Here is a 115,343-nt window from a genome sequence, read left to right on the forward strand (position 1 = left end):
CGCGGTCGCAATGCAGGGTCTGCAGGAAATCGGCCAGATAGGGGTTGATATGGCGGCGGAAACGCTGCGCGGTATCATAATGGGTCTGGCTGTGGCGTTCGGGGAGGATCGGTTGCGCGGTCAGCCCGCTTTCCTTTGGGCGGTCGGTGCAGTGATAGCGGCGGAAGCTGGCAACGAAAGAGGGCTCGACGCGCTGGCCATAGGAGGCCAGCGGATCGGGGGCAAAGCCATGCCGCTGGGCGATCTCGCCAATCGCCAGCACCTTCTCGCTGTCCAGACTGCGCCCGATGGAATAGATCTCGGCGCGGCCTTCCAGAGCCAGCACCAGCGTTTCGGCCAGACAGGCATTGAGTTGCTGCTTGATGGTCAGGTTCAGGCTTTCGCCGCCGATCCGCACCTGATCGGAAGCGGTCACACAGCCGCCATCAATGATCAGGATATCCTCGCGCTGGGTGGCCACGCTTTCCTCGACATCGCGCGGCAGCGCCACATCGATCACGATCGAACCGGCGGCAAGGCGATGTGCGTCGATCACCCCGCCCGCCGATGTGGCGGCCACGAAAAAGCGGGTCTCTCCATAGAAGGCCGAGATATCGCCGCTCAGGCGCAGCTTGTGGTGCCAGCGTTCGGGCAGATGTGCGAGCAGATCCTCGGGTTTGGCCCCTTGGCGGTGGACCAGATCCAGTTCGACGCCTTCCTCCAGCAGCAACCGCGCAATCACCAGTGCGATAGAGCCGGGATAGCCCACGATGCAGACACGGTGATCGCTGGGGCGTAGCTGCATCCAGCGCATGACCTGTTGCAGCGCCCGATAGGCGGCATAAGCGGTCAGGGAATTGCCGCTGGTGACAGGAACGGGGCTGGCATTGGCGACCTCGATCCCGCGACGCCCGACGATAGAGGTGAACCCGCCCAGCCCGACCAGATCGGCCCCGTCAGCGGCCAGCGATTTTGTGCCTTGGATGACGCGGCGCAGGCTGCCTTGAGCGTCATGGATCATTTCCTGTGCGGTCAGCGGCAGATAGCGCACCTGACCCGAGGTCTCGGCCCCTGTCGCGCTGACGATGCGGTCGAAATTCATGAAGGGCACAAGGTTGTTATGCGACCAGAGATCGCGCGAATAGCCGCTGTGGAAATCCTGGCTGCTGCGCTGCACCAGATCGAGCATTTTCACATAGCGTTTCAAAGGGACAGAGGTCGGATGGGCGATGAAACCGAAGCGCATGGCTAGATCCTTTCTTCGGTATGGGCGCGGAGCGGGCGGTTGCGCCGTCCCGCCAGTTGGTCTTGCTGCCAGCCCGAAACATGGGCCAGAGACATGCCGTCGCCCTCGTTGTTATGGGCCAGATTGACGGTAAAGAGATTGATACGCCCGCGTTTGCGCAGATCATGGCGCAGGGCGTCGGGGTCGAATGTGTTGATGGCGCGGGTCACGACCTGATAGCCGCACATATCCTGCTGGCTGTCCTGCGTGCCCAGATTGAGCACCCGCATCTGCCGGGACGTGCGGTTGAACAGGATCCGCTCCTGATACGAATTGATGGCCGAGAGGCCGCTATTGGCCAGCACGAAAATGGTCACGCTCAGGTCGCGGCGCGCCCCGTTGGCAAGGGCGTTTTCCAGCAGGCTGGGCAGGATGTCGGGCACCAGAGCGCGTGCCCCATCCCCGACAAAGACCAGCAGATCGGTGGCGGCGGTCTGTGCCAATGCGACCGTTGCGGTATAGGCATCGCCCATCAGCGCCCGCCCGTACCAGCCCGAAAAGCCCGCGCGGGTTCTGGGCAGGTTGCGGATGGCCGAGATGCCGCAGCGCCCCACATCGTAAAGCCCCGTGAAATCATAGCCCTCGGCCTCGATCATATGGCGCAGGAGCGCGCCCAGCTGACCGAAGAAATAATTGGGTGTCATCGGCAGGACGGGCAGGCTGCTGGACAGGTCCTTCTCGCCCTCGCGGGCCAATGCGATCGCCGCACGACGGCGGGCCAGCAGGGCGTCGGAGATATCCAGCCGCGCCAGAAGATAGGCAAGGGCGGCTTCGGGGTCGTGGCGGATCGCCAGATCGGCAAAGGGGGCGAGGTGGTCGCTGCGGTGGACGATCTGCGCGATCTGGAACTGCTGGCGCAGCTTGCTTTCACCGAAAGGCGTGGCCGCCTGCGAGATCTTGTCCTCCATGAAAATCAGCGCCTGCGTCTCGCGCGGGGCAATCCGGCCGCCGCGATACAGATAGCGGTAGACCGGATCGGAAAAGCCATAAACACCAAGCGTGCCGAGATAATTGGGGTTGGGACGCCCGTTGTGATGGCTGGCCACCATGCCCGGATGCAGGATGCTGTCGACCAGCGCGATGCCGCTTGCCTCGGCCAGCTCGGTCACAAGCTGGCGGCAGCGGGGCGGCAATGCGCCGGGCTGTAAAAGCAGGCGTTCGGCATCGCCATTGACCAGATCGACCAGATCATCCAGCGCGGCGGGCGGCGCGTGGCTTTGCGTCTGGTCCTGTGCGGGGACGGGAACGCAGGGGGTGGGGACGCAGGGGGAGGGAACGCGGGGGGTGGGCGGCGCGGCCATATTCATGACGGCCTGCGTGGCCAGAATGACCACCGGTCCGCGATCTGCGGCATAAAGCGCCATCGCCTGTTCCAGCCCCCGCGCCAGATCCTGCGGCTCGCTGATATAGACAAAGGGCACACCGCGCGCATGCAGCACGTCGCGACTGTCGAATTCGGGGTTGATGGTGGATTGGAACGCATACCACAGCGCCGGTTTCTGTTCGGCGCAGATCAGGAAACCGCGCGCGCGGGTCTCGTAGAGATTGGCAAAAGTGCCGCGGAATTCATCGATCATTCCCGAGGTGACGATGGTGATCGAGGGCTTTTCGTAAAGCTGCCAGTTGGCCATCGCCCCGCAGGCCAGAGAATGCTCGTTCGGGCCGCGCAGGACAGGCACGTTCTGCGCGGCGGCCTGATCCTCGAACGCTGTGATCAGGCTGGAGACCACAGAGCCGGTATAATATTGCAAGACCCAGTTCGACCCCGCCTGCTGCGCCAGAAACGCCGCAAGCGTCGAGGCCATAAGGCTGGTGGGGCGTTTCTGGCTACCGGGACGGATCTTGCGATTGGCAAGGCTCAGTTCGTAGAAATCCATCCATAGCGACAGCAGATGGGCGCGCAGCACATCCATATCACCGGGCAGCAGGCAGCGGATGAAATTCATCGGGTGGATATGGTAATGCGGCATCTCCGCCGACTGGAACACGGCGGTCGAGGTCGGCGTCTGGAACGCCTGCAGGTTGCGCGCGCGCAGCCGGTCATAGAACCAGTTCAGATCATTCTCTATCTCGGCGGTCGAACGCCCTGCGTGATAGGGGTCGGAATAATCGATATAGGCCATGCCGATGTGATGCACGTTATCGCGCCGGTCACAGGCCTGAAGCCTGTCAAGCGCGCCCGACAGGCTCTGGGCATGCACGACATTCAGCGAAAGCCGGTTCTGATGCCCCGCAAGGGCGCGGATCGCGCGGGTCCGCGCCGTCTGGTAATGCGGTCCGGCCTCGGGCATGGCGTGGTCCAGCACGCTCCAGTCACTGTCCAGCGTGACCTCGTCGAACAATGTGTCGCGCAGGTCGGAAATCACCGAGGCACCGGCGTGGAACAGGTCTGCATTGCGCGTGACAACTATGACGCTGACGCAAATATCCATAATATCTTCCTTAGGGTCGAAGGGATGTCTGCTGGACCTGTCAGGCCGGAACGGTCAGGGGGAGATCGACGGGGGGCTGGAGGGGGCTGGCGGCGCTCTGGCGTTCGACCGAGATGATGCCACGGTCGCCATCGATCTCGACGATATCGCCGGTGCGGATCTGGGCTGTGGCCGTGCGGGTATTGACCACGGCCGGAATGCCGAATTCGCGCGCCACGATCGAGCTATGCGACAGCGCCGAACCGATATCGGTGATCACGCCGCTGGCCAGCGTGAACAGCGGCGTCCATGAGGCATCGGTAAAGCGGGCCACCAGAATCTCGCCCTTCTTGAAGCTTTGCGCCTGATGCGGCAGATCGGTGATCACGCGGGCGGTGCCCACGGTGATGCCGGGGCTTGCGCCCATGCCGTTCAGCTGCCCATCTTCCGCGATTTTCACGCTTTCGGCAGGTTGCGGGACATAGCCGCCCAGCAGGGCCATCGGCGGCTCTTCCGAGCGCAGGTTGATCAGGTTCTCGCGGCGGTTGGCCATGATCAGCGCCGGAGGGAAGGCCTCCTGCGCGGTTTTGCGGCCTGCCACGTAATCGCGGAACAGGGCAAAGTCGATATAGGGGAAATCGGACTGTTTGAGGATATTCTGCCGTTCCAGCCGACCCAGAACCTCGACGATGATCCGGCGATAGAACCATGTCTCGCAAATGAAGGCAGGGCGCACCGTCTCGCGCAGATCGGCCATTTTCGCATAGGTCTTGATGATGAAGCGCAGCTTCATCCGGTCCTTGCGCGACAGGCTGGCCATCAGCGCCTCGGTATCGGCCCCGCGCAGGGTCTCGCTCTGGGCCATGATGGCATCGACATCCACGGGGTTTTCCAGATAGAGCCGGATCACATCGAAGATATAACAGGGATCATCGGCCCAGCGGGGCAGGGTCAGCTCGAATTCCTGCCGCCCGCGCGAGCCGAATTCCTCCATGAACGCCTTGAACGCGCCGGTCAGAAAGGCGCGCCCCTCGGCGGTGCTGTCCAGCGCCCTGCCCAGATCGGCGCTGGGGGTGCGGCGGATCAGGTCGGCAAGGGCGGGCTGAGCGCGCACGGTTTCCGTAAGGGCCGCGATGCCGCGTGTGACCTCGATGGTGCGCAGATTGTTGAGCGAGGCCTTGATCCGGTTTTCCAGCCCCTTGCCCTGCGTTTTGAACAGTTTCTGGCAGGTCTCGGCCAGCGCATCATAAAGCGCGAAGCTCTGCAGGAAAAAGGGCATATAGGCCGCGCAGGCCGCGCGGAAGGCGATATCGATACACTCCAGCTCGGCATTCAGTTCGGGCAGGCTCATCTGTGGCAGGTCCAGCGCCAGAGAGGCGGCGGTGCGGGCCTTGCGCTGTTGGACCATCGCCTGGGCGGTTTTGTCGGCCGTGCGCAGGTTATGCACCTGCTGGCGGGCCCAATGCCCGACCGCCCGCAGATATTCCAGCCCCTTGGGCGGCACGCCATAGGGGTTGGTATGGGCGCGCAGATCCACATCGTCGGTGGCGTAACGCTGGGTGAATTTACGCATGTCGCGGGTCGGCGGGCATTGCGTGAGCATGAAGGCCGAGGCGGAGATGTTCAGATAGACATGGCCGCGCACATACCCCATGAAGGTATGCGGTTCGAGAAGCTTGCGCAGGCCCATCGTTTTGACCGCCGGCCCGTGGATATGGTTCTGGTAGAAGCGGCAGAAGGACAGGCCCAGCGGCGACATCAGGCCGGTCACGATCTCGCCGGTATCCATCCGCGAGAACAGCGCGTTTTCACGGCGCTCGGGGTCGGTCTCGTCGCTATCGGCATAGACCTTCGTGTTCTGGTCCTGTGCCAGTGTGGTGATCGGGCGGGCCTGCAGGATCCAGAGCGTGTCCCCCTGTATGGCCCATTCGATATCGAGATCCAGCCCCGCATAGGCGGCAGAGCGCATAAGCCGGTCGGCCAACCCCGCCAGTCTGCAGGCAGTGTCTTCCGACAGGGTCGGGCTGTCAATCTTGCGGGCGGGCGTCTCGACAAGGGCGATGCCGCCACTGCGCTGGGGCAGGGTGCTCATGGTCTTGGCGCGGATGGTATGCGAGAGCAGTGTCAGGCTGTCGCGGGCCACGATATAGCTGTCGGTGCTGACCTGATTGGAGACCAGCCCCTCGCCCACGCCCCACGCGGCTTCGATCCGCATGGTCTGGGCGTTATTGGCCATCGGGTCCTGCGTGAACAGCACACCCGCAATATCGGCATCCACCATATGCTGCACGACAACCGCAATCAGCGGCGCGCTGCTGTCTTCGGCGCGCTGTTTGGCATAGCTTTGTGCCGCGCCGTTGAAATAGGACGCCCAGCAGGCGCGCATGGCGGCGATGACCGCGTCGGCGCCGCGCAGGTTCAGGCAGGTCAGAAACTGCCCCGCATAGGAGCTTTGCGCGGAATCCTCGGCGGCGGCAGACGAGCGGACCGCCACCGGCCGGTCGCCCCAACGCGCATAGGCCGCGCGGAGATCGGCTTCCAGATCGGCAGGAAGGGCCGCGGATGTGACCTTGCCCGCAATCTCGGGATCTTGCGGATCAAGCCGGTTGGCTTGCAGAAAATGCGTGAAGGCCTCGGTCGTGATACAGAAGGCCTCTGGCACCGGCAGACCCTCGGCCACCATCTTGTTCAGTGACAGGGCTTTGCCGCCAAGCAGGCTGCGCTGATCGGGGGCCCGTCCGTCAAGCTGGTGTATAAACATCTTGCGGTGTCTCCTTGTATACGCGGGTAGAGCCAGCGCGCTCGGCGCGTTGGGGGGGGATGGCAAGATGGGTGATCAGATACTGGGCGGCCTGACGTCCGGCCTCCATCGCGGATTCCAATGCGCCGACCCCGACGCTGTCCTGATTGGCGAATGTGATCGCGCCCAGAGGCTGGCTGGCCTGTTTGAACAGATCGCGTGCCACCTGACCGGGGCGGGGGGACACAAGCCCGCGTGGCCAGCGATGCAGCCAGACCATCTCCAGCAGGGTCTCCTCAACGCCGATGGCCCGCAGCGCCCGCCGGACCTCGGCCTCGGCGGCCTGCCGTAGCTGTGCGGGTGGGTCATTGGCCAGCCGTCCCTGATCGGCGCGCTGCGGCACGGGTTTCAGGAAGGTCAGGCCGCCGCGCTCGGTCTGCGCCCCGAAGGCCGACCAGCTGGCATTCACGATGCCCCCCGCCTGACAATAGCTGCCCGCTTGGGCGCGCGGGGCCGTGTCGCCAATGAAATAACCGCCGAAGGTCTCGGTCCAGATCGGCTGGGACAGCTCGGCATTGACGATAGCGTAATCCGAATATTCGATCTCGCGCATGGCCGAAAGCTGGCCGACCGGCAACCCCTGCACGATCTGCATCGCGACATCCTTGGGCGTGGCCACCACGACGCCGTCGAAGGCGAAGATGCGGTCCTGACCGCCTTCGTTGACGCAGAGGCTATAGCGGCGCTCGTTCTGCGAGACCTCCGACACGGCGGCCTCCAGATGCAGGGTGAAGCGTGGGGTCTGCGACAGATGCTCCAGCAGACGGCGGGCCACGGCGCCGTTTCCGCCACGACAGCTGAACAGGTCGCCGCGCAGATAGCCCACAAGGAAATGCAGGCCGACATAGGCCGAACAGTTGCTCAGCAACAGCCCCTCGACCGCCAGTGTCGTGGTGATGACCGTGCGGGCAAGCGCACCGATCTTTGCGGGCGGTTGCAGATGTCGGGGCAGCGCCTGCCGCGCGGCGGGATCGAACAGGAACTGCTCTATGCTCAGACGGTCGAGCCGTTCCATATCCTCGCGCGAGATACCGCAGCTTTCCGTCCAGGGCAGGGCAGGGTAGCTGCCCCCGTCCGGCGCGAGGCGGTCCAGAAAAGTATAGAGATCATGAAAGATCGGATCCCCGAGCGACTTTTCCGCCTTGACCAGCGGCTGGTTCGTCAGGCTGGCAAGGCAGAGCTTGGCGGTCAGCCCCCAGAGCTTCGGGTCCAGAAGCGATCTGGGATGCTTGAGGCAGGCCAGAGTGATTGTCGGCAGGCTGCGGACCAAAGCCGAGGTGCGGAACAGCACCTGCATGGAGCGCGTCGTCGAGTGACAGCTGTCGCGCAGCCCGATCTCCCGCAGCAGGGTGTCCGTATCCGAACCCGGTGCCGGAAAGCGAAAGCACGAGCCCGCCGTCGGGAATTCCAGATGGCCATGCGTTTCCAGCCAGGCATTGCCGCCGGGGTTCGAGGCGGCCTCGTAAAGGGTCACCCGCGCGCCCGCCTTGATCAGCTCGTAGGCGGCCCGCAGCCCCGAAAGGCCTGCGCCGACCACGGCAATATGGGGGAGCCCCGGATCGACAAGGGGCAGGACCCGCGGGGCTGTGTCTGGAAATATGCGCCGGTCCACGATCTATTCCTTGATAAGCGAGGGGTGGGAGTGGGCACGGGGGGGCGCAAGCGCCCGCCACAGCACCAAGAGCGTGACCGCAAAGAAGGGCGCATCAACCAGTAGGATGGCGGGAATGGCACTAAAAAGAAATGTCACGAAACAGCTGAACAGGACGAGCTGGATCAGGCAGGCCACGACCAGATAGCGGTTGGTCAGGAAAGCCAGCCCCGTCAACCCGAGGGCCAGCCCCACAAGGGTTGTCACCAGCGCGACATGTGCGACGAGAAAGGCGCTGAGCGGCCCGAGCAGGTTGGCGGCATTGGCGGCGGCCATCAGTTCGAGCGTGGCGGCAACATCCTCGACCTGCGGAAAGGCTTTGGCGATGCCAGCGGCCAGGCATAATCCGCCAGAGATCCAGCGGGCATAATCGACAAGATCACGCGGTTTTTTCTGCCCCATAACGTCCTCAACCGTTACCACTACGTCGCCAAAGATCAACCTTAAGCTGAGTCGACCGGTGGCGATTTCTGCGCCATGAAGGCGTAAAGTTTTGGTTAACAAAACCACCAAAATTGGTTATTTATCATTAAATAACGGATAACTAATAAAAATTATGGATGAGATATTTCGATATCGACTTCCGGTGGCGCAAGCTCTGCGAAGTGACGTAGTGACCTAAAGTTGTATCATGTCAGGTTATAAGCACTTTTCGGCTTTTGCGGCGCGACGACCTCGGACTGAACCCTCGTGTCAAACTGGAGCCGACCGAATGCGTACCGTTGTGATCAATGCTTTGAATTTGGGGAAATTCCACCGCTATTGGCTGGAGCATTTCCAGCTCCGCCGTCGCATTTTCGTGGAACGTCTCGAATGGGATCTGCCGGAGGACGGGGATCTGGAATTTGACAGCTTCGACACACCTGCCGCCCATTATGTGGTGGCGCTGGACGAGGATGACCATGTTTGCGCCCTGTCGCGTCTGGTGCCGACAACCTCGCCCTATATGATCGAGACGCTCTGGCCGGAATGGCCCGGACCGGCCTGTCCGAAATCCCCGAAGATCTGGGAAGCGACAAGGTTTGGCTGTTCTGCCGAGTTGAATGCCGCACAGCGCAAGGATGCGATCAGCTCGCTTTTCCGGACAATCTATGAATTCGGCCAGAACCGCGATCTGGACCATTTCCTGATGGTCATGCCGCAATTCATTTTCGAAAGGCTGATCCGTCGCGCCGGATATGACGTGGATTATATCGGTGATGCGCGGAAATTCGACGGGGTGCCGACCCGATTGGGGCGCGTGAATATTGCGCAAGCGCAGATGCCGCACATGCCGGTCCTGCGCCCGGATTATCCGGCAACGCTGCTGCACCACAACGCCTGACAGGCATCGCGAAGTGCCATAATGCGAATTATGTAAACAAATTCACCTCAACCGTGAGTGGGCGCACGAACTTCAGCCTAGAGACCTTCTGTCAGGAAGATCTCGGCATGGCAGGCACCTGCACGCGCGGCGCGGGCCGCGCGGTATTCGGGCGAGTCATAACAGGCGCGCGCCGTGGCCATATCCGCGAATTCGATCACCACATGGCGCTCCCATTCGGGGCCTTCCACGCTGTGGGTGTGGCCACCCCGTGCCAGAAACACTGCGCCATATTTCCGGAACGCCGCCGGTGCCAGATCCTGATAGCCGGTATAGGCTTCGGGGTCTGTGACGGTGACGCGGGCGATCCAATAGGCTTTGGCCATGCGGTTTCTCCTCAAGTGCCGGATGTTTGGGCTAGCAGTTTCTGGGCGATGGCCGATGCATCGGTGACATGCTCCTCTACGGCGCGTCGCGCGGCCTGTGGATCATGGGCGGCGATGGCCTCGCAGATTTTGCGCATATGGCTTGGACCGGATGTCGCGCGGTCGTCGCTGGTGAGCGTCATGATCCGCAGTCGCGAGATACGGCTGTTGAGGCGGCTGACCACTTCCCATGCAATCGTGTGCCCCGCGCCTTCAAAGATCACCTCGTAAAATCGTGTGGTGGCTTTGAACAGGGCCGAGCTTTCCTTCTGGAGCGCGGCAGATTCCAGCTCCGCCAGTGCCTGCCGCAGGCGGCGTTCCTGCGCCGGTGTCATATTGCGCGCGCAGGCCTCGGCGGCGTCGGTTTCCAGCTTGCGACGGATGTCATAGATCTGGCGGGCATCATCCCATGTCATCCGCGCGACGATCGGGCCACGATTGGGCACATGCTCGACCAGTCCTTCCGCATCGAGATAGCGCAGGCTCTCGCGCACCACCGTCCGGCTGACGCCAAGCTGTTCGCACAGCACGCGCTCTATCAGCCGGTCTCCCGGTTTGAACACGTCGTTGATGATCGCGTCACGCAGCCGGTCCAGCACCACTTCGCGCAGGGTGACAGGCTGTTGGTCGATCTTATTCAGGCCAAGATTTGTCATGCCCCTTCGTAACAGAGCCACGGCGCAACGACAAGCTTGATTGTAAGATTGTATTACGGTATCCCATGAGTCCATAATACTAAAAAATATCCAACTGGGAGCGTTCAATGCCTGCTGAGATTCGCAAGACATTGCTGCATATCGAAGACACGCTGATCGAGGGCGGAAAGGTGGCCGAGACCCCCTTGCGCATGATCGCGGCTATTGCGGTTATCCGTAACCCTTGGGCAGAAAAGGGTTTTGTTGAAGACCTCCGCCCTGAAATCCTTGATTGCGCACCGGGTCTCGGGGCCCTGCTGACCAAGATGATCCTTGAGGCCGCAGGTGGCGGCGACAGGGTTGAGGGCTATGGCAAATCGGCCATCGTCGGCCTGAATGGCGAGGTCGAACATGCCTCGGCGCTGATCCATACGCTGCGCTTTGGCAACCACTACCGCGAAGCGGTCGGTGCGAAATCCTATCTGGCCTTCTGCAATACGCGCGGTCCGGCCAATGCCCCCCTTTATATCCCGCTGATGGACAAGAATGATGGCGGCCGTCGCAGCCATTATCTGACCATGCAGCTGTCGGTGGCCGATGCCCCCGCCGCAGACGAGATCGTCATCGCGCTGGGGGCCTCGATCGGTGGCCGTCCGCATCACCGCATCGGTGACCGCTATCAGGATCTGAAGGAGATGGGTGGCGATGTCGACAACCCTGCATCTGTCTGAGCGTCTGGGGACGCTCGGGGTTACAGAGGCAGGGACAGGCGCGCCATTGGTGCTGATCCACGGCGTCGGGATGAACTCCGCCGCTTGGGGTCCGCAGGTTGACGCCCTGGCGGGGCGCTATCGGGTGATTGCGCTTGATATGCCCGGTCATGGGCGGTCTTCCCCCCTGCCCGACGCCGCCCGCCTGCCTGATTTTGTGGACTGGCTGCATCAGGTGCTCAAGGCGCTGGATCTGGGGCCGGTCAATCTGGCGGGCCATTCGATGGGGGCGCTGGTCTGTGGTGGCATGGCGGTCGAGCATCCCGATCAGGTGGCGCGGGTCGCGCTTCTGAACGGGGTCTTCCGCCGTGACGTGGCGGCCCGCGAGGCGGTGATTGCCCGTGCCGCCCTCATTGCCAAGGGTGTCTTCGATCTGACCACACCGCTTGCGCGCTGGTTTTCGGATGCTCCGGAAGAACAGGCGGTGCGGGCGCAGGTGGCGGATTGGCTGCGTGCGGTTGATCCCAAAGGCTATGCCACCGCCTATCGGGCCTTTGCCGAAGGCGACAGTCTCTATGCCGACAGGTTCGGCCAGATCCGCTGCCCGCTGCTGGCCCTGACCGGATCGGGCGACCCCAATTCGACCCCTGCAATGGCCGAAGCCATGGCCAAGGCCGCACCCTATGGGCACGCGCTGACCATCGAGGGCCAGCGCCATATGGTCAATCTGACGGACCCTGCGCGGGTGAATGTCGCGCTGGAGGAATGGCTTGCAACACCGGTTCTCGGGGAGGTCGTACCATGACCGCAATCGATCCACGCGCCCTACGCGACGCATTTGGCGCCTTCATGACCGGTGTGACCGTGGTCACGACCCATGACGGCACCGGCAATCCTTTGGGGTTTACGGCAAATTCTTTTACCTCGGTGTCGCTGGACCCGCCGCTTCTGCTGGTCTGTCTGGCCAATAGCTCGCGCAATTATCAGGCCTTTACCCAAGGGCGGGGTTTTGCGGTGAATATCCTTGCCGAAGACCAGAAGGATATTTCCAACACCTTTGCCAGACCCTCCGAGGACCGCTTCCGCGATCTGCATTGGTGGCCCGGGCCGCATGGAGCGCCCGTGATCGGTGATGTCTCTGCATGGTTTGATTGCGCGCTGCACCAGATCATCGAGGCGGGCGACCATGTGATCTTGCTTGGCCGTGTCGAGGCGTTTGACACAAGCCCCGCCTCCGGACTGGGCTATGCCCGTGGGGCCTATGTGCGCCCGCAGGTGGAGACCAAGGCGCTCGACAGGATCGAGGCTGGGGTCGAGGTCAGGGTCTCGGCGCTGATCCGGCAGGGCGAGCGTGTTCTGCTGGTCAATGACCGGGAGGGCGGTCTGACCCTGCCGGAAATCAAGGTCGGGGCGGAAGGGGTCTCGGCGGCGCTGGCGCGACTGCTTGCTGCCACGGGGCTCAACGCCCAGCCGGGATTTCTCTATGCGGTCTATGAAGATACCGCCAGATCGTGCCAGCATATTACCTTTCACTGTGATGCCGAAGGAGAGGCGCCCGCGCTTGGCGCCTTTACCGAACTCGTCCCGTCGACATTGATGGATCTTGCCGATCCAGCCACCTGCCAGATGCTCAAGCGCTTCGTCGAGGAAGCCCGCATCGGCAGCTTCGGGGTCTATTACGGAAATCAGACCAGCGGCGAGGTCCGCGGGGTCTTTGCCGGGAGCTAACGGTATGAAATTCTCGCTTTTCGCGCATATGGAGCGCATCTCTTCCGAAGATAACCAGAAACAGCTTTACGACGAATTCATCGAACTGTGTAAGATTGCCGATGAGGGCGGCATGCATGCCATCTGGACGGGCGAACATCACGGGATGAATTTCACCATCGCGCCCAACCCGCTGCTCAGCCTTGTGGATGTGGCGCGCCATACCAAGACCGTGCGCCTTGGCACCGGCACGGTGATCGCGCCCTTCTGGCATCCGATCCGGCTGGCAGGCGAGGCGGCGATGGCCGATATCATCACCGAGGGCCGGCTGGATCTGGGCATTGCCCGCGGCGCCTATCAGTTTGAATATGACCGGATGATGCCGGGTTTGGATGCTTGGGGCGCGGGCCAGCGCTTGCGCGAGCTGATCCCTGCGGTCAAGGCGCTGTGGAAAGGCGATTACGCGCATGAGGGCGAATTCTTCCAATTCCCCAAAACCACCTCGGCACCGCTGCCTTTGCAGGAAAACGGCCCGCCGATCTGGGTGGCCGCCCGCGACCCCAACAGCCATGAATTCGCCGTGGCCAATGGGTGCAACGTGCAGGTCGCGCCTTTGTGGAAGGGCGAGGAAGAGGTCCAGCATCTCATCGACACGTTCAACGATGCCTGCGCCAAAAATCCGCAGGTGCCGCGCCCCAAGATCATGCTGTTGATGCATAGCTATGTCGCCGAGGATGCGGCAGATGCGAAACAGGCGGCGCAGGAATTCAACCGCTTCTACAACTACTTCGGCGCATGGTTCATGAACAAGCGCGAGATCACCCAAGGGCTGATCAAACCGCTGAGTGAGGAAGAAATCGCCGCCCATCCCTTCTATACCCCCGAGGCGATGGAGCGCGATCTGGTCATCGGCACCCCCGATCAGGTCATCCAGCGCCTCCGCCATTACGAGGCGCAGGGCTATGACGAATATTCCTTCTGGATCGATTCCAGTCAGAGCTTCGAGCGGAAAAAGGCCTCGCTGTTGCGGTTTATCAACGAGGTGATGCCCGCCTTCCAGAAGGAGGGGGCCGATGCGGAGCTTTCAGCAATACATTAACGGCCAGTTCGAAGACGCCAGCGCGCAATTCGAAAGCCTCGACCCGTCTACGGGCCAGCCTTGGGCATTGATGCCCGAGGCCAGGGCCTGTGATGTCAACCGCGCGGTCGAAGCCGCCCATCGCGCCTTTCTGGCGCCCGAATGGGCGGGCATGACCGCAAGTGCACGCGGCAAGCTGCTGCTGCGGCTGGCCGATCTGATCGCGGGAAACGCGCAGGTGCTGGCCGAGCTTGAAACCCGCGACACCGGCAAGATCCTCCGCGAGACCCGCGCCCAGATCGCCTATGTCGCTGAATATTACCGCTATTATGCCGGTCTGGCCGATAAGATCGAGGGCGCGCATCTGCCCATCGACAAGCCCGATATGGAGGTCTGGCTGCGCCGCGAGCCCATCGGCGTGGTCGCGGCTGTGGTGCCTTGGAACTCGCAGCTGTTCCTGTCGGCGGTGAAGATCGGCCCTGCTTTGGCGGCGGGTTGTACGATGGTGCTGAAAGCCTCGGAAGAGGGCCCCGCGCCGATGCTGGAATTCGCGCGGATCTTCGATCAGGCGGGCTTCCCCAAGGGTGTTCTGAACATCGTGACGGGCTTTGGCGCAGACTGCGGTTCGGTGCTGACCAGCCATCCTAAGGTCGCCCATGTGGCCTTTACCGGCGGGCCGGAAACCGCGCGGCATATCGTGCGCAACTCGGCGGAAAACCTCGCCTCGACCTCGCTGGAACTGGGCGGGAAATCGCCCTTTATCGTCTTTGACGACGCCGATCTGGACAGCGCCGCCAATGCGCAGGTCTCGGGGATTTTCGCGGCCACGGGGCAAAGCTGTGTCGCGGGCTCGCGGCTTTTGGTGCAGAATTCGGTCAAAGAGGCGTTTCTGGAAAGGCTCAAGGCCAAGGCCGAAGCCTGCGTGATCGGTAGGCCCGATGATATGGCCACCGAGATCGGCCCGCTCTGCACCAAACGCCAGCGCGACATGGCCCAAGCGCTGATCGCCCGTTCGCTGGAACAGGGGGCCAAGCTGGTGACAGGTGGTAAGGCCCCCGAGGGCGCGGGCTATTATTTCCCGCCCACCATATTGGATTGCTCGGCGGCGCGCGACGCCGAGTGTGTGACCCGCGAATTCTTCGGCCCCGTGCTGTCGGTCGTGGGCTTTGACACCGAGGAAGAGGCCATCGCGCTGGCCAATGACACGGCCTTCGGGCTGGCCTCGGGGGTATTTACCCGGAATCTGACACGGGCACACCGGATGATCCGGCAGATCCGTGCGGGGATCGTCTGGGTCAATACCTATCGCGCGGTCTCGCCTATGGCACCTTTCGGCGGGCACGGGCTTTCGGGCCACGGGCGCGAGGGTGGTCTGGCGGCGGCGCTGGATTACACCACCGTCAAGACTGTGTGGCTTCGGACCAGCGATGATCCGATCCCCGATCCTTTCATCATGCGCTGAGGCATTGAAAGGCTGGGCGTGGCGCAGACCAGTGCCGCGCCTGTTGCAACAGGGAGAATGACAATGGCGCAACAGCCAGACAAGATCCCCGCGCCGCCTCGCGTCGCGGAACGCGGTCCCATGCGCGGATTGCATAATGGAATGAGTATCGCGGCCAAGGTTATGGTGGCCGTCTTCGTGCTGTTCACGATCCTCAATCTGAATATGGCGACGGATGTGTTCGGAGCGATCCGTGCATGGGTCGAAAGCGTGCTGCGGTGGTATTATATCGCCACGATCCTCGTGATTCTGGCCGTTGCCCTGTATATCATGTGTTCGCGCTTCGGCGCGATCCGGCTGGGCGATGATGACAGCCGCCCCGAATTCGGCAATTTCTCGTGGTTCGCGATGCTGTTCTCGGCCTCCGTCTCGATCGGGATCATGTTCTTCGGTGTGGCCGAGCCGTTGTTCTATTTCGACAATACGGCCGCTTGGGGCTATCCCAACAATCCCTTTGCCGAGGCCGAGGGCCATCACGCCATGACGCTGGAGCGTGCGCTTGATGCCGTCCGCGTGACCAATTTCCATTGGGGGCTGCATGGCTGGGCGATCTACACGCTGACCGGTCTGGCGCTTGGCTATTTTGCCTATCGCAAGAAGCTGCCGCTGACCTTCCGCTCGGCGCTCTATCCGTTGCTGGGCCAGCGGATCTACGGGCCTTTGGGCCATGCGGTGGACCTGCTGGCGGTGTTTGGCACCGTCTTCGGCATCGCCACCTCGCTGGGGCTGGGGGCCACCCAGATGGTGCAGGGGCTGAATGTGCTGTTTGGCACCTCGACCGGAACCGGCATGCAGATCACGCTGGTGCTGCTGATCTCGGCGGTGGCCACGCTGAGCGCGGTGTCCGGCCTTGGTCGCGGCGTGCGGATCCTGTCGGAGTGGAATATCCTGCTTACTCTGCTGCTGGTGGCGTTTTTCTTCCTTGTCGGCCCCTCGGGCTGGCTGACGGATTTCCTGCTGAATTCGGTCGGGCAATATGTCACCCATTTCATTCCGATGGGATTCTGGACCGCCTCCGAGCCGGGCAATGTCAAATGGCAGGGCGGCTGGACGATCTTCTACTGGGGATGGTGGCTGAGCTGGGCGCCCTTCGTTGGCATGTTCATCGCGCGGATCTCCTATGGCCGCACGATCCGTCAGTTCATGTGTGGCGCGATGCTGGTGCCGACCTTTATCGCGTTTCTCTGGATCGTGATCTTCGGGGGCAACGCGCTCTATCAAGAGCTGACCGCACCGAACGGGGTGGGAACGGCGGGCCTTCTGGATATGGTCAATAGCTGGAATCTCGGCGGCACGCTTTACGCCACGATTGACGGTCTTGCGGGCAATGGCCCCTTGGCATGGGGCGTTTCGGCGCTGGCGACCTTCCTGCTGGCGACATGGTTCATTACCAGCGCCGATAGCGGCACGCTTGTGGTGACCACAATCCTGTCGATGGGCAATCCACATCCGCCGACCCGCCACCGGATCATCTGGGGCGCGGCGCAGGGCGTGGTTGCGGCGGCCCTTCTGGCGGCAGGCGGCCTTTCGGCGTTGCAGACAGCCGCGATTGCTGCAGCCCTGCCGATCTCGGTGCTGGTGCTGTTGATGGCATTCGGGTTGCTGCGTTCGTTGCATCAGGACCCGAGCGCCCTGCCCGCGCCGCAGGGGGAGGCACCGGATGGGACGGTCTATAATGCCGACCTGAAGGCCTGACCGGAGATCGGCCGGAAACAGACCGGCAGCGCGGACCCTCCCGCGCTGCCGGTGACCTTATTTCGGGCTGGGGAGACGCAGGGTTCCGGCCAGCGCCTCGACCACCTCCGGCCCGATCATATCGGGATGGTGACAGTCGAATTCCATCCGCTCCAGCGTCTGGCAATAGCTGTCCCACAATCCGGCATGATGGCCTTGCGGATCGCCCCCCTGCCCCTGCGCGCCCCCCTGCCCGATCTGGTCCCGTAGCGCCGCCAGATGCAGCGTCGGGCAATGGACCTGCGGTTCGTGATGGTCGCGCACCAAGCGGTTGGTCGCCCGCACCGAGCGCATCACCCCCGCCAGAATGGCGGCGGGAAGTTGGGCCAGCGGGTGCTGACGGGCGGCAAGGAAGCCGGTGACCTCGGCGACCGTTTCCAGATGCCGGTGCGCTTCGGGGTCGAAGCCCGCAATGGCCAGAATGGCCCGCAGGGCGGTGCCGTCATCGGGTTCGGGCTGATCGCGCCAGCAGGCCGAGGGATAGGCATCCATCAGCACCAGCCGTGCCAGCGGCCACCCTCGTCTCTCGGCTTCGGCGGCCATCGCATGGGCAATGATGCCGCCCAAAGACCAGCCCAGCAGATAGACCTTGCCCTCGCGCGGCCACAAAGCGGCGATTTCGTCAAGATAGCTGCGGGCCAGCGCGTTCAGATCGCCTTGCAGCGGGCCGCCGTGTTCCAATAGCGGCGATTGCAGCCCGTAGACCGTGGCTTCGGGCAGGCTTTGCGCCAGCCTGCGATAGCACCATGCCAGACCGCCCGCAGGGTGGATGGCAAAAATGACAGGCCCCGTTGGCGCGCCCTTTTGCAAGCGCAAGACAGGTTTCGTGCCGTGATCTTGCGGCGCGGCACTCCGGTTTGCGCCCTGATCCAGCACCTCTGCCAGATCGGCCAGAACCGGATGCTCGAGCAACACCCCCAGCCCAGGATCGCGACCGGTTTCCTCTTCGATGCGCAAAGACAGCCGGACCGCCCTGAGCGACTCCCCGCCCGCAAGGAAGAAATCCGTTTTGCGGTCGACCGGCTCGGGCAGCCCCAGAATTTCCGCATACAGCCGCGAGAGCAGGGTTTCGGTGCCTGCGCGGGGCGGTGCCTTGGTCTCGCCTGCCGTCGTCTGCGGTGCGGGAAGGGCCTTGCGGTCCAGCTTGCCACTGCTGTTCAGCGGCAGCGCGGGCAAGGTCAGGATATGGGCCGGTTGCATCATGGCAGGCAGCGCCGTCTCGAAGGCCTTGCGGATATCGGCCGCCGAGGCATCCTCGCGCGGGACCACATAGGCCAGCAGGCGCGCCTGCCCCGTTGCATCCTGATCGACGATCATCGCCACCTGTTTCAGACAGGGCTCCTGCGCCATGCGGGCCTCGATTTCGGCGGGTTCGATGCGCACCCCACGGATCTTGATCTGATGGTCGACCCGACCGGCAAAGGTCAGGCTGCCCTGCGCATCGGCGGTGACCAGATCGCCGGTATCATACATGATCGCCGTTCCGGTCGCGGTTTTCGGTGAAAACGGTGCGGCGGGGAACGGGTTGGGCACGAAACGCTCTTTGGTCAGATCGGGGCGGCCCAGATAGCCACGGGCAAGCTGCCCCCCCGCCAGATAGAGCCGCCCTGCCAGCCCGTCGGGCACGGGGCGCTGACAATGGTCAAGCACATAGCAGCCGGTGTTCCAGACCGGATGACCGATCGGGATCTGCGGGCCGTTTTGTGCCGGATCTGCCGGTGCATAGGTGACATCCACAGCCGCTTCTGTCGGGCCATACAGATTGTGCAGCGCCCCCGAGATACGCTGTGCGAACAGGCGGGCCAGACGTGTGGGCAGCGCCTCGCCGCTGGCAAAGACCCGCGCGATTGTCAGCCCCTCAGAGGCAGGGGCCGCCAGAAACAGCTCCAGCATGGAGGGTACGAAATGCAGGGTGGTGATCTTTTCGCGGCGGATGATCCCCGCCAGCGCCACAGGATCGCGATGCGCGCCGGGCGGGGCGACCACAAGGCTGGCCCCGCAGAGGAAGGGCAGGAAAAACTCCCAGACCGAGACATCGAAGGTTGCGGGAGTTTTCTGCAGGATCCGGTCTGCGGGTCCGAAACCATAGGTCTCGCGCATCCATAGCAGGCGGTTCACGATGGCACGGTGCTCGATCATCACACCTTTCGGTGCGCCGGTCGAGCCAGATGTGAACAGCACATAGGCCAGATCGTCTGGGCCGGCAGGGCGCGGTGCGGTTCCTTTGCCGGGGCCGCCTGTCGTGGTCGGAGAGACGTGCGGCCAATCGACTTGTAGCAAGTCGATCTGTGGCCAGTCGATCTGTGGACAGTCGCCGCAGGGGTAGCCGTCCTGCGCGATCACCGCCAGAGGCGCGACCTGTGCCAGAATACCGGCGCTGCGCGCGCTTTGGTCCTCGGGGTCGAGCGGCACATAGGCCGCCCCCGCGCGGATCACCGCCAGCAATGCCACGACCAGTTCGACCGAGCGCGGCAGGGCCACGGCGATGATCTGGCCCGGTCCGGCCCCGAGAGCGGCCAGATGCTGCGCCAGAGCCTCGGTGCGGGCATCAAGCTGGCGATAGCTCACCGCCTGATCGCCGAAACGCAGCGCGCAGGCGTCGGGGCTTCGCGCGATCTGCGTGGCGATCAGGTTCCAAAGCGTGGTCTCGGGCAAGGGATGGGCGGTTTGGTTGCGCGCGACCAGATGGGCCTGCGTTTCCTCTGCAGTCAGGGTCGGGACAAGGCGCAACTGCGGCGCAAGGGCGGCACGGGCCAGAAAACAGCCCAGACGCCGTGTCATCGTTTCGGTCTCTTCGGCGCTGTAGCGGGCATCATTGGCATCGATCTGCAGCAAAAGCCCTGTTTCGGGCGTGCCACGATAGCAGATGGTCAGGTCCTCGACCGAGCCCGCCGACAGGATCTGTAGCTGGCTTGTGCAACCGGAGAATGTCGGGCAGGCCTCGAAGGGCAGGATATTGATCAGCGGCCCCCAGAGCCTGCGCCCTGCCCCGATGCGCCCTGCCTCGCGGGCCAGCAATTCGCCGCGATAACGGGGGTTGCGGCGCATCTCCGCCAGAGACCGGCCCACCTCCTGCAGCCAGTCCCCCAGCGGTGCGTCTTCCTGCACGCGCAGGGCAAGCGGCAGGACATTGACCTGTGTCGAGGGCACGCGGGCCAGCTTGCCCATACGGTTCTGCAATGGCAGACCGATCACCACCTCGTCGCTTTCCCCGCGTGAGACCAAGGGCAGATGGCGCCCCAGCCATGCGCCGGCCAGCCCGACCAGAACATCGGTCCAATGCACCCCCGCAATATGCGCGAGCTGCGCCAGATCGGCACAAAGCTCGGCGGAAAGCGGCAGTTCGTGGCGGTGGAACCATGTGCCGTCGCCCTGCCCGCCACGGGCGGTGATGTCTTCGACCTCGGGCAGAAGGCGGATTTTCTCCTGCCAGAACCGGTGCTGGCTCGCGCGGGCGGGGGAGGCGCGGAAGCGCGCATCTTCCTCGAAGGCGCGTGCAAGTGGCGGCAGTGGCGTGCCTGCGGGCTGCCCTGTGATACGGGCGTTGTAAAGCTGCGCCAGACGCTGGGTGATCTCCACCATCGCGCGGCCATCGGCGGCCAGATGGTGGATGCGCTCGGTCAGGATGTGGTGCTGGGGGGCGATCTGCCACAGGGTGAAACTTGCCAGCGGATCGCGTGCCAGATCCAACGGGCGGCGGGCCTCGGCCAGAAGGCGCGTCCGGAGGTCCGCTTCGGAGGGGGGCGTGTCGAAGGTGATGTGCTGCAGGCGTGGCGCAAAGGCCGGATCCAGCGATTGCTCGGGTTGTCCCGCGACCTGCCGGAACCGCAGCGACAGGCAGTGCGCCTCCTGCCCCAGTTCGGCCAGTGCCGCCTCAAGCTGGGCGCGATCCAGCGACCCGTGCAGATGCAGCGCCTGCCCTGTCATGAAGGCGGGGTTCTGCGGCATACGCGCTTGCGCATACCAGATCCCCTCCTGCGCCTCGGTCAGCGGCGACCAGAGCTGGACACCGCTATCCTGCGACAGATGGTCTTTCATGGCGCCGCCTCGACGATGGCCCAGAACTCGTTCAGGGTCTCGCATTCATACAGCCGCTCGACGGGCAGATCGGGCTGGGTTTCCTGCCAGAGCAGAAGCAGCCGCATCAGGGCGATGGAATCAAGCCCGAGATCGCCCAGATGGCCCTCGGGGTCGATCTCGTTGGCCGGCAGATCCAGAACACCGGCCAGATCATCCAGCATTTGGGCAAAGGTCAGGGTGTCGCGCATGATCAGGCCTCCTGTGCCGCAGCTTCTTCGGCCAGAACACTGGCGCGCAGGCTCTCGCGCAGCTGGCGGCGGCTGATCTTGCCGACGGCGGTGGTGGCAAACCCTGTCACCATGCGGATTTCGTCGGGGATCTTGAAGGCCGCCACATCGCGCGCGCGCAGATGGGCGCGCAGCGCGCTGGCATCGGTGCTCTGACCCTCTTTCGGCTGGATGAAGGCGCAGGCCCGTTCGCCCAGACGCGCATCGGGGATCGATACCACCACCGCGTCGAAGACCGCAGGATGGCTGAGCAGCAGATCCTCGACCTCTTCCGCCGAGATCTTCTCGCCATTGCGGTTGATCTGGTCATTGCTGCGGCCCTGCACCACCAGATGCCCCGACGGTAGACGGATCACCATATCGCCGGTGCGGTAGAACCCGTCTTCGGTGAAGCTGCGCGCATTGGCGGACGGGTCGTCGTGATAGGCGCTGATCGTATAGGGGCCGCGGGTCAGCAGGTTGCCCGGCTGGCCGTCGGGAACCGGATGACCGGCATCGTCCAGCACCAGAACCTCGTCATCGGGGCAGATCGGGCGGCCCTGAGTGCCGATGACCAGCGCGTCACTGTCTTCGGCGCGGGTATAGCAGACCAGACCCTCGGCCATGCCGAAAACCTGTTGCAGGCGACAGCCCAGAACGGGGGTCACGCGGCGCGCGGCCTCGGGCAGGAATTTCGCCCCGCCCACCTGCAGGATTTGCAGGCTGGAGAGATCGGGCTGCAATTTTTCCGCAGCGTCCAGCCACAGCAGGGCCAGCGGCGGCACGAGGCCGGTGATGGTGACGTTTTCCCGCGCGATCAGCCCGAAGGCGATCTGTGGCAGCGGTGTCGGGCAAAGCACCACCCGACCGCCGGCATAGAAGGTCCCGAAGGTGCCCGGCGAGGACATGGTGAAGTTATGCGCATTGGGCAGCACGGCCAGATAGACGCTGTTCCCGTCCATCCCGCAAAGCGCGTTACTGCCGCGCAGGGAATAGATGTAATCGTCATGGGTGCGGGGAATGAGCTTGGGCAGGCCCGTCGAGCCGCCCGAGATCTGCAGGAAGGCCACCGATTGCGGATCGGGGTCGGCGGGAAGGCAGGCGGGATTGCCCTGAATATCCTCAAGCGCCAGTGTGCCCTCGGAGGCGGTGCCGGAAATGATGACATGGTCCAGCCCGTCAAGCTCGGCCTGCACCTCAAGCGCCAGCTGGGCATGGTCGAAACGGTCGATCTTGTCCTGAACCACGATCGCGCGGGCCTGTGATTTTCCGGCCAGATGCTGCACTTCCGCGCGACGATGCGCGGGCAGCGCGTAAACCGGCACCAGCCCTGCGGCAAAGGCACCGAACACGGCTTGGAAAAATTCGGGCACATTCCCCATCTGGATCAGGATACGCTCGCCCGGTTGCAACCCCAGTGCCACAAGCCCCGCCCCGAAGCGCAGCGCGCGCGTGTGCAGTTCGGCATAGCTCCAGTTTTGGGTGCCGGAGGTCAGGCAGATGCGGTCGGGATGGGCCGCGGCGCGCTGGCGCAGCAAGGCCGGGAAGGTTTCTCCGCGCCAATAGCCCTTTTCGCGATAGCTGCGGGCACGGCCGGCGGGCCAGATCTGGGTCGGGTTGGACATGTCACTCTCCGATAAACAGAGGGGCCGCGCAATCCGCAGAGGGCTGCGCGGCACAATGTTTTGCTTTGGGGGTTATTTTGCGCTGATGCGGGTCAGACGGTTCGCGGTGGGATCATCCTCGCCACCCGATTTGTTGACGACATAGACATTGCCCGCGCCGTCCTGCGTCAGATGGTTCGGCGTCGATCCGACATCCAGATTGGCCAGCAGCTCGCCCTCGGGAGAGATCACCGCCACCGCATGCGCGCCGCGCAGGGCCACGAAGATATTGCCGCTTTTCGGCTCGACCACGGTATTCAGCGGGTTCGCGCCAATATTGACCTGTTTGATCAGCGCGCCGGTTTTGCCGTCAAGGATGGAGACCGCATCATTGCCCTGCGCAACGGTATAGACCCTGCTGCCATCGGCGCTGGCGGCCACACCGATCGTGCTGACCGAATGGGGCACTTTCCACGTGGCTTTGACGCTGTCATCTTTCAGGTCGATCACCGCAACCTCATTGCTGCCCAGCGACGAGACGAACAGCTCGTTCGCCTCGGGGGCAAGCGAGAGGCTGGCGGCTGCAAAACGCTGGCCGCGCTGCGAGGACGGGATTTCGATCACCGCCGGTTCCGCATCCAGATGCTTGGCATCGAAGACATAGATCTCGGGGGTGAAGGTCGCGCTGACATAGGCTTTGCCATTGGCCAGCAGAACATCCCGCGGGTGGTCGACGCTGTCTTCGGGGAACTGTTTGATCAGCGACAGGTCCTTGCTGTCATAGACGGCCACGGTGTTCTGGCGGCTGTTGGTCACCCAGACCTGATGGTCCTGCTCGTCCAGACCGATACCGTAAACCGCAAAGACACCGCCTTCACGATCCCCTTTCGAGGGGGCGGCCTGCGGCGTCACGCGGGCGGTGATTTCCATCGATTGCGGGTCGATCTTTGCCAGCTCGCTTTCCTTGACGGGCGGACGGCCCACGGCGCCGGTCACATAGATCGCGTCCTTGCCAACCGCTATCTGATAGGGGTTGCGCACGATTTCAACGGATTTGAGCGCGTAATTCTCGCTGCCGCTGAAGGGAAGCTGTTTCGAGACTTTCAGATCGAAGACGGTGGCCGAAGGGGTGTCGCCGCCCAGTTCTGCCACCACAGGATAAAGCCCGGCCTTGGCGGTTGCGGGGATTTCGAGCTCGGCCTTCAGATTGCCTTTGTCATCGGCCGCAAAGCTGGCACCATTGCCCAGCACTTCACCTGCCTGACGCAGCGAGACCGGCTGATTGGGGGCAAGGCCCTGTGCCTCGATCTCGGCTTTGCTTCCGGCAAAGATCGGCGAACGGTTCGCGCCCTGCGCCGAGATGCGGCCCTCATACCCGCCGGGGGTCGTGAAGGGGTCGGCCAGTGCGATGCTGCTCCACACAAGAAGCAATGCCGTTGCGGCAGCCCCGACAGCCTGACCTTTGGCCGAGACCGGAGACCGGAGAAGAGAGTGTGTCATGTTGCGCCCTTTCAGGTGTGCAAGTTCTGATGGATGACCCTCTGGCTTCGGACTTCTCCGTGGCGTTTGTCGTCCCCGATGTCGGGGCGAACCGGGCCAGGGCGGCCCGTTTACGTCTCTGCTCCGGCATTTACCGGAGAAGAAACCTATTCTGCAACCCCCACTGTCTTATAGAGGGAGGCGACGAAGCTCTGGCCGTGGCTGAGGCCCGGAAACTGGGTGAATTGGCCGGGGATACCGGCGGCGCGTGCGGTGCTCACAAGATCTTCCAGCGCATGTTCGGGCAAGGCCCCGCGCATTTTCACGAAAGCTTCCGTCTGTTTCGTGCCCGGATCGGTGGCTTTGGCGCGTTCGGCGCTGCCGATATGGATGTCGAGCGGGCGGCGCGACCAGCGGCCCGCGCGCATCTGTGCCTCGAAGGCGGGGCCGATGCGCGCCTCGTCCCACCACAGGGCGGGGCTGGCCGAGGTGAAGGCCACGAAGGGGCTGTCGGGCTGGCTTGCGGCGTAAAGGACGAAGAGCCCGCCATAGCTATGGCCCCATAATGTGCGCTCCTGCGGGTCGACAGGCGCGAAGCTTTCGGCGCGCGGGATGATCTGTGTGCCCAGCAAATGCAGGAAACTGTCGGCATGCCCCGCCGAGGTGCCGGTGCGCGGGTCCTTGATGGCAAGGCCTTTCGGGTCCGGCGGCGTGTAGTCGCGGGCGCGGGCCGCCGTCGCGAAACGCTGCGGGGTCTGATAGCCCACCGTGACGATGATCCGCTGTGCGGCCTGCGGGATTTTGGCCAGAATCTCGTCGGTCAGCCGTTCCATCACGGCCTGCCCATCCAGCATGTAAAGGATCGGCCAGCCCTTGGCCGGTGCCGGCCCTTTCGGCACCAGCACGCCGATTCGGTAATCCGGATTGGCCGCCCCTTCCTCGGGGGCGGGTGCGGCGGGCGCTGGCAAGGTGAAGCTGTAGACATCGCGGACTGCCGATCCGGTATCCAGTTGCGACGGGGGCAGCGGCTTGGTCGAGGGCTGCGCGCGTAGCGGAACGGCAAGGGCCAGAGTGAGAATGCTGCCCATGACCATCTCCCGACGATACATCATTCGTTGATCTCCTGTTCCAGCACCGTCAGAAGCGGCGCTTTCTGTCGCCATGCGGCATACCAGCGATCGACCGCCGCGCCAAACCAGTCGCGATCAACATTTCGAACATCCACCCCTGCCTGCCGGAGTTCGGCCAGATTGTCGGCATCGATCCGGGCATAGGCGGTATTCATCTGGGCCAGTTCGCGTTCCATGATTGCGGTGATACGGGTCTGGTCTTCGGGCGAGATCTTGGCCCAGCTGCGCTGCGAGGCGACGGCAAGCATCGGGAAGATCATATGGTTGGAATTCAGCACAACCTTGGCATTACGCCAGTATCCGGCGGTCCATGTGCTTTCATGGTCGATCTGCATGCCATCGATCTGGCCATTGGCGAAAGCGTCATAAAGCGCGGGCAGCGGCATCGGTGTCGGGGCGGCACCGAGTTCTGACCAGAACGCCATCTCGGGGGCCAGTGGCACGGTACGGATGCGTTTGCCCCGCAGATCGTCACGGGTCTCGATAGGGCCGGACATCACGATCTGGCGCATTCCCGCCATGCCCCAGCCCAAGCCCTTCAGGCCGAAGCCATCCAGCCGGTCCAGAAGCGTATGCGCCACACCGCCTTGCAGGATCTGGGCGGCCTCCTGCGTGTTGCTGACCAGATATGGGGCGTAGAACACGCCATAATCGGGATCGCGATTGGCGAATTCGCCACCGGTAAGAAAGGCGAAATCCACCGCTCCGGTCTGCACCTGCTGCAAGATCCGCGCCTCGTTGCCCAGCTGGCCCGAGGGCATGACCATGATCTGCAAGCGCCCTTCGGTGCCTTGCGCGATCTCTTGGCTGATCTCTTGCGCGGTTTTGGTCCATTGATGGGTGGGCGGGGTGATCAGCCCCAGACGGAAAGGCTGGGCGCAAACGGCCAGCGGGATTGAAAGGGCAATGGCGGCCAGAGCGAGACTGCGGAACATGAAAAGGGGTCTCCGTGGTGGGTCACTGGAAAAACGAGGGAATGGCCAGCGCGAAGCGCGGCCAGAGGGTCAGCAGCGCCAGCACCGCCAGCGCGGCGGCCAGAAACGGGCGTAGCACGCGGATCAGCGCGGCGGTGGGCAGGTTGTTTTGCAACGCGGCCGTATACAGCCCGACCCCGACCGGCGGCGTCATCAGGCCGATGGTCAGGTTGAAACAGGCCACCAGACCGAAATGTATGGCGTCGATATGGTAATGGTCCACCGCGACAGGCAGCAGCACCGGCACTGTCAGGATCAATGCGGGAAGCGGATCGCAGATCATTCCCAACCCCAGCAGCAGCAGGTTGACCAGCAGCAGGAAGACCAGTGGATTGTCGGACAGGGTCCACAGGAAGTGTGCCACCAGCGCGGGCAGGTTCTCGAAGGCGATGATCCATGCATAAAGGCTGGCCGCCGCGATCAGAAACAGGATCGCGCCGCTCATTTTGGCGCTGACCAGAAGCGCCTGCCAGATCCGCCCGAATGTAAGCGTGCGGTACAGCGCGGCCCCGACCATAAGGGTCAGCGCGATGGCGGCGACGCCGGCCTCGACCGGTGTGGCAAAGCCCAGCATGATCGCCGCGATCATCCCCGCCGGAATCACGATGGCGGGTAAGGCCTCCAGCAGGGCCTCGCGAAACCCCGCCCGAGCCGCCGAGGGCGCGGGGGCTGCGGCAACCTGAGGCGTCGGAAACGCGCCGCGCCGCGCCATGCGGTCGATCACAAGCGCAAAGACCGCCGCCAGCAGAACTCCGGGCGCGATCCCTGCCAGAAACAGGTCGCCCACGGGGACCTGCGCGATCACGCCGTAGACGATCAGCAGCATGGAGGGCGGGATGATCGGGGCCAGCAGCGCCCCTGCTGCCGTCAGGCCCGTGGCCACATCGCGGGGATAGCCTGCCCGTTCCATTTGCGGGACCGCAAGGCGCGACATTAGCGTGATCTGCGCCGCCGTAGAGCCCAACACCGCCGCCAGAAGCGCATTGGCAATCAGGCTGGCCTGTGCCAACCCGCCACGCAGTCCGCGTGTCAATAGCGAGGCCAGCGCATAAAGGCGCGCTGCCGCTCCGCTGGCATTCAGCAACTCCCCCAGAAAGATGAAGACCGGCAGGGCCAGCAGGCCATAGTTTTCCATGCCCTGAAAGAATTGCTGCGGCAGGCTGAGCAGCAACACCCCATTGCCCGCCAGCAGGATTTGCGCCACGGCCCCCGCAATCATGGCAAAAGCCACCGGAAGCCCCAGCAGCAACAGAACGATGAAAATGGCAAGGCTCAGCATGGGGCCGCTCTTTGTACGGGGGCCACCAGACGGATCAGCGCATGGTAAAGCGCGCCCAGACTGGCCGGAACCAGCGGCAGCCAGATCCAGATTTTCAGGATGCCCAGTGTCATCACCGGTTCGGTATAGGTGTAATTTCCGGTCGTCATGGCCAGTTGCATGGCCCCGCCTGCCCCGATCAGGCCCAGCGGATCAAGCCAGAGCCACAGCGTCAGCACGAAACCCGCCAGCATCACCGCGCAGACCGCATCGATCAGGCGTATCAGGAAATGCGGCAGATGCGGCAGTAGAAGGTCGACCCGCATATGCCCGCCCTGCGCCAGATTGGCCGAGATCGAGAAAAGCGCCCCCCAGACCATCAGGCTGATGGCCAGATCATCGCTGAAAACGAAGGGATGGCCAAGGCTTCGGGCCACTGTTCCCGCGCCCATCATCAGCACCACAGCTGCAAGGCAGGCCGCACTCAGAGCCATTTCGGCCTTTGCCAGAAGCGGATCGAACCGCAGCAGCGTATCGCGTAGTTTCAGCAAGATCATTGGTTTGGTCGTGGTTGGGGGACGGGATGCGGAAGGCAGACACAGCCCGCCTTCCGCCTGTCCGGATCAGAAGGTTTTTGTCAGGCCCACATAGAAGGCGCGGCCTGCCTCGTTATAGGTGTTGGCCCCGTCGCCCGAACGCAGGATCGACTTGTCGAAGACGTTGGTCACGCCGCCCGACACATTCGCGCCGTTCTCGAATTCGTAGCTCAGCCCGAGATTGACGATGGTATAGGAACCCAGATCGGTCGTATCGCTGGCCTCGTAGCCCGTCACGCCCGAATAGCTGGTGGCTTTCGTTTTGCCGTAATGGGTCAGCGAGGGGGTCACGGTAAAGCGGTCGGTCACAGCCCAGTTCAGCGATGCGTTGATCGTGTATTTCGGCACCAGCGACAGCGGCACCTCGATATCGATGGCATCATAGCTGGTGCCGCTGGTGGTGGTGCCACCGTCGATATGCAGCTTCTGCTTCGACGAGATCATATAGGTGCCGTTGACCGACAGCGACAGGTTCTGCGCCAGCGGTGCCGCGAAGCTGCCTTCAAGGCCGGAGACTTCCGCATCGGGAATATTGGTCCATTGATACAGGCGTGCATCCGTCCACGCACCATTACGATAGATGCTGACGGTGCCCACCTGATCGGTGCCCGCCTGAATCTTGTCTTTGTAGAAGTTGTGGAAATAGGTCAGCGTGCCGTTGATCTGGTTGGTCCCGCTATAGGCGACGCCGATCTCGGTATTGATCGAATGTTCCGGATCCAGATCCGAATTGCCGATCACATAGCACGGGCCGTTCCGGTAATAGGGATAGGGGCAGCCATTGCCGCTGGTGGAATAGACATAGCTATCCGACAACTGGTAGAGCGTCGGGGATTTGAACGCCCGCGCCACGCCACCTTTCAGGGTCCATTCGGAGGACAGCGCATAGGATGCGTTCAGCCCGCCCGAGATATTGATCCCGAACGTATCGGCATAATCCACCCGCAGACCGGGGGTCAGCGTCAGGGCTTCGTTCCACTGGATATTGTCTTCCAGATAGAGGCCCAGTGTCGTCTGCTCGGTCACCGGATCGGCATTGGCGGTATCGATCGCGCCGTCCTCGGTGGTGAGGCTCGAGAAGGAGCTGTAATCGCTCAGGTCCAGCCGTTCCCAGCGCATCTCCGCCCCCAGCGTGATGGCGGACGGGCGGCCCAGAACGTAATGGTCGATATAGGCTTCGCTCTTGGCCGCGACCGCATCCAGAATGGCGGTATCCCATGTATCGGTTGCGTTGATCGTGCCTTCGCTGCTGCCTGCCGTGCCCTCGCTCAGGCGACGGTTCTTGGTGTGCTCGTACTGGAGGTAGTTCATGGTGCGACCCCAGTTGTAATCCCCGTGATGGGTCACACCGAAGGTGCTGCGCTCCATTGTATTGGTTTCGGCCCCCTCATCGGCCAGCGCGTCCACCGTGCTGTCACCGGTCGAGGTCACCCGCCCGCCCAATTGGGTATCACCGGCATATTCGTTGCTCTGGTGCGAATAGCCCAGATCGAAGTCGAATTTATCGGTATCGGTCGGGGCCCAGCTCAGACGCAGCGTGGCATCCTTGTTGACCACCCCTTCCATCCCCGCATCATAGCTGCAGGTTTCCTCGCCGGTGGTCGAGTCGGTCTCGCAGGTGCCGACGCTGGCATTGATGCTCGCATCATCGCCTTCGGATTTGTTGTAATTGCCGGAGAAACGGAATGACAGCGTATCCGAGATCCGCTTGGCCCAGAGCATGTTATAGCGCTGGGTCGCGCCCTCGAGGCTGCTTTCGGGCATGTCATATTTGAAGCCGAGCTGGACCAGATCATGGTCGGGCTGCTTGGTGATGATGTTCACCACACCGCCCGCAGCCCCCGAGCCATAGCGCGCCGCTGCCGGTCCGCGAATGACTTCGATCCGTTCGATCATCTCTGCCGGAACCCAGTTGGTGTCACCGCGCGTGTCCCGCTCGCCCGATCGGCCCATTTTGACCGAGGTCCGCGACAGCACCGGCTTGCCGTCGATGAGGATCAGCACGTTTTCCGGACCCATGCCACGGATGTCGATCTGGCGCTGGTTGCCGCGCTGTCCCGTCGAGGACGTGCCCGACATATTGACGCCCGGCATCTTGCGGATGATTTCCGCTACGTCATTGACCACGGGCTGCTTTTCCAGATCCTCGGCGGTGATGGTCGATGAACCCAACGCCTGTTTGATCTGCTCTTCAGCGGTCACGATGATTTCGTCGAGCTGGAGTACCTCGCCGGTATCCGTTGATTGCGCCAAAGCGGGGAGCGCCCCGCTTGTCAGGATGAGAGACATGGCCGCGCCACAGGCGAGGCGTGCGTGAAGTGTCATTCGGAAAGCCCTTCTGAGTTTGCAATTCGGCTGGCGAAGGGCTGGCCTGTGAGGAATGGCCCCTCCTCTGCACCGGTTGCTGCAAAAGAGAAGGCATGTGGCTGGGAAGGCGTAAAACAGCATCCTATGCATGACGAAATGCGCATAATCAGCTTGCTTTTCAGGGGGGTATGGAATGCTCCCCTTTGCCTCCATGATAGCAGGCCGGTTCCTTCCGGACAGGCGAGTCTGGTGGAACAGGCTAGAAAATCGCGGTGGCTGGGGTGGGGATTCGTTACCCCCATCTTGGCTCTTATGGCGCAGTAACGATTTATCACAGATTATTTCAAGTGCGTCAGCTCACAGGGTATCACGAAAATATGCACACCTTTTGAAGGGCGCGTGACTGCTGCCGGATGGCCTCAAACGGGCGATCTGTGGCCGTTTCTCGCCAGGTCAGGGCGGGGCCGCGGCGGGTTTTCCGCTGAGAATTTGCCTTATAATATCACGAAAACATGAGGTTATCCGGTTTTCCTCGCGCGCGGTTGTCGTGCTCCCGACCTCGCGCGAATATTGACTGATAATTTTTGTCGGGTTATCTGGGGCGAAACGGCACCCAACCTCCCGTCAGGCACCCGTTCACCCCCCGCTGCATCCTTGCAGCTTCAACCGGATGGATATGGCCTTGGAACATCAACGAATTGATATGAACGATGCGCTTCTTGCACAGGGGGTGCCGCTGGTGCTGGGCGATGTGACGGGGCAGATCGATACCGCGTGGCAAGGCACGATTGCGGCATTTGCAAAAAACGGGGTGCCGCAGTCCAAAGGGCGCTGTGCGGGCGTCTTTCCTTTCACCCCGACCGATCCCGGATGGCTTTATGCGCTGGCACCGGCAGAACGGCCGCCTGCCGTCACCGCAGAAGTTCCTTCCCCGCCGCAGGCACAGTCTGGCGCCTGGCAGTTTTCCCCCGCGCCCGAGGTTTACGGGGCTGCCGTCGAGCATGCGGTGGAACAGCTTCGCTCCTATGAGACACCGCTGCAAAAGGTGGTTCTGGCCCGCGCGCTTGATTATCGTACCGCCGCGCCTGTGGACCCGATGGCGGTCGCGCGCCGTCTCGGGCAGGACCCGCATGTGACCAGCTATGCCCTGCCCGTGCCGCAGATCCGCTCTGGCAAAACCGCCGATGCGCAAGGCGATATGCGCTGGCTGGTCGGGGCCACTCCTGAATTGCTGCTGGATAAGAAAGGGGCGGCGGTCATGTCGCATCCGCTGGCAGGCTCAGCGCCCCGCAGCGCCGATCCGGTCGAAGACCGCCGCCGTGCCGAGGCCCTACTGGTCTCGACCAAGGATCTGGCCGAGCACCGCTATGTGGTCGAATATATTCACGATATTCTTTCCCCCTATTGCCACAACCTGACCACGCCCCAGACCCCTGCGTTGCAAAAGACGGCCAGCATGTGGCATCTTGGCACGCGGATCAGCGGTGTGCTGCGCGATGCCGACCTGCCCTGTCTTGCCCTTCTGGGCAAGCTGCACCCGACCCCTGCAGTGGCAGGCACGCCGCTGCGTCCCGCGCTGGATCTGATCTCCAGACTGGAACCCGAGCCGCGCGGCTTCTACGCAGGGACGGTGGGCTGGCTTGAGAACGAGCGCGACGGCACATGGTATGTCACGTTGCGCTGCGCGATGATCGAGGGGTGCATGGCGCGTCTGCATGCGGGCGCGGGGATCGTGCCCGACAGTACCGCCGCCGCCGAAATCGCTGAAACACAGGCCAAATTCATCGCGATGAGCGATGCGCTTGGCATTGACCTCACGCATTAAGGATTGACCTTATGAGCCTTCCTGGAATTCCCGATTACCCGCTTCCCCGCAGCTTGCCGCAGACCCGTGCGCCCTTCACGCTTGACCCTGCGCGGGCGGCCTTGCTGATCCATGATATGCAGGCCTATTTCTGCGCCGCCTATGGCGAGGGGGCATTGACGCGCCCGACCTCGGCGCTGTCGCAGGCGGTCGAGGCGATTGGCCGCCTTGCGCAGGCGGCGCGGCGCGCGGGCGTGCCGGTCTTCTACACCGCCCAGAAGGGCAACCAGTTCCGCCCCGACCGTGGCTTGCAGGCCGATCTCTGGGGGCCGGGTATGAAGGCACAGCCCGAACATGAAGAGATCATCGCCCCGCTGGCCCCGCAAGAGGGCGATATCACTCTGGTCAAGCACCGCTATAGCGCCTTCCAGAGATCCAACCTTGCGCCGCTGATGCGTGCGCGCGGTCGTGACCAGTTGCTGATCACCGGGATCTACGCGCATATCGGCTGTCTGGCGACGGCAACCGAGGCCTTCCAGCGCGATATCGAACCGTTCTTTGTGGCCGATGCTCTGGCCGATTTCTCCGAGGATTGGCATCGCCGCGCGCTGGACTGGGTGGCCGATTGCTCGGGCGTGCCGGTTCTGGCGCAGGATATGGTCGCGACGCTGGAGGGGCAGGCATGAAACTGACAGGGTTCGAGGGGGCGGTGGCTCTGGTCACCGGCGCGGCAGGCGGTATCGGTCTGGCCTTGGTGCGGGCTTTGTCGGAGGCTGGCACGCAGGTCGTGGCGACCGACCATCCCGATGTGATCGCACGCGCGCCACAGATGACGGGTGTGACATGGCACGGGCTGGATGTCTGCGATGCGCAGGCGGTCGAGGCGCGGGTGCAGGCGACGATCCGCGATCTTGGCCCGATCCGCTTCGGGGTGCATGCCGCAGGTATTCTGGCCGAGGGCCCGCTTTTGAGCACCAGCGCCGCGCAGTGGCGGCGGGTGATCGAGGTCAATCTGGACGGGGCGTTCCATGTGACCACGGCATTGGGGCGGCATATGGTGGACAATGGCGGCGGGAGCCTTGTTGTGATCGGCTCGAATTCCGCCGATATTCCACGGCTCAATATGGGCAGCTACCCTGCCAGCAAGGCGGGATTGCATATGTTCGTGCGTTGCCTCGGGCTAGAGCTTGCGCCCGCCGGGGTGCGTTGCAACATCGTGGCACCGGGGTCGACGCTTACGCCGATGCAGACTGGCATGTGGGCGGGGCCGGACGGCGCGGAACGGGTGATTGCCGGAAATCTTGCGCTGCATAAAACCGGCATCCCCTTGGGCAAGCTGGCTGTGCCGGAAGATATTGCCGCCGCCGCGATGTTCCTGCTGTCCGATCAAGCGGGGCATGTGACAATGGCCGATCTTTATGTCGATGGCGGCGCGACCCTGAAGGCCTGAGGCAGATTTGGCATCAACGGAGGGGAGGAGCGGCGGCGATCTCAGGGAGGAGGAGGAGATCGCCGCCTGTTTCCAAGGCTCAGGGAGGAGGAGAGAGCCTTCGAAATTCTGTGCAACCTTGGCTGCGTTGAATTAAATTTAGCCTATATGCTGCGATGCAGAAAGCGCTTTCTCTGCAGTGCTGATTTGTGCCTGACGCATGGCTGCTTAACGAAGCATGCGTCAAAAGTTAAATTCACCACGAATTGCGACCCTATCGGCCGAATTCACCCTATGGGACATGCGCGGCGGAGTGGGGGTGCGCGGTTGGGGCAAGATGTCGGCCGCTTCCGCGCGAATCTGTTCTGCCAGCCGTCGCGCCCCCGCCATGCTTGGATGGGTGTCGTTGAAATAGAGCACCTCTCCCCCCATCACAAAAGGACATTCGCCACCGGCACACAGCCTCTTGCGCGGGTCGATCCGTATGATCCGGTCCGCCGTGACAAGCTGCTGCTCGATCTCCGCCCATGCGCGCAAACGGGCGCTATGGGCTTCGGGATCTGGAATGGCCGTGGCGGCAAGCCTGCCGAAGCGGAGCGCATTTCCGGCGCTTTGTGCCGGATCGCGATGCGGGTTGGGGATCTGGCCCAGCAGGATAACCCGTTTGCCCGCTTGCCGGAGCCGCGTCACCGTTTCGCGCAGGCCGTCTTGCAGAACCTGTGCCGGAAGTTCGGGATAGGCCTCGCGGTTCATCGCCAGCAGCACGGTCTCGACGGCCGGATCGCCGCTGATCGCCGTCAGCATCCGCTGGTTTGCGCGGGCGCATTGGGGACGTCTGGGCAGAACGGGGCCCAGAACCGGCGGGCAGGCAGAGGCCGTGATCTGCCGCAGGGGCTGGTTCCGGGCCAAGGCTGCGGCGAGTTCGGCCCCGTGGCTGTCTCCCCAGACCACAAGAGGTGGCGCGCCGCTGCCGCCCAGGCGGCAGGTCCGGGCATAGGGCTTTCTGTCACGGTCATCCTGATGGCAGCTTTCCCGCCACGGGCTGATATCCTGTGCCGCATCATATAAGGCCAGCACCTGCGGCGCAAAGCGCTGCGGTATCCCCTGCCCGTGCCAGATCCCCCAAGCGGGCAGCATGATCAGGGCAAGCCCCACCGCGCTCCAGCGCAGGATGGGGCTGTGGCCGGTGGGCAGGCGGGCGAAGGGCTGCTCGATATAACGCCAACTCAGCCATGCCAGTATGACCGAGACCCCCACGCAAAGCGCCATCAACGCATCGGGCACCTCTCCGGCAAGACTGCGCAGAAACGCCATCAACGGCCAGTGCCAGAGATAGAGTGAATAGGAGATCCGGCCCAGAAAACCGGCCCCCAGCATCCCGCCGGCCAGCATCCCGCCGGTCTGTCGGGGCAAAGGAAAGCGCCCCACCCATAACAGGACCGCTGTGGCAAAGCTGGGCACGCCCGCCCGCAGGCCGGGAAAGGGCATATCGGGTGTCAGCCAGACCATGCATAGCCCCAGCGTGGCCAGCGCCAGCGGACGCAGAATGGGCCGGTCTTTTCGGGGGGCTGGCAGATAGGCGGCCAGAGCCCCGATCAGGAATTCGAAGCCACGGAACGGCAACAGGAAATAGGCCCCCGTCGGAGAATGCCGCAAGCCCCATTCGGACAGGATCACCCCGCCCATAATCCCCAGCAGGGTCAACGGCACCAATGCGGAGGGGCGCCATTTGATCACCATGAACAGCAGGAAGGGAAATAGCAGATAGAACTGTTCCTCGACCGAAAGCGACCATGTATGCAGCAGCGGTCGCAGTTCCGCCTGCTGGTCGAAATAGCCGCTGAACAGATAGAAATCGATATTCGAGGCAAAGAGCGCCGAAGACAAAGCGGTGCGGGCAAGCTCTTGATAGTTATCGGGACTGAGCAGAATGCCCCCCAGCCCCAGAGTGGTGGCAAGCATCACCAGAAGAGCAGGCAAAAGGCGTCTGGCGCGCTTGTGGTAGAAGGTCAGCAAAGAGGCCTGCCCCGTGAGGCTGTCGCGCTGTAGATGGCCGCCAATCAGAAACCCCGAAATCGCGAAGAAGATATCGACGCCCACGAAGCCGCCCGGCAAAGCCTTCGGCCAAGCGTGAAACAGCACCACCGCCGCAACGGCAAGACCCCGCAGGCCTTGGATATCGGCGCGAAACCGGTTTTCAAGCATAGGTTACTCGTCACACAAAACGGGCCATAGCGGCCCTTGCGGTCAGAGTTAACCGATATCCTTTTAAGATTGCGTGAAACCCCGAAACGGGCGCAGCCTAGGTGGCCGGGCCAGTCAGAACTTGTGCAGCCGTTCGATGCGCGCCGCACGATAGTCTGTCATGCGGGCCAGAAAATCGGGATATTCCTGCGCGAAACGCTCGGCATATTCCGCACTACGGCACCCCAGAAGTTTGTGATGGGATGTGGGTGCGGGCTGCAGATCTACAGCCCCGACCCCGATATGATCGGCGATCGTCCTGAGGATCACGGTGTCGGGCTGACCGACAGTCTGCTCGTAGCTCAGGCATAACGGCTTGATCCCGAAACGGGCCATATCGGCCTCGAGCCGGTCTTCCTCGACGCAATAGCGCGCCATCGCATGCAAAATTTCTAGCGGTTTATACTGGAAAGCGGCATCTGCGGCCATCTGGCTGGTCTGGTCGGCTGCGGTGGAATGGGCGACCTTGGTCTGGATCAGCTTCGACAGCGACAACGCCTGCGCCAGAAGGTTCTCGCGGATCAGCCAGATATACGAGGTGGGGGCCATCATCTCGATCAGCCGGTCCATCGATCCGAAGAGGTTCATCATATGCGCATAGGTGATCTCGACGCCATAGGTGCCGCGCGTATTGCGCCTGCGCAGCAGCATATCGACATAGGTTTCCAGCGTGTCGGCCTGATAGGCTTGGGCGATATTGGGCACAAAGCGGAAATTGAACGCCTCGTTCGGCTGGCCCAGAACGCGGGCACGTTCCAGCATCTCGCCCAGACGCGAGCTTCCCGAACGCGCGGTGAAAAACAGCATATAGCGTCGCTCTGGCAGCGGCGCGCGCAGGAATTTCGCACGCTTTTCCGCATCTACCGTGACATTGTCGAACAGATCCTCGCGCAGCGCCAGTTCCGAGGCCAGCGACTTTGCCATAAGCTCGGAAAACAGCCGCTCTCCGGGGCGTCCGGCACGGGCTTTGGACAGATAGAACCGCTGGGCAATATGCCGGAGAAACGACGTACCGAAAGATCCCAATGACATATAAACCTCGCAATACGGAAGACATCCTGCCGGATGCCCGAACTTGACTATGCACCTTGCAGTTTTTTGCCCCAAAAACAACAGGAAACCGGTCGCCATTCTGTGGCTTGGCGGGTCTGTCTATCCGTTATAGGGCCGCAGGTGTCAGAAGAAAGGGCATCCGGTGCCTGCGCGCCCGAATGCCCTTCCGCATCTCTGTACTGAACGTCCGTTCTGCTTATTTCAGCAGGCTTGCCAGATACTTGCCATAAGCCGTCTTTTTGAATGTCTCGGCATGTTCGGCCATTTTCGCATCGTCGATCCAGCCCTTTTCATAGGCGATCTCTTCGGGGCAGCCCGATTGCACCCCCTGACGGGTCGAGAGCGTGCGCACAAAATTGCCGGCGTCCAGAAGCGAGGCATGGGTGCCGGTATCAAGCCATGCATAACCACGGCCCATCTGTTTCACGGTCAGCGTGCCATCCTTGAGATAGCTTTCCAGCAGCGTCACGATCTCCAACTCGCCCCGCGGCGAAGGCTTGACCTCGCGGGCGCGCTTGGGGGCATCGCCATCAAGGAAATAGAGGCCGGTGACTGCATAGTTCGACGGCGGCACCTCGGGCTTTTCGATGATTTCCTCGACTTTGCCTGCCGTATCGAATTTGACCACGCCATAGCGTTCGGGATCGGCCACGCGATAGCCGAAGACCGTCCCGCCCACACCCTGCGCGTCAGCGGCTTCCAGAAGCTGCGGCAGCCCGTGGCCGAAGAAGATGTTATCGCCCAGAACCATCGCCGAAGGCGCACCGTCAAGGAAATCCTCGGCCAGAATATAGGCCTGCGCCAGACCGTCGGGCGAGGGCTGGGTGATATAGGTCAGGCTGATGCCCCATTGGCTGCCATCGCCCAGAAGCCGTTTGAACTGCTCCTGATCCGCCGGAGTGGTGATGATCGCGATCTCGCGGATGCCGGTCAGCATCAGCACGGTCAGCGGATAATAGATCATCGGCTTGTCATAGATCGGCATCAGCTGCTTCGAGACAGCCATCGTCAGCGGATAGAGCCGCGTGCCCGAACCGCCGGCGAGGATAATACCTTTGCGCTGTTTTGTCATGAGAACTGTCCTTTAGAAATCTAGATATATTTCCGGCGATAGGCGCGGGTGACTTTGCGGCCTTTCACCATTGCATAAAGCGTGTGTTTTACGGGCGCGGGGCGGTAAAGCGTCGCAAATTCGAACCCGCCGATCGGATGTTGATAGCCAAAGCGCACATAGTCTTTGTGATAGAGCCGCGTGATGCGGGCCATATCCGCTTTGCTCGGTGCGATCCGGTCCTGCAGGGTCGGGCATTCTGCCGATTTCTGCGCATGGGGCACCTGCCCTGCGACCCCGCCAAGATGGGTTTGCAACCAGTCCACAACAGGCTCCATGCCCTCTTCAAGGCGGAACACTGTGGCTTCATGCGGCAGGAAATCCGACTGGGGGCGCAGATGGTTGTCCATCACATAGGGGTCGCGCCGGTAGGCGGCCTCCATTACCGCCAGCCAGACCGAAAAGCCGCGCTGTGTCAGGCGCTTCATATGGGGGAAGCTGCGCGCCTGAAACCGGTATTCCGATATCGCCCGTTGCAAAGGGTCACGTACCAGACCGAAAACAAGATCGGGCTTGGTGTCGAACAAGGTGCGGGCATCGGCCCAGACCAGATGCTGCTCCGAGCAGGGAAACTTGCGGGGGAGACCCGCCGCCTTACGCCCCAACCAGTCGGGGTCGTAAAGCGAGAGCGGGCCATAATGCTGCTGCAGATAGTCCTCGACCGACGTGCCGCCGGTCTTGGGGACATGCGCGAAAAAGACAGAAGTGCTGTCAGTTTGCAGAAGCGGCATCAACCCCTCTCAGCGCGTGCAGAACCTCCGCCAGATCGGCCTTCCAGTCGGGGCGGGAAATCCCGAAAGCGTCAAACGTCGTGGCGCAATCCATCCGGCTATTGGCGGGGCGTTTGGCAGGCGTCGGGAAGGCCGTCGTGGGGATATCCTCGACCGCGGTCGCGCGCCCTGCCTGCGCGAAGATCTCGCGCGCGAAACCGGCCCAGCTTGTATCGGGCGCGCCCGAGAAATGGTAGATCCCCGCTTTCGACGGGTCTTCGGCAAGCTGGCTTGCGATGCGGACACAGGCCTTGGCAATCGCCCGCGCCGAGGTCGGGCCGCCGATCTGGTCGGCCACCACGGTCAGCTTGTCACGGGTTTCCGACAGGCGCAGCATCGTCTTCACGAAGTTATTGCCATGCGCGGAAAACACCCAAGAGGTGCGCAGCACGGCATAGGCCCCGCCCGCCAGCGCGATCCCTTGTTCGCCCTTCAGCTTGGTCCGGCCATAGGCCCCCAGAGGTGCGGTCATATCCGTGGGTTTGAACGGCGTCTCGCCCTGCCCGTCAAAGACGTAATCCGTCGAGATATGCACAAAGGGAATGCCAAACCCGGCGCAGGCCTGCGCCATAGCGGCGGGCGCGGCGCCATTGATCGCCTCGGCCAGATCCTCTTCGCTTTCCGCCTTATCCACCGCCGTATAGGCGGCCGCATTGATCACGGCCTCGGGCTTGGCCGCCGTGATGGCGGCAGCGCAGGCTTCGGGGTCAGACAGATCAGCCTCGGCACGCGACAGAAACTGCGCCTCGGGCAGAAGCGATTTCAGCTCGGTCGCGACTTGGCCGGTGGAACCGAAAACGAGGATGCTCATGCCGTTTCCTTTTTTGCCTCGCCAGACTGGGCCTCGCCCGTGCCCAGACGGACACCAACGCCCGCCCGCGCTTGCAGCGGTTTCCACCAGGCCTCATTGGCCAGATACCAGTCAACGGTGCGCTCAAGCCCTTCCTCGACCGTCACCGAGGGACGCCAGCCCAGCTCGTTGCGGATGCGGGTCGGATCAATCGCATAGCGCGCATCATGGCCGGGGCGGTCGGTCACAAAGGTGATCTGATCGGCATAGGACCCGCTGGCCTTCGGGCGCTTCTGGTCAAGGATCGCGCAGAGCGTCTTCACCAGTTCCAGATTGGTGCGCTCGTTCTCGCCGCCGATATTATAGCTGCGGCCCAGTTCGCCTTTTTCCACCACCAGCAGCAGCGCATCGGCGTGATCCTCGACATAGAGCCAGTCGCGGATATTGTCGCCCTTACCGTAGATCGGCAGGTTCTTACCGGCCAGTGCGTTCAGGATCACCACGGGGATCAGCTTCTCGGGGAAGTGGAAGGGGCCGTAATTGTTGGAGCAGTTGGTCAGCACCACCGGCAGGCCATAGGTCTCGTGCCATGCGCGCACCAGATGGTCCGAGGACGCTTTCGAGGCCGAATAGGGCGAGCGCGGATCATAGGGCGTGTCTTCGGTGAATTTGATCGCAGGGTCATTGGGCAGCGAGCCAAAGACCTCATCGGTTGAGATATGGTGGAAGCGGAAGGCTTCGGGCTTGCCCTGCGCGACCCAATAGCTGCGCGCGGCCTCCAGCATATTATAGGTGCCGGTGATATTGGTTTCGATGAAATCGCCCGGCCCGTCGATCGACCGGTCCACATGGGATTCAGCGGCCAGATGCATCACCGCATCAGGCTTATGCTTGGCAAAAACCGCATCCAGAGCGGCGCGATCACGGATATCGGCCTTCTCGAAGGCATAATTCGGACTGCCAGCGCATTCGGCCACATTCTCGAGGCAGGCCGCATAGGTCAACGCGTCGACGTTCACCACGCTATGGCCCCGCGCCATCGCCAGACGCACAACAGCCGAACCGATAAATCCGGCACCGCCGGTAACAAGAAGTTTCATAGGATCAGGCCTCGAAGGTGAAAGGGGTGTCGAATGCGGAAAGCGGCTGCGCCTTCTCGTCTTTTTCGGAAATGATCGGGGTAATATCGGCAATCGGCCAGTCGATGCCACAGCTGTCCCATTTCACCGCGCCATCGCATTCGGGCGCGTAATGGTCGGTGCATTTATAGCAGATCTCGGCATCATCCGTCAGCGTCATGAACCCATGCAGGAAGCCCGCCGGAATCCATAGCTGCTTGCCATTCTCGAAGGACAGCTCAAAGCCCACCCATTGACCATAGGTCGGGCTGCCCTTGCGTACATCCACCGCCACATCAAAGATCGACCCGCGGCCACAGCGCACCAGTTTGCCCTGCGCATGCGGCGGCGACTGGAAATGCAGCCCGCGCACCGTGCCCTTCTCGCGCGAGAGCGAGTGGTTGTCCTGCACGAATTCCGGCAGGTTCACCCCTTCGGCTTCAAGCTTCTTCTTGTTCCAGCTTTCAGAGAAAAAACCGCGATGGTCACCAAAACGCGGGGGCGTAATGAGGATAACGCCCGGAAGGGAGGTGTGTTCAATCATAGACCCTTAGCCCACATGTTCTTTATTTTGCGCCAGCTTCGGCTTTCCAACGGCCCAAGACAAGGCCATCCGGCGGTAAAAACCGATTTTCTCGCCAGTTGACAGCATTTTTTTGCTTATCCGTCACGTCAAAATGCCCGGAGGTCCGGCCCGAAAAACGGAATTAGTGCGGGGGGTTGGCCTGTCGAGGAAAATATCCATGCACGTCATGATTGAATTTTGCGCAAAAGATAACCCCCGCCAATCGGCGGGGGTTTGCAGCCGGATCGGGCCGGATGCGGATCAGAAGGTCTTGGTCAGCGAGACGTTGAAGGTGCGCGGTTCGCCGCGGAAGTTGAACACCGTGGTGCTGCCCACGCGCGAATAATATTCTTTGTCGAAGAGGTTATCGACGCCCATGCGCAAAGTCAGGTCATCATTGAAGGTTTTGACCGCCATCAGATCGACCACCCCGTAACCCGGTGCCTCGATCCCCTTGGAAGAGAAACCGCTCATCATGGTCAGGCGGCCCCCGAGGCTCCAATCGGCCATCACGCCGTCCTTGAAGTCATACATGGCCTGAAGCTTGAACATGTGCTTGGGCGTATAGGTCGAGAAATCCTCGCCCTTCGAGCTGCCGTTGAGATATTCGGTCTCGGTATAGGTATAGCCTGCCGAGAGGTGCAGATTTTCGCGCAACTCGCCCGACACCGTCAGCTCGACGCCTTTGGATTCGACCTCTTCCTCGGCTTTGTAGTAATCGGTGCCGGTGATCGCGACAGGACGGTTCGCCTCGCGCAGGTTGAAATAGGCCGCCGTGACATCCAGACCATAGGCAAGCCGCGCCTTGACGCCCAGCTCGTATTGGCGCCCGTCGACGGGATCAAGCAGATCGCCATCCGTGTCCCGCGACGATTGCGGAATGAAGATCTCGGAATAGCTGGCATAGAGCGAGGCATCGGGCGTCAGCTCGTAGGTGGCACCGGCAAACGGTGTCACATGGGCATCGACGTCATAATCTGCCGTCGAGACCGCGCCGCTGGACAGCGTCGTGGTGTCGACCGTGCCGTCATACCAGCTCAGGCGCGCGCCACCGATCACGGTCAGCTTGTCCATCGGCTTGAGCCGTAGCTGCGAATAGAGCCCCGTGGAAGTGGTCTCCGAGTCCGCGCGGGTCGAATAGCTATAGCTCGGCTTGGCCACCGACGCGCCATCGAAATCGTTCAGGTTCCAGCTGCCCGAGATCGATCCGCGGGCGGTGTAGGTGGTGCTTGTGACCTTCTGCCAATCGGCCCCGACAATCGCGTTGCCTTCCATCTGGCCCAGTTGGAAGGGCAGATCCGCATGGATGTCCAGCGCGAGGCTGTCCTGACTGAAATCGCGGCCCAGATAGGCGATCGAAGAGATGTTGTTATCGGCATCGGCGGTCGATCCGGCATAGCCGTAGAGGAAATTGGCATCCTGCCACGATTTGCGCATCGAGAATTTGATGCGCCCGCCATTATCGAGGAAATGCTCGCCCGCCACCACGGCATCGGTGGTTTCGTTGTCGAAATCGTTCCAGTCGGGCATCACGCCCGCCTCGACATCCGTCCAGATCAGCGAGCCATCCGCATAGGTGGGCAGACCGTTGAACGGCGCGATATCGCGCTCCATATGGCTGAGCGAGAAAGTCAGTTTGGTATTCGGGTCCACATCCCACGCGACGGTGCCGTAATAGGACTGCACCCCGTTCGAGCCACCGTCGATAAACGTATCGCCATCGCCATAGGCGGCCACAAAGCGCCCGCGCAGCGTGCCGTCCTTATTGAGTGCCGAGGACATATCGACTTCCGCGCGGACTTGCCCGTTGCTATCGGCCGAAGTCGTGGCATAGCCGGTAAACTCGGTGGCGGTGGCCTGTTTGAGACGCATATTGATCGAGCCTGCCGGTTCGCCGGTGCTGATGAACAGGCCCGACGGTCCTTTGAGGACCTCGACGTGATCGACAATCGACAGATCCGGCTGGGTGCCGTAGATCGAGCTGACCGGCGCGGGGAGGCCGTCGAAATAGAGATAGTCGAATTCGTAGCCGCGCGAATAGATCGACGACCGCCCGACATCATTATTGAGGATCATGATGCCTGCCACATCCGACAGCGCCTCTTCCAGCGCCGTGTAGCCGCCATCCTCGATCTGCTTATGGGTGACGACCGAGGTCGATTGCGGCACCTCGCGCGGGCTCATCGCCGCCTTCTCCCCCACCGAGATCAGATCGGTCGCATAGCTATCGGAGCCTTCGGTCTCGTAGCTCGACCCTTCGACAACGATCTCGTCCAGTGCGACCGCATCTTGCGCGAATGCCGGTGCGGCAAGGGCGGTGGAGGCCAGCAGGCACAGTTTCAACGTGGTACGTCCAGCAGGTGACATGGCACTATCCCTTAATAACCGAGTATTTTTATCGACCATTAGAGCTGGATCTGGTATCTGGCCAGTATCCGGCCTGTGCCATACGGCCATATATCTTCGTCAAAGCGCCAATCGGCTGGCGTTCCCGCAAAGGATCAGACCTTGGAGGTCCAGATGGATATCAGCCTGAATGACATCGCCACGGGGCTACGGGGGGATGTGACGGATTTCGGCGCAAGCCTGCCCGTCTCCGACATCGTGCTGCGCGGCGGACGTCGGCGGATTGCGCTGCCCTCGGGCCTCAACGTGCAGCTACAGGATACGGTCAGCGCGAAAGATTTCGTCACCTTCCTGACCCGTCCGGCCAATCTGTTGCTGCATCTCATTCTGGAGGGGCAGGTCGAGGGCAGGCTCGGGCCGCGCAGCGAGCGTTTCGGGCCGATGCCGGGCCAGCCTGCGCAACTGCATCTGAGCGCGCTTGGTCAGCCGACGGCCTTCCGCCGCAATATCACGGCAGGCAACCATGTGCGCAAAGTGTCGGTGCTGGTCCCGTGGAACTGGCTGGAGGCGCGCGGGGTGGCGATGCAATCGATCCTTCAGGGCCAAGCCCATCTGCGGGCAAGCTGGACGGCGACCATGCCCGACGTGTTACGGGCCGAAGCCCTGCTGCAACGCCATCGGCAGACGCCCTTCTGTCAGATCGAAGCGGAAGCGCTCGCCCTGTCCATGTTGCAGACGATGCTGGTGGGGCTGATGGGAGCGGAGCCGGAGATCAGCCGGACGGATCAGGAACGGCTGAGCCGGATCGAGGCGCAGGCCTTGATCGCGGGGGGGCTGCCTTCGTCCGAGGCTCTGGCCGAAAGCGCGGGCATGAGCGTGTCCTCCATGCGCCGGTTGTTCCGGCGCCTGCGCGGCATGTCGGTGCATGGGCGGTTGCGCCAGATCCGGCTGGAACGGGCGGGCCATGCCCTGCATGCGGGAGCTTCGGTGGCCAGCGCGGCACGGCAGGCGGGCTACGAAACGCCGGAAGCTTTCGCAACGGCCTTCCGGCTGGCAATGGGCATGCCCCCGTCGGAGTATCGCAAAGGCGCAGCCGGTTTGGTCTCCGCCCCTGCCCCCGACGCAGACCTGGCGCAGGACTGACACAGGACGAACGGGCCAGAGATTTTTCTGGCGGAGCTTTATGCAGGCTCGGAGACCTCGCACCCTGTTCTGTCAGGCGCCTCTGGCTCTTGTCGCTTGGACCTGCCACTGCGCGCCATCTGTGACGTGATCCTGCCCGTTTTGTAAAATTCCTTCCGGCAGAATGGTCATTTTAAGATCACCTTCATTCCATTGAGCAAAGCTGGGTGTCCTGTGCAGCTTCATTCGATGTCCCGTAATGGTTTCTCGTTCAAAACGTCGTCCCGATTTTATCCGCCGTTTGGCTGTGTCTCGGCAAAGGGCCTGCCCCGAACCGGTCGGCAAGATCCGGTCGGCAAGATCAGGTCGGGCATCCGTATTCCTTTATACGACAGCGGATGCTGCCCCTATGCGCGCGGTCGGGTCGGTCCCGATCCGCCTGATCCGCACCGATCTGCCTATCGCCGCATCATGGGCGGCAGGAGGCACCAACCCCAATCCATGCCAGAACCGGAGGAGGATCACATGGCTTTACGGACACATATCGACCGTGTTTCATCGCAGATCATCGAGAATTTCGAGGCGATCGAACATCATTTCCTGAGCGCTAAGCTCAAGGACAAGAAACTGATGAACGTGCTTCTGGAGCGGCTGATTGCCTCGGGGTCGCTATGTGCGACATTTCCGGCGGGCACCCTGTTCGAGACGCAGGACGAGCGGGATTGCCTTTACGGGCTGTATGACGATATCCGGCATATTCTCTGTCTGCGCTCGCGCGCGCGGACGGAGCCGCAATCGGTCACGTTCAAATTCCGTCCGGTCGGCGTGGATATCGTGATCATACTCGATCCGCAAGCCAGCGATTTTGTGGACGGGATGACCTTTGTCCTGCGGGCGGCGGTGGATGATTTCGAAGATCTCACCCATGTCGTGCATTGCGATAAAGGCATGACGCCGCGCCTGTTCTTCGACGAGGCGTAACGCTGCAAAACCGCCCGTTCGGTCGTCAGGTTCAGGCCGTCAGGTTCAGGCCGTCAGGTTCAGGCCGCAGAGGCCGCGAGCAAAAGCCGCACAAAGGCCAGTTCGACCGTTTCGGTGCCGCCATTGGTGACACCGCTTTGCCAGAAGCTGGCACCTGCCGCGTAAAGCCCCGGTGCCAGCCCGCCCTGCACGCATTGGCTGACGACACGCACCGGAAGGCCGCGTGCGACGGCCTCGGCCACAGCGGTCACAAGTGCCGGATCCTCGGGAAAGGTCCCTGCCCCGTAGATGCGCAAGACGACCCCGTCGAAACAGCCCAGCAGTGCCGTCAGTGCCTGTCCCGACAGTCCCGGCGTCAGGGTGAGCACGCCGATCTGCGGCCCTGTGCCGAACCGCGCGCCGGTGGCGCGAGGGGCTGACGGGGCCTGCGGCACTGACACAAAGGCGGCGCGGGCGTGACTGTCGGTCTTTGTCACCCCTTCGGCCTCAAGGATCTGGCCATTCACGGCCACCCGTACACCCGCCCGCCCCGAAAGCAGATACTCCAGCGCCTGCGCGAGGCTTTCTTCGGCATCGGCATTCTGGCCCAGCGGCTGCATGGCGGCGCACAGGACCACCGCGCGTTCGGGGGCGATCACCTGCGACAGGGCTGCGGCGCTAAAGCCCAGCGTATCGGTGCCATGTGTGATCAGCACGGGTCCGTCATGTTCGGCAATCAGATCGGCCAGCCGGTTCCAGTCCGCGGGGCGGATATTGGCACTGTCGATCAGCGGGTCGAAGGTCACGACATCCAGTGCGGTGCCCTGTGGCAGCGCCGCCCGCAGATGCTGTTCAACGACACCCGCACCGGGCACAAGCCCCTGTTCGGAAGGCACCATGCCGATGGTGCCGCCAGTATCGATGAGACGCAATATCTGCATGACGCTCTCCGCTTGGAATTTCTTGCTCCCGCATCTGGCAGGCAAAGCGGCATTTGACAACATGCTTTAGCGGCGTTTGATCCCGTAACGCTGCATCTGCCGGTGGATTGTCGAGCGGTTTACCCCCAGCCGTCGCGCGGTTTCGGAGATATTGCCGCCGGTCTGTTGCAGGATATGGTTGAGGAGCGCCGCGTGGCCGTGCTCTTTCGAGGCTGCGTCCTGAACATAATCGCGGGCCAGATCGGCCAGCTGCAGCCCTTGTCGGGGCAAAGCACCGTTTTCCACCAGACGGTCAGCGCTGTGACGGGCGAAATCATGCAACTCCAGCAGGTTGCCCGCCCATTCTTGCTGCGTGATCCAGCTGGCAGCCTCTGCGCCGAGCGTCACTGGCTGGGTGAATGCCTCGGAAAGTGCGGTTTCGGCCAGCCAGACCAGATCCTGCCGGTCGCGCAGGGCGGGCAGGTCCAGCACCGTGCCGCGCAGCGCGAAATACAGGTCGCGGCGCAGGCGCCCCTCGGCCACGGCCTGTTGTGCCGGCATGCCAAGCGAGGCGAAGATCCGCATATTGGCTTTTTGCGCCCGCACCGCCCCGATCGGACGCCATGCCCCTTCCGAGATCAGTGCCAGAAGCCGTGCCTGTGCGCGAGGGGGCAGCTCTTCGAGCTTGTCCAGAAACAGCGCGCCCCCTTGTGCCTCGTCGATCATGCCGGGCTCTGTCAGGCCACGGGTTTCGCGCCCGAAAATTGTGGCCTCTTCCTCGGCCAGAAATTCGCCACAGCGCAGGGTGACAAAGGGGCCACCGATGCCCGCCTCGTGGATGGCGCGGGCGAGATGGCGTTTGCCACTGCCCATCGGGCCGGTCAGCAAAACCGCCCCCTGCCCGTTGACCAGACCGGCGGCCTGCGTGATCACGCGCGCCATCACCGGATCATTCTGCGCCAGATCCCGCAACCCCTGCGGCACCGCAGGCAGGCTTGTGCCGCGATAGGCCGTCACCCGCCGCACAGGCTCGCGTCGGGGTTCGATCGCATGCGCAAAAAGCCTGTACCCGTTACGGGTCTCCACATTGCGTTCACGGGCCGGACTATGGCGGGTCAGCGCCTCGATCCCGTTCAGATCCAGATTGAAACTGTCGGAAATCGGGCGCCCCAAGAGCAGATCGGGGCGCCGCCAGTCGCAGCCCAGAGCCGCCGCCATCACCCGTGCCGCGCCATGCGTCATGCCGGTCACCCGCCCCGACGCATCCAGCCGGATCGCCGCTTCGGGATCGGTGTCCAGAAATTCGGCGCTGGTGCCAAGGCGTAACACCCAGTCGCGGCGGCTCTCGGCCATGATATTGGCCATTTCAATCCGGCGCGCGGTTTGTTTGACAAGGTTGAGCGCCAGATACTGGCTGGCCCGCGGGCGCGGCGAGGACAGAAGCGAGATGTCGAGCACCGCGCTCAGCCGTCCCGACAGGTCGTGGATCGGGGCGGCTGTGCAACTCAGCCCGCTATGGGTGCTGTCGAAATGGTCGCTCTGATGGACGATGATCGGCTCGCCGCCCTCGATACAGGCCCCCAAGGCACAGGTGCCCGCCCGCGCCTCCGACCATTCCGCGCCCAGATAAAGGCCCGAATGCTGCAGATCGGCCTTGCGCTGGTCCTGCCCCAGAAACTCCACCGTGACACCGGCCGCATCGGCCAGAAGCAGCACATAATCCTGTTCGGCCACCAGTTTATAAAGCTGTTCGATCCCCGAGCGCGCGATAGAGATCAGATCGCCCGAACGTTCCCGATGCTGGCGCAGGATGCGGCTGGGAACGATATAGGCTTCGGAGCGGCGGGCCGGATCGAGTTTGTGCTCTTGCAGGCAGCGCCGCCAGCTTGCGGCCACGGCAGGATCGCGCCCGACGGCCCCCCCGTTCGAGACAGCCTCGATTTCGCGGATATGTTCGCTTACCCTGTGCATGCCGTCCCCTTCCAAGGCCCTCGCGGCCAAGAAAGCCTAATCGACAATGGCTTGGCTGGAAACGGGGTCGTCTGCATGGTGCAGCATTCATGCGGCATCGCAGCATAGCTGTTGCAACCAGATGCAACAGGTGCGGCAGGGAGTGCAACAGGTCAAATTAGCAAGCCATTGAAAACCTTACTCAAGATAAGTCGGGCTATTTTGTCGCAGACAAGCGCGCATCATGAGAGCCGTAAGTGAGAAGGAGAAGCGTCAATGAAAGCGCTACGTTTCCACGCGGCAAAAGATCTGCGTGTCGAAGATATCGAAGATGTTGCCAAACCCGGTCCGGGCCAAGTGGCGGTGAAGAATCGTTTTGCGGGCATCTGCGGGACCGATTTGCACGAATATGTGGCGGGACCGATCTTTGTGCCCTCCGAGCCGCATCCCTTCACAAAGGCGGTTCTGCCTCAAGTGCTGGGCCATGAATTTGGCGGCACGGTGACGGCTGTAGGCGAGGGTGTGACGCATGTGAAGGTGGGAGATCGTATTTCGTGTCAACCGCTCGTGATGCCGCGCTCGGGAGATTACTTTGCCGATCGCGGGTTGTTCCATCTTTCAGAAGATCTGGCGCTTGTCGGTCTGTCTTGGAATGGCGGTGGCTTCTCGGAAGCGGTTGTCATCAACGACTATAATGCGGTGAAAATTCCCGATACGATGTCGGATGAAGAGGCCGCATTGGTTGAACCGACTGCTGTGGCGGTCTACGCGGCAGAGCGTGGCGAAATCACGGCGGGGGATAGCGTGCTTGTGACAGGTGCTGGTCCTATCGGGATGCTGTCACTTTTGGCTGCCAAAGCCTATGGGGCAACCAAAGTGTTTCTGTCGGATGTCAACGAGACTCGCCTGAAAATGGCGAAAGAAATCCTGCCGGAGGTGATTACTCTCAATCCGATGAAGGATGATGTTGTCGCGCGTATCCGTGAGGCGACCGAAGGTGGTGTGGGCTGTGATAAGGTGATCGAAGCTTCGGGTAACGAAGCGGCGCTTAATACCGGGCTGCAAGCCGTGCGCAAGCAGGGCACTATCGTTCAGGTCGGCTTGCATACAAAAGACAGCAAACTGCACTGGCATGATGTAACGTTCAAGGATGTCGATGTGCGCGGGGCATGGGCCTATCCTACCTATTACTGGCCCAAGGTTATTGACCTGATTGCCACTGGTGCAATTCCGGCCAGCAAGATTGTCACCAAGAAAATCAAGCTCGATGATGCCGTCAAGGAAGGCTTTGACGCGCTGCTTGATCCGGCTGGCAACCACCTCAAGATCCTGATCGATCTGGAGGCCTAATTCACTGCGGCGGCGGTTTTTTGCGGGGGCACGGGGTTTGAGGAGGCTCCGCCCGCAGGATCCGCCGCGGCTTCACCGGAGCCAAGGGAGGAGAACCCATGCTCGATACGACCCAACACGGCGCTTTGCAGGCGCTCGTGAATGATCTTGAACGCGCAATGATCGCCTGTGATGCGCAGGCTGTGGCCAACCTGTTTCTGGAAACGGGATACTGGCGCGATCTTGCCGCCTTTACATGGAACCTGAAAACGCTGGAAGGCCGTCCGGCCATTGCCGATATGGCCGCAGTCCAGCTGCCGGTGATCCGCACGCATTCCATCCATCTTGATCCCGCCGAAGCGGTGAGCGAGGCCGATGGCGTGACCGAGGGGTGGTTGCAGCTGGAGACCTCTCTGGGGCGCGGCGTGGGCTATATCCGTATGAAAGAGGGGAAAATCTGGACCCTTCTGACCACGCTGCACGAACTGAAAGGTCATGAAGAGCCCCGCAAGCTGCGCAGACCTATGGGGGCAGAGCATGGCCATGACCCGAACCGCCTGACGTGGAAGGAAAAGCGCGAGCACGAGGCATCGACCCTTGGTGTCGAGACCCAGCCCTATGTGCTGATCATCGGTGGCGGTCAGGGCGGCATCGCTTTGGGGGCGCGGCTGCGCCAGCTGGACGTGCCGACCATCGTGGTCGATGCGCATGAGCGTCCGGGCGACCAGTGGCGCAAGCGGTATAAATCGCTCTGCCTGCATGATCCGGTCTGGTATGACCACCTGCCCTATATTCCCTTCCCCGACAACTGGCCGGTTTTTGCCCCCAAGGACAAGATCGGGGACTGGCTCGAGATGTATACCCGTGTGATGGAGCTGAATTACTGGTCCTCCACCCGTGCCAAATCCGCGACCTATGACGCGGCCAAAGGCGAATGGACGGTGGTGCTGGACCGCGCGGGGGAAGAGATCACGCTGCATCCCAAGCAGCTTGTGATGGCCACGGGCATGTCGGGCAAGCCCAATATTCCGAGCTTCAAGGGGCAGGATGTCTTCAAGGGGGAACAGCAGCATTCCAGCCAGCACCCCGGGCCTGATGCCTATCGCGGCAAGAAGGTGGTGGTGATCGGGGCGAATAACTCGGCCCATGATATCTGTGCCGCCCTTTGGGAAAACGGCGCGGATGTGACGATGGTGCAGCGGTCCTCGACCCATATCGTCAAATCCGACAGCCTGCGCGAGGTCTGTCTGGGCGCGCTCTATTCCGAAGAGGCGGTGGCCAATGGCATCACCACCGATAAGGCGGATATGATCTTTGCATCGCTGCCCTACAAGATCATGCATGAATGGCATGTGCCGCAATATGCCGAGATCAAGAAACGCGATGCCGATTTCTATCGTGACCTTGAAAAGGCGGGGTTCATGCTGGATTTCGGGGATGATGAATCCGGTCTGTTCATGAAATATCTGCGTCGGGGGTCGGGCTATTATATCGATGTGGGGGCCTGCGATCTGGTGATTGACGGCTCGATCAAGCTGCAATCGGGCAAGGGTGTCAGCCACCTGACCGAAGATGCAGTGGTGCTGGAAGATGGCACCGAGTTGCCCGCCGATCTGGTGATCTATGCCACGGGCTATGGCTCGATGAATGGCTGGGCGGCGGACCTGATTTCGCAAGAAGTGGCGGACAAGGTTGGCAAATGCTGGGGCTTGGGGTCCGATACCACCAAAGATCCCGGCCCGTGGGAAGGCGAACAGCGCAATATGTGGAAGCCCACGATGCAGGAAGGGTTGTGGTTCCACGGCGGCAATCTGCACCAGTCGCGCCATTATTCGCGCTATCTGGCCCTGCAGCTCAAGGCACGTCACGCGGGGATCGAGACACCGGTTTACGGGCTTGAGCCGCCGCATCATCTTAGCTGACCTGCACCGCGACAAAGCTCTGGCCCCGCATGGCATATGCGGGGCCGGAGCGCATGGGATGACAGTCCGGCGCATCCCGGGATTGCGCAATCAGCCGCAGCCCCGATCCTTATGCTAAGTGCATAAAATGCCGCGATCCTTGCATCGCACTCCCCGACAGTCCGAAAGCGCGTGCTCTCTGGAGCTGTTTCAGCGGGGTGTTCCGCCCGATCCCGCCCGATCCCGTGCGTGCCGCGCGGCGTTACCGTGTCTGCGCCATCAAGGCCACATCTTGGGCATAATACTGGCGGATCTTTGCGCGGATCTCGTCTGGAAAGAACGATTCCGCCTCGATCATCGGCAGTTTATCCAGCACTTCGGGCAACAGCTGGTCTGCCCCGAAATGCGCTTGCCCGACGCCGCTGCCGGAGCGGTTCACCGGCGGGCGTTTGAGCTCGATCCCCGACATCTGCTCCAGATCCTGCACGGCGCGGTCGAGATGGTCGAAGTCGTAAAGCGCGCTCCAGCGATGTGCGCCCAGATACAGATGCTGAGGCCGCCAATGCGGGTCCAGCTGCTCGGGCGGTTGGGACAGGATATGGTTGACGAAATCCCGAAACCGGATGCCGCGATGGTAATCGGGGGTCTCCAGCCCCTGTGCTTTCTGGACAGCCTCGATGACCGGTCCGGTATGATAGCGCAGATTGGCCGCATCAAGGCGGTTCACCACGAATTTCTCGATATAGGCCGATAACAGGCGGCGCAGCGGATCGCGCAGGATCGCGAAACTGTAAAGATCGGGATCGCGCCAGATCGCATCAATCTCGGTCTCGCTATAATCCGAAAGCTGCAGGCCCGTGCAGATATGATCGGTCAGTTGGTGGATCGACCGGTCCAGCACCGCCCGCGCGGGATGCTGCGCCAGTGTGACCATCGCCCGCTTGAAGAAGCTACAGGCATTCTTGCCGATGGGGCAGTAAAGGATGCCAAGATCGCGCGCGATGAAATATTGCCGCTCCGGCCAAGGCAGATTGGTCTTTTGCGCTTGTGCCGAGGCCAGAAATTCTTTCGAACCGAAGAGCGCACCGATCAGGGCGCCGAAATCCGCAAACTGGTTCCGGGCTTGCGGGTTCGGGTCGCGCTGCAGGAAAAGCTGGAACGCATCACGCAGAAGTTCGGGCGGCACGGAGGGGGCTGTCTTTTGGGTGGTCAGGGTCATTCCGCAGCCTCTTTCGGGGCGTGATCAAGCTCTGCCAGTATCTCCTCAAGCCGCGCATTGTAGCGTGTAGCGATGGCTTCTGCCGAGAAATTCCGGCGGATATGATCCAGCGCATGGGCCGTTTTGGCTGCCCGTGCCACCGGATCGTCATAGACGCGGCGCAACTGTCGGGCCGCCGCCTCCACATCGGGTTCGGCCCAGACCGCCCCCTTCGGCGTAAAGATGTAATCGCCCTTTTCCAGACCGATCTCGGTGCAGGGCACAAGCCATGCCGTTTGCGCATCGCAAAATTCCAGATTGCCGGAATAGGCCGAACAGACCACCGGCACACCAAGGCTCATCGCCTCGATCATCCCGAAGCCCCATCCTTCGGAGCGATGCAGCGAAAGGTAGCAATCCGAGCCCTTCTTGAGATGCAGCAGATCCCTGTAGGTCAGCGTCTCGTTCATCAGCAGGATACGCGGATCACGGGCCATCATGGCTTCCATCTCGTCCCAGATCCGGATCTGCACCGGATCGAAAACCGACTGCCGGTTCTGGGTTTTGACGATCAAACGCGCATCGGGCACCCCCGCGAAGGCCTTCTGGAAGCTGCGCAGCGCGTTGAGCGGGTTCTTGCGCTGCACGAACGAAAAACTGTCGAAGGCCACCAGGCAGATGAAATGCCGCGCCGACAGACGGAAGCGTTTTTCGACGAATTTCCGTGCCTCCTGCCGGTCGATATCGTCATTCGGTTCGAAACACATGCCGACATTGCAGACGGGGCCGTCGAATTCGGGGCGGTAAATCCGCACGCCGTAATCGGACGAAAGCCAGATTTCATCCAGCATCTCCAGGGCCAGATAGTGGCAGGCGGCGGGGCGGTCGAGCTCCCAGTAGAAATAGCCGATATTATAGGCGCCAGAGAAGACATCGGGCTGGTAGGCAAAGGCCAGCGGCACGGATTCGGCATTGAGATGGATCAGATTGACTCTGGCCGGACCATAGGCATCCATGCGCGCCTCCGAGCTGAACCCCTCGGGAGCGGGGTTGTCCATGTCGAAATCGACACAGCGCAGGTGTTTTCCGGTGCGCGAGAGAATGTCTGCCGACAGGCGCGCGGCCTGCCCCAAGCCCGAAGCCTTGGCCAGAGGGCCGATCAGCTGGATATCGGCCAGCGCCCCTTGCGGCACGGGCAGGGCTGCGGCTTCCAGCCGGTGGCCCGCGTCGCAACAGGTCAGGAAGGACAGGCTGTCGAGGTCGAACCCCTTGAGGCGCACGCTATGGGCAAAGCTGGCAAGCGGGAAGGTGCAACTGTCGCGCTCCAGAAGCTGCGCCAGAAACAGTTCCAGTTCGGAACGGCCCTGCCCGTCAACGGGGGTCAGCAGCCGCATGAACAGCTCGCGCGGGATGTAGCGCAGAATATCCGGCCGTTTGAGGGCCATCACCATCAGGATCAGATATAGCTGCTTGCGGCTTTCGGCACAGCGTCCGGGGGCCAGAAAATGCAGCGTGACCGTCGCATTGAAAAACCGTTCGCTGAAGGTGGTCAGGGGCCAGTCATCGCATAGGCGCGAGGGCTGGATATGGCGCATCAGATCGGCCATCTTCTGCGGCACAAGGCAATCTTCCAGTTTCAGATGGGCCGCATCCTGCCAGAGCCACCAGAAGACCATCCGCACATAAGAGGCGCGGTCGTTCAGGTCCAGATCGGCCAGCAGATCCCGCCGCCCGCACAACCGCCACCACATGGCGCGGGTCAGGCTATGGCGCACGCCTCCCATGACAAGCGGTTCGTTGAGATAGGCGATATCCTCCGCGCTCAGGGGAATGCGCTGTTTTCGGGTCGCATTATAGGTGGTGAGGTAGAAATACAGAAAGCGGTCACGCTCTGTGTTCTCCGGCGTGACGAGGAATTCCTGATCGACGCGATTGCGATGGCGGGTGAATTCCAGATAGCCGGGCAGGCCGCTCGGGGCACATTGGTCAGGGGGAATAACGGGATCTGTCGCAAAAAGCGCCTGATGCGGAAGCAGCATAGGGGCGGGCGACGGGGTCGCTGTCTGGGGGGGCGTCTCCCCATCCAGAACCCCTGTGAGACCGGCCAGATCCTCGGTCAGGAAGCGGCGGATCAGTGTCGTCATCTCGGGGGTGGCGGGGGCGGTTTCAGGTTGGGGGGTAAGGTGCAGCCGACCGATCTCGCGCTCGGTCGTGCCATGTGTCCGGATCACCACCTCGCCGCCGGCCTGTCTGATCTGGTCCATCAACGAGGCAGAGAGCGCAAAGGCAAACCCGCACTGAACCGTGCAGCCGTAATGTGCTTTGACATCATCGCGCGGATGCTCGACCGCCACCACATCCAGCAGCAGATCTCCCGCATAAAGGCCGACGCGCAGGTCCGACTGCTGCGGCTGGCGAGTGTCATAAATCCACCCGCGCAGCGTGCCGTCCTGATCGAAGACGCCCTCGACATGGCCACGATAAGGAGCCTGTTTGCGACGTATTTCGCGGCGCAGCTTCAGCGTTTTGCCGTAAGACAATGCCTTGCGCCCGTAAGACCAGACACCGCCTGCCTTGCGCAGGCCACGCACCGCATTCCGCATGGGTTCCCTCCCTTTGACGACGCTTTCCTAGAGGCCTGCCGCCGAGCGCGCCTGCCCTAGCGAAGCTGCCTTGCCTGCGCATCGTAATCGGCTTTCGCCATCATCATGGCGAGGCTGCGCACATCTGTTTTGGCCTTCCAGCCCAGTTCGTTACAGGCTTTCGAGGGATCCCCGAGCAACAGATCCACTTCGGCGGGGCGGTAGAATTTGGGATTGACCTGCATGAGGCGGCGCCCGCTGAGACGGTCGTAAGCGGCTTCCTGTGGCCCCTCTCCTTCCCAGATCACCTCCATATCCAGCGCTTCCCCGACATAGGTGAAGAAATCGCGGATGGTGGTGCTGGTGCCGGTGGCCAGAACGAAATCGCCAGCATTTTCGCGCTGCAGCATCCGCCACATGCCTTCGACATAATCCCCCGCAAATCCCCAATCGCGCTTGGCTGCCATATTGCCAAGTTCCACCGGCGCATTGGCCCCATGCGCCAAAGCCGCCAGACCCATCGAGATTTTACGGGTGACGAATTCCTTGCCACGCAGCGGGCTCTCGTGATTGAACAAGATCCCCGAGGAGGCATGCATGCCGAAACTCTCGCGGTAATTGACCGTCATGTAATGGGCGAAGACCTTCGACACGCCATAAGGCGAGCGGGGATAGAAGGGTGTGCTTTCCAGTTGCGGAACGGCCCGGACCTCACCGAACATTTCCGAGGTCGAGGCCTGATAGAAGCGGCATTCGGGACGCAGGCTGCGCAAGGCATCGAGAATGCGCACCACGGCCATGCCGTCGATCTCGGCGGTGTAAACGGGAAGGTCCCACGAGGCCCCGACAAAACTTTGCGCGGCAAGGTTGTAGAATTCATCCATCGGCACATCGCGGATGGTGCGGAAGATATTATTGGAATCACTCAGGTCGAAATCATGGAAATGGACCTGATCTGTAATTCCCAGCGCATCAAGCCGTGCCATGTCCGGCTGTGAAATCCGCCGCACACCCCCATGAACTTCATAGCCTTTTTGCAGAAGGAGGCGGGCAAGATAGGCTCCGTCCTGTCCGGTCACGCCGGTGATAAATGCAGTCTTGGTCATTTGTCCCTCATTGAGAAATCTCAAGGATCAACCCGAAAGTGCAACATACTGAACGCTAGGGTAAGGATAGTTAACAAAAGCTTACTTGGGAACGGTTTTTCTCTTTTAGGTTGTCTTTTCTGGCCGAGGGGCGATCAGAACTGGCAGCTGTCATAATCGATTTCGCTGATCAATGTGTTGCGCAAGACCACCTCGACATCCTGATCGATGAAAATCGCATCATCCCCCTCTTGCGAGAACTGGGCACGGATATCCTCGATGCTCTGATAGCCAAAGCCTTCAAAAGACAGGCAATCCCAAGGCTGATAATCCACCACCAGATGCGTGCCCGGTGTGTCGGCGGAAAACACGAAGCGGTCCGCCATCATCCCGCCAAACAGGATATTGTCTCCCGCTCCGCCCTCAAGCTGGTTCCACTCGCCCTGATCGACCATCCAGTTTTTCAGCGGGTCCGCCATCTGTCGCGTAAATTCGCCGCTTTGCGAGAACCCTTCCACCACATCGGCGCGGCTCCAGCCCTGATCTTCCATCCGCGCGCACCAGTCGGCCAACCCCGCCGAACCGGGTGCCCGCCCCAGAACGTTCTCGTAAAGCAGCGTGACGAAGGCTTCGTTGTCCAGTTGGCCATAGCTTTGCTGGAATTCGGTCGAATTGACGAAGCCGGAGACGACATCCTCAAAGGGCGTGCCCTGCGACAGGGCGGTGGTCCATGCGGTGATCCCCCCGAGGTCGGGCGCCCGTCCCAGCGTCGCTTGATAGAGGCGGAACACATCATCCACCCAGTCCGATTGATAACCCGCGCGCGACATGTCCAGAACCTCGGATTGCATGGCGCGGCTGAATTCGGTGCTTTCGGAAAAGCCCACCACCACATCGGCGCGGGTCGTGCCGTCCTGCGCCAGATAGGTCGTCCAGCTTTTCAGACCGGCGGCATCGGGGGCGCGCCCCAGCACGTTCTGATACAGCTGGGTGACGAATTGCGTGTCATTCAGCTCGCCGTAAGTGTCCTGAAACTCGGCAGAATCGACAAAGCCCTGCGCCACTTCGGTCAGCGTTTTCTCTCCGGACAGGATTTGCGCGGTCCAATCCAGATGGCCTTCGGCATTGGGGGCGCGGTCCAGAGTGGCCTGAAACAGCCGGACAACCTGCGCGGAGGCCGTATCGAATTTGCCCTCTTCGATCTCGCCCAGCAGAAGGTCATTGCCCTCTCCCCCAAGCAAGGTGTCGGCCCCGCGCCCGCCGGTCAGCGTATCCGCACCGCTATCCCCCTCGATCCAGTCATTCTGGGCCGTGCCGACCAGATGCTGCGGCCCGACCGTGAGACTGCTGACATCGACATGCCAGATATCGCGCAAATCGGAAATGTCGAAATCGGCGGCGCTCAGGCTTCTGCCATCTGACGACATCACCGTAAGCGTTTCGCCCCCGATGGTGATCTGCGCCCCGCCCGTGATGGATTTTATCGTCAGCGCATCGACAGTATAGAACCGCCCGATCTGGGACAGGTCGATCCGGTCGACCCCCACCTCGAAATCCTCGATCCGGTCGGTCGCGCCGTCTTTGGTGAAGACGAATATATCCGCCCCCGCGTCGCCCCACAGCCGGTCGGCCCCCGCGCCATCGGTCAGGATGTCATCGCCCGCTCCGCCTCTGAGCGTGTCCTTGCCGTCGCCGCCCGTCAGCACATCATCCGCGCCGCCGCCCGTCAGGGCAGATCCTGCATCCTCGGCCAGCAAGGTCAGACCGGGATCGACCTCGACCCGATAGAGCGAGAGCGCCGCAACACCGCTTTCGGCCTCGCCACGCCCTGCCGCATACAGTCGCAATTCGCCGTCCACCACGGCCAGTTCCAAGGCCGAAGGGGCCTCCAGCGCCATGCCTGTGGTATCGGCCAGCGTTTCAAGATGGACCAGACGCCCGTCGGGCAGCAGGGTCATCAGACTTATGCCGTCATCACCGCCACCGGCCACCACATAGGCGCGCCCGTTGTGATTGATCGCCTCCAGAACGGTGAGTTGCCCGAAGCGCGTCGTGAGATCGTCATTGACCTGATCGGTGATGGTCAGCCGTCCATCCGCTCCCAGAGCCGCGACGGAGACAGAGCCCGATCCCTGCGCGCCGACCAGCACAAAGACCTGATCGTCCAGCGTAACCTGTGCCAGAGCCACCGGATCAGAGACGGCCAGCCCGTCATTCAGGTCAAGATCGCCCTTGGCGGTCAGCTTGCCCGTATCGGACAGGCCATAGCAGTTCAGCGAGGGGGGCTGGCCCGAGAGCGCCAGAATATAGCTTGCCCCGTCGATTGTGACGGTTTCCAACGCCGTCAGGTTGCCCGCTGCGATATCGGCCCGTGCCGTCAGGGTGAGCCCGTTATCCGCGCCGACAGACCACACCGAGAACCCGCCCTGCGCGCGCCCTGCGCCCACCAGAAAGTTCTGGCCGCCCTGTGTGACGACTTCCAGTTGGTCGAGGGCGTCAAGGCTCCCATAATCAAGCGTGAACGCCTGATTGAGCGTGCCATTATTGGCCACCCAATAGCCTGTGACGCCGCTGCTGTAAGGCCCCGAGACCAGCAACGCGGCCTTTCCGTTCAGGTCGCAAAGCGCGATTTCGACAGATCCGGACAGGCCGGACCCGCTGGGATAGGCGGCCAGATCCAGCAGTTTGGCCCCCGTTTCGGCATCGCGCACAACGATGCCCCCTCCCTCGCCGGAGGCCTGATATAACAGGCTGCCATCCAGCGACAGCATCAGATCGTCGATTTGCGTCATGTAACGGCTGGTGCCAGAAGTCACCATGCCCAGATGCGTCAGATACCCCATCACCTTTATCCCGACCCAGCACGAGGCCATGACTAAGCGCCCGACCCCGTTTGTTCCCCACATTGCCAAACATGCAAACAAAGCCTGCCCGAAGCCGGATCAAAATGAGAACGAAACAAGGCTTTTCGCTTGGATTTTCGTCAAATGCGGTATGTCGGGACGGGGCTTGCGACTGCCAGTGGCCCGCGCTCTGGCTTTGGGTCCGGCCCCGGATGTGCGCTGGACAAGCGCCGTGCCAAGGCGCAAAGATGGCCCCATGACCGGACCGCTGACTTCTCTTCTGACCTTTGCCCAGACGCCGCATGTGCGGATCATCATGGCGTGTCGTAACGGGGCCGCTTATCTGCCCGAGCAGCTTGCAAGCTTCGAGCGCCAGACCCACCGGAACTGGTCGCTTGATGCCAGTGACGACGGCTCGACCGATGCTACACGCGAGATTCTGGAAGCCTTCCGCAAGCGTCATCCCCAACAGGTGCGCCTCTTTGATGGCCCCAAAGCCGGCGTCGCCCCCGCCTTTCTGACACTGGCGGCACGGGCGGCCAAAGAGGCTCCGGAGGCGGTTCTGGCCCTGTCCGATCAGGATGACGTCTGGTCCAAGGTCAAGCTGGCCCGTGCCTTGCGCTGGATGAAACGCACAGGCGATCTTGGTCATGATCCGCTGGTCTATGCCAGCCGCACCATTCTGACCGATACCCGCCTGAACAAGCTGGGCCTGTCGCATCTGCACCGGCGGGGGCCATCTTTCCGTAACGCGCTGGTGCAGAATATTCTGGGCGGTAATACGCTGATGCTGTCGCCGCCCGCCGCCGCCATTCTGGCACAATCGGCGCAGGCGGCGATTGCGGCGCGGGTCTCCTATCATGACTGGTGGATCTATATCATGCTCTCCGGCGCGGGGGCCGAGATCTTCAATGATCCCAAGCCGACCCTCTATTACCGTCAGCACGGGTCGAACCAGCTTGGGCATCACGGGCCGGTGCGGGGGCGGCTCAAGCGGCTGGGCACGGTGGCCAAGCGCCATTATGCAGAGTGGCTTGATGCCAACCTGGCCGCACTCTGGGCCAACCGTCTGGCCCTGACCCCCGAGAATGACGCGCTGCTGACCCGCTTTGTCGCGGCGCGCAGAACAGGTGGCGGGGCCTATGCCCGTGCGCTGCGCGAACTGAATATACACCGCCAGACCCTGCAGGGGGACCGTGTGTTGCAGGTCATGGCCCGCACCGGACGGCTGTGACCGCTAGAACCATATCGCCCCGCCCAGCATCAGCCGCAAGACGCCCGTCTGGCCGCTGACCCCGAGGCGGGCGTAAAGCTGTTTGGAATAGCTGCGCGCCGTCTCGCGTGACCAGCCAAGCGCCTCGCCCGCAGCGTTGAGCGATAGCCCGTCGCACAGGCAGATCGCCAGCCGCGCCTCGTTTCGGGCCAGTCCGTAGAACTGCATCACATGATTTTCGCCAAGCTCGCTGGCCGCGCGGGGTTGCCGCAGCAGCCCCAGCACCGACATGGCCGACGGATCGGCCCGCAGCACCAGTTGCAAGGGCCGCGCAAGCGACAGATCCAGCATCCCCGCCGTCCTGACCACCTCGCCCGATATCGGGGCGATCTGACCCAAGGTCGCACGGAACTGCCGCGCCAGATCGGGGGTGGCAAATTCCGGCCAGCCCTGTTCGGTGATGTGCAAAGCGGTGCCCTCCAGCCTTTGCGCCAGACCCTCGGACTGGGCCAGAACCCGCCCCGCCCCCGAAAACCGCAGCCAGAAACCGCCCAGATCCTGCCCGATCTGCCGTTCCTTCCGGGCGCGCAGCCGTTCGGCCTGAAGCGCCTGCCACGAGATCAGCGCCGGACCGAGATACGGGGCCAGACGTGTCAGCCCGACCCCGTCGCGGGCACGGAAATCGGTTCCGTGGCGGGCGACCCAGATCACGGCATGGCTGGTGGCATCCACCCGCCAGCGCAGAACCCTCAGCGCTATCTCGCCTGCCTGATAGGCTGGCAGGTCGGTCTGGCTATAGACCCGCTGGCTGCGCAGGCGTTCATAGGTGTCGCGCTCGAACTGCGGCACGGCATGGCCCCATGCCCAGCTTTGCCCCACCGCTGTCCCGCGCAGCTGGACAAGCCCCGCCCCGTCGCCGCCGCTCATTTGCGCCAGAGATTGCAGGAAATCCGGCCATAGATCACGCGCGGGGGACGTGCCCGTTTCGGCCACGGGCAACTCTGTCACCCCCGAGGCGGCGGCAAAGAGTGATTTGAGAACAGTCTCTTCGCTATAGATCACGGCAGCGTTTCCAGAAAAAACCAAACACCCCCCATATGGGAGGTTCGCGACCAAAGTGACAGGCTTACCTCTGGTGTCAACACGAAGTTTGACCAGAGACCATCATGACCAAGACATCTCTTACCCATCTTCAGCGGCTGGAAGCCGAGAGCATCCATATCCTGCGTGAAGTCGTGGCCGAGGCGGAAAACCCCGTAATGCTTTACTCCGTCGGCAAGGACTCGGCGGTCATGCTGCATCTGGCGAAGAAGGCCTTCTACCCTGCGCCGCCGCCCTTCCCGCTGCTGCATGTGGACACCACGTGGAAATTCCGCGCGATGTACGAGCTGCGCGACAAGGCGGCAAAAGATGCGGGGATGGAGCTTCTGGTCTATCAGAACCCCGAAGCCAAAGCCAAAGGCATCAACCCCTTCGACCACGGCTCGCTGCATACCGATATGTGGAAGACCGAAGGTCTGAAACAGGCGCTGGACAAATACGGCTTTGACGCGGCCTTCGGTGGCGCGCGCCGCGACGAGGAGAAATCCCGCGCCAAAGAGCGTGTGTTCTCCTTCCGCACCGCCCAGCACCGCTGGGACCCGAAGAACCAGCGCCCCGAGCTGTGGCGCCTGTATAACGCCCGCAAGAACAAGGGCGAGTCGATGCGGGTCTTCCCGATCTCGAATTGGACCGAGCTGGACATCTGGCAATATATCCACCTTGAGGGCATCGAGATCGTGCCGCTTTACTTCGCGGCACCGCGCCCGACGGTGGAACGCGATGGTATGATCCTGATGGTGGATGACGACCGCTTCCGCCTGAAAGAGGGCGAAGAGCCGGTGATGCGCTCGGTCCGTTTCCGCACGCTGGGCTGCTACCCGCTGACGGGGGCTGTCGAAAGCCAGGCCACCACGCTGCCGGAGGTCATTCAGGAAACGCTACTGACCACCACCTCGGAACGTCAGGGCCGTGCGATCGACCATGATCAGGCCGCCTCGATGGAGAAGAAGAAGCAGGAAGGCTACTTCTGATCGCTTTTGGCTCGGGCCGGAAGGCCCGCCTCTCTCCGGATATAAGAATTCAGGTGCACGCATATGACCACCCAAACCAATGACCCGATCTATAAGACCGACGCGCTGATCGCGGAAGATATCGACCAGTATCTGCAGGTCCACCAGCATAAGACCATGCTGCGCTTCATCACCTGCGGCTCGGTCGATGACGGGAAATCGACGCTGATCGGGCGTCTGCTTTACGATAGCAAGATGATCTTTGAAGACCAGCTGGCCACGCTGGAAGCCGATTCCAAACGTGTCGGCACCCAGGGCCAAGAGATCGACTTCGCGCTTCTGGTTGACGGTCTTGCCGCCGAGCGCGAGCAGGGCATCACCATCGATGTGGCCTACCGCTTCTTCGCCACCGAAAAGCGCAAGTTCATCGTCGCCGATACCCCCGGCCACGAGCAATATACCCGCAACATGGTCACCGGCGCCTCCACCGCCGATCTGGCCGTAATCCTGATCGACGCGCGCAAGGGCGTGCTGACCCAGACCAAGCGTCATTCCTATCTGGTGAAACTGCTGGGCATCAAGAATGTGGTGCTGGCGGTCAACAAGATGGACCTTGTAGGCTATAGTCAGGAAACCTTCGACAAGATCGTCGCCGATTACACCGAATTCGGCAAAACCATCGGGCTGGAAGATTTCGTGCCGATGCCGATTTCGGGCTATAAGGGCGACAATATCACCACATCGTCGGACAATATGCCGTGGTTCACCGGCACGCCGCTGCTGCCGCATCTGGAAACCGTCGAGATCACCTCGTCGCATGAGCCTGTCGATGCGCCGTTCCGTATGCCGGTGCAATGGGTGAACCGTCCGAACCTCGACTTCCGCGGCTTCGCGGGGCTGATTGCCTCGGGTCGTGTCAGCCCGGGCGATGAAATCCGCGTGCTGCCTTCGGGCAAAACCTCCAAGGTTGCGAAAATCGTCACCTTCGAGGGCGACCGCGACGAGGCGATTGCCGGTGAAGCGGTTACCCTGACGCTGGAAGACGAGATCGACTGTTCGCGCGGGCAGGTCATCGTGGCGGCGCAAAGCCCGCTGGAAGTGGCCGACCAGTTCGAATCCACCATCATCTGGATGGACGAGGAAGAGATGATCCCCGGTCGCGCCTACTGGCTGAAGATCGGCACCCAGACCGTTTCGGCCACCGTTCAGGCGCCGAAATACGAGGTCAATGTCAACACGCAGGAACATCTGGCGACCAAGACGCTGGATCTGAACGCGATCGGCGTGGCCAATATCACCACCGACCGCGAGATCCCCTTTGCGCCCTATGAGGAAAACCACGACCTTGGTGGCTTCATCCTTATCGACAAGATGACCAACCAGACGGTCGCCGCCGGTATGCTGCATTTCGCGCTGCGCCGCTCGACCAATGTGCATTGGCAGGCCACCGATATCTCGCGCGAGAGCCATGCCGCGATGAAGAACCAGAAGCCCGCGGTGCTGTGGCTGACGGGTCTGTCGGGCTCGGGCAAATCGACCATCGCCAATATCGTCGAGAAGAAGCTGGCGCGGATGAACCGCCATACCTTCCTTCTGGATGGCGATAACGTGCGTCACGGGCTGAACAAGGATCTGGGCTTCACCGAGGCCGACCGGATCGAGAATATCCGCCGCGTGGGCGAGGTCGCCAAGCTGATGACCGATGCCGGCCTCATCGTGATCACCGCCTTCATCTCGCCCTTCCGTTCGGAGCGCGACATGGTGCGCTCCATGATGCAGCCGGGCGAGTTTGTCGAGGTCTTCGTGGATACGCCGCTGGAAGTGGCCGAAGAGCGCGATGTGAAGGGTCTCTACAAGAAGGCCCGCTCGGGTCAGTTGAAGAACTTCACCGGTATCGACAGCCCCTATGAGGCGCCTGACAATGCCGAGCTGCGCATCGACACCACCGAGATGACGCCGGAAGAGGCCGCCGATCTGATCATCGCGCGCCTGATTCCGTAACAAACGGTTTTCATGCCGGTTCTCTGCGCCCCGCCTTGATCGGCGGGGCGTTTTGCATGCAAAACCGCCTTTTCCGCCCCGATATTCTGGTCACAGCCGCGCGAGAGCCGTGTGAAAATTTCAGATATCCCGAGCGATCAGCAAGTTTTCACCATTCCGCCGAAATATCCCGCAATATAAGTTTTTGTTCTCTTTTACGTGACGATGAACGCTTGGAATGGCTTGTCATATCGAATTTTGCCGATACCTTCTTTCATGTTTTACCGGATAGTCAAAATTCCGGAAGACCGGATGGCCTTCACAACCGAGGCCCTCCGATGTGACAGAGAGGGGAAATCATGTCGAAGATGACGCGTAGCCTTTTGGCTGCTTCTGCACTCATGCTCGGGCTTTCGGCACCGGCATTCGCGAAAACTTTTGTCTATTGCTCGGAAGCCTCGCCCGAAGGCTTCGATCCCGCGCCCTATACCGCTGGCACGACCTTCGATGCCTCGGCGCATCCGGTCTTCAACCGTCTGGTGGAGTTCAAGAAGGGCACGACCGAGATCGAGCCGGGTCTGGCGACCTCTTGGGATGTGTCCGATGACGGCCTGACCTACACGTTCCACCTGCGCCCCGATGTGAAGTGGCAATCGGTTCAGGGCTATACGCCCACCCGCACCATGAATGCCGATGACGTGATCTTCAGCTTCGACCGTCAGGGCAATGCGGAAAACCCGTGGCATGACTATCTGCCCGGCATCACCTATGAATATTACTCGGCGATGGAGATGGCCGATCTGATTTCCTCGATCGAGAAGGTCGATGATCTGACGGTCAAGATCACCCTGACCCGTCCCGAAGCGCCCTTCCTCGCCAATCTCGCAATGCCCTTCATGTCGATCGTGTCGAAGGAATATGCCGATACGCTGGCCAAAGACGGCAAGCAGGCGCAGTTCAATCAGGTGCCCGTGGGCACCGGCCCGTTCCAGTTCGTGGCCTATCAGCAGGATGCCGTCATCCGCTACAAGAAAAACCCAGATTACTGGGGCACCGCGCCCAAGATCGATGATCTGGTCTTTGCGATTACTCCCGAGGCCTCGGTGCGCCTCCAGCGCCTGCAGGCCAATGAATGCCAGCTGATGCCCTATCCCTCGCCCGCCGATCTGGAGGCGATCAAAGCCGATAGCAGCCTCAAGCTTGACAGCCAGCCGGGCCTCAATGTGGCCTATCTGGCCTATAACACCACAATCGCCCCCTTCGATAAACCCGAGGTCCGCAAGGCACTCAACATGGCGATCAACAAGCAGGCGATCATCGATGCCGTCTTCCAGGGCGCGGGCGAAGTGGCGAAAAACCCGATCCCGCCGACCATGTGGTCCTATAATGACAGCATTCAGGACGATCCCTATGACCCCGAGAAAGCCAAGCAGATGCTGGCAGATGCGGGGGTGAAGAATCTGGATATGGAAATCTGGGCGATGCCCGTCCAGCGCCCCTATATGCCCAATGCGCGGCGCACCGCCGAACTGATGCAGGCCGATCTGGAAAAGGTGGGCGTGAAATCCTCGATCGTCTCCTATGAGTGGGGCGAATATCTGAAACGTTCCACCGATCCGGCGCGTAAGGGTGCGGTGATCATGGGCTGGACGGGTGACAATGGCGACCCCGACAACTTTATGGGCGTGCTCTTGAGCTGTGCGGCTACGGGCGATGGGGGCTCGAACCGCGCGCAATGGTGCAACAAGGATTTTTCGGATCTGATCACCAAGGCCAAAGCTACCACCGATCAGGCCGAGCGCACCAAGCTCTATGAACAGGCGCAGGTGATCTTCAAGGATCAAGCGCCTTGGGACACGCTCGCGCATTCCACCCAATATGTGCCGATGCGGAAAAATGTCGAAGGCTTCGTGATGAGCCCTCTGGGCGATTTCACCTTCGAGACCGTCGATCTGAAATAAGCCTCGCGTCCATCCATATCGGGCGCGCGGGCAGTTTCCGCGCGCCCCATTGCAAGGCGATGACATGATCCGCTTCTTCCTGAACAAACTTCTCTATCTGGTGCCGACGCTGATCGGCATCACGATTGTGGCCTTCGGCTTTGTCCGCGTGCTGCCGGGCGATCCGGTGACGTTGCTTGCGGGCGAAAGGGGCATCACCCCCGAACGCCATGCCCAACTGGCCGCGCAACTGGGCTTTGACCGCCCTGTCTGGGCGCAATATCTCGACTTCCTCTGGCGGCTCCTGCATGGTGATTTCGGCAATTCGATCGTGACGAAAAAGCCGGTGCTGGATGAATTCCTGCAGCTTTTCCCCGCAACCGTGGAACTATCGCTTTGCGCGATCCTCCTCGCCACGCTGATCGGGGTGCCGGTGGGGGTGTTGGCGGCCGTCAAGCGTGGCAGCTGGTTTGACCAGATCTCGATGACCACCGCCCTTGTCGGCTTTTCCATGCCGATCTTCTGGTGGGGGCTTCTTCTCATCATCTTCTTCTCGGGGACTCTGGGCTGGACGCCGGTCTCGGGGCGGATGTCGCTGATGTTCTTCTTTGACACGCCCACGGGCTTCATGCTGATCGACAGCCTGCTGTCGGGGCAGGAAGGCGCGTTCCGTTCGGCGCTCTCCCACTTGATCCTGCCCTCGGTGGTGCTGGGCACCATTCCGCTGGCGGTGATCGCGCGGCAGACCCGTTCCGCCATGCTGGAGGTGATGGGCGAGGATTATGTCCGCACCGCCCGCGCCAAGGGCCTGACGGGACGTCGCGTCGTCATGGTCCATGCGCTGCGCAATGCGATGGTGCCGGTGGTGACCACGATCGGGCTGCAGATCGGCCTGTTGATGGCGGGCGCTATCCTGACCGAGACCATCTTCAGCTGGCCCGGCGTCGGCAAATGGATGATCGATTCCATCTCGCGCCGTGATTATCCGGTCGTGCAATCGGGCCTTCTACTGATTGCGGGAGTCGTGATGGTGGTGAACCTGATCGTCGATCTGACCTATGGCCTCATCAATCCGAGGATCCGTCACAAATGAGCACAACTCTCCAACTGACTGACGGCCAGATCCGCCGGAAAATGATCGCGGATTTCTGGCATGATTTCCGGCGCAACAAAGGCGCTGTGGTGGGGCTTTGCGTCTTCGCGCTGATGGTGCTGGTGGCGGTTTTCGCGCCGCTTCTGGCCCCGCATGAGGCAGCGACGCAATATCGCGATGCGCTTCTGGTGCCGCCCTCATGGGCCGAGGGCGGGCGGCCAGAATTCCTGCTGGGCACCGATGCGGTGGGCCGCGATATGTTGTCTCGGCTGATCTATGGCTCGCGCTATTCGCTGTTTATCGGTGTGGTGGTGGTGCTGGTCGCGCTGTCGGGCGGGATCATCCTAGGCCTCGTGGCCGGTTTCTTCGGTGGCTGGGTCGATACCGTGATCATGCGGGTGATGGATATTATCCTTGCCTTCCCCTCGCTTCTTCTGGCTCTGGTGCTGGTGGCAATCTTGGGGCCGGGGCTGACCAATGCGATGATCGCCATCGCCATCGTCTATCAGCCGCATTTCGCGCGCCTGACCCGCGCCGCCGTCATGGGCGAGAAATCGCGTGATTACGTGGTGGCCGCCCGTATGGCGGGCGCAGGGCCTCTGCGGCTGATGCTGAAGACCATCCTGCCGAACTGTCTGGCGCCCCTGATCGTGCAGGCGACGCTGTCGTTTTCTTCGGCCGTCTTGGATGCCGCCGCCTTGGGCTTTCTGGGGATGGGCGCACAGCCGCCCTCGCCCGAATGGGGCACCATGCTGGCCGAAGCGCGTGAATTCATCCTGCGGGCATGGTGGGTTGTGACCTTTCCGGGCCTTGCGATCCTGATCTCGGTTCTGGCGATCAACCTGATGGGCGATGGGCTGCGCGACGCCCTTGACCCGAAACTGAAACGGAGCTGACATGGCCCTTCTATCCATTAAGAACCTGACGGTCAGCTTCGCCACCTCTTCCGGCCCCTTCAAGGCGGTGGACGGGATCGACACCCATGTGGATGCAGGCGAGGTGCTGGCCATTGTGGGTGAGAGTGGCTCGGGCAAATCGGTCTCGATGCTGGCGGTGATGGGGCTTTTGCCCGACACCGCCACCGTCACCGCCGATGAAATGACCTATGATGGGCGTGATCTCTTGCGCATGTCAAAGGCCGAACGCCGCAAGCTGATCGGGCGCGAGATCACGATGATCTTTCAGGAACCCATTGCCTCGCTCAACCCTGCTTTTACCGTGGGCTTCCAGATCGAGGAGGTGCTGCGTCTCAATAAGGGTCTGGGCAAGCGCGAGGCACGGGCGCAGGCGATCCATCTGTTCGAGCAAGTGGGCATCCCCGACCCCGCCACCAAGATCGACGCCTATCCGCATCAGATGTCGGGCGGGCAGTGCCAGCGGGTGATGATCGCGATGGCCATCGCCACCGGCCCGAAACTACTGATCGCCGACGAGCCCACGACCGCGCTGGATGTGACGATCCAGAAGCAGATCCTTGATCTGTTGATGGATCTGCAGGAGGCGCATGGGATGGGGCTGATATTGATCACCCATGACATGGGCGTGGTGGCCGAAACCGCCGACCGCGTCGTGGTGCAATATAAGGGGCGTAAAATGGAGGAGGCCGATGTGCTGACGCTCTTCGAGGCGCCGCAGCATCCCTATACCCGTGCGCTTTTATCGGCGCTGCCGGAGCTTGCCACGGGCGACCGCCTGCCCACGGTGTCGGACTATTATACGGAGGAAGGCGCATGAGCACAGTCGTTGCAGGGCGCGGCCTGACGCAGGATTACCATGTGTCGGGCGGTCTTCTAGGCCGCGCGAAGACCGTGCGCGCCGTGAAAGGTGTCGATTTCGCCGTTGAGAAGGGCAAGACGCTGGCCATTGTGGGGGAATCCGGTTCGGGGAAATCCACGCTCGCGCGGATCATAGCCTTGATCGATGCGCAATCGGGTGGCAGCCTTGAGATTGGCGGTCAGCCTGTCGATATCTCGAAGCGCAAGCCTGACCATAAGTTGCGCTCGATGGTGCAGATGGTGTTCCAGAACCCCTATGGGTCGTTGAACCCGCGTCAGAAGGTGGGCGATTGCCTGACCGAGCCTTTGTTGCTGAACACGCGGCAGTCTGGTCCCGAGCGGCGCGAGAAGGCCGAGGCGATGCTGGAGAAGGTCGGGCTGCAGGCCGCGCATTTCAACCGCTATCCCCATATGTTCTCGGGCGGGCAGCGCCAGCGGATCGCGATTGCGCGGGCCTTGATGCTGAACCCCGAGCTGTTGGTGCTCGATGAGGCGGTTTCAGCGCTCGATCTATCGGTACAGGCGCAGGTGCTCAACTTGCTCTCGGACCTGCAAGAAGAGTTGGGCCTGACCTATGTCTTCATCAGCCATGATCTCTCGGTCGTGCGCTATATCGCCGATGAGGTCATGGTGATGAATAAGGGCGAGGCGGTCGAGCAGGCCTCGCGCGAGGCGATTTTTGCCGATCCGCAGCACCCCTATACCCGACAGCTTTTCGCAGCGACGCCGGTGACCGATCTGGCGGCTATCCGCGCAAGGGTGGCGCGCAGGAAGGCCCGCGCGCCCGTGTGATTAAACCGGTGTGATCAGATCTCTTTCAGCGCGGCTTCAACCGTGCTGAGGAGCCGGTCCACATGGGAGGCATCAAAGATCAGCGGCGGGCGGATTTTCAGGATATTCGCCCCCGGCCCCGTCGAGGAAATCAGCACGCCTTTCTTGCGCATCAGATTGACGCAGGCGGTGGCTGTTGCGGCATCAGCCGTCTTGGCCGCGTGGTCGGTCACGAACTCGCAGGCCACATAGAGGCCCACACCGCGCACATCGCCGATGCGTTCGTCCTTCAGGCTGCGCAGGCCCTCGCGGATGGCATCACCCATACGCACGGCATTGGCCAGCAGGTTATCCTCGCGGATCGTGTCGAACACCGCGCGCGCCGCCGCAATCGCCACCGTATTGCCGCCGAAGGTGTTGAAATAGCGCAGGTCCTGCCCGAAGGGCGCGACCACATCATGGCGGACGGCGATCCCTGCCACCGGAAAGCCATTGCCCATCGGCTTGCCCATGGTGACGATCTCGGGGTCGATGCCCAGACGCTGATAGCCCCACATCGCCTCACCCGAGCGGCCAAAGCCCGATTGCACCTCATCGGCGATCATGATGCCGCCATGGGCGCGCACGACCTCGGCCACCGGCGCCAAAAGGCCCTTCGGGTCGGAATAGATACCATCGGAGGAAAACAGGCTATCGGCAATGAAGCAGGCGATACCATCGCCATGGCGCTCCAGATCCTCGATCTGGGCTTTGACCTCGGCGGCCATCTGCGCGCCCAGAGTGGCCATATCACGGCGGTAGCTATCGGGGGCGGCCACGCGGCGCACCCATGTGCCCAGGGGCGATTTCGCGCCCAGCGAGGGCGAATAGCCCGCCGTCAGATGCGAGGTGCCGTGATAGGCCTCGGAGGTGATGATCACCCCGTGCTTGCCGGTCTTATGCATGGCGATACGGGTGGCCAGATCATTGGCCTCCGACCCCGTGCAGGTAAACATCATATGGCCGTTTTCCGCGATCTGCCCGCCGAATGTCGGCAGCATTTCCTCGGCCAGATCAAGGATACCGTCCTGCACATAGCGGGTATGGGTGCATAGCCGCCCCATCTGCGCCGAAACCGCCTCGACCACGCGGGGATGGGCATGGCCCAGCGAGACCACATTGTTATAGGCGTCCAGATAATCGCTGCCATCAGGGGCATAAAGATAGGCGCCCTCGCCGCGGTCAACCGTCAGGGGCTCTTGATAGAACAGCCGATAGGCAGGGCCCAGCAGGCGGGTGCGGCGGTCGATGCGGTCTGCCAGCGCGGGGTCGAGGTCTGCCGCCTTGGACGGATCGAACCCGTTGACCATACCGATGACAGGCTTGTCGAGGGTATCTGTATTCATGAGAAACTCCGGAGGGGGGCACGCAGGATATCCTCGACCTCAGCGGTCGGGCGCGCCAGAAACCATTGAAGCTGCGCCCAGCTGGGCGCGGCCTTGCGTAGGATATAGGGGGCATTCTCGGGCATGAGGGCGGCGCGATATTGGGTCATCACCGCCCGCACCAGAACCCGCGCCATGACCATATGGGGCACCATGGCGAGGTCTGTTTTGGCGATGGGCGCAACCTCCAGATAGCCCGCAAGCACCGGATAGGCGGGGTCGAAGATATCCTGATCGGGGGTGAAATCGGTCAGGATCTGCCCCATCAGCGCCACCGCCAGATCAATCGCCACCGCCGATTCCACCACATCGCCGAAATCGATGACCCCCGTCACGCGGCCCGTTTCGGGATCGGCCACGATATTCGAGGCGTAGAAGTCATTGTGCACCACCTGACGCGCGAGCCGCGGAATACGATGCGCGACCTCTGCCAACCGCGCGAAGGCCTGGCCCGCAAGCGCGTGATGCTCGGGGGGCAGGCTGACCTCGGCCAGCAAGGGCCGCAGGCGCATCACATGCTGTACATCCCAGACCAGCTCGCGGTTTTGCGCCGGATGGGTGAAGCCCGAAAGCGCCAGCCGCAATTCGCCCAATACCCGCCCGATTTCGGGTAGGGTCTCGGGGCGGGCGTCCATCATATCTAGAGGCGTGCCTTCGACGAAACTGAGCAGCCGGTAGAACCGCCCCGAGGTTGGCTCGCGCAGCATCCCCTCGCCCGAGATCGCACGGATCAGCCGCGGCGCGGGGCGGGCGAAATGCACGGCCAGATGGTCAAGCACCGCATTCTGCAGATCCAGCTCGGCTTGCGCTTCATCGGGATTGGCGATCTTCAGGATATAGCGGGCGTCCGGCGCGCTGATCAGATAGGTGTCATCCTTTTCGGTCTCAAGCCGCTTCACCCTGCCCGAAATACCATAGGTCTGCTGGCACAGGGCTGCCGCCTCTTCGGGGCCGATACGGGTGAAACGGGTGGCCAAACCGCCCTGCCCTGCAAAGGCAAGCGCGTCCTTCAGGTTTGTCATATCACTCTCCGGCTGTGGCCCGCCCCGTTTCGGGACAGGCCAGAGGCTATCAGCTGCGCGGAGCATCCACAAACGGCGTCGGATGGGCTGCCTGATAGGCCGCCGCCAGCGCCAGAACCACCTCGTCTTCGAACCAGCGGCCGACGAATTGCAGACCGATCGGCAGGCCATCGGCATCAAAGCCGCAGTTCACCGAGACGGCAGGCTGTTCGGTCATATTGAACGGATAGGTGAAGGGCGACCAATCCGTCCATTCGGTCATGCCGGAACCGGGCGGCACATCGACGCCTGCCTCGAAGGCGGTCAGCGGCATGGTGGGCAGCATCAACGCGTCATAGCGTTCATGGAACTTGGCCATGGTCACCTTCAGCTGGGCGCGGATCTGGTCGGCGGCAATAAAGTCGCGCGCGCTCAGCAGGCGGCCCTGTTCGGTGATCGACACGAAACCGGGGTCCATCTTGGCAATCTGCTCAGGCGTCGGGTTCACCTGCTCGACCGCCCAAGCTTGGGCTGCATACCACAGATCCAGAAGCGCCTGCTGCGGGCTTGCAAAGCCGGGATCGGCCTCTTCGACAATCGCGCCCAGATCGGCCATAGCCTTGGCGGCACGGTCCACGGCCTCGGCCACGGCAGGGGCCACGGGGGCACCATCCAGCGTGCGGGCATAGGCGATACGCATCCCCTTGATCGAGCGGCGGCTGGCGGCTGCGAAATCGGGCACCTCCTTGGGCGAGCGGCCATAAAGCGCATTCACCGAAGGCCCCGCCACCGCATTGAGGAACAGCCCGCTGTCTTCGACGGTACGGGTCAGCGGACCACGGTGGGCCAGTTCAAACAGCCCCGTGGGCGCGGTCGAGGGCACCCAGCCGAAGGTCGGCTTGATCCCGAAGACCCCGCAGAAGGACGAGGGAATACGGATCGAGCCCGCCCCGTCCGAGCCTTCATGCAGCACGCCCATATTCAGCGCAGCCGCCACAGCCGCCCCGCCCGAGGACCCGCCCGAGGCCCGCGCGGTGTTCCACGGGTTGAGCGTATTGCCGCCCTCCGGCCCATGGGTCAGACCCTTCCAGCCGAATTCCGGCGAGGCGGTGGTGCCCAAGATCGGCGTGCCAGCCTGACGTAGCTTGGTGACGATTTCCAGATCGGTGGGCGATGGCTCTTTCTCGCCCAGAACCGAGCCCTTGCGGAAGGGGATGCCCTTCACGCGGGTCAGTTCCTTGATGGTGGCAGGCACCCCGTCGATGGGCGAAAGCGGCGCGCCCTTGGCCCAGCGAGCCTCGGAGGCGCGCGCCTCGGCCAGCGCCTCTTCGGCCACCACATAGACGAAGGCATTGACCGCGCCATCGAATTTCGCGATGCGGTCAAGCGAGGCCTGCACCGCCTCGACGGGCGAGGCCTCTTTGGCCGCATAAGCGCGGGTCAGTTCGGTGGCGCTCATTTCGCCCAGATCGGTCTTGTCGATCACGTCCATTGCTTAAACCTCCTCAAGAACGCTGCGTGCCAGATCGGTTTCGGCCAGCGCATCCAGCGCGCGACCGATGGCGGCGATCATCTCGTCCACCTGCTCGGCGGTGATAACCAGCGGCGGGCAGAGGCAGATCGCATCGCCAATCGCGCGCACGATCAGACCCTCTTCCAGCAGGCAGGCCTGCGCCAGCTGCCCCATCTCGCCCACTTTGGCGGTGCCCTTGATCTCAAGCGCGCCAATCAGCCCGACGCCCCGCGACCAAAGCGCCATCGGATGGCTTTCCAGCCCCCTCAGCCCCGAGAGGAACTGGGCTTCCAGACGGGCGGCATTGCCCACCAGATCACGCTCTTCGATGATCTTGATATTCTCAAGCCCCACAGCGGTGGCCACAGGGTGGCCCGAGGCGGTATAGCCATGCGCAAACACCCCCAGACGGTGGCTTTCATCGGCGATAGGGTTGTAGAAATCATCGCTCATCATAATGGCCGACAGCGGCATATAGGACGAGGAAATCTGCTTCGAGACCACCATCACATCGGGCTTGATGCCATAGACCTCACAGGCAAACATCTTGCCCGTCCGGCCAAAGCCGCAGATGACCTCATCGGCCACCAGAAGGATGTCATATTTGCGCAAGACCGCCTGAATGGCCTCCCAATAGCCCTTGGGCGGCACGATGACACCGCCGGCACCCATGACCGGCTCGCCGAACATGGCGGCGATAGTCTCGGGGCCCTCCTTCAGGATCAGCTCTTCCAGCGCCTCGGCCATACGGGCGGAGAATTGCTCCTCGGTCTCGCCTTCCAGATGGTCGCGCGGGTAATCGGGCGTCAGCGTGTGGATCATCCGGTCAAGCGGCAGGTCGAAACTGCCGTGGTTTGCCGGAATACCCGTGACTGAACCCGCCGCGATCGTCACCCCGTGATAGCCCTTCACGCGGCCGATGATCTTCTTCTTCTCGGGCAGACCCAGCGCGTTCGAGCGATACCAGATCATCTTCACGACCAGATCATTGGCCTCCGACCCCGAGGAGGTGAAATGCACGCGGGTCAGATGCTCGGGCGAGATCTGCACCAGCTTCTCGGCCAGATCGACCGAAGGCCCATGCGCCTTATAGTTGAAGCTGTGGTAATAGGGCAGCTTCTGCATCTGCGCATAGGCCACATCGGCCAGACGCTTTTCATTGAAGCCCACGGCCACCGACCACAGACCCGCAAGCCCCTCGATATAGCGCTTGCCCGCTTGGTCGAAGACATAGATGCCCTCGCCGCGGTCGATGATCAGACCGCCCTCTTCCTCATAGCGGCGCAGATCGACCGAAGGGTGGAACTGATAGGCAATGTCGCGCGCTTCGATGGAATTGGGCGCAATGGTTTTCGATTGAGACATCTTCGTCGTCCTTGGTTTCGGCGCCTTGGCGCCATATGATTTCAGCTGAAGGCCAGATCCCAGTCCTTGCCGGGAATGGCTTCGATCAAAGAGCGGGTGTAGGGGTGTTTCGGTGCGTCAAACACCTGCGCCCCCGGCCCGATTTCGACGCAAGCGCCCTTTTGCATGACCATCACCCTATCACAGATCTGGGCGGCGACGCGCAGATCATGGGTGATGAACACAAGGCTGAGGCCAAGCTCGCGTTTGAGTTCTTCCAGCAGTTCCAGCACCTGCGCCTGAATAGATACATCCAGCGCCGAGACCGCCTCATCGGCCACGATAATCTCGGGTTTCAGCGCAAGCGCACGGGCAATCCCGATCCGCTGGCGCTGCCCGCCCGAGAACTCATGCGGGAAGCGTTTCGCCGATCCGGGAAGGCCGACACGGGCCAGTAGCGCCTCGGCCTCGGCCATCGCCTGTTTGGGCGGCGTGCCATGGGCGATGGGGCCATCGGCAATCGCCTGACCCACGCGGATACGCGGGTTGAGCGAGGAGAACGGGTCTTGGAAGATCATCTGCACGCGGGCGCGCAGCTCTTGCAACGCGGGGCCTGTGGCATGGGTCATATCCTGCCCGTCCAGCAGCATGCGCCCCGCGTCCAGATCCTGCAGCTTGACCAGACAGCGCCCGAAAGAGGATTTCCCAGACCCGGATTCACCAACAATCCCAAGGGTTTCTCCGCGCCCGATGGTCACGGAGATATCCTTCACCGCCTCGACCACGCGGGCTTTGCGGAACATGCCGCCGCCCGTGCGATAGGTCTTGCAAGCGCCTTCCACCTGCATCAAGGGCGGGCGTTCGGGGGCGGCTGCACGGCCTGCGCGCAGCTTCGGGATCGCGTCGATCAGCCCGATGGTATAGGGGTGCTCGGGGTGATGCAGCACGCGCTCAGCGGGGCCTTCCTCGACCACACGCCCCAGTTTCATCACCGTCACATAATCGGCAATCTCGGCCACCACGCCAAAGTCATGGGTGATGAACATCACCGCCATATTGCGGCTTTGCTGGAGGTTGCGGATAAGTTCGAGGATCTGCGCCTGAGTGGTCACATCCAGCGCGGTGGTCGGCTCATCGGCCACCAGAACTTCGGGTTCCAAGGCCAGCGCCATGGCGATCACCACCCGCTGGCGCTGCCCGCCCGACAGCTGGTGCGGATAGGCACGTGCTGCGCGTTTAGGGTCGGGCAGACCGACCTCGGTCAGCAGATCCAGCGCACGGGCGCGGCGTTCGGCAGGACGCAGAAGACCATGCGCCTCGAAGACCTCGGCGATCTGATCCTCGATCCGCATCAGCGGGTTCAGCGCCGACATCGGCTCTTGGAAGATCATCGCCACGCGCTTGCCGCGCAGGGCACGCATCTGGGCATCCGAAAGCCCCACCAGATCTTCCTCGCCCAGCCGAATCCGGCCATCATTGACCATCAGCCCCTCGGGCAAGAGCCCCATCAGCGCATTGGCCGACATCGACTTGCCCGAGCCGCTTTCGCCCACCACGCAAAGGATCTTGCCGGGCCAGAGGTCGAAACTTACGCGGTCCACCGCATAGAGACGATCGGCCCCTTCGGGCAGCGCGATCTTCAGCCCCTCGATACGGACGGCGGGTTTGGTCATGGTTGCATCCAGCATCACGCTCTCCTTTTCGCAAGACGCGGGTTGAGGGCGTCATTCAGCCCCTCGCCGATCAGGTTGAAGGCCAGAACCGTCAGCAGGATCGCCACGCCGGGGAAGAAGCTGACCCACCACGCCTGCGCCAGAACCGTGCGGCCCGCGCCGATGATATAGCCCCAGCTCATGACGTTCGGATCGCCCAAGCCCATGAAATCCAGTGCGGATTCGGTCAGGATGGCGGTGGCCACCATCATCGAGGCCAGAACGATCACTGGCGAGATCGTATTGGGCAGGATCTGGCGACGGATGATGGTCAGCCCCGATTGGCCCGAAAGCTGCGCGGCCTCGATGAATTCGCGGTGGCGCAGGGCCATGACCTCGCCGCGCAGAAGACGCGCCACAGGCGGCCAGCTGACAAGGGCGATGGCGGTGATGATCGACCACAGCGAGGGCTCGAAGATCGCCACCAGCACCACGGCAAAGGCAAAGGAGGGGATCACCTGGAAGAACTCGGTGATGCGCGACAGAACATCATCCACCCAGCCGCCGAAATAGCCCGCAAGCGCCCCGATCGGGATGCCGATGGCGAGGCTGACGACGGTCGAGATCACCCCCACCAGCAGCGAGACATAGGCCCCATGTGCCAGCCCTGCGGCGATATCACGGCCCAAAGTGTCGGTGCCAAGGGGTGTCATCTCGTCCTGAAAAGGCGCCACGAAGGGCATATTCACCATATCCCAAGGCGAGGTGGGGAAGAAGAAGGGCGCGGTGATCGACCCAAGCAGCACCACGGCCAGAATGATCAGCCCGACGACCGCACCGCGATTGGCGGCATAGGCTTTCCAGAATTCTTTCATCTTTCTCTCCTTAGGCCAGACGGATACGGGGATCGACCACGCGGTACAGCAGGTCGGTGAACAGGTTGAACAGCAAGACCAGCGCTGCCGAGACGGTGAACACCCCCAGAAGCAGGTTGTAATCGCGGCTTTGTAGCGCCTCGAACATCAGCCGCCCGATGCCGGGCCATGCAAAGACCGTCTCGATCAGCACGGCGCCGCCGACAAGCTGGCCCGCATGCAGACCGGCCAGCGTCACCACCGGCAGGATCGCATTGCGCAGCACATGGCGGCGCTGGATCACGCTGGGCTTCAGCCCCTTGGCGCGGGCGGTCTTCACAAAGTCCAGCCGGTTGACCTCCAGCATCGAGGCGCGGGTGATGCGCACATAGGTGGCCATGAAGAACAGCCCCAGCGTCACCGCAGGCAGCACCAGATGCTGGGCGATATCCCAAGCGCGGGCAAGGCCGGTATAGCTGGAGGCGGCGGTTTCATAGCCGAAGGCCGGAAACCAGCCGAAGGTCACGGAAAACAGCAAGACCGCCATCAGCGCCATCCAGAACAAAGGCGTGGCATAGAATAAAAGCGCGACGGTCGAGATCACGCTATCGGACCAGCGGCCCTGACGCGCAGCGGCGATGACGCCGGCCAAGACGCCCAAGCCAAGCGAGATCACAAAGGCCGAGATCGACAGGATCAGCGTGGCCGGAAGGCGCTCCAGGATCAGCGACAGAACAGGGGCCTGCTGGCGGTAAGAATAGCCCAGATCGCCCTGCGCGAAATGCGACAGATAGGTCCAGAGCTGGATATAGAACGGCTGGTCCAGCCCGAACTGGCGGCGCAGGTCTTCGATGAACTGCGGGTCGGCGTCACCGGCCTCGCCCGCCATCACCAGCGCGGGATCGCCGGGGGCCATATGGATCAGACAGAAATTCAGGACGGTAATGGCGAAGAGGATAATCACGATCTTCACCACGCGCCCGATCAGGAAACGTAGCATGAGGGGGGCTCGTTTTGGTCGGGGAAGGTCCGGGCACGCGCATCGCGCCCGGACAAATCGCGGCGGGACATAGGGATTACTTCTCGATCCAGGCCTCGCCCAGCGAGTTGCCGATGCCGTTTGCGGTGCTGACGAGATCATGCACCTTGCAGTCGTAAAGCGCGGGGAAGCTGAGTTCCTGTAGCCATGCCACCGGTACATCTTCCTGCAGCTGGGTCTGGATCTTGGTGTAGAGCGCCTGACGTTCGGCATCTGTCGAAGCCACGGCCGCCTCGTCGAACATCTGGTCGATCTCGGGGTTGGAATAGCCCTCGACATTGGCGAAGGGATTGCCCTTCACGATCTGGCTGGAGATATAGTTCCGCGCCACACCAAGGGCCGGATCGCCGTTCTGGTAGAGATAGGTGAAGGCGATGTCATAATCCCATTGTGCGGTCTTCTGGTTCCAGCCCGCCACATCGGTGGATTCGATCTCGACCGGAATGCCCACGGCGGCAAGGTTCTGTTTCACCACCTCGGCCCAGCGTTGCCATGTCTCGCCATAGGGCAGCGGCAGCAGGCGCAGCGGCGCGCCATCATAGCCTACTTCCTTCAGAAGCTCTTTGGCCTTCTTCGGGTCGTAGTCATATTTCGGCTCGACATCATCATAGAAGGGGATGGTCGAGGTGATCGGACCGGTTGCCACCTTGCCATAGCCGTTCCAGACGACCTTCTGCATCAGCGGGCGGTTCAGCGCATACATCACTGCCTGACGGAATTTCACATTATCCATCGGGGCGGTACGGTTGTTCAGCCACAGGAAGGACAGCGGGCTGTTATATTCCCACCCCTTCTCGGTGACGCAAACGCCCTCTTCCTTGGCCAGACGCGGGATGTCGAAGTTTTCTACCGAGCCGCCGGGCAGAACCGAGACGGTGCGGGTTTCAAAGGCGGTGGCGCGGGAGGCGGCATCGGGGACGACGTGATAGACGACTTCGTCCAGATGCGGTTTGCCTTCGGCCCAGTAATCGGGATTTTTCACCAGATCGATATAGGCGCCCTTCTTCCATTCCTTCAGCTCGAAGGGACCGGTGCCCACGGGCTTGTCGTTATTGGGGTTTTTCGCGAAATCCGTGCCCTCATAAAGATGGGCCGGAATGATCGGGGACACGGTATAGCTGAACGAACGGATGAACGGCCCATAGGGGGCCTTCAGCTTGAAGACGACCGTATTGTCATCGGGCGATTCCAGCGTCTCGACATGGCGCATCACCTCGCGCCACTTCGGGTTGGTCTCGGTCAGGAATTTGGTGAAGGTGAACATCACATCCTTGGCGCTGAAGGGTTCGCCATCGGAGAATTTTACCCCCTGCCGCAGATGGAAGGTATAGGTCATCGCATCTTCCGTGACCTCCCAGCTTTCGGCCAGCGAGGGCATCGGTTCGAGGTTGCTGTCATATTTCAGCAGGCCCTCGTAGATCGACCCCGCCACCAGCAGGCTGGGGCCATTGGTGGTGATGCCGATCATGAGGCTCGGCGGTTCGGGCTGGACGACAAGATCGAGGCGCCCGCCCTCGACGGGGGTCTCTTGGGCGAATGCGGTCGTTGCGCCCAGACAAAGCGAAAGCGCCAACGCCCCCTGACGGAGCGAAGTTGTAGACATCATGGTTTGGACCTTCCTGTTGGATCGGCCGTGTGATCCGGCCTTTATCATCGGGTCATATCGGGGGCGGCTGTGGCGAAGACAGCCTGCACACCCGAAGGAATATTTCCGGATCGCCCTTGGAAAGCGCTGGTCACATCCCGAAACAAAGCTTGCGACGGGGAGCAGGCGTTGTCGAATTATATTGCCCGATCCACCCTATCAGTCTGCGCTATACAGCCAGAGGGCGCGGGCGCGCGCCCCGTCCCTGCTCCGGCGCGGGGTCTGCGCCGCCGTAAATGCGGCTTTCGGGCGGGTGCGCGGCGACCTGTTCGCTAAACACACGATGCAGCTCGTCGGCAATGCGGGTGCGCAATGCGGCGGGCTGGGTCACGACATAGACGCCCGCCTGCGGGGTGCCCTCGAAGGGGGGCAGACGCCAGAGCCTGCCGGCCGCACAATCGCGTTCGACCACATGCACGGGCAAAGGACCGATGCCGAAACCGGCAATGATCATCCGCTTGATCTCTTCGAGATTATGCGAGCGGCCCACCAGATCGGGCTTCAGCCCGCAGCGCTGGCGCAAAGCGGTCAGCTCATGCAGCGCACGGTTGCTGCTTTCGGCCAGATACCCCACCGAGGCAAAGCCGTTCAGGTCGCTGACCGACAGATCCTCGCGCCCGAACAGCGGATGGCTCGGGCCGCAGTAAAGCCCGAAATGCTCTTGGAAGAGCAGCGTATACTCCAGTTGCAGATTGCTATCGCCCACCACACAGACCGCCATATCGGCGCGTTTGGCCGCCACCATCGCCAAGCCCTCGCGCGAGGCTTCGACCTTGAGGGTCAGCCCGACTTGCGGATGACGCTGGTGGAAACAGGCAAGGGCGGCATCGAATTCGGGGCTTTCCACATGCGAGGCCAGCACGATCGTGGCCTCGCCGGTCAGCACTTTCTCGGCCTCGCCCAGCGAGGCGGGCAGGCGCGAGACCGCAGCCGTAATATCGATCGCTTCGTGCAGAAGCCGCCGTCCGGCCTCGGTCAGTTCGAACATGGTCGAAGAGCGCTCGATCAGCCGGTAGCCCACCTGTTCTTCCAGCCGCTTAAGGCAGCCCGACACCGCCGGTTGCGTCAGGCACAACCGCTGCGCCGCATCGGTGATCGAGCAGGATTGCGCGATGGTCACGAAGCTGCGCAGCAGGTTCCAGTCCAGATGCGAAAAGCCGATATCCTTCATGCCGTTCCCCTTTATGCACCCTCCCCGCGCCCCGAGGAGGGTTTCCAGACAGATCAAAGGCGCCCCAGCCCGTGCCTGCGGTCAAGAGAACACCGCCCACAACCCGAAGGCAAGCCCGCCATAAAGACGGCTTTGCCCAAGGATAAGGCAGCGGGCGCCTCGGAATGCCTTGCGACGGGCTTAAGGGGCGTCTGCCGCCTCGCAGGCAAGATCGAGCAATATCTCGGCCCCTCTGGCCGCATCTTCGGGGCGGCACCATTCGGCCTCGCTATGCGAGACGCCGTCCTTGCAGGGCACGAAGATCAACGCGGTCGGGCAGAGCGCGGTAAAGCTGAGCGCATCATGCGCGGTCAGCGTGGGCAGGGTCATGGCCGGTAATCCACGCGCCGCCGCCCGCGCCATCCCCCGCGCGATCAGGGCATCGTCAAAGTGGCAGGGCTCGCGGTAATGGCGATGGTCGATCTCGATCTCCAGCCCCGTCTCGCGCGCGATGTCGGCGGCGGCGGCCTCGATGCGGGCCACGGCGGCGTTTCGCAGGGCCGGATCAAAGCCCACGACCGCCCATGACAGCGTGCTGAGATGGGGAATATTGACGCGGTTATTGGGCCAGTTCTCCAGCACCGAGGCACTGACCATCCCCGCAGGCTCAAGCTCCGCCCCGATCTCTTCGATGGCCAGCACCAGACGGGCCGCCCCCGCTAAGGCGTTCCGCCGTCTGGACATGGCCAGCGTCTGTGTATGGCCATTGGCGCCACGGATCGTGGCATAGCCCGAGCACATGGCCGAAGAGGTCGTGACCATACCGATGGTCTTGCCCCGCGTGTCAAGCTCGGGCCCCTGTTCAATATGCAGTTCCAGATAGCTGTGCGGTATACGGCCCGGTACAGGTGCCGTGCCTGCCGTGCCCGTCTGGTGGAGGGCCTGCGCGACGCTGATCCCCTGCGGGTCCTGACGCGCAAGCGCCTCGTCCAGATCCAGCGCACCGGTATAAACGGCCGACCCCATCACCCCGGGCTGGAAACGCGCGCCTTCCTCATTGGTCCAATCCACCACCTCGATGGGACGGCGGGTGACAATGCCGGCCCGATCCAGCGCGCGGCAGACCGCAAGCCCTGCCAGCACCCCCAACACCCCGTCAAAGCGCCCACCCGGCAGTTGGGTATCCAGATGACTGCCGATCATCACAGGGGCCGCCTGCGGATCGCGCCCCTCGCGCCGCGCGAAGAGATTGCCGATCCGGTCGGCCCGCAGGCTCAGCCCCGCCTCAATCGCCCAATGGGAAAACAGCGCCCGCCCCTCGCGGTCGGCAGGGCTTAATGCGCCGCGCATCGACCCGCCTGCGGGCGTGCCGCCAATCGCCCCCAGCGTCATCAGATCGGACCACAGCCGCTCCTGATCGATAAGGCCCTGCCCGTGTCGTGGTTCCATCCTCGCGCTCCCGATCCTGTTCTGCTGCCACAAGGGAAGCACGGGACGCACGCGCGCGCCAATCAAGACGCGCGATGGTGCCTATCACGCGGGCCTATGGGGTGCGGTCGATCCCTGCCTGCACCAGCTCCACCGTGGTGGCGTCAAACAGCAGGCTTTCGGTGGCAGAGCTTAGCCGCACATCCGGCCCCTCGGCCTGCAGCCGGTACCCCCCCGCCCAATCCGACAGGTCGATCCGCCCGCCCGCATAGCCCGTGATACGCTGCGGCAATCCGGTCCGTTTGACATGAAGGACCATCTGCTCGGGCGTCTGGCCTGCGGGCAGGGTGACATGGGTGCGGCCCGCGGTCAGGTGGATCTCGGCACGGCCTGTGCCGGCGGTGATCTGCGTGGCCACCGCCGCCGTATGGATCACGTCATGGCCCGAGCCACAGGTGACCTCAAGGCTGCCCGAGCCGCCATAAATAACATTCCCGCCGCGCTGGCAGTCGATCACATCATGGCCCGACCCGCCGTGGATCTCGGTATCGTTGAAGCCCGCCTCGACCCTGTTGCGCCCTGCCAGAAGCGTCAGATGCAGGGTTTCATGCGCGGTCTCGATCCGGTCGTCACCGCGCCCGCCGCGCACCACCAGATGAAAGCGCTTATGCCCGCCAACAAAATCCAGATGGCAGCCAAGGTCGTTACAATTTACCGTCAGGGTCTCGGCCCCATCCCCGATATCGCCCGCGTAATATAGCTCGCGATAGGCCTCGGGCAGAGTAAGCTCCATATCGGCTCGCGGGCGGATGAAATAACGCCGCCATCCCGGATGGGCGGGGGTCGCGGGGTCCGGCGCCTCGAAGGAAATCACCCCGTTCGTGGGCGGCGTGGCGGGCGGTTTGCCGCCCTCGGGGATGGAGGTGTAAAGCGCAGGCGCGTCGCTTGCCCCCATGCTCAGCCCGTAATCGCGGCAGGTGTCTTCCAGCGTCTCGCGGAGGCGCACACGCGCCGGATCATCGGCCAGATCCGTCATCTGCCACGGGTCCGTCCGCAGGTCATACAGCCTGTCGCTGCCGTCCTGATAGGCGATATAGCGGTGATCGCCCTGCCTAATCGCCGCCGAGCCAAACCAGAAGCTGGGCACGGCACGGCCCTCGACCTGCGCGCCCTCGACCTGCGGGCGCAAAGACCGCCCCGCCGCGCCGCGCATCGGCGCAAGCCCCGCGTAATCCAGCACCGTCGGCCCCACATCCAGCATCGCCACAGGGTCGTCCACCACTTGCGGCGCCTGCCGTGGGTCATGGATGATCAGCGGCACCCCTGCGGCCTCTTCCCACAGCGTATATTTGCGGAAACGCCCTTTGTCGCCCATGTGATAGCCGTGATCGGCGCCGATGATGGTGATGGTATTGCCCGCATGTTCGGATGCCTGCAGCGCATCCCAGACCCGCCCGATATGGTAATCCGCATGGCTATAGGCCGAGAAGTAATTGCGCACGGTCTTGCGCCAGAAGCGGTCATTTTTCAGGTCCAGATTGGGCGGGAAGGACCGTCTGGCAAACGCATCATCGGGTGCCTCCCAGCCTTCGGGCATGGTGAAAGCGTCCTCGTCATACATCTCCTTGAAGCGCGCGGGCGTCTTGAAGGGCGGATGGGGGTTATGGAAACCGGCCTCGCGGTAGAAGGGCGCGGGGCCTTGGTAGCTGGTGAGAAACTCCACCGCATCCTGCGAGGAGAAATGGTCATAATAGCGGCTGTCATCGCGCGGGTCGGTGGTGCCGATGCCGCGCCCGCCGCCGCCGTAATCCTTGGAGGGCGCCGAGGAGCGCGGACCAAAGAGGCAGGGATGGGCCTCATGCGAATAAAGCGCCTCGTGGATTTCGGGCGGGCGCGGGATATAGCCGTGATGCAGCTTTCCAGCGGTCGCGCAATAATAGCCCGCCGCCTTCAGCCGATAGGACCACATCTGGTCGGGGCGCAGAAGTTCGAAGATCTCGCTGTAATTGTCGAAGATACCCGTCTGATGCGGGGCCAGCCCCGAGAGGAAACTGGCCCGCGACGGCCCGCAGACCGGCACCTGACAATAGGCCTGATGGAAGGCCGTGCCTTGGGCGCAGATCCGGTCCAGATTAGGGGTCTGCAGCCTGACACCGAAGACATCGCGAAAGCGCCAATAGGCGAAGGCGTCATCAAGGCTGATAAAGAGGATATTGGGGCGGCTCATGGGGTCACCTGCAGATTGCTGGGCATCACCGGCAGCCGCGAGGACAGCGCATAGCGGTGCAGATGGCGGCCCTCTTGCAGCAGGCTCGGGCGCGACCAGACCTCACGCAGCGCGCCGCGATTGGCGGGGCGGTCATCACCTGCGGGCGGCAGGCTTTGGCCAAAGGCATAGTCCAGATGCAGCGCGGAGCCTGTTGGCACGCGATCGCAATCCAGCACCACAAACTGCCCGCCCGCGCGATGCGGCCCGAGCCCGATCGCGGTGATCTGCGCGCCATTGTCACAGCCAGAGAGCGTAAAGCCATGATGCGGCTGGGTTTCGTCAAATTCCAGCGGCCCGAGGGTGGCAAATTCCGCAAAGATACGTGGGCCATCCACCAGCACCTGCCGCAGGCTGGGGCAGTGCCATTTGCCACCATTCTGCACGGTCTCGATAGCACAGGCCTCAAGTTCATCCAGCCAGAGCCGGTCTTCGGGCAGGATCGTCGCCACCGTCTCGGGCATCAAGCGCAGCATATAGCTGGGGCTGGCCAGAATAATCCCCAAAGCGGGCTCATAGATCTCCAGCCGCCCCTCGGCCAGGATCACCTCGGAGGTGCCATCGGTGCGGCTGCCAGCCTTCTGGCATAGGCTCACATGCGGCAGGCTGGAGTGTCCCGCAGCCCTTGCCACCTGCGGCCTGAGCCATTGGATCACCTCGCTATAATGGGCCTGAGCCTCCAGCTCCAGCATCTCGGGCGCGCCCGCCAGAAGATCCAGCGAGATCCGGTCGATAAACAGCGACTTCCCCCAAGGGGCCAGAGCCTCTTTCGCCTGTGCGATACGCTGGAACAGCCTCTGGTAGATCGCCGCCTCCGGCAGGGATTCCGCCGCGGTGATCCCCGCCTGCGGCTGCGACAGAGCAATCACATTCCGCAGCGCATGATGGCGCGCGCGGGCCGAGGACAGGCTGGCCACGCCCTGCGCCGTGGCGCCATAGGGCGCGCTGTCCTGCGACAGGGCCTCATCGCGGATATGGTAGTCGAAACGCTCGGGCAAGGGGCGCGGCACCCCCGCCGAGGCCCCCACGCAGGCCATACCCAAAGCCACATCAGGCGTCTGCGCCAAGGTCACCCCGTGACGCTCCTCGAACCCCATCACCTGCCCGCGATATTGGTCGGACAGGTAGCGCAGGCTCTGCCCGTCATCGATCAGCTGCCAGACATTGCCCAAGGTGCGGGGTTTGCGGGCGGGCCCATTCTGGAGTGGGCGGGAAGCATCGGGCATGACAATTTCCTTTTGCGCCTCGGGCGCGGATATTTCCGGAACGGAACCGGCAGGGCGCGTCCTTTGCGCCCGAAGGCGGAAGGCGCGCTGGAAGGCGGGGATACGGGCGGCATGGCCACGATCGGACAAATGCCCCTCCATCACCTTGCGATACAGATACAGATCCTTGCGCCCCCGCGTCAGCCGGTAGAACAGCGCAGGCGTCAATGTGCCGTCAATCGCCGCGCCCATCACCGCTTTCAACTGCTCCATCCGGCGCAGGACCAGCGCGGTCTTATGCCCCTGCCCGAAGGCTTTCAGCGCGATCACGCTGTCTTGCGGCAGGCGTAGCGCCTGCTGTCGGTCGGGCGCAAGAAACGGATCATAGACCAGCCAGATGCGGTTGACGCCCGCAAGGGTCCGCGCCGCATCCGACCGCGGCAGCGTCCAATCCTGCGCACGACCAGGGGCAAAGCGGGTCTCCCACGGTACAAGACCAGCCGCCAGAGTGGTCTGCGGGCTGAAGGCCAGCACATCACAGCCCGGCGCCAGATCGGCAAAGGCCAGCGCGCCAAAGCCGCCCATAGAGGTGCCCGCCATGACCACGCGCTCGAAGCGGCGGAAAAAGCCCTGCGCGGCCAAAGCCTCCATCCGCGCAATCAGCGCCGCATCCCGAAACCATGTCGGCCCCTGTGCCACCACGCCCAGATGGCTGACACCGCTGTCACGCAGGAAATTCTCGGCCCATGCGCGGATGTCATAGCCCTTATAGCCCGCATCCGACAGGTTATCGAAAGTCACCACCAGCGTTTCGGGGCCACGATCCACATGGATCAGCGCATGATCTCCGATTTTCTCATAAAAACCGTCGCAACCGCCCGCCGGATAGATTTCGCGATACCATGCCGGCAGGATCTCTTCGGGTGCCTGTTTTTCGGGCAGGCGCGCATGATCCTCGGCGAGGTCTTCGGAATCAGTATCAGACATTGGATGCTCTATAAGAAACGGTCATGAATAGCGGTTTTGCGCATTCTAGCGACAGTTTTTCTTCGGTTCCAAGATTTACCAAGTTAAAACTTGACGCTTATACTGTGATTGCGACTTTCTAGCAGCGGACAGAGCCCGATGGATGCCAAGAACGACAAAGCCGCCCGCGCCGAGGCATGGCGGCAAACGCTATTGGCGCAGGCCGAGCAGAGCGGCTTTTTCGAGGATATAGGCCCCCTGCATAAGGCGATCTATATTCCCGCCACCGGCCCGAAAGCCGATACGCTGGTCGTCGTGTTCGACAATCTCGACGATACGCGCCAGAAGACGGACCGCCTGCCTTGGGCGGTGGATTTCATCTCGGCGCAGGGATGGTCGTCTTTGGGGCTGATGGCACATGGCGCGACATGGTATCGCGACCCCGCAGTCTGGGCGTTTTTCGAACAGCTCAAAAAGGACGGGTTCTTTGCCCTGTTCCGGCGGGTGGTCTTTTACGGCACCTCGATGGGCGGCTATGCGGCCTGTGCCTTTTCCGCCGCAGCGCCCGGCGCAACCGTGCTGGCCATCAATCCGCAATCGACCCTGTCACGCAGTGAAGCCTCCTGGGAGCGGCGCTTCCGTCCCGCTTGGCGCAATGATTTTTCGGGCCCCTACGGTTTTGCGCCGGATATGATCGGTGCGGCAGAAAAGGTCTGGATGTTCTATGACAGCCGCATCGCCGCCGATGCGGCCCATGTCGCGCTTTTCCGCGGGCCGCAGGTCGAAAAGGTCAAATGCCCCTTTATGGGGCATGGGATGCTGTCGGTCTGGCGCGATATGGGAATTTTGAAGCCCATCGTCTCGGCCTGCATCGAAGGACATGCCGACCGCCTCGGGATCGCGCGGCTTTTGCGCGCGCGGCACAGCTCTTTGACCTATAAGAAGCTTGTGCTGCAAAGCCTACAGAAGGCCGGAAAACACGCGAAGGTCGTGGCATGGTCGGATGCGGTCATGCGCGAGAAGAAAGGCCCCGTTTTCGTCAAGGCGCGACAGGCCGCGCTGGAGGCCCTGCCGCCGCGCAAGCGCGCGGCTCTGGCACAGCGCCGGATAGAACAGCGCCGGATAGAACGGGCCCGGATAGAACAGGCCCCGAAATGAGCGGCTGCTGTTCGGGACTGACCCGCCATACCGGCCATCGCGCCGCCACGCTGGCCCCGCACGCCTCCGCCGCGTTCCGCGCCAGTCTGATGCAAGATCTCTGCGAGATTGCGGGCGGGCTGTTCGAGATGGGCACCAATAGCCCGCGATATGCCGCCGACCTCTCCGGCCCTGCCCGACAGGTGCGGGTGTCGCCATTCCGCCTTGCCGCACGGCAGGTCACCAACCGGCACTTCGCCCGTTTCATCGCGGAGAGTGGCTATGTCACAGTGGCCGAGCGCGAGGGCTGGTCCTTTGTCTTCCACCTGTATGCCACCGAACAGGGCGCGCCGTTCGAGGGCCCTGCAGAGGCTCCGTGGTGGCGCGCGGTGCCGGGCGCGTTCTGGGCCGCACCACAGGGGCCCGGTTCGGACTGGCGCGATCGTCCCGATCATCCGGTGGTGCATGTGGCATGGGAGGACGCGCAGGCTTTTTGCCAGTTCACCGGCCTGCGCCTGCCCTTCGAGGCCGAATGGGAATGCGCCGCGCGCGGTGGTCTGGCCCGCAAGGCCTATCCTTGGGGAGAGGACGCGCTGCGCGAAGGACGGCACGGGCATAATGTCTGGCAAGGTCACTTTCCCACCGAAGACAGGGCCGAGGACGGCTTTGCCGGTCTGGCCCCTGTCGGGCAATATCCTCCCAATGGTTTCGGGCTTTATGATATGACGGGCAATGCATGGGACTGGTGCGCCGACTGGTTCGGCCCGTTGCCCCATGCGCAGATGCCACCGCTGCTTGATCCGAAGGGGCCAGCCAGCGGCGAGGAGCGTGTCATACGGGGCGGCTCGCATCTGTGCCACGCCTCCTATTGCGAGCGGTATTTCACCCATTCGCGCACCCGAACCACCCCCGACAGTTCCACAGGCCATATCAGTTTTCGCGTTGCCGCCGATCCGGAGACCACATCATGACATCCCCGCAGGCCAAAGACGCATGGGCGTCCGCCATGAATAACATCGGTGCCGATCAGGGGTTTTTCCGCCAGCTCGATGCCGAACATAAGGCGCTTTTCGTCGAAGGCGGGGACATATTGGTGGTGACCTTCGACAATCTCGATGATGCCCGCCAGCATCCCGAGGACCGTATGCCTTGGGGCGTCAAGTTCATTACCGCGCAGGGCTGGTCGGCCTTGGGGATCGGCGCGCATGGCTGGACATGGTATCGCGCGCAAGCGGTGCTGGACTTTTTCGACGAGCTGCGCGACAGCGGGTTTTTCGCAAAATTCCGCAAGGTGGTGTTTTACGGCACATCCATGGCAGGCTATGCCGCCTGCGCCTTTTCCTCTGCCGTGCCGGGGTCCATCGTCATCGCGCTCTCGCCACAGGCCACGCTGGATCGCGACATCACCGGCGGCTGGGAGCCGCGCTTCAGGGGCGCGTGGCGGCGGGATTTCAGCGGGCGTTACGGCTATGCACCCGATCAGGTGGCCTGCGCCAAGGCGGTCTGGCTGTTCCATGACCCGTTCGAGCGTGAGGATGCCGTGCATGCGGCGCTGTTCCGCGGCCCCAATATCCACCCCATCCGCTGCCGCCATCTGGGCCATAATATGGCCACCATGCTGACCAAGATGTCGGTGTTGAAACCGATCGTGTGCGGCCTTGTGGCCGAAGACCTGACCGAGGCGCAGGTCTATCACTATCTGCGCGCCCGCCGCCGGTTGCCGCTGTACCAGAAGGCACTGTTGACCCGTCTGCTGCAAAGCCGCCGGCAAGGGCTGGTCTACGGGTATACGCAGGCCGTGCTGCGCGACAGCCTGCCCGTCAAACGGCCGGTCTTTCTCAACCATTTCCTTGCCGCGGCAAAGGCGCTTGGCCGGACCGGACATCCGCCCGGCCTCTGACGCCTGTTCCACAATTCCGACATGCCGCGCCCGATCGCCGAGCCCGACTGGCGCCCCTTGTCGGCCAGCGGGCCGCGCTGCATCACCTGCGACACTCTGACGCAGGACACCCCCCTAAAGCGCCCGAACGGCCCACCGGATGGACGTCCCAAAGCCCTATTTCCTGATAAATACAATCAGGAAATAGCATCGATATATATCCGCTAACTCTTTTAATTTACTGATCAATCCACCGGCGCGACGCGGGTTTTCTGCTTATTTTATAGGCAGAAACGGGCAAAACTACAGGGAACCCGAAATGGACCGCAAAAGGGATTTTTGCGACATAAATCACGTATCCGTTATTTATCAATAAATTGACCCATGTCATGGAAGGAATGTAGCTCATTGTGAGCACAATTATTTCAGTGTTGAATTAGGAGGAAAGATCCGTGTCCATTCCTGTTGGAAAGATTGCGTTCAGCCCCGAGATCGAAGAGTATCTTCGCACAGACCGTGCAACAGTTTCCGTAAAAAGCACCAATTTTACCGATGTATCGGCGGTGGTTCTTTCCGAAGCGGATATTGATGCCGGTCTTCTCGACCATGTGCAGGCACTGGGCTTCAATATTCCGGTTTTTGCCGTCTCGGACGAAGACCCAAATACCACGCCCGGCCTGAAAGGGCTGACCGGCGTTCTGGCGCGCGAAGAAAACAATGTCGAGTATTTCGGACGTATGGTCGAAGTGGCGGCAGCCAAATTCGACCATGATGTTCTGCCGCCCTTCTTCCGCGAACTCACCCAATACGAGCGGGAAGGCTATGCCCAGTTCGACTGCCCCGGCCATCAGGGCGGACAGTTTTTCCAGCGCCACCCCGCAGGCCGCCGCTTCTATGAATTCTATGGCGAGAACCTGTTCCGCACGGACCTGTGCAATGCCGATGTGAAGATGGGCGATCTGCTGATCCATGAAGGGCTGCCCAAACAGGCCGAAATGCACGCCGCCCGTGTGTTCAATTCGGATTGCACCTATCTGGTGCTCAACGGCACTTCGACCTCGAACAAGATCGCATTGAACGCCATCCTGACCCCCGGGGATCTGGTGCTGTTTGACCGCAACAACCATAAGTCGGTCCATCACGGCGCGCTCTTCCTGTCGCAGGCGACGCCGATCTATCTGGAAACCGCGCGCAATGCCTACGGGCTGATCGGCGGGATCGACGAGCATTGCTTCGAGGAAAGCTATATCCGCGAGCGGATCGCACGGATCGACCCCGAGCGGGCCAAGGCCGAGCGCCCGATCCGGCTGGCCGTGATCCAGCTTGGCACCTATGACGGCACCATCTACAACGCGCGTCAGGTCATCGACCGTATCGGCAAGCTGTGCGACTATATCCTGTTTGACAGCGCCTGGGTCGGCTACGAGCAGTTCATTCCGATCATGTCGGATTGCTCGCCGCTGCTTCTCGATCTCAAACCCGAGGATCCCGGCATCATCGTCACCCAGAGCGTGCATAAACAGCAGGCCGGGTTCTCGCAGGCCTCGCAGATCCACAAAAAGGACGCGCATATCGCCTCGGAGCCGCGCTATATCAATGGCGACCGCTTCAACAATTCCTACATGATGCATTATTCGACCAGCCCGTTCTATCCGATGTTCGCGGCGCTGGAGGTGAACGCGAAGATGCATGCCGATGGCGGCGGCAAACGGCTTTGGGCCAATGCGCTGCGGGTCGGCATCGAGGCGCGCAAGATGATCCTGCGCCAATGTTCGATGATCCGTCCTTTCGTGCCCAAGAAGGTCTATGGGCGGCTGTGGGAAGATGCCCCGACCGAAGAAATCATGAACGACCGCGCCTATTTCGCCTTCGATCCCGAAGACGACTGGCATGGGTTCGAGGGCTACAAGAAGGGGCAGTATTTCGTTGACCCGAACAAGCTTCTGCTGACCACACCGGGGCTGAAGGTCGAAAGCTTCGATTACGAGGATTTCGGTATTCCCGCGAATATTCTGGCGAATTTCCTGCGCGACAACCATATCATCAACGAGAAGGCCGATCTCAACTCGATCCTGTTCCTGATGACGCCTGCCGAGCTGATCACCAAGATGCAGAATCTGGTGGCCACGCTGATCCGCTTTGAAGAGGCCGTACAGCAGGACCAGCCCTTGGCGCGTGTTCTGCCCGGGATCTATACCGAGCATGCGGCCCGCTATCGCGGCTACACGATCCGGCAGCTCTGTCAGGAAATGCATGATTTCTACAAGGACAAGAACGTCAAGCAGATGCAGAAGGCCATGTTCCGCGAGCCGAATTTCCCGCCGGTGCGCCGCCCTGCACATGAGGCAAACTGGGACTTCCAGCGCGGCAATGTGGATCTGGTGCCGTTGAGCGAGATTTCGGGCCGCATCTGTGCCGAAGGGGCGCTGCCCTATCCGCCGGGCATCCTGTGTGTCGTCCCCGGCGAAGCCTGGACCGACCTGACGCGCGATTACTTCCTGACCCTTGAGGAAGGCATCAACAAACTGCCCGGTTTCGCGCCCGAATTGCAGGGCGTCCACCTGAAAACCGAGGCCGACGGATACATCCGCGCCTATGGTTACGTGCTTAAAAATTAAGGAACCCCGTAATGGCACATAAACAAGAAAACCGGATGGGCCTTGTCTCGTTAACCACGATCACGGTGGTGAACATGATGGGCTCCGGCATCATCTTGCTGCCTGCGAACCTTGCGCAGGTGGGCAATATCTCGGTCCTGTCATGGATTGTCACCGCCATCGGTGCCATGCTTCTGGCCTATGCGTTCGCACGGGCGGGCACCTATTCCAACCACCAAGGCGGGATGGGCGGCTATGCCGAATATGCGCATGGCCGGTCCGGCAACTTCATGACCAACTATACCTATTTCGTGTCGCTGGTTATCGCCAATGTGGCGATTGCGGTCACGACGGTGGGCTATGGGGCCTCGTTCCTTGGGGTGGAACTTTCACCGCTGATGACGGGATTGCTGACCATCGGCTGCCTGTGGCTGGCTTCGGTGCTCAATTTCGGCGGCCCGAAGATCACGGGGAAGCTGGGCACCTTTACCGTCTGGGGCGTGATCCTGCCGGTGGCGGGTATCGCCCTTCTGGGCTGGTTCTGGTTTGACCCCAGCCGCTATGTCGCGGCATGGAACCCCCATGACATGCCGACCTTCCAGGCGTTGAGCGCCTCGATCTCGGTCACGCTCTGGGCGTTTCTGGGGCTGGAATCGGCCAGCGCCAACGGCGATGCGGTGGAAAACCCCAAACGCAATATCCCCCTTGCCGTGCTAATCGCGACCGGCATCACGGCGTTGCTGTATATTGCCTCGACCAGCGTGATCGCGGGGATCGTGCCGATTGACCAGCTTGCGGCCTCGAATGCGCCGTTCGGCCTGGTTTTCGCCCAGATCATGGACCCGACCGTGGGCAAGATCGTGATCGGCCTGATGGTGATCTCGTGCTTCGGTTCGCTGCTGGGCTGGCAGTTCACCATTGCCGAGGTGGCGCGGTCTTCGGCTGTTACGGGCTATTTCCTGCCCTTCTTCGCCAAAGTCACCCAATCCGGCGCGCCGATCGTCGGGATCTGCGTGATCACGCTGGCGCAAACGGCACTGTCGCTGATGACCATCAGCCCCACGCTGAACACACAATTCTCCTTGCTGGTCAATCTGGCGGTGATGACCAACCTGATCCCCTATATCCTGTCGATGTCGGCACTCAGCTCGTTGCAGCATGCCGAGAAAGTGCCGGATTCTGCGGCGCGGACCACCAATATCGTGGCCATCATCGCCGCCCTCTACAGCCTTTATGCGCTTTATGCCACGGGCACGCAGGCAATGATGTATGGCGGTCTGGTGACCTTTGCGGGATGGGTGCTGTTCAGCCTTGTGGCCGCGCGGCTCAATCACCGTCCCGTGCGTCAGCCGGGCACGGGCGAGACAGCCGCAACCCCCGATGCCAACGGCACCTATACCGCCGTGGCCGCCAGTGCGCAGAAAGCCGTGCTGGAAGAAAGCCGCTAATCCGGCGCGTACCGGATCTGCTTGCACAGACCTCTTGCAACGGGCCCTTCGGGGCCCGTTTCCTATGGCGCTTGACAAAGGATGGTTGGCGAAGCGGGCTTAGTAGCCGCGCAGGCGATCGACCAGATAGGTCAGTGCCGCCCCGTCCCGCAGCTCTCTTGCGGTCTGCACGACCTGCTCGGCCACGACGTCTGGCAAAGAGTCACTGGCCACATGCGGCGTGATCCGCAGCAGCGGATGTGTCCAGAACGGATGATCTTGCGGCAGCGGTTCGGTGCGGAACACATCCAGCGTCGCACCCGCCAGCTGCCCCGACTCCAAGGCGGCCAGCAAATCGGCCTCGACCAGATGTTCGCCCCGACCGATCTGCACCAGATAGGCTCCCTGCGCCAGACAGGCGAAAAGCGCGCCCTGCAGCACATTCTCGGTGGCAGGGGTCAAGGGCAGCACATTGACCAGATAGCGCGCCTCCTGTGCGGCCTCCCGCATGGCCTCGGGGCCAAAACAGTATTCCACCCCTTCGATGCGGGCCGCGGTCTCGGGCAGGGACCGGCAGGCCACCCGCACCCTGAACCCCAAGGCCCGCATCGCGCGCGCCACGGCCCGCCCCATCGTGCCATGCCCCAGCACCGCCACCACAGACGCCGCAGGTGCTCGCAAGGGCAGCGGGGCCCAGCACCGCGCCTGCGCCTGCGTGGCCAGCGCGCCAAAGGACCGTTCGTGATGCAGCACCTCATGGGCCGCGAAACCGGCCATGAGATCGGCCTGATGCGGGTCGCGCACCCGCGCGATCTGCACGGGCGGGCGCGGGCCTTGCCCCTCAAGCCCCGGATGCGCCAGAAGCGCATCCACCCCCGCCCCGATCGACATCGCCAAATGCAGGTTCGGATAGGGCGCAAAGGCCGTGTCTTCGGGCAGCCAGCAGATCGCGAAGCGGATCGCGGACGGATCGGTCACCTCCTCGGGGCGACAGAGCACGACATCGGCACCTTGCGCATGCAAGGCCGCGCCATACAGCGCCTCAAGGTCCAGAGTCTGGCTCAGATAGACGCCGTGAATGACCGTCTCGGGCATTGTCATGTTCCTTCTGTGCGGACTGTTTCGGCTTTTTGTTGCACAATCGTATAATTGATGCCAAGGAGAAACTCCCAACGCCTCTGCGAGTGTAGCATGACCCACTTCCCACCAAGCAAGACGGGCATCAACGATCTGACGCGCCGGATCGATGACAAGGTGGCCGAGATCGCCCCGCATCTGGTCGCGCTGCGCCGCGACATCCACGCCCATCCGGAAATCGGCTTTGAAACGCAGCGGACGGCGGATCTGGTCGCGCATGAATTACGGCAGATGGGGCTTGAGGTCACCACCGGTATCGGACGCACCGGCGTGATTGCCGAGATCACGGGGGCCCTGCCCGGCCCCTGCCTGATCCTGCGCGCCGATATGGATGCCCTGCCCATCGATGAGCGCACGGATCTGCCCTTCGCCTCGCAGATACAGGGCGCGATGCATGCCTGCGGACATGATATCCATACATCGGCCCTGCTGGGGGCGGCCTATGTGCTCAGAGATCTGACACAAGAGCTTGCCGGACGGGTGCGACTGGTGTTCCAGCCTGCCGAGGAAACCGTTGAAAGCGGTGCCGCCGCGATGATCGCAGACGGGGCTGCGGAGGGCGCCGATATGGCCATCGCCTTCCACAACCAGCCGGAACTCCCCGCAGGAGAGCTGCGCCTGATCCACGGCGCCAGCACCGCCTCGAGCGATGAATTCTGCGTGACGGTTCTCGGGTCTTCGGGCCATGCCGCGCGGCCACATCTTGCGCTGGACCCGATCGTGGCCTGCGCGCATATCATCACACAGTTGCAGACCATCGTGTCGCGCCGGATGGACCCCGCCGACCCGATGGTGCTGACCATCGGCCAGATCGCGGGCGGGTTCACCGAAAATATCATCCCCGATAGCTGTAGCTTCAAAGGCACGATCCGTTGCCGCTCGGCACAGACCCGCGACATGGCCGAGGAACGCTTCCGCCAGATCTGCACCGATACCGCCCGTGCGCTCGGGGTCCGGGCCGAGGTCACCTATCTGCGCGGTGCGCCTGCGTTGCAAAATGACAAAACGCTGGTCGACCGTGCCCTGACCAGCCTGAGCGCGCATTTCGGCACCGCTCCCCATACGCAGACGGGCACCGATTTCGGAGCCGAGGATTTTTCCTATTTCTCCGAACGTCTGCCCGCGCTGCAATTCCATGTCGGCTCGGGCCAGCCCGGTCGGGATGACCGCCTGCACAATTCGGATTACCAACCCGATGAAAGCGCCATCACGCTTTCGGCAAGAGCCCTCAGCCGGTTGGCCGCCGATTTCCTAAGCCCTGCGCGATAAGCGCGATTGGAGGACCCTTTCAATGACCACCATCACTCTCCTCGACGGCGGCATGAGCCGCGAATTGCAACATTGGGGGGCCGAACTGCGCCAACCCGAATGGTCGGCGGTCGCGCTGATCGAAACCCCCGAGATCGTGCAGGTCGCGCATGAGGCCTTCCTGAAAGCCGGTGCGCAGGTCATCACCACCAATAGCTATGCCGTCGTGCCTTTCCATCTGGGCGAAGAGCGCTTTGCCCGCGATGGGGCCGCTCTGGCAACCGATGCCGCCCGTCTGGCCCGCGCCGCCGCCGACAAATTCCCGGGCGCGCGCGTGGCAGGCAGCCTGCCGCCGCCCTGCGGCTCCTATATGCCCGAAGCTTTCGACGCGGCCATCGCCCGCCCGATCCTCGACATGCTGGTCGGCGCGATGCAGGACAAGGTCGATCTGTGGGTGGCCGAAACGCTCAGCAGCCTTGCCGAGGCCCGCTGTGCCGTCGCCGCCGCCAAATCCAGCGGCAAGCCGGTCTGGCTGTCCTTCACCCTGCATGACAGCGAAGGGGCACTGGACCAGCCTCCGGCCCTGCGCAGCGGTGAGAGCGTCGCGGAGGCTGCCCGTCTGGCGCAGGAACTGGGGGCCGAGGCGCTGCTGTTCAACTGCTCCATGCCCGAAGTCATGGAACCCGCCATCAAGGCCGCCCGTGCCGCCTTTGGCGACGCACAACTGCCGATCGGCATCTATGCCAATGCCTTTGAATCGCAAGATGATGACGGGGCCGCCAATGAAGTGCTCTCGCAGGTTCGCAAGGATCTGACGCCGGCGGGCTATCTGCAATGGGTCGATCAGTGGATCGCGGCAGGGGCCACGATGGTGGGCGGATGCTGCGGGATCGGCTCGGAGCATATCGCAGCGATTGCCGCGCATCTGGCGCAGAAAGCCTGAGCGGGCTCTGACGCACATCCCGACTGGCGCCCCGCAGGTTTTCCCTCGCGGGGCGTTTTCTGTTACGATGGCGCCGGTGTCCTGCCGGACGCCCCGCGGGGGGGCTATCAGGGCAGATCATCCCAAAACCCGGATCATCCCAAAACCCGGATCATCCCAGAGCCCGGATCATCCCAGAGAATGCGCCGAAAGCCCGTAGATCTGTAGCCCGTCCTGCGGGCGCCGCATCACGCCATTGCGCATTTCGGTGACGGTATCGAAGACCCCGAGTCCCGCCGATGCCAGAAAGGCCGCGAATTGCTCGCTTTCAACCGGCGTATCCAGACGGGCGAACTGGCCCTCCAGCGCCTGTAGGAGCGGAGTTGCCAGCTGCATGGCGATGCGGTCATTCTCGGCCACAAGCGGCCCGATCACCACGCCCTTTCCGAAGTCGCGTTTGAGCGCATAGCCCACCACCCGACCCTCTCGCAGGGCCACCATCCCGTCGGAAAGCCTCACGAACATCTCCAGCATCGCATGACGATCGGCCCCGTAGGCATGGCTGTCAAGCGCGTGGATCTGCGCCAGATCGGCAGGCTCCAGCGGGCGCACCTCCAGCCCCGGCACAGCGGTGGGCGGCCGCATGGGCCGCACGATACCCTGATGCTGCCAGATCGTGCCCACCGGCACGAAACCGGCATATTCATAAAGACGGTAGGCTGCACGGGTGGCAGACAGCCGCAGGTCGCGGCCTTCACAATCGCGCATGATCCGCCGCAAGAGGCGCGCGCCTGCCCCGTAGCTTTGCAGACGCGGTGTGGTGATCATCATCCCGAACATGGCGTAATCCTCGCCCACCGGAAAATACATCGCCGACCCCAAGGGACGTCCGATTCCGTCTATCGCCAGATAGCCCCGCCCGAGCGCCAGAAACACATCCAGATCCCGCGCGCGATGGGGCCAGAACACCGAGACCGTCAGTTCGTGCAGCGCCTGCCGGTGCGCGGGGGTCAGCGTGATGATATCGGCTTTATAGCTATCGATCTGAATGGAATTCTCGTCGGCCACATGTTGATGCGCCATGAAATCAATATACCGCGTTCTTGCCGCCTGAGGCATCGTTTCGGAACACGGACCAATCGTGGTATTGCGGCTCATGCACCCTTCCTCATCAATAGGTCGCGACCAGTCTAAACGACAAAACAAAGCCGTTTATACCGTATCTGCGCGCCAGTTGATAGATTCTGCTGGAGTGATGCTTTTTGTCGCGATGCCCTGCCCCCGACGGGACAGGGCCGGACAGCAGGGCGTGTAAAGGCTGTGGGGCCGTGCCCTAGAGGGTGAAGGCCGCGACGAAGGCCGCAACGGCTGCATCGCTATCGCCCTGCGCCCATGCCTCCAGCCCGACAGGCCCATGATAGCCCATCGCCTGCAAGCCACGGGCGATGACCGGATAATTGATCTCGCCAGTGCCCGGCTCGCAACGACCGGGCGTGTCGGCTACCTGCAGCTCGCCGATCCAAGGCAGGGATTTCTCGCACCAGCGCAACAGATCCCCCTCCCCGATCTGCGTATGATAGAGGTCGAGATTCATCCGCAGCTCGGGGCGGTCAATCGAAGACACAAGCGCCAGAACATCCCCCGTCGCCCCGAAAGGACAGCCCGGATGGTCCATTTGGTTGAGATTTTCCAAGGTAAAGACCACGCCCTCCTCGGCGGCCAGATCGCAGATCCGCTCGAGCGTGTCGCGAGCTTTCAGCCACATCGGCCCCGTGACCGTCTCGTGCCGCCAGATCGGCAAACCGCCCTCGCCCAGACCGGTGCCGTGCAGATTGAGCCGACGCACGCCAAGCCGCTTGCCCACCTTGATCGTCTCGCGGGCCGAGGCGAGGAGCAGATCCGCCCCCTCCGCATCGGCCAGCCGTCCTTCGAGATAGCCGTTCATGATCGTATAATCGGCCCCCACCGCTTCGAGCTTGGCCAGATCGTGATCGGGCCAGTTCCAAAGCCCCACGCCGAGACCTTGCTCGGTCAGGCGCGCGGCGCGCCATTCGATGGGTTTGTCGCGCCAGAGCATCTCGGCGCAGGCGGCAAGCTGGAAAGGCTGTGTCATCCTAGGGTCTCCAACAGGCATGAAATCGCAGGCTCAGGCCCCGACGGTCTCGGGGTGCGGGGACGGGACGAGATCGAATCCGACCTCTTTCGCGATCCGTTTGAGCGTATGCAACCCGAGGGTCTGATACAGGAGCGGATTGCGTTCATGGGGGTCTTGCTCTGCCTCGATCACGATCCAGCCGTCATAGCCGTTCTGCCGGAGGATCCGCAGAAGCGGCGCGAAATCGACCGCGCCCTCCTGATCGCCGGGTACGGTGAACGCCCCCGCCCGCACGCCTTGCAGGAAGGAGAGGTTTTCAGCACGCACCTTGGCCGTGATCTCGGGGCGGATATTCTTGGCATGGAAATGCGCGACGCGCTTGATATGGCGGGCCAGCACCAGTGCCGGATCGCCACCGCCGAAGGCGCAATGGCCCGCATCGAACAGCAGATGGGTTGCGGGACCGGTGGCGGCCATGAAAGCATCGATATCTGCGGGGCTTTCCACAACGGAGCCCATATGGTGATGATAGGCCAGCGTCACGCCCTCGCCCGCCAGATAGGCCGCAAAGGCTTCCATCTTGGCCCCGAACCCGGCCATTTCGGCGGCGTTCAGCACGGGGCGGTCATTGACGGGTGTCAGGGGCTGTCCGTGGACGGTATTGGAGCATTCGCACACGATGCAGACCTTGCAGCCATTGTGTTTGAGTTTGGCCAGATGCCCCTGAACGGCTGCGATTTCCTCTTCCACCGAGCGGGTCAGGAGTTCGGTGGAATACCAGCCCGAGATGAAAACGAGCCCGTATTGCGCCAGCAGACTGCGCAGGGCTTCGGGGTCGTCCTGCGGCCAGCGATGGCCGTTCTCGATCCCGTCGAAGCCGATCAGACGGCCCGCCTCGTCAAGGATGCGCGCGGTGGGGATATCCGCGCCGATGGACTGGTCGTCATCATTGGCCCATGCGATGGGGTTGGTGCCGAATTTGATCATGGAACTCTCCTTTTACGGTTGCGGGCCGCGATTGGGGGCATCGAGCCCCCTGCACGCGGCGTCGGAGCCCCCCTGCGGGGGCCCTCCGGCGCGCATGTCAGTTGACGGTCTGCTGTCGGGTGATGTTGTCGATGTAACGCTGATAGGCGGCGGCACGGTTGGGGGCGTGGCCCGTGGCGGGAATGGCGACATCCCAGAACTGCCCGGCCTCGCCGGCCGTGGTCTCGATACCGGTGCCGGGGAAGTCTTTTGCCGTGGTCTCGATCACGATCACGGTCGGGAGATCGCGGGTGCGGGCCAGTACCAGCTGCGCCTCCAGGTCCTTGATATCTTTCGCCTTCACCGCATATGCGCCCATGGATGCCGCATGGGCCGCATAGTCGATCCGCGGCTGGGCCTCGATGGTGCAATCGACATACATATTGTTGAACGGATTGCCGCCGCAGCCCAGCGTCTGCAGGCGGTTGATACAGCCATAGCCCGCATTATCGGTCAGCACCACGGTGAAGGGGATACGCCGCATCACCGCTGTGGCCAGTTCCGAATTGGCCATCATATAGGAGCCGTCGCCCACAAAGCAGATCACCTCGCGGTCAGGATTGGCAAGTTTGAGCCCCATGCCGCCTGCGATCTCGTAGCCCATGCAGCTATAGCCATATTCCATGTGATAGCCGCCCTGCATTGGCTGCCAGAGCAGCTTGAGCGCGCCGGGCATGGTGCCGGCGGCGCACATCACGATGCTTTCGGGGGCGGCGCGCTGGACCGCACCGATGACTTCGGCATCAAGAGGGCGTTCGCCTGTCGCCCGCTCGTCGCTGCGGTCGCGGCAATGATGCGTCACAGCGCGCAGCCAATCCTCGCGCGCGCTCTGGTCGGCCTCCCCGGCGCGATACTCCCCAAGCCCTGCCGTAAGCGCCGCGAGCGCCACTTTGGCATCGGCCATCAGGGGCTCGGCCCCATGTTTCACCGCATCATAGGCCGCGACATTGATCGACAGACGCCTTGCCCCGGGATTGGCAAAGAGCGTGCGCGAGCCGGTGGTGAAATCCTGCAGCCGCGTGCCGATCCCGATCACCAGATCAGCGCGGCGCGAGGCGGCATTGGCGGCAGCCGAGCCATCGACACCGGAGGCGCCAAAATTCATCGGGTGGAATTGCGAGAGCGCCGACTTGCCCGCCTGCGTCTCGACGACGGGGATATTGTGGCGGGTGGCAAACTCGGCCAGCATGGCCTCGGCCCGGGAATAGATCACCCCGCCGCCTGCGACGATGACAGGGCTTCGGGCCGCGCGGATCATCGCAATGGCGTTTTCCAGCTCGCGCGCATCGGGCGCGGGGCGGCGGATATGCCAGGTTCTGGGGGTGAAGAATTCGGCCGGGTACTCATAGGGTTCCGATTGCACATCCTGACAGAAGGCCAGCGTGACGGGGCCACAGGAGGCCGGATCGGTCATTGTGGCCAGCGCGCGGGGGAGCGCTGTAAGCAGATGTTCGGGCCGCGTGATCCGGTCGTAATAGCGCGAAACGGGGCGCAGGCAGTCATTGGCCGAGAGCGTGCCATCCTCGAAGGCTTCGACCTGTTGCAGCACCGGATCGGGGCGGCGATTGGCGAAGACGTCACCGGGGATCAGCAGGATCGGCAGGCGGTTCACATGCGCAAGTGCTGCCGCCGTGACGAGATTGGTGGCCCCCGGCCCGATGGAGGAGGTCACCGCCATCGCGCGGCGGCGGGCCAGTCCCTTGCTATAGGCCAGCGCCGTATGGGCCATCGTCTGTTCATTCTGGCCGCGCCATGTCGGGAAATCTGCACCGATCTCCTCGAGCGCCTGCCCCAAGCCCGCGACATTGCCGTGGCCGAAGATCGCCCAGATCCCCTCGATATACCGCTCGCCCTCGGGCGTCAGCTGCACGCTGAGCCATTTTACCATCGCCTGTGCGGCGGTCATACGGATCGTGCCCATAGTCATCTTCCTTTGCTGTGCCCCCGTTCAAGGGGCCCCGTCTTCGGGTGGGGGTCGCGCGCGCCGCAGGGATTGACCCCGCGGCGCGCGCGCATCGGCGGCTTCGCCCCCGCTGGGGCGCGCCGGTGCTGTGGCTATTCGGCAGCAACAGCGGTCGCTGCCGCCCGCGCCTTGTCCCAGATATCTACGAGACGGGCATAGCGGGTGGCCATTTCAGCCACGGCCTCGTCATCCCCCATCCGTCCCGCCAACCAGTCACGCGCCACCGAGCCGAAGATCGTGCGGCCCACGGCAAAGCCCTTGACCAGCGGAAAGCCTGCGGCGATCTCGAAGCTTGCCGCCAGTTCGGCTTCGGGCGCATCCAGCCCCAGCACGACAATGCCACGGGTATGGCGGTCATGTGCCTCGATGGCATCGCAGGCCTTGGCCCATCCGGCCTGCGATGCCAAAGGCTCCAGCTTCCACCAATCGGGATAGATCCCTTCGGCATAGAAGCGCCGGATCAGATGGGCCGTGGTGTCGTCATCGGTCGCGGCCACTTTCGACGGGATGATCTCGAGCAGGAATTCGAGGTTGTTCCGCCGCGCGGCCGCATAGAGTTTACGGACCCGATCCAGTTGTCTGGCCCAGATGTCGGCATCATCCTCGGGGTGACAGAAACACAGCACTTTCACCACATTCTCGCGCGCCCATTCCTTCAGCCCGCCACAATCGGGGCCAAGCTCGGGTTCAAGCTCCAGCGGGCGCGAGCCGGGCCATTCGCAGGGACGCCCGATCCACAGGCCCGTGCCCGAGGCGGCATGCAACGCATGGCGACCGATACGGTTGTCGCACAGGATCCCGTAGCCCGAGCGGCCTTGCTGGACCTTCAGCGCGGCCTCGAGGCACAGCTCTTTGAAGGCGCCCCCCTTCTTCAGCGTATAGCCCTCCATCTCTTCAAGCTGCATACGGTGGTCGAAGGCGAAGACCCGCATCTCCGAGAAATCACCGCCATGACTGCGATGGCGATTGGTGGCCCAATGGATCTGCTCGAGATCGCGGTCATTGCGCAGATCGGGCTGTGTGACGCCGCGGCTCAGAAAGAAGTCGAGTTCTTCTAGCGAGGGATAGGCCGGCGTGCAGCCGTGGCGCGAGACAGCAAAGGCCCCGCAGGCATTGGCATATTCCAGCGCCTTGGGCCAGGTTTCGCCCTCCAGCCAGCCCTTGAGAAGCCCCGAGAAGAACCCGTCGCCCGCGCCCAGCACATTGAACACCTCAATCGGGAAGCCGGGGCCGGTCTGGCCCCCGTCAAGGCTGTCGGGGATCGCGCCTTCAAAGGCCGCAGCGCCCGCCGCCCCGCGTTTGCAGATCAGCGTGGCGTTCGACACCGCCCGCACAGCCTTGAGCGCCGCGATGGTGTCGGTCGTGCCGCCCGCGATGTGGAACTCTTCTTCCGTGCCCACGATCAGGTCGAAATAATGCAGGCTCTTCTGTAGCTTGGCGGTAACAGCGGCAGATTCCACAAAGCGGCTTTCGCCCTCGCCATGACCTGCCACCCCCCAGAGGTTCGGACGGTAATCGATATCGAGCGCCGTCTTTGCACCATACTGCCGCGCCAGCTTCAGCGCCTTCAGGGTCGCCGCTTCCGTTTTGGGGTTCGACAGATGGGTGCCCGTGGCCAGAACCGACCGCGTCCGGGCAATCAGCCCCTCGTCGATATCCGCCTCGCACAGGGCCATATCGGCGCAATTCTCGCGGTAGAAGATCAGCGGGAACTGTTCCTCGTCACGGATGCCGAGGATGACCAGCGCCGTCAGACGCTCGGGATCGGTGCTCACCCCCTCGACATTCACCCCGTGACGCATAAGCTCCTCTCGGATGAAGCGGCCCATATGCTCGTCGCCCACCCGCGTGATCAGCCCCGAGCGCAGCCCCAGACGCGCCGTGCCGCAAGCGATATTGGTCGGGCTGCCCCCGATATATTTCTCGAAAGACCCCATATCTTCCAGACGGCCCCCGATCTGAGAGCCATAAAGATCAACGCCCGCGCGACCGATCGTGATTACATCCAACGTCTTCATAAGTCCCTCCCTGCGATCCGGCCTCCTCCGGCGGATCACGTCTTTAGAGTTCAATCCATTGCCCGCCCGAGCGCGCCATTGCATGGATCACCGTCTCGATCTCGTGGCCACGGGCAAAATCCGGCCCGCATGCAGGGCCGCCCGCAATGGCCTGTAACAGGTCGCGCGCCTCGACCACTTTCTGTTCGTTAAAGCCGAAATTGTGCCCCGCTGCGGGGCAGAATGCGCCGAAATCGGGCTGATCCGGCCCTGTCAGGTGGCGGGTAAACCCCGCCTCACCACGCCTGTGCAGCCAGAATTCGTTCATATGTTCCTGATCGAACCGCAGGCTGCCAAGGCTGCCGTGGATCTCCCATGCCAGATGGCATTTGCGCCCCCGCGCCACGCGCGAGGTGGCAAACGAGCCCTGTGCCCCCGATGCAAAGCGCAACATCGCCATTGCGCTATCCTCGTTTTCCACCGGCGTCATGCCCGTGGCCGAGGGGCGTGCGGGGATCGCGATATGGGTCTGCGCGCAGAGCCCCGCAACCGGCCCCATCAGCGCGATCATCTGGCTGACCAGATGGCAGCCAAGATCGCCCAACGCGCCCAGCCCCCCGTCTTGCAGCGTATGCCGCCAGGACCAGGGCAGATCGGGATCTGCCGCGTAATCCTCGTCATAGACGCCTCGGAAGCTGTAAAGCTGCCCCAGCGCGCCGTCCTCGACCAGCGCACGCATAGCCTGAAACGCCGGAGAACGCAGATAGTTATAGCCCAGCATCGTCACCAGATCGGGGCGGGAGGCGGCAGATGCGGCCATTTGCGCGGCCTCGTTCAGCGTCAGCGCCATCGGCTTTTCCAGCCAGACATGCTTGCCCGCCTCAAGCGCGGCACAGGCCAGCGGCAGATGCAGGCCGTTCGGGACGGTGATCGACACCACATCCACCAACGGATCCTCCATCACGCTCTGCCACGCCTCGCTGCTGCGGGCAAAGCCGAATTGCGGGGCCAAGGCGCGCGCCCTGTCGGGGACCGCATCACACAGCACTTCCAGCCGCGGGCGCGCACCGCCAAACACGGTGGCCACATTGTTCCACGCCATCGCGTGACATTTCCCCATGAACCCCGTGCCGATCAGGGCCACCCCCAACGGGGTTTCGGGCAGCATCGCTGTCATGACGGTCTCCGTTCTGCGCTGGATTTTCGGATGCCTCCGGGCAAAGCTGCCCGAAGGCCGTGGCCTAGATGGTGCCGCCAAGCGACCCTTCGAGGCTGGCCAGTTCCTGCCCGCCCGCCATCAGGTCCTGCAACTCGGCAGAGCTGATCTTGCCACGCTCCGCCGTGCCCAGTGTCTGGCCACGATTGAGCACGGTAAAACGATCCCCCACCGCCATGGCATGGCGCACATTATGCGAGATGAAGACCACCCCCACACCCTGCGCCCGCACACGGTCGATCGTGGCCAGCACGTTGGAGGTCTGGCGTACCCCCAGCGCCGAGGTCGGCTCGTCAAGGATCAGCACCTTCGCCCCGAAATAGACCGCGCGGGCAATCGCCACTGTCTGCCGCTCGCCGCCCGAAAGCGTGCCCACCGCCTGATCGGGGGCGCGCAGATTGATGCCCATCTTGCGCATCTCTTCCATCGTGATCTGGTTGGCGCTCTCGATATCGAGCCGCTTGAAAAGCCCCCGCCCCTTGGTCGGCTCGCGCCCCATGAAGAAATTGCGGGTGACAGACATCAGCGGGATCATCGCCAGATCCTGAAACACCGTGGCAATCCCCGCCTCCATCGCGTCACGCGGGCTGTTGAAGGACAGGGGCTTGTTGTCAAAGGTGATCGTGCCGGATGTGGGCTTGTGCACGCCCGACATGGTCTTGATAAAGGTCGATTTCCCCGCCCCGTTATCGCCCAGAAGGCAGTGACATTCTCCGGGGCGCACATTGAAGGTCACCCCGTTCAGTGCGATGACATTGCCGAAATGCTTGGTGATGTCTTTCATCTCGATGATCGGGGCCTGCGCCTCGGCCACGAAGCCATGATGGAACTTGCTATCCTGAAGGGTCATCTCAACGCTCCCCCGTCACACGTTTGCGGATCACATTGTTGAAGACCACAGCAATCAGCAGCATTGCGCCAAGGAACACCTGGAACCAGTCCTGATCGAAATTGGTATAGGTCAGGCCGATGGTCACCATGCCGAAGATGATCGCCCCGAAGAAGGCCCCGATCGCCGAGCCATAGCCCCCCGTCAGCAGACAGCCCCCGATCACGGCGGCAATGATCGCCTCGAATTCTTTCTGGAACCCGCGACGGGCATCGGTCGAGCCGGCATCGATCACGGTGATGATGGCCACAAGGCTTGCCGCCACAGCCGTCAGCATGAAGAGCGAGATCTTGACCTTGCGCACCGGAACGCCGGAATTCTTCGCGGCGTTGCTGTCGCCGCCCGTGGCAAAGATCCAGTTCCCGACAGGCGTGCGCAGCAGGATATAGGTTGCCACCAGCGCCAGCCCGATAAACCACAGCACCTCGACCGGAACGCCCGGCACTTTCGGTGCGCCGGATTTGAAACTGTCGATCAGGCCCGCTTTGGCAGCCCAGGCAAACAGGCCCTGAAAGGCATCGCCCGAAAAGACCGGGGTCAGGACATCCCCCTCGACCGCCTCACGCACACCGCGCAGCTGGGTCGAGCCGCCGGTAAACAGCTTCAGCCCCACCAGCGCCAGACCGCGCAGGATGAACAGCCCCGCCAGCGTCACGATAAAGGACGGCAGCCCCGTGCGCATCACGATGGCCCCATTCGCCGCCCCGATCGCTGCGGCAAATATCATGGTCAGCGGGATCGAGAAGATCAGCGGCAACCCCAGATTGACGGTGAAAACCCCGAAGATCATGCCCGCAAAGCCGACCATCGACCCGATGGACAGGTCGAATTCGCCGCCGATCATCAGCATGGCTGCGGCAATCCCCAAAATCCCGAGCTGGGCCGAGGGCGTGAGGAAGTTCATGATACCGGACAATGTGAACATCGTCCCATCGGCGGTCAGCAGGAAGAACAGCGTCACGAGGATCAGCCCCCCGATCGCGCCCAGTTCCGGTCGTTTCATGAGTTTGGTGGCAAACGACTCGGATTTGATCCGTTCGTCCGCCGCAATGGTGGCGTCCGTTGGCATGAATCCCTCCCATCATGCAGTCAGTTTTGGAGATAGCGGCCACAATCATGCTGTAGCCTGCCCTATGGCGTGGTGGTCATGGCAGAGCCACGAAGGCTCTGTATGTGACGCGCGGCCCTGAAACCGGCGGGTGTTCGGGGCGTGTCGCGCCGGATGCCCGGCACGGGGCCGGACATCCGGTTCCGAAACTTAGCGGATTCCCTTGGCCGCAAGGTCGATGACCTGCGCGGCCTTGTCTTTGGTGATCAGGTTCGGCCCCGAGGGCACGTCCCCTGCAGGCATCAGCCCGTATTTGGCATGCAGCGCAAGGAAGGAGACCGGCAGATAGCCCTGCAGGAACTGCTGCTGGTCGATCGCGAAAGCGGCATCGCCATCGGCCACCGATTGCAGGAAGGACGACGACATGTCGAAGGTCGCCACCAGCACATCATCGCGCCCAAGGGCCTTTACCGCCTTCACGGCAGGCTCCCCCACAAGCGGTGCCGAAAGACTGAGAACCGTGTTCACATCCGGATCGGATTCCAGCGCCGCACGCACCTTTGCCTGCACCTCTGCCGGATCGGTCATGGTCGGGATCACCGCAACCGGATGACCGAACCCTTCGGCAAAACCAGCGCAGCGCTGATCAAGCGAGACATTGCCCACTTCCTGATTGACGCAGATGCCCTTGGTGCCGCCCATTTCCGACAGCTTCTCGCCTGCCGCCTTGCCCGCGTCGAATTCGGACTGGCCGACATGCAAAAGCGCGCCAAGCTGCTTGGACACATCGCCCCCCGAATTCATCGAGATGACGGGGATCCCCGCATCGACCGCGCGTTTGATCGACGGACCAAGCGCATCCGCATCGGGAATACTGACCACAAGCCCGTCCGGCTCCTGATTGACAGCGGCATCAATCAACTGGCTCATCTGCACCATATCGAAGGTTTCCGGCGAACGGAAATCGACAGTGACGCCGGTATCCTTGGCCGCCTCGACCGCGCCATTCTTCACAACCGACCAGAACGGGTCATTGGCCTGACCGTGGCTGACAACGATGATCTCCTGTGCCATCGCGGCACCGGCCATCATGGCGCTCAGAGCGACCGTAGCAAAAAGGGTCTTCATGCTTTCTCCTCCCAAAAAGGTCTTGGGCAGGGCGTGCCTCGCCGCCACCCGCATATGCTGGCAAAGCCGGAGGGCAGATTAACCCCGCCTCTCCCCGTGCGGCCGTTCCCCGAACCGGCTCCTCTTCCGGTGCAGGCCCGCACGGAGCCACTTTTCTAACGGCGGGGCCTCAAACGGCCTTCCGGTAGAAATCCTCTTGCAAATCCAGCGTGACCGCCTGACCGGTTCTGGCGGACTCGGTCGCGGCTTCGGCCATCGCCAAGGCGGCAATTCCGTCCTCAAGCGTGCTGGGCATCGGTGCATTCTCCAGCACCGCCGACACGAATGCCTCCCATTCCGCCGCATAGGCGGGCATATAGCGTTCAAGGAAGAAATAGGTGGGCTTGGCACTCACGACGCCTGCCGTGGTCGACTTCACAACCGTATTTTCCAGCATATTCTGCGCCTGTAGCAGCCCGTCAGAGCCCAGAAGCTCGACACGCTGGTCATAGCCATACACCGCGCGGCGCGAATTCTTGATGACCGCGATCCGCCCGTCGGCATAGGTCAGTGTCACCACCGCAGTGTCCACATCCCCTGCCGCGCCGATCTCGGGATCAACGATAGAGCTTCCGACCGCGCGCACCGTCACAGGCACCTCGCCCATCAGGAAATTGGCCATATCGAAATCATGGATCATCATGTCGCGGAACAGCCCGCCCGACACTTTGATATAGGATACCGGCGGCGGCGCAGGGTCGAACGAAGTCACCGACAGCAGCTCGGATTTACCGATCTCGCCGCGCTGTGCGGCGGCCTTGAGCGCCGCGAAATTGGGGTCGAACCGGCGGTTGAAGCCGATCATCACGGGCCGCCCGCTCAGACGTGCCGCCCCGAGACAGGCCCGCGCACGGGCCAGCGACAGATCCACGGGCTTTTCACACAAAACGGCTTTCCCCGCCGCTGTCGCCGCCTCGATCAGATCCGAATGGGTATCGGTCGAGGTCGCCACAAGCACCGCATCAATCGACGGATCACTCAGGATCTCTTCGGTGGAGCGCGCCTGCGCCCCGAATTTCGCAGCCAGCGCCTCGGCACCGGGGCGATGCACATCCGACACCGCCACCAAGCTGGAACGCGCGTTCCCCGCAATGTTTACCGCATGCACCTGCCCGATACGGCCAGCGCCGAGCAACCCAACTTTCAGCATATGATCCTCCCTGTGTGCAGCCCTCCTCAAGGCCGCGACACGACTCATTAATACCGCCGTTGCACGCGCGTGCAAGATAAATTTGCTCGCGAGTGCAAAATAGATGGGCTAGCCTATTATTTGTCAGATACATTTTGGATTGCCCGCAGTTTGGGTGTAGGCAGACGGCAAATCTTTGCCGTGCCCTTACGGAAGACAGGACGGACCACCGATGAAAAAAGACCCCGCCCCGCAGCCTGCAGAGAGCTACGTCACCGCAGATGACGTCGCCCGCGCCGCCGGTGTGTCGCGCTGGACGGTCAATCGTGCCTTCCGCAAGGATGCCTCGATTTCCGAGAAGGCGCGCGAAAAGGTCCTACAGGCCGCGGCCGCGCTGGATTATATCCCCGACCTGCGGGCCGCCGCGCTGGCCTCGGCGCGCTCGTCCTCGGCACGGTCCAATCTGGTGGCACTCCTGATCGACGATTTCGCCAATCCGCACAAGCTGGTGATGCTGGAACATCTGACCCGCGCCCTGCGCCGTGGGGGCTGGGATATCCTGCTGGTCAATACGCTCGATACCGATGACACCGCCCCCGCCCTACGCCATGCCAGCCAGCGTCGCGTCGATGCCACCATCCTGATCGGCATCCAGTTCCATGACGACATCCTGAATGCTGTGCAGCAGGGCGGACGCCAGCCCAAACTGATTGTCTTCGCGCGGACCTCGCAGAACGAAAATGTCATTTCGATTGCCGTCGATGATAGGGCCGCGACCCTGAAGATCGCGCAATACATCACCCAGAAGGGCTTCCGAAAGCCGTTCTACCTTGCCGGACCGCGCACTTTCTCGGCGCATCTTCTACGCAAGGAGACCTTCATGGAATACTGGGCCGACACCTATGGCAGCCAGCCGGAAACGCAATGGGTGGATGCCTATGATTCGCAAAAGGCCGAACGCCTGATCCGCCAGAGCCTGACGGGACGCGCCCCGCAGGATCTGCCCGATGTCATCGTCTGCGAGAATGACGCGCTGGCTTTGGGTACGATCGACGCGATCCGCCACGATCTGAAATTGCGCGTGCCCGAGGACATCGCGGTGATCGGCTTTGACGACGTTCCGCAAGCTGCCAGCCCGAATTACCGCCTGACGACCTATCAGCAGCCGCTGGGCGACATGGCCGCCTATCTGGTCGAGGTGCTGGACTCGCGTAGCCCGCTCAGCAGCAAGACGTTTCTGGGCCAGCTGATCATCCGCGAGACGGCCTGACGCGGCCTAGATCCGCCCCGCTGCACGGTGTTCAAGGGCCCGCCGCATCTCGGCCACTTCGCCCTCGCCGAAGCCGCGCAGACACAGGCGTTCGACCGGCGTCAGATCACACCAGAAACGGTAGAGTACATGGTCGCGTTCGGCCCGCGGGGCCTGCGCCATCCGCAGATCGTAGATCTTCTGCGCCGCCTCCAGAAGGCGCAGATGCAGGGCCGCCAGCAAGGGCGCAAAGGCCGCCCGTCCCCGCGCGGAATTGCGCAACCGCAGCAGCGCGGCTTCGCCGATGGTCATGGTCTGCGCCAAGCCCCAGCCCAGAATATCGGCGGCCCGATGGGGCGGACAGGGCAAATGGCCGGTCAGACCATAGGTCAGTTCCAGCACCCGCCGCTCTTCTGCCGGTAGCCCCAGAATAACCGCGACACAGGCGCGTTCCAGCGGATCCGATACATCGGCCAGACGCCCGCGTCGCGGCAGCTCACCACGCTCGCGGTGAGGCCGCGCGGGCTTGCGCCGCGCATCACGCATAGGCCCCGCACGCAATGTCTTGCGCACCAGACCATCGACCTTTGCAAGAAGATATTCCGCCAGCACTTTTTACCCTTTCACACGCCCTCCCCCGAAAAGAGTAGCGCGCCGCATCGGGTTTTCCGCTTGCGTTTCGGGCAAGGCTGCCATGCAGAGCGCGTGATAGGCCGCATCCGCCGCCTTTTGCCATACTCCCTTCGGTGCATATGCGGCACCCGCAAAGGCCCGCATGCTCTCCCCATGCCGCGCAACCATAAAGCGCGACGCCAACAACAACGGGGACGATTCATGAAAAAGACCAATCTGACACTGGCCGCACTGGCTTTCGGCGCTGCTTCGGCGCAGAGCGCTCTGGCCGAAGACAGCGTGAATGTGGGTGTGCTGCAATCGCTTTCCGGCACGATGGCGATTTCGGAAGTCACCGTGAAAAACGCCGAAGTCATGGCGATTGACGAGATCAATGCCGCAGGCGGCGTGATGGGGCATCAGATCAAGGCGATCGTCGAGGATGGCGCTTCCGACCCCGCGATCTTCGCGCAAAAAGCCACCAAGCTGATTGAAAACGACAAGGTCGCCACCGTCTTCGGCGGCTGGACCTCGGCCTCGCGCAAGGCCATGCTGCCGGTCTTCGAGCGCACCGACAATCTGCTATGGTATCCGGTCCAGTTCGAGGGCAATGAATGCTCGGCCAATATCATGTATTCCGGCGCCCAGCCCAACCAGCAGATCCTGCCCGCCTATGAATGGGCCAAAGCCCAAGGCGACAAGAGCATCTTCCTTGTCGGCTCGGATTACGTGTTCCCGCGGACGGCCAACCTGATCGTGAAAAAACATATCGCCGAAGACGGGCTGACTATGGCGGGCGAGGAATATGTGCCGCTGGGTGGCACCGATTTCTCGGCCGTGATCGCCAAGATCCGCGCGGCCAAGCCCGATATCATCTTCAACACGCTCAATGGCGATTCCAACGTCTCCTTCTTCAAACAGCTGGCCGCTTCGGGCATCACGCTGGAAGACACGCCGGTCATGAGCTTCTCGATTGCCGAACAGGAAGCGCAAGCCATGGGCACCAAACTGGTGGCAGGCTCCTATGCCGCATGGAACTATTTCGAGACCCTCCCGGGTGAGGCGAACGAGAAATTCGTCGATGCCTACCGCGCGAAATTCGGCGCTGATGCCGCGATTACCGACCCGATGCTGCACGGCTATCTGGACGTCTACGCATGGAAAGCCGCTGTGGAAAAAGCAGGCAGCTTCGATGCCGATGCCGTGCGCAGAGCCGCCGTTGATCTGGATGTGGCAACGCCGATGGGCGATGTGGCCTTCGCGCCCAACCAGTCGCTGACCCAGACCGCCTATGTCGGCAAGCTCGACGACAAGGGCAAATTCGACATCGTCTGGAAATCCGAAGGCGAGATCGCGCCCGAACCCTATGACGCTCTCACCTTCCCCGGCAAATCCTGCGACCTGAGCGCAACCAACTGATCCCCGACTGGCCCCCGCGACATGTCGGGGGCCTCTTTCTCGAACATGCAGGAGACACCCCATGGTAGATGCAACCCTTCTTGTCGGGCAGATCTTCAACGGTTTCAGCGTCGCCTCGCTTTTCGTTCTTGCGGCCCTCGGTCTGGCGCTCAGCTTCGGGCTGATGCGGGTGATCAATATGGCGCATGGCGAAATGCTGATGCTGGGCGGCTATCTGGCCTATCTGACCTATCTCGTGGTTCCCGGACCGCTGGCCATTCTCGTCGCGATCCCCGTGGCTTTCCTTGGCGCGGCCCTCTTGGGCGGCGTGATGGAGCTGACCGTGGTGCGCAAACTGTCCGCCCGCCCGCTTGACACATTGCTGGCCACTTGGGGCGTCAGCCTGATCCTGCAACAGGCCGCGCGCTCGATCTTCGGGCCGATTGGCGTGGGTGTGACCGCGCCCGACTGGCTGAACACCGGCTTCATGCTGGGGGGCGTCTATTTCCCCTCGACCCGTCTTTTCATTCTGGGCGTGGCCGTTCTGGTGCTGCTGGCGCTGGGGCTCTTGATTGCCCGCACCCGCCTTGGCCTTCTGGTGCGCGCCGTCAACCAGGACCGCATGATGGCCGCAGCCTCGGGCATCAATGTCCGCCGCGTCGATCTGGCCGTCTTCTGCCTTGGCACGGGGATCGCGGGGCTTGCGGGCGTTGTTCTCTCGCTCCTTGGGCCGGTCACGCCAAGCGTCGGGCAAAGCTATATCGTTCCGGCCTTCCTTGTGGTGGTGATGGGGGGACTTGGGTCCATGGTGGGCACCACGATTGCCGCCATCATCCTCGGGCTTGTCTCGGCCATCAGCCAGATCTTCCTTGATGTCTCGATGAGCCAAGTGCTGATGCTGCTGGCCGTGATCATCTTCCTGCA

Annotated in this window: 87 protein-coding genes (2 of these 87 cut by a window edge); 32 read left to right on the forward strand and 55 right to left on the reverse strand. The window is 62.4% G+C overall.

Features of this window, described 5'->3' with window-relative positions:
• The 5 genes in view from WDB86_RS16005 to WDB86_RS16025 are tightly spaced (at most 40 nt apart) and all read right to left on the reverse strand, a layout consistent with a single transcriptional unit that may run on beyond the window.
• Window positions 1-1,225, reverse strand: partial view of an aminotransferase class III-fold pyridoxal phosphate-dependent enzyme gene (locus WDB86_RS16005; RefSeq protein ID WP_330647125.1) — the start only. Its footprint begins 1,310 nt before the window's first position; only the first 1,225 of its 2,535 coding nucleotides appear in the window; the start codon lies at window positions 1,223-1,225; the stop codon falls past the left edge of the window.
• Between the two features lie 2 nt (window positions 1,226-1,227).
• On the reverse strand, window positions 1,228-3,696 hold the full coding sequence (locus tag WDB86_RS16010; RefSeq protein WP_341485732.1) for a hypothetical protein: 2,469 nt from the start codon (window positions 3,694-3,696) through the stop codon (window positions 1,228-1,230).
• Between the two features lie 40 nt (window positions 3,697-3,736).
• Entirely contained in the window at window positions 3,737-6,436 is a 2,700-nt protein-coding gene (locus WDB86_RS16015) for a PEP/pyruvate-binding domain-containing protein (RefSeq protein WP_341485733.1), read from the reverse strand.
• Window positions 6,417-8,087 (reverse strand): FAD-dependent oxidoreductase, encoded by a 1,671-nt coding sequence (locus tag WDB86_RS16020; RefSeq protein WP_341485734.1) that lies wholly within the window; start codon window positions 8,085-8,087, stop codon window positions 6,417-6,419. Before WDB86_RS16020 ends, WDB86_RS16015 begins: the two co-directional genes overlap by 20 nt.
• Window positions 8,088-8,090: 3 nt before the next feature.
• Complete coding sequence (locus WDB86_RS16025) at window positions 8,091-8,528, reverse strand: DUF6041 domain-containing protein (RefSeq protein WP_406737073.1); 438 nt, start codon at window positions 8,526-8,528, stop codon at window positions 8,091-8,093.
• Window positions 8,529-8,838: 310 nt separating this feature from the next.
• Here WDB86_RS16025 and WDB86_RS16030 point away from each other — a divergent pair, with 310 nt between their 5' ends.
• The gene (locus tag WDB86_RS16030; RefSeq protein ID WP_330647120.1) at window positions 8,839-9,450 is read left to right on the forward strand and encodes an acyl-homoserine-lactone synthase; all 612 of its coding nucleotides are present in this window, start codon (window positions 8,839-8,841) and stop codon (window positions 9,448-9,450) included.
• A 77-nt stretch (window positions 9,451-9,527) separates the two neighbouring features.
• Here the strand turns inward: WDB86_RS16030 and WDB86_RS16035 are convergent, their stop codons facing one another.
• The gene (locus WDB86_RS16035) at window positions 9,528-9,815 is read right to left on the reverse strand and encodes a DUF1330 domain-containing protein (RefSeq protein ID WP_339109606.1); all 288 of its coding nucleotides are present in this window, start codon (window positions 9,813-9,815) and stop codon (window positions 9,528-9,530) included.
• A gap of 11 nt (window positions 9,816-9,826) precedes the next feature.
• Entirely contained in the window at window positions 9,827-10,510 is a 684-nt protein-coding gene (locus WDB86_RS16040; RefSeq protein WP_339109607.1) for a GntR family transcriptional regulator, read from the reverse strand.
• Window positions 10,511-10,617: 107 nt separating this feature from the next.
• Between WDB86_RS16040 and WDB86_RS16045 the strand changes: the two genes are divergently transcribed.
• From WDB86_RS16045 to WDB86_RS16070, 6 genes are all read left to right on the forward strand, one after another.
• The gene (locus tag WDB86_RS16045) at window positions 10,618-11,220 is read left to right on the forward strand and encodes an amino acid synthesis family protein (RefSeq protein WP_339109608.1); all 603 of its coding nucleotides are present in this window, start codon (window positions 10,618-10,620) and stop codon (window positions 11,218-11,220) included.
• A complete protein-coding gene (locus tag WDB86_RS16050) occupies window positions 11,195-12,004 on the forward strand; it encodes an alpha/beta hydrolase (RefSeq protein ID WP_341485736.1) in 810 nt (269 codons plus the stop codon). Before WDB86_RS16045 ends, WDB86_RS16050 begins: the two co-directional genes overlap by 26 nt.
• Complete coding sequence (locus WDB86_RS16055; RefSeq protein ID WP_341485737.1) at window positions 12,001-12,927, forward strand: flavin reductase family protein; 927 nt, start codon at window positions 12,001-12,003, stop codon at window positions 12,925-12,927. Before WDB86_RS16050 ends, WDB86_RS16055 begins: the two co-directional genes overlap by 4 nt.
• Before the next feature lie 4 nt (window positions 12,928-12,931).
• The gene (locus WDB86_RS16060; RefSeq protein ID WP_341485738.1) at window positions 12,932-14,005 is read left to right on the forward strand and encodes an LLM class flavin-dependent oxidoreductase; all 1,074 of its coding nucleotides are present in this window, start codon (window positions 12,932-12,934) and stop codon (window positions 14,003-14,005) included.
• Window positions 13,980-15,446 carry an aldehyde dehydrogenase gene (locus tag WDB86_RS16065; protein WP_341485739.1) on the forward strand — a complete coding sequence of 489 codons (1,467 nt, stop codon included), beginning with the start codon at window positions 13,980-13,982 and terminating at the stop codon, window positions 15,444-15,446. Before WDB86_RS16060 ends, WDB86_RS16065 begins: the two co-directional genes overlap by 26 nt.
• A 63-nt stretch (window positions 15,447-15,509) precedes the next feature.
• Window positions 15,510-17,180 carry a BCCT family transporter gene (locus tag WDB86_RS16070; protein ID WP_341485740.1) on the forward strand — a complete coding sequence of 557 codons (1,671 nt, stop codon included), beginning with the start codon at window positions 15,510-15,512 and terminating at the stop codon, window positions 17,178-17,180.
• A 57-nt stretch (window positions 17,181-17,237) separates the two neighbouring features.
• Here the strand turns inward: WDB86_RS16070 and WDB86_RS16075 are convergent, their stop codons facing one another.
• The 9 genes from WDB86_RS16075 to WDB86_RS16115 all read right to left on the reverse strand — a co-directional run bounded on the left by WDB86_RS16075 (window position 17,238) and on the right by WDB86_RS16115 (window position 30,871).
• Window positions 17,238-21,257, reverse strand: coding sequence for an amino acid adenylation domain-containing protein (locus tag WDB86_RS16075; RefSeq protein WP_341485741.1), 4,020 nt, complete (start codon window positions 21,255-21,257; stop codon window positions 17,238-17,240).
• Window positions 21,254-21,487 (reverse strand): acyl carrier protein, encoded by a 234-nt coding sequence (locus WDB86_RS16080; RefSeq protein ID WP_330647101.1) that lies wholly within the window; start codon window positions 21,485-21,487, stop codon window positions 21,254-21,256. The genes WDB86_RS16075 and WDB86_RS16080 overlap by 4 nt, the downstream gene beginning before the upstream one ends.
• Before the next feature lie 2 nt (window positions 21,488-21,489).
• The gene (locus WDB86_RS16085) at window positions 21,490-23,130 is read right to left on the reverse strand and encodes an AMP-binding protein (protein ID WP_341485742.1); all 1,641 of its coding nucleotides are present in this window, start codon (window positions 23,128-23,130) and stop codon (window positions 21,490-21,492) included.
• A 72-nt stretch (window positions 23,131-23,202) separates the two neighbouring features.
• Complete coding sequence (locus WDB86_RS16090; RefSeq protein WP_341485743.1) at window positions 23,203-24,609, reverse strand: ATP-binding protein; 1,407 nt, start codon at window positions 24,607-24,609, stop codon at window positions 23,203-23,205.
• Window positions 24,610-24,755: 146 nt separating this feature from the next.
• The gene (locus tag WDB86_RS16095; protein ID WP_341485744.1) at window positions 24,756-25,700 is read right to left on the reverse strand and encodes an alpha/beta hydrolase-fold protein; all 945 of its coding nucleotides are present in this window, start codon (window positions 25,698-25,700) and stop codon (window positions 24,756-24,758) included.
• The gene (locus WDB86_RS16100; RefSeq protein WP_341485745.1) at window positions 25,697-26,653 is read right to left on the reverse strand and encodes a TRAP transporter substrate-binding protein; all 957 of its coding nucleotides are present in this window, start codon (window positions 26,651-26,653) and stop codon (window positions 25,697-25,699) included. The genes WDB86_RS16095 and WDB86_RS16100 overlap by 4 nt, the downstream gene beginning before the upstream one ends.
• A gap of 22 nt (window positions 26,654-26,675) precedes the next feature.
• On the reverse strand, window positions 26,676-27,971 hold the full coding sequence (locus tag WDB86_RS16105) for a TRAP transporter large permease (RefSeq protein WP_341485746.1): 1,296 nt from the start codon (window positions 27,969-27,971) through the stop codon (window positions 26,676-26,678).
• Window positions 27,965-28,507 (reverse strand): TRAP transporter small permease subunit, encoded by a 543-nt coding sequence (locus tag WDB86_RS16110; protein WP_341485747.1) that lies wholly within the window; start codon window positions 28,505-28,507, stop codon window positions 27,965-27,967. The genes WDB86_RS16105 and WDB86_RS16110 overlap by 7 nt, the downstream gene beginning before the upstream one ends.
• Before the next feature lie 66 nt (window positions 28,508-28,573).
• On the reverse strand, window positions 28,574-30,871 hold the full coding sequence (locus tag WDB86_RS16115; protein WP_341485748.1) for a FepA family TonB-dependent siderophore receptor: 2,298 nt from the start codon (window positions 30,869-30,871) through the stop codon (window positions 28,574-28,576).
• 685 nt (window positions 30,872-31,556) lie between these two features.
• Here WDB86_RS16115 and WDB86_RS16120 point away from each other — a divergent pair.
• Genes WDB86_RS16120 through WDB86_RS16130 form a run of 3 tightly spaced genes read left to right on the forward strand, consistent with a single transcriptional unit; the run spans window position 31,557 to window position 34,107 of the window.
• Complete coding sequence (locus tag WDB86_RS16120; RefSeq protein WP_341485749.1) at window positions 31,557-32,678, forward strand: isochorismate synthase; 1,122 nt, start codon at window positions 31,557-31,559, stop codon at window positions 32,676-32,678.
• An 11-nt stretch (window positions 32,679-32,689) separates the two neighbouring features.
• Window positions 32,690-33,343, forward strand: coding sequence for an isochorismatase family protein (locus WDB86_RS16125; RefSeq protein WP_341485750.1), 654 nt, complete (start codon window positions 32,690-32,692; stop codon window positions 33,341-33,343).
• Complete coding sequence (locus tag WDB86_RS16130; protein WP_330647091.1) at window positions 33,340-34,107, forward strand: SDR family oxidoreductase; 768 nt, start codon at window positions 33,340-33,342, stop codon at window positions 34,105-34,107. The genes WDB86_RS16125 and WDB86_RS16130 overlap by 4 nt, the downstream gene beginning before the upstream one ends.
• Window positions 34,108-34,329: 222 nt before the next feature.
• Here the strand turns inward: WDB86_RS16130 and WDB86_RS16135 are convergent, their stop codons facing one another.
• The 8 genes from WDB86_RS16135 to WDB86_RS16170 form a co-directional block, all read right to left on the reverse strand.
• Window positions 34,330-36,291, reverse strand: a complete 1,962-nt coding sequence (locus WDB86_RS16135; protein WP_341485751.1) for an acyltransferase family protein — start codon at window positions 36,289-36,291, stop codon at window positions 34,330-34,332.
• Window positions 36,292-36,405: 114 nt separating this feature from the next.
• Window positions 36,406-37,362 (reverse strand): Stf0 family sulfotransferase, encoded by a 957-nt coding sequence (locus tag WDB86_RS16140; protein WP_339109624.1) that lies wholly within the window; start codon window positions 37,360-37,362, stop codon window positions 36,406-36,408.
• A gap of 217 nt (window positions 37,363-37,579) precedes the next feature.
• Window positions 37,580-38,455 carry a glucose-1-phosphate thymidylyltransferase RfbA gene (gene rfbA / locus WDB86_RS16145; protein ID WP_330647088.1) on the reverse strand — a complete coding sequence of 292 codons (876 nt, stop codon included), beginning with the start codon at window positions 38,453-38,455 and terminating at the stop codon, window positions 37,580-37,582.
• A gap of 20 nt (window positions 38,456-38,475) precedes the next feature.
• The gene (locus WDB86_RS16150) at window positions 38,476-39,225 is read right to left on the reverse strand and encodes a sulfotransferase family 2 domain-containing protein (protein WP_330647087.1); all 750 of its coding nucleotides are present in this window, start codon (window positions 39,223-39,225) and stop codon (window positions 38,476-38,478) included.
• The gene (gene rfbD, locus WDB86_RS16155) at window positions 39,206-40,075 is read right to left on the reverse strand and encodes a dTDP-4-dehydrorhamnose reductase (protein ID WP_341485752.1); all 870 of its coding nucleotides are present in this window, start codon (window positions 40,073-40,075) and stop codon (window positions 39,206-39,208) included. The genes WDB86_RS16150 and rfbD overlap by 20 nt, the downstream gene beginning before the upstream one ends.
• A complete protein-coding gene (rfbB, locus tag WDB86_RS16160) occupies window positions 40,072-41,154 on the reverse strand; it encodes a dTDP-glucose 4,6-dehydratase (protein ID WP_341485753.1) in 1,083 nt (360 codons plus the stop codon). Before rfbB ends, rfbD begins: the two co-directional genes overlap by 4 nt.
• Window positions 41,155-41,158: 4 nt before the next feature.
• Complete coding sequence (gene rfbC, locus WDB86_RS16165; RefSeq protein WP_330647084.1) at window positions 41,159-41,716, reverse strand: dTDP-4-dehydrorhamnose 3,5-epimerase; 558 nt, start codon at window positions 41,714-41,716, stop codon at window positions 41,159-41,161.
• A 282-nt stretch (window positions 41,717-41,998) separates the two neighbouring features.
• The gene (locus WDB86_RS16170) at window positions 41,999-44,104 is read right to left on the reverse strand and encodes a TonB-dependent siderophore receptor (RefSeq protein WP_341485754.1); all 2,106 of its coding nucleotides are present in this window, start codon (window positions 44,102-44,104) and stop codon (window positions 41,999-42,001) included.
• 153 nt (window positions 44,105-44,257) lie between these two features.
• On the opposite strand from WDB86_RS16170, the gene WDB86_RS16175 reads away from it, so the two are divergent.
• Window positions 44,258-45,226 (forward strand): helix-turn-helix domain-containing protein, encoded by a 969-nt coding sequence (locus WDB86_RS16175; RefSeq protein WP_341485755.1) that lies wholly within the window; start codon window positions 44,258-44,260, stop codon window positions 45,224-45,226.
• Between the two features lie 504 nt (window positions 45,227-45,730).
• The gene (locus tag WDB86_RS16180; RefSeq protein WP_341485756.1) at window positions 45,731-46,186 is read left to right on the forward strand and encodes a hypothetical protein; all 456 of its coding nucleotides are present in this window, start codon (window positions 45,731-45,733) and stop codon (window positions 46,184-46,186) included.
• 59 nt (window positions 46,187-46,245) lie between these two features.
• Here WDB86_RS16180 and WDB86_RS16185 read toward each other — a convergent pair whose 3' ends face one another.
• Together WDB86_RS16185 and WDB86_RS16190 are read right to left on the reverse strand one after the other, a co-directional pair.
• Window positions 46,246-47,106 carry an asparaginase domain-containing protein gene (locus WDB86_RS16185; protein WP_341485757.1) on the reverse strand — a complete coding sequence of 287 codons (861 nt, stop codon included), beginning with the start codon at window positions 47,104-47,106 and terminating at the stop codon, window positions 46,246-46,248.
• A gap of 66 nt (window positions 47,107-47,172) precedes the next feature.
• On the reverse strand, window positions 47,173-49,056 hold the full coding sequence (locus WDB86_RS16190; protein ID WP_341485758.1) for a sigma-54-dependent Fis family transcriptional regulator: 1,884 nt from the start codon (window positions 49,054-49,056) through the stop codon (window positions 47,173-47,175).
• A 255-nt stretch (window positions 49,057-49,311) separates the two neighbouring features.
• Here WDB86_RS16190 and WDB86_RS16195 point away from each other — a divergent pair, with 255 nt between their 5' ends.
• Complete coding sequence (locus WDB86_RS16195) at window positions 49,312-50,385, forward strand: 2,3-butanediol dehydrogenase (RefSeq protein ID WP_341485759.1); 1,074 nt, start codon at window positions 49,312-49,314, stop codon at window positions 50,383-50,385.
• 158 nt (window positions 50,386-50,543) lie between these two features.
• On the forward strand, window positions 50,544-52,286 hold the full coding sequence (locus WDB86_RS16200) for an NAD(P)/FAD-dependent oxidoreductase (protein ID WP_330647280.1): 1,743 nt from the start codon (window positions 50,544-50,546) through the stop codon (window positions 52,284-52,286).
• A gap of 241 nt (window positions 52,287-52,527) precedes the next feature.
• Here the strand turns inward: WDB86_RS16200 and WDB86_RS16205 are convergent, their stop codons facing one another.
• The 4 genes from WDB86_RS16205 to WDB86_RS16220 form a co-directional block, all read right to left on the reverse strand.
• Window positions 52,528-53,484, reverse strand: coding sequence for a sulfotransferase family 2 domain-containing protein (locus WDB86_RS16205; RefSeq protein ID WP_339109633.1), 957 nt, complete (start codon window positions 53,482-53,484; stop codon window positions 52,528-52,530).
• On the reverse strand, window positions 53,481-56,066 hold the full coding sequence (locus WDB86_RS16210) for a glycosyltransferase (RefSeq protein ID WP_341485760.1): 2,586 nt from the start codon (window positions 56,064-56,066) through the stop codon (window positions 53,481-53,483). Before WDB86_RS16210 ends, WDB86_RS16205 begins: the two co-directional genes overlap by 4 nt.
• Before the next feature lie 56 nt (window positions 56,067-56,122).
• Complete coding sequence (gene gmd / locus WDB86_RS16215) at window positions 56,123-57,151, reverse strand: GDP-mannose 4,6-dehydratase (RefSeq protein ID WP_330647075.1); 1,029 nt, start codon at window positions 57,149-57,151, stop codon at window positions 56,123-56,125.
• 134 nt (window positions 57,152-57,285) lie between these two features.
• Complete coding sequence (locus WDB86_RS16220; RefSeq protein ID WP_406737074.1) at window positions 57,286-59,973, reverse strand: DUF4214 domain-containing protein; 2,688 nt, start codon at window positions 59,971-59,973, stop codon at window positions 57,286-57,288.
• A 256-nt stretch (window positions 59,974-60,229) separates the two neighbouring features.
• Here WDB86_RS16220 and WDB86_RS16225 point away from each other — a divergent pair, with 256 nt between their 5' ends.
• Entirely contained in the window at window positions 60,230-61,207 is a 978-nt protein-coding gene (locus tag WDB86_RS16225; RefSeq protein WP_339109636.1) for a glycosyltransferase, read from the forward strand.
• A 3-nt stretch (window positions 61,208-61,210) separates the two neighbouring features.
• On the opposite strand, the gene WDB86_RS16230 is transcribed toward WDB86_RS16225, so the two are convergent.
• Window positions 61,211-62,248 carry a helix-turn-helix transcriptional regulator gene (locus WDB86_RS16230; protein ID WP_406737075.1) on the reverse strand — a complete coding sequence of 346 codons (1,038 nt, stop codon included), beginning with the start codon at window positions 62,246-62,248 and terminating at the stop codon, window positions 61,211-61,213.
• Between the two features lie 104 nt (window positions 62,249-62,352).
• Here WDB86_RS16230 and cysD point away from each other — a divergent pair, with 104 nt between their 5' ends.
• The 7 genes from cysD to WDB86_RS16265 all read left to right on the forward strand — a co-directional run bounded on the left by cysD (window position 62,353) and on the right by WDB86_RS16265 (window position 70,817).
• Window positions 62,353-63,258: a sulfate adenylyltransferase subunit CysD gene (gene cysD, locus WDB86_RS16235; protein ID WP_330647071.1), complete on the forward strand. Its 906-nt coding sequence runs from the start codon at window positions 62,353-62,355 to the stop codon at window positions 63,256-63,258.
• A 63-nt stretch (window positions 63,259-63,321) separates the two neighbouring features.
• Window positions 63,322-65,238 (forward strand): sulfate adenylyltransferase subunit CysN, encoded by a 1,917-nt coding sequence (gene cysN / locus WDB86_RS16240; protein ID WP_330647070.1) that lies wholly within the window; start codon window positions 63,322-63,324, stop codon window positions 65,236-65,238.
• Between the two features lie 338 nt (window positions 65,239-65,576).
• Complete coding sequence (locus WDB86_RS16245; protein ID WP_341485763.1) at window positions 65,577-67,178, forward strand: ABC transporter substrate-binding protein; 1,602 nt, start codon at window positions 65,577-65,579, stop codon at window positions 67,176-67,178.
• A gap of 64 nt (window positions 67,179-67,242) precedes the next feature.
• Entirely contained in the window at window positions 67,243-68,250 is a 1,008-nt protein-coding gene (locus WDB86_RS16250) for an ABC transporter permease subunit (RefSeq protein ID WP_341485764.1), read from the forward strand.
• Window positions 68,247-69,146: an ABC transporter permease subunit gene (locus tag WDB86_RS16255; RefSeq protein WP_341485765.1), complete on the forward strand. Its 900-nt coding sequence runs from the start codon at window positions 68,247-68,249 to the stop codon at window positions 69,144-69,146. Before WDB86_RS16250 ends, WDB86_RS16255 begins: the two co-directional genes overlap by 4 nt.
• 1 nt (window position 69,147) lies before the next feature.
• Complete coding sequence (locus WDB86_RS16260) at window positions 69,148-69,984, forward strand: ABC transporter ATP-binding protein (RefSeq protein WP_341485766.1); 837 nt, start codon at window positions 69,148-69,150, stop codon at window positions 69,982-69,984.
• The gene (locus WDB86_RS16265) at window positions 69,981-70,817 is read left to right on the forward strand and encodes an ATP-binding cassette domain-containing protein (protein WP_341485767.1); all 837 of its coding nucleotides are present in this window, start codon (window positions 69,981-69,983) and stop codon (window positions 70,815-70,817) included. Before WDB86_RS16260 ends, WDB86_RS16265 begins: the two co-directional genes overlap by 4 nt.
• A 14-nt stretch (window positions 70,818-70,831) precedes the next feature.
• Here WDB86_RS16265 and WDB86_RS16270 read toward each other — a convergent pair whose 3' ends face one another.
• From WDB86_RS16270 to WDB86_RS16325, 12 genes are all read right to left on the reverse strand, one after another.
• Window positions 70,832-72,181 (reverse strand): aspartate aminotransferase family protein, encoded by a 1,350-nt coding sequence (locus WDB86_RS16270; RefSeq protein WP_341485768.1) that lies wholly within the window; start codon window positions 72,179-72,181, stop codon window positions 70,832-70,834.
• On the reverse strand, window positions 72,178-73,242 hold the full coding sequence (locus tag WDB86_RS16275; RefSeq protein ID WP_341485769.1) for a phosphotransferase: 1,065 nt from the start codon (window positions 73,240-73,242) through the stop codon (window positions 72,178-72,180). The genes WDB86_RS16270 and WDB86_RS16275 overlap by 4 nt, the downstream gene beginning before the upstream one ends.
• Before the next feature lie 49 nt (window positions 73,243-73,291).
• Window positions 73,292-74,713, reverse strand: a complete 1,422-nt coding sequence (locus tag WDB86_RS16280) for an amidase (protein ID WP_341485770.1) — start codon at window positions 74,711-74,713, stop codon at window positions 73,292-73,294.
• A gap of 3 nt (window positions 74,714-74,716) precedes the next feature.
• Window positions 74,717-76,099: an aspartate aminotransferase family protein gene (locus tag WDB86_RS16285; protein WP_341485771.1), complete on the reverse strand. Its 1,383-nt coding sequence runs from the start codon at window positions 76,097-76,099 to the stop codon at window positions 74,717-74,719.
• 41 nt (window positions 76,100-76,140) lie between these two features.
• Entirely contained in the window at window positions 76,141-77,766 is a 1,626-nt protein-coding gene (locus tag WDB86_RS16290) for an ABC transporter ATP-binding protein (protein WP_341485772.1), read from the reverse strand.
• Window positions 77,766-78,605 (reverse strand): ABC transporter permease, encoded by an 840-nt coding sequence (locus tag WDB86_RS16295; protein ID WP_330647055.1) that lies wholly within the window; start codon window positions 78,603-78,605, stop codon window positions 77,766-77,768. Before WDB86_RS16295 ends, WDB86_RS16290 begins: the two co-directional genes overlap by 1 nt.
• Window positions 78,606-78,615: 10 nt before the next feature.
• Window positions 78,616-79,584: an ABC transporter permease gene (locus tag WDB86_RS16300; protein WP_341485773.1), complete on the reverse strand. Its 969-nt coding sequence runs from the start codon at window positions 79,582-79,584 to the stop codon at window positions 78,616-78,618.
• Window positions 79,585-79,660: 76 nt separating this feature from the next.
• On the reverse strand, window positions 79,661-81,229 hold the full coding sequence (locus tag WDB86_RS16305; RefSeq protein WP_341485774.1) for an ABC transporter substrate-binding protein: 1,569 nt from the start codon (window positions 81,227-81,229) through the stop codon (window positions 79,661-79,663).
• Window positions 81,230-81,437: 208 nt separating this feature from the next.
• The gene (locus tag WDB86_RS16310) at window positions 81,438-82,439 is read right to left on the reverse strand and encodes a LysR family transcriptional regulator (RefSeq protein ID WP_341485775.1); all 1,002 of its coding nucleotides are present in this window, start codon (window positions 82,437-82,439) and stop codon (window positions 81,438-81,440) included.
• 180 nt (window positions 82,440-82,619) lie between these two features.
• Complete coding sequence (locus WDB86_RS16315; RefSeq protein WP_341485776.1) at window positions 82,620-83,867, reverse strand: Zn-dependent hydrolase; 1,248 nt, start codon at window positions 83,865-83,867, stop codon at window positions 82,620-82,622.
• A gap of 94 nt (window positions 83,868-83,961) precedes the next feature.
• A complete protein-coding gene (locus tag WDB86_RS16320; RefSeq protein WP_341485777.1) occupies window positions 83,962-86,073 on the reverse strand; it encodes a sulfatase-like hydrolase/transferase in 2,112 nt (703 codons plus the stop codon).
• Window positions 86,070-88,304 carry a hypothetical protein gene (locus WDB86_RS16325; RefSeq protein ID WP_341485778.1) on the reverse strand — a complete coding sequence of 745 codons (2,235 nt, stop codon included), beginning with the start codon at window positions 88,302-88,304 and terminating at the stop codon, window positions 86,070-86,072. Before WDB86_RS16325 ends, WDB86_RS16320 begins: the two co-directional genes overlap by 4 nt.
• A gap of 138 nt (window positions 88,305-88,442) precedes the next feature.
• On the opposite strand from WDB86_RS16325, the gene WDB86_RS16330 reads away from it, so the two are divergent.
• The 5 genes from WDB86_RS16330 to potE all read left to right on the forward strand — a co-directional run bounded on the left by WDB86_RS16330 (window position 88,443) and on the right by potE (window position 95,344).
• A complete protein-coding gene (locus tag WDB86_RS16330; protein WP_341485779.1) occupies window positions 88,443-89,441 on the forward strand; it encodes a hypothetical protein in 999 nt (332 codons plus the stop codon).
• Window positions 89,438-90,391, forward strand: coding sequence for a formylglycine-generating enzyme family protein (locus WDB86_RS16335; RefSeq protein ID WP_341485780.1), 954 nt, complete (start codon window positions 89,438-89,440; stop codon window positions 90,389-90,391). The genes WDB86_RS16330 and WDB86_RS16335 overlap by 4 nt, the downstream gene beginning before the upstream one ends.
• On the forward strand, window positions 90,388-91,320 hold the full coding sequence (locus WDB86_RS16340) for a phosphoadenosine phosphosulfate reductase (protein WP_341485781.1): 933 nt from the start codon (window positions 90,388-90,390) through the stop codon (window positions 91,318-91,320). Before WDB86_RS16335 ends, WDB86_RS16340 begins: the two co-directional genes overlap by 4 nt.
• A 437-nt stretch (window positions 91,321-91,757) precedes the next feature.
• Window positions 91,758-93,917 (forward strand): ornithine decarboxylase, encoded by a 2,160-nt coding sequence (gene speC, locus WDB86_RS16345; protein WP_341485923.1) that lies wholly within the window; start codon window positions 91,758-91,760, stop codon window positions 93,915-93,917.
• Window positions 93,918-93,928: 11 nt separating this feature from the next.
• A complete protein-coding gene (gene potE, locus WDB86_RS16350) occupies window positions 93,929-95,344 on the forward strand; it encodes a putrescine-ornithine antiporter (protein ID WP_330647040.1) in 1,416 nt (471 codons plus the stop codon).
• A gap of 99 nt (window positions 95,345-95,443) precedes the next feature.
• On the opposite strand, the gene WDB86_RS16355 is transcribed toward potE, so the two are convergent.
• Window positions 95,444-96,418 carry an NAD(P)-dependent oxidoreductase gene (locus WDB86_RS16355; RefSeq protein ID WP_406737076.1) on the reverse strand — a complete coding sequence of 325 codons (975 nt, stop codon included), beginning with the start codon at window positions 96,416-96,418 and terminating at the stop codon, window positions 95,444-95,446.
• A gap of 96 nt (window positions 96,419-96,514) precedes the next feature.
• Here WDB86_RS16355 and WDB86_RS16360 point away from each other — a divergent pair, with 96 nt between their 5' ends.
• Complete coding sequence (locus WDB86_RS16360; RefSeq protein WP_341485783.1) at window positions 96,515-97,729, forward strand: M20 family metallopeptidase; 1,215 nt, start codon at window positions 96,515-96,517, stop codon at window positions 97,727-97,729.
• 22 nt (window positions 97,730-97,751) lie between these two features.
• Entirely contained in the window at window positions 97,752-98,651 is a 900-nt protein-coding gene (locus WDB86_RS16365; RefSeq protein WP_330647036.1) for a homocysteine S-methyltransferase family protein, read from the forward strand.
• A gap of 168 nt (window positions 98,652-98,819) precedes the next feature.
• Here WDB86_RS16365 and WDB86_RS16370 read toward each other — a convergent pair whose 3' ends face one another.
• The 10 genes from WDB86_RS16370 to iolG all read right to left on the reverse strand — a co-directional run bounded on the left by WDB86_RS16370 (window position 98,820) and on the right by iolG (window position 111,181).
• Window positions 98,820-99,788 (reverse strand): GNAT family N-acetyltransferase, encoded by a 969-nt coding sequence (locus tag WDB86_RS16370; RefSeq protein ID WP_406737077.1) that lies wholly within the window; start codon window positions 99,786-99,788, stop codon window positions 98,820-98,822.
• Window positions 99,789-99,963: 175 nt separating this feature from the next.
• Window positions 99,964-100,743, reverse strand: coding sequence for a TIM barrel protein (locus WDB86_RS16375; protein ID WP_330647034.1), 780 nt, complete (start codon window positions 100,741-100,743; stop codon window positions 99,964-99,966).
• A gap of 33 nt (window positions 100,744-100,776) precedes the next feature.
• Entirely contained in the window at window positions 100,777-101,712 is a 936-nt protein-coding gene (iolE, locus tag WDB86_RS16380; RefSeq protein ID WP_341485785.1) for a myo-inosose-2 dehydratase, read from the reverse strand.
• Between the two features lie 97 nt (window positions 101,713-101,809).
• On the reverse strand, window positions 101,810-103,672 hold the full coding sequence (gene iolD, locus WDB86_RS16385) for a 3D-(3,5/4)-trihydroxycyclohexane-1,2-dione acylhydrolase (decyclizing) (protein ID WP_339109663.1): 1,863 nt from the start codon (window positions 103,670-103,672) through the stop codon (window positions 101,810-101,812).
• A gap of 134 nt (window positions 103,673-103,806) precedes the next feature.
• Window positions 103,807-105,732: a 5-dehydro-2-deoxygluconokinase gene (gene iolC, locus WDB86_RS16390; RefSeq protein ID WP_341485787.1), complete on the reverse strand. Its 1,926-nt coding sequence runs from the start codon at window positions 105,730-105,732 to the stop codon at window positions 103,807-103,809.
• 43 nt (window positions 105,733-105,775) lie between these two features.
• On the reverse strand, window positions 105,776-106,888 hold the full coding sequence (locus WDB86_RS16395) for a Gfo/Idh/MocA family oxidoreductase (protein ID WP_341485788.1): 1,113 nt from the start codon (window positions 106,886-106,888) through the stop codon (window positions 105,776-105,778).
• Window positions 106,889-106,952: 64 nt separating this feature from the next.
• The gene (locus WDB86_RS16400) at window positions 106,953-107,711 is read right to left on the reverse strand and encodes an ATP-binding cassette domain-containing protein (protein ID WP_406737083.1); all 759 of its coding nucleotides are present in this window, start codon (window positions 107,709-107,711) and stop codon (window positions 106,953-106,955) included.
• 67 nt (window positions 107,712-107,778) lie between these two features.
• Window positions 107,779-108,885, reverse strand: coding sequence for an ABC transporter permease (locus WDB86_RS16405; RefSeq protein ID WP_330647026.1), 1,107 nt, complete (start codon window positions 108,883-108,885; stop codon window positions 107,779-107,781).
• A 189-nt stretch (window positions 108,886-109,074) separates the two neighbouring features.
• Window positions 109,075-109,992: a sugar ABC transporter substrate-binding protein gene (locus WDB86_RS16410; RefSeq protein ID WP_330647025.1), complete on the reverse strand. Its 918-nt coding sequence runs from the start codon at window positions 109,990-109,992 to the stop codon at window positions 109,075-109,077.
• A 169-nt stretch (window positions 109,993-110,161) separates the two neighbouring features.
• Window positions 110,162-111,181: an inositol 2-dehydrogenase gene (gene iolG, locus WDB86_RS16415; RefSeq protein WP_330647023.1), complete on the reverse strand. Its 1,020-nt coding sequence runs from the start codon at window positions 111,179-111,181 to the stop codon at window positions 110,162-110,164.
• 211 nt (window positions 111,182-111,392) lie between these two features.
• On the opposite strand from iolG, the gene WDB86_RS16420 reads away from it, so the two are divergent.
• Window positions 111,393-112,430 carry a LacI family DNA-binding transcriptional regulator gene (locus tag WDB86_RS16420; RefSeq protein ID WP_330647022.1) on the forward strand — a complete coding sequence of 346 codons (1,038 nt, stop codon included), beginning with the start codon at window positions 111,393-111,395 and terminating at the stop codon, window positions 112,428-112,430.
• A gap of 6 nt (window positions 112,431-112,436) precedes the next feature.
• Here WDB86_RS16420 and WDB86_RS16425 read toward each other — a convergent pair whose 3' ends face one another.
• A complete protein-coding gene (locus WDB86_RS16425; RefSeq protein WP_341485790.1) occupies window positions 112,437-113,021 on the reverse strand; it encodes a hypothetical protein in 585 nt (194 codons plus the stop codon).
• 222 nt (window positions 113,022-113,243) lie between these two features.
• On the opposite strand from WDB86_RS16425, the gene urtA reads away from it, so the two are divergent.
• The gene (urtA, locus tag WDB86_RS16430) at window positions 113,244-114,440 is read left to right on the forward strand and encodes an urea ABC transporter substrate-binding protein (protein WP_341485791.1); all 1,197 of its coding nucleotides are present in this window, start codon (window positions 113,244-113,246) and stop codon (window positions 114,438-114,440) included.
• A gap of 61 nt (window positions 114,441-114,501) precedes the next feature.
• Window positions 114,502-115,343, forward strand: partial view of an urea ABC transporter permease subunit UrtB gene (urtB, locus tag WDB86_RS16435; RefSeq protein WP_330647017.1) — the 5' portion only. Its footprint extends 52 nt past the window's final position; 842 of the gene's 894 nt are visible here — the first part of the coding sequence; its start codon is at window positions 114,502-114,504; the stop codon falls past the right edge of the window.

This window comes from Thioclava sp. GXIMD4215 (assembly GCF_045291555.1).
GTDB classification, from domain to species: domain Bacteria; phylum Pseudomonadota; class Alphaproteobacteria; order Rhodobacterales; family Rhodobacteraceae; genus Thioclava; species Thioclava litoralis.

Bases quoted from the DNA above. Each gene is read 5' to 3' on its own strand.
- WDB86_RS16010 (WP_341485732.1), bottom strand. From the start codon at position 3,696: ATGGATATTTGCGTCAGCGTCATAGTTGTCACGCGCAATGCAGACCTG.
- WDB86_RS16015 (WP_341485733.1), bottom strand. From the start codon at position 6,436: ATGTTTATACACCAGCTTGACGGACGGGCCCCCGATCAGCGCAGCCTG.
- WDB86_RS16025 (WP_406737073.1), bottom strand. From the start codon at position 8,528: ATGGGGCAGAAAAAACCGCGTGATCTTGTCGATTATGCCCGCTGGATC.
- WDB86_RS16030 (WP_330647120.1), top strand. From the start codon at position 8,839: ATGCGTACCGTTGTGATCAATGCTTTGAATTTGGGGAAATTCCACCGC.
- WDB86_RS16035 (WP_339109606.1), bottom strand. From the start codon at position 9,815: ATGGCCAAAGCCTATTGGATCGCCCGCGTCACCGTCACAGACCCCGAA.
- WDB86_RS16040 (WP_339109607.1), bottom strand. From the start codon at position 10,510: ATGACAAATCTTGGCCTGAATAAGATCGACCAACAGCCTGTCACCCTG.
- WDB86_RS16045 (WP_339109608.1), top strand. From the start codon at position 10,618: ATGCCTGCTGAGATTCGCAAGACATTGCTGCATATCGAAGACACGCTG.
- WDB86_RS16050 (WP_341485736.1), top strand. From the start codon at position 11,195: ATGTCGACAACCCTGCATCTGTCTGAGCGTCTGGGGACGCTCGGGGTT.
- WDB86_RS16055 (WP_341485737.1), top strand. From the start codon at position 12,001: ATGACCGCAATCGATCCACGCGCCCTACGCGACGCATTTGGCGCCTTC.
- WDB86_RS16060 (WP_341485738.1), top strand. From the start codon at position 12,932: ATGAAATTCTCGCTTTTCGCGCATATGGAGCGCATCTCTTCCGAAGAT.
- WDB86_RS16065 (WP_341485739.1), top strand. From the start codon at position 13,980: ATGCGGAGCTTTCAGCAATACATTAACGGCCAGTTCGAAGACGCCAGC.
- WDB86_RS16070 (WP_341485740.1), top strand. From the start codon at position 15,510: ATGGCGCAACAGCCAGACAAGATCCCCGCGCCGCCTCGCGTCGCGGAA.
- WDB86_RS16075 (WP_341485741.1), bottom strand. From the start codon at position 21,257: ATGAAAGACCATCTGTCGCAGGATAGCGGTGTCCAGCTCTGGTCGCCG.
- WDB86_RS16080 (WP_330647101.1), bottom strand. From the start codon at position 21,487: ATGCGCGACACCCTGACCTTTGCCCAAATGCTGGATGATCTGGCCGGT.
- WDB86_RS16085 (WP_341485742.1), bottom strand. From the start codon at position 23,130: ATGTCCAACCCGACCCAGATCTGGCCCGCCGGCCGTGCCCGCAGCTAT.
- WDB86_RS16090 (WP_341485743.1), bottom strand. From the start codon at position 24,609: ATGACACACTCTCTTCTCCGGTCTCCGGTCTCGGCCAAAGGTCAGGCT.
- WDB86_RS16095 (WP_341485744.1), bottom strand. From the start codon at position 25,700: ATGATGTATCGTCGGGAGATGGTCATGGGCAGCATTCTCACTCTGGCC.
- WDB86_RS16100 (WP_341485745.1), bottom strand. From the start codon at position 26,653: ATGTTCCGCAGTCTCGCTCTGGCCGCCATTGCCCTTTCAATCCCGCTG.
- WDB86_RS16105 (WP_341485746.1), bottom strand. From the start codon at position 27,971: ATGCTGAGCCTTGCCATTTTCATCGTTCTGTTGCTGCTGGGGCTTCCG.
- WDB86_RS16110 (WP_341485747.1), bottom strand. From the start codon at position 28,507: ATGATCTTGCTGAAACTACGCGATACGCTGCTGCGGTTCGATCCGCTT.
- WDB86_RS16115 (WP_341485748.1), bottom strand. From the start codon at position 30,871: ATGACACTTCACGCACGCCTCGCCTGTGGCGCGGCCATGTCTCTCATC.
- WDB86_RS16120 (WP_341485749.1), top strand. From the start codon at position 31,557: ATGAACGATGCGCTTCTTGCACAGGGGGTGCCGCTGGTGCTGGGCGAT.
- WDB86_RS16125 (WP_341485750.1), top strand. From the start codon at position 32,690: ATGAGCCTTCCTGGAATTCCCGATTACCCGCTTCCCCGCAGCTTGCCG.
- WDB86_RS16130 (WP_330647091.1), top strand. From the start codon at position 33,340: ATGAAACTGACAGGGTTCGAGGGGGCGGTGGCTCTGGTCACCGGCGCG.
- WDB86_RS16135 (WP_341485751.1), bottom strand. From the start codon at position 36,291: ATGCTTGAAAACCGGTTTCGCGCCGATATCCAAGGCCTGCGGGGTCTT.
- WDB86_RS16140 (WP_339109624.1), bottom strand. From the start codon at position 37,362: ATGTCATTGGGATCTTTCGGTACGTCGTTTCTCCGGCATATTGCCCAG.
- rfbA (WP_330647088.1), bottom strand. From the start codon at position 38,455: ATGACAAAACAGCGCAAAGGTATTATCCTCGCCGGCGGTTCGGGCACG.
- WDB86_RS16150 (WP_330647087.1), bottom strand. From the start codon at position 39,225: ATGCCGCTTCTGCAAACTGACAGCACTTCTGTCTTTTTCGCGCATGTC.
- rfbD (WP_341485752.1), bottom strand. From the start codon at position 40,075: ATGAGCATCCTCGTTTTCGGTTCCACCGGCCAAGTCGCGACCGAGCTG.
- rfbB (WP_341485753.1), bottom strand. From the start codon at position 41,154: ATGAAACTTCTTGTTACCGGCGGTGCCGGATTTATCGGTTCGGCTGTT.
- rfbC (WP_330647084.1), bottom strand. From the start codon at position 41,716: ATGATTGAACACACCTCCCTTCCGGGCGTTATCCTCATTACGCCCCCG.
- WDB86_RS16170 (WP_341485754.1), bottom strand. From the start codon at position 44,104: ATGTCACCTGCTGGACGTACCACGTTGAAACTGTGCCTGCTGGCCTCC.
- WDB86_RS16175 (WP_341485755.1), top strand. From the start codon at position 44,258: ATGGATATCAGCCTGAATGACATCGCCACGGGGCTACGGGGGGATGTG.
- WDB86_RS16180 (WP_341485756.1), top strand. From the start codon at position 45,731: ATGGCTTTACGGACACATATCGACCGTGTTTCATCGCAGATCATCGAG.
- WDB86_RS16185 (WP_341485757.1), bottom strand. From the start codon at position 47,106: ATGCAGATATTGCGTCTCATCGATACTGGCGGCACCATCGGCATGGTG.
- WDB86_RS16190 (WP_341485758.1), bottom strand. From the start codon at position 49,056: ATGCACAGGGTAAGCGAACATATCCGCGAAATCGAGGCTGTCTCGAAC.
- WDB86_RS16195 (WP_341485759.1), top strand. From the start codon at position 49,312: ATGAAAGCGCTACGTTTCCACGCGGCAAAAGATCTGCGTGTCGAAGAT.
- WDB86_RS16200 (WP_330647280.1), top strand. From the start codon at position 50,544: ATGATCGCCTGTGATGCGCAGGCTGTGGCCAACCTGTTTCTGGAAACG.
- WDB86_RS16205 (WP_339109633.1), bottom strand. From the start codon at position 53,484: ATGACCCTGACCACCCAAAAGACAGCCCCCTCCGTGCCGCCCGAACTT.
- WDB86_RS16210 (WP_341485760.1), bottom strand. From the start codon at position 56,066: ATGCGGAATGCGGTGCGTGGCCTGCGCAAGGCAGGCGGTGTCTGGTCT.
- gmd (WP_330647075.1), bottom strand. From the start codon at position 57,151: ATGACCAAGACTGCATTTATCACCGGCGTGACCGGACAGGACGGAGCC.
- WDB86_RS16220 (WP_406737074.1), bottom strand. From the start codon at position 59,973: ATGGGGTATCTGACGCATCTGGGCATGGTGACTTCTGGCACCAGCCGT.
- WDB86_RS16225 (WP_339109636.1), top strand. From the start codon at position 60,230: ATGACCGGACCGCTGACTTCTCTTCTGACCTTTGCCCAGACGCCGCAT.
- cysD (WP_330647071.1), top strand. From the start codon at position 62,353: ATGACCAAGACATCTCTTACCCATCTTCAGCGGCTGGAAGCCGAGAGC.
- cysN (WP_330647070.1), top strand. From the start codon at position 63,322: ATGACCACCCAAACCAATGACCCGATCTATAAGACCGACGCGCTGATC.
- WDB86_RS16245 (WP_341485763.1), top strand. From the start codon at position 65,577: ATGTCGAAGATGACGCGTAGCCTTTTGGCTGCTTCTGCACTCATGCTC.
- WDB86_RS16250 (WP_341485764.1), top strand. From the start codon at position 67,243: ATGATCCGCTTCTTCCTGAACAAACTTCTCTATCTGGTGCCGACGCTG.
- WDB86_RS16255 (WP_341485765.1), top strand. From the start codon at position 68,247: ATGAGCACAACTCTCCAACTGACTGACGGCCAGATCCGCCGGAAAATG.
- WDB86_RS16260 (WP_341485766.1), top strand. From the start codon at position 69,148: ATGGCCCTTCTATCCATTAAGAACCTGACGGTCAGCTTCGCCACCTCT.
- WDB86_RS16265 (WP_341485767.1), top strand. From the start codon at position 69,981: ATGAGCACAGTCGTTGCAGGGCGCGGCCTGACGCAGGATTACCATGTG.
- WDB86_RS16270 (WP_341485768.1), bottom strand. From the start codon at position 72,181: ATGAATACAGATACCCTCGACAAGCCTGTCATCGGTATGGTCAACGGG.
- WDB86_RS16275 (WP_341485769.1), bottom strand. From the start codon at position 73,242: ATGACAAACCTGAAGGACGCGCTTGCCTTTGCAGGGCAGGGCGGTTTG.
- WDB86_RS16280 (WP_341485770.1), bottom strand. From the start codon at position 74,713: ATGGACGTGATCGACAAGACCGATCTGGGCGAAATGAGCGCCACCGAA.
- WDB86_RS16285 (WP_341485771.1), bottom strand. From the start codon at position 76,099: ATGTCTCAATCGAAAACCATTGCGCCCAATTCCATCGAAGCGCGCGAC.
- WDB86_RS16290 (WP_341485772.1), bottom strand. From the start codon at position 77,766: ATGCTGGATGCAACCATGACCAAACCCGCCGTCCGTATCGAGGGGCTG.
- WDB86_RS16295 (WP_330647055.1), bottom strand. From the start codon at position 78,605: ATGAAAGAATTCTGGAAAGCCTATGCCGCCAATCGCGGTGCGGTCGTC.
- WDB86_RS16300 (WP_341485773.1), bottom strand. From the start codon at position 79,584: ATGCTACGTTTCCTGATCGGGCGCGTGGTGAAGATCGTGATTATCCTC.
- WDB86_RS16305 (WP_341485774.1), bottom strand. From the start codon at position 81,229: ATGATGTCTACAACTTCGCTCCGTCAGGGGGCGTTGGCGCTTTCGCTT.
- WDB86_RS16310 (WP_341485775.1), bottom strand. From the start codon at position 82,439: ATGAAGGATATCGGCTTTTCGCATCTGGACTGGAACCTGCTGCGCAGC.
- WDB86_RS16315 (WP_341485776.1), bottom strand. From the start codon at position 83,867: ATGGAACCACGACACGGGCAGGGCCTTATCGATCAGGAGCGGCTGTGG.
- WDB86_RS16320 (WP_341485777.1), bottom strand. From the start codon at position 86,073: ATGAGCCGCCCCAATATCCTCTTTATCAGCCTTGATGACGCCTTCGCC.
- WDB86_RS16325 (WP_341485778.1), bottom strand. From the start codon at position 88,304: ATGTCTGATACTGATTCCGAAGACCTCGCCGAGGATCATGCGCGCCTG.
- WDB86_RS16330 (WP_341485779.1), top strand. From the start codon at position 88,443: ATGGATGCCAAGAACGACAAAGCCGCCCGCGCCGAGGCATGGCGGCAA.
- WDB86_RS16335 (WP_341485780.1), top strand. From the start codon at position 89,438: ATGAGCGGCTGCTGTTCGGGACTGACCCGCCATACCGGCCATCGCGCC.
- WDB86_RS16340 (WP_341485781.1), top strand. From the start codon at position 90,388: ATGACATCCCCGCAGGCCAAAGACGCATGGGCGTCCGCCATGAATAAC.
- potE (WP_330647040.1), top strand. From the start codon at position 93,929: ATGGCACATAAACAAGAAAACCGGATGGGCCTTGTCTCGTTAACCACG.
- WDB86_RS16355 (WP_406737076.1), bottom strand. From the start codon at position 96,418: ATGCCCGAGACGGTCATTCACGGCGTCTATCTGAGCCAGACTCTGGAC.
- WDB86_RS16360 (WP_341485783.1), top strand. From the start codon at position 96,515: ATGACCCACTTCCCACCAAGCAAGACGGGCATCAACGATCTGACGCGC.
- WDB86_RS16365 (WP_330647036.1), top strand. From the start codon at position 97,752: ATGACCACCATCACTCTCCTCGACGGCGGCATGAGCCGCGAATTGCAA.
- WDB86_RS16370 (WP_406737077.1), bottom strand. From the start codon at position 99,788: ATGAGCCGCAATACCACGATTGGTCCGTGTTCCGAAACGATGCCTCAG.
- WDB86_RS16375 (WP_330647034.1), bottom strand. From the start codon at position 100,743: ATGACACAGCCTTTCCAGCTTGCCGCCTGCGCCGAGATGCTCTGGCGC.
- iolE (WP_341485785.1), bottom strand. From the start codon at position 101,712: ATGATCAAATTCGGCACCAACCCCATCGCATGGGCCAATGATGACGAC.
- iolD (WP_339109663.1), bottom strand. From the start codon at position 103,672: ATGGGCACGATCCGTATGACCGCCGCACAGGCGATGGTAAAATGGCTC.
- iolC (WP_341485787.1), bottom strand. From the start codon at position 105,732: ATGAAGACGTTGGATGTAATCACGATCGGTCGCGCGGGCGTTGATCTT.
- WDB86_RS16395 (WP_341485788.1), bottom strand. From the start codon at position 106,888: ATGACAGCGATGCTGCCCGAAACCCCGTTGGGGGTGGCCCTGATCGGC.
- WDB86_RS16400 (WP_406737083.1), bottom strand. From the start codon at position 107,711: ATGAAAGACATCACCAAGCATTTCGGCAATGTCATCGCACTGAACGGG.
- WDB86_RS16405 (WP_330647026.1), bottom strand. From the start codon at position 108,885: ATGCCAACGGACGCCACCATTGCGGCGGACGAACGGATCAAATCCGAG.
- WDB86_RS16410 (WP_330647025.1), bottom strand. From the start codon at position 109,992: ATGAAGACCCTTTTTGCTACGGTCGCTCTGAGCGCCATGATGGCCGGT.
- iolG (WP_330647023.1), bottom strand. From the start codon at position 111,181: ATGCTGAAAGTTGGGTTGCTCGGCGCTGGCCGTATCGGGCAGGTGCAT.
- WDB86_RS16420 (WP_330647022.1), top strand. From the start codon at position 111,393: ATGAAAAAAGACCCCGCCCCGCAGCCTGCAGAGAGCTACGTCACCGCA.
- urtA (WP_341485791.1), top strand. From the start codon at position 113,244: ATGAAAAAGACCAATCTGACACTGGCCGCACTGGCTTTCGGCGCTGCT.